The organism is Falsiroseomonas sp. E2-1-a20 (assembly GCF_051433195.1).
Classification (GTDB): domain Bacteria; phylum Pseudomonadota; class Alphaproteobacteria; order Acetobacterales; family Acetobacteraceae; genus Falsiroseomonas.
The window spans coordinates 110,979-220,511 of the sequence record NZ_JBHMFT010000001.1; the positions used below are offsets into that span (position 1 = coordinate 110,979).

The 109,533-nt window shown below is 71.8% G+C and carries 110 protein-coding genes and 1 tRNA gene (2 of these 111 running past the window's edge); 55 read left to right on the forward strand and 56 right to left on the reverse strand.

All coding sequences use genetic code 11. The annotated features are described in order from the left end of the window. Positions 1-996: the 5' portion of an aminopeptidase gene (locus ACFHPP_RS00525; RefSeq protein ID WP_437161309.1), read on the reverse strand. The gene continues 264 nt to the left of window position 1, outside the view; 996 of the gene's 1,260 nt are visible here — the first part of the coding sequence; the start codon lies at positions 994-996; its stop codon lies off the left edge, out of view. A 16-nt stretch (positions 997-1,012) separates the two neighbouring features. Next, on the reverse strand, positions 1,013-1,594 hold the full coding sequence (locus ACFHPP_RS00530; RefSeq protein WP_437161310.1) for a TlpA family protein disulfide reductase: 582 nt from the start codon (positions 1,592-1,594) through the stop codon (positions 1,013-1,015). A 15-nt stretch (positions 1,595-1,609) separates the two neighbouring features. On the opposite strand from ACFHPP_RS00530, the gene argH reads away from it, so the two are divergent. The 6 genes from argH (at position 1,610) to ACFHPP_RS00560 (ending at position 9,244) form a co-directional block, all read left to right on the forward strand. After that, entirely contained in the window at positions 1,610-3,004 is a 1,395-nt protein-coding gene (argH, locus tag ACFHPP_RS00535; protein WP_437161311.1) for an argininosuccinate lyase, read from the forward strand. Further along, positions 3,001-3,126, forward strand: coding sequence for an LPS translocon maturation chaperone LptM (locus ACFHPP_RS00540; protein ID WP_437161312.1), 126 nt, complete (start codon positions 3,001-3,003; stop codon positions 3,124-3,126). The genes argH and ACFHPP_RS00540 overlap by 4 nt, the downstream gene beginning before the upstream one ends. 91 nt (positions 3,127-3,217) lie before the next feature. Further along, positions 3,218-4,192, forward strand: a complete 975-nt coding sequence (locus ACFHPP_RS00545; RefSeq protein ID WP_437161313.1) for a Bug family tripartite tricarboxylate transporter substrate binding protein — start codon at positions 3,218-3,220, stop codon at positions 4,190-4,192. 96 nt (positions 4,193-4,288) lie between these two features. Then, positions 4,289-5,635, forward strand: a complete 1,347-nt coding sequence (lysA, locus tag ACFHPP_RS00550; protein WP_437161314.1) for a diaminopimelate decarboxylase — start codon at positions 4,289-4,291, stop codon at positions 5,633-5,635. After that, on the forward strand, positions 5,632-8,343 hold the full coding sequence (locus ACFHPP_RS00555) for a DUF4175 domain-containing protein (protein WP_437161315.1): 2,712 nt from the start codon (positions 5,632-5,634) through the stop codon (positions 8,341-8,343). Before lysA ends, ACFHPP_RS00555 begins: the two co-directional genes overlap by 4 nt. A gap of 67 nt (positions 8,344-8,410) precedes the next feature. Continuing rightward, complete coding sequence (locus ACFHPP_RS00560; protein ID WP_437161316.1) at positions 8,411-9,244, forward strand: alpha/beta fold hydrolase; 834 nt, start codon at positions 8,411-8,413, stop codon at positions 9,242-9,244. A gap of 4 nt (positions 9,245-9,248) precedes the next feature. Here ACFHPP_RS00560 and ACFHPP_RS00565 read toward each other — a convergent pair whose 3' ends face one another. Continuing rightward, complete coding sequence (locus ACFHPP_RS00565; protein ID WP_437161317.1) at positions 9,249-10,214, reverse strand: Bug family tripartite tricarboxylate transporter substrate binding protein; 966 nt, start codon at positions 10,212-10,214, stop codon at positions 9,249-9,251. A gap of 88 nt (positions 10,215-10,302) precedes the next feature. Here ACFHPP_RS00565 and thrC point away from each other — a divergent pair, with 88 nt between their 5' ends. Genes thrC through ACFHPP_RS00590 form a run of 5 tightly spaced genes read left to right on the forward strand, consistent with a single transcriptional unit; the run spans position 10,303 to position 15,029 of the window. Then, positions 10,303-11,706: a threonine synthase gene (thrC, locus tag ACFHPP_RS00570; protein ID WP_437161318.1), complete on the forward strand. Its 1,404-nt coding sequence runs from the start codon at positions 10,303-10,305 to the stop codon at positions 11,704-11,706. Between the two features lie 35 nt (positions 11,707-11,741). Then, positions 11,742-13,007 carry a M16 family metallopeptidase gene (locus ACFHPP_RS00575; protein WP_437161319.1) on the forward strand — a complete coding sequence of 422 codons (1,266 nt, stop codon included), beginning with the start codon at positions 11,742-11,744 and terminating at the stop codon, positions 13,005-13,007. Then, on the forward strand, positions 13,004-14,335 hold the full coding sequence (locus tag ACFHPP_RS00580) for a TldD/PmbA family protein (protein WP_437161320.1): 1,332 nt from the start codon (positions 13,004-13,006) through the stop codon (positions 14,333-14,335). Before ACFHPP_RS00575 ends, ACFHPP_RS00580 begins: the two co-directional genes overlap by 4 nt. 32 nt (positions 14,336-14,367) lie before the next feature. Further along, a complete protein-coding gene (locus tag ACFHPP_RS00585; protein ID WP_437161321.1) occupies positions 14,368-14,616 on the forward strand; it encodes a type II toxin-antitoxin system Phd/YefM family antitoxin in 249 nt (82 codons plus the stop codon). Next, positions 14,613-15,029: a type II toxin-antitoxin system VapC family toxin gene (locus tag ACFHPP_RS00590; protein WP_437161322.1), complete on the forward strand. Its 417-nt coding sequence runs from the start codon at positions 14,613-14,615 to the stop codon at positions 15,027-15,029. The genes ACFHPP_RS00585 and ACFHPP_RS00590 overlap by 4 nt, the downstream gene beginning before the upstream one ends. Before the next feature lie 2 nt (positions 15,030-15,031). Here ACFHPP_RS00590 and ACFHPP_RS00595 read toward each other — a convergent pair whose 3' ends face one another. After that, a complete protein-coding gene (locus ACFHPP_RS00595) occupies positions 15,032-16,618 on the reverse strand; it encodes an ABC transporter substrate-binding protein (protein ID WP_437161323.1) in 1,587 nt (528 codons plus the stop codon). 163 nt (positions 16,619-16,781) lie between these two features. On the opposite strand from ACFHPP_RS00595, the gene ACFHPP_RS00600 reads away from it, so the two are divergent. From ACFHPP_RS00600 to ACFHPP_RS00625, 6 genes are all read left to right on the forward strand, one after another. Beyond that, positions 16,782-17,768 carry a Tim44 domain-containing protein gene (locus ACFHPP_RS00600; protein ID WP_437161324.1) on the forward strand — a complete coding sequence of 329 codons (987 nt, stop codon included), beginning with the start codon at positions 16,782-16,784 and terminating at the stop codon, positions 17,766-17,768. Between the two features lie 172 nt (positions 17,769-17,940). Next, the gene (locus tag ACFHPP_RS00605) at positions 17,941-18,642 is read left to right on the forward strand and encodes a 50S ribosomal protein L25/general stress protein Ctc (RefSeq protein WP_437161325.1); all 702 of its coding nucleotides are present in this window, start codon (positions 17,941-17,943) and stop codon (positions 18,640-18,642) included. A gap of 6 nt (positions 18,643-18,648) precedes the next feature. Then, complete coding sequence (pth, locus tag ACFHPP_RS00610) at positions 18,649-19,224, forward strand: aminoacyl-tRNA hydrolase (RefSeq protein ID WP_437161326.1); 576 nt, start codon at positions 18,649-18,651, stop codon at positions 19,222-19,224. A gap of 5 nt (positions 19,225-19,229) precedes the next feature. Beyond that, positions 19,230-19,688, forward strand: a complete 459-nt coding sequence (locus tag ACFHPP_RS00615; RefSeq protein ID WP_437161327.1) for a hypothetical protein — start codon at positions 19,230-19,232, stop codon at positions 19,686-19,688. Between the two features lie 13 nt (positions 19,689-19,701). After that, positions 19,702-20,796, forward strand: coding sequence for a redox-regulated ATPase YchF (ychF, locus tag ACFHPP_RS00620; RefSeq protein WP_437161328.1), 1,095 nt, complete (start codon positions 19,702-19,704; stop codon positions 20,794-20,796). Further along, the gene (locus tag ACFHPP_RS00625; RefSeq protein WP_437161329.1) at positions 20,793-21,911 is read left to right on the forward strand and encodes a THUMP domain-containing class I SAM-dependent RNA methyltransferase; all 1,119 of its coding nucleotides are present in this window, start codon (positions 20,793-20,795) and stop codon (positions 21,909-21,911) included. The genes ychF and ACFHPP_RS00625 overlap by 4 nt, the downstream gene beginning before the upstream one ends. Here ACFHPP_RS00625 and ACFHPP_RS00630 read toward each other — a convergent pair whose 3' ends face one another. The 6 genes from ACFHPP_RS00630 to ACFHPP_RS00655 are packed head-to-tail and all read right to left on the reverse strand — an operon-like array spanning position 21,912 to position 27,055. Then, positions 21,912-22,802 (reverse strand): lipid A biosynthesis lauroyl acyltransferase, encoded by an 891-nt coding sequence (locus ACFHPP_RS00630; RefSeq protein ID WP_437161330.1) that lies wholly within the window; start codon positions 22,800-22,802, stop codon positions 21,912-21,914. A gap of 1 nt (position 22,803) precedes the next feature. Beyond that, entirely contained in the window at positions 22,804-23,826 is a 1,023-nt protein-coding gene (locus ACFHPP_RS00635) for a zinc-binding dehydrogenase (RefSeq protein WP_437161331.1), read from the reverse strand. After that, a complete protein-coding gene (locus ACFHPP_RS00640; RefSeq protein ID WP_437161332.1) occupies positions 23,826-25,094 on the reverse strand; it encodes a beta-ketoacyl-ACP synthase in 1,269 nt (422 codons plus the stop codon). The genes ACFHPP_RS00635 and ACFHPP_RS00640 overlap by 1 nt, the downstream gene beginning before the upstream one ends. Beyond that, complete coding sequence (locus tag ACFHPP_RS00645) at positions 25,091-26,284, reverse strand: beta-ketoacyl-ACP synthase (protein WP_437161333.1); 1,194 nt, start codon at positions 26,282-26,284, stop codon at positions 25,091-25,093. The genes ACFHPP_RS00640 and ACFHPP_RS00645 overlap by 4 nt, the downstream gene beginning before the upstream one ends. After that, a complete protein-coding gene (locus ACFHPP_RS00650; RefSeq protein ID WP_437161334.1) occupies positions 26,277-26,732 on the reverse strand; it encodes a 3-hydroxyacyl-ACP dehydratase FabZ family protein in 456 nt (151 codons plus the stop codon). The genes ACFHPP_RS00645 and ACFHPP_RS00650 overlap by 8 nt, the downstream gene beginning before the upstream one ends. 32 nt (positions 26,733-26,764) lie before the next feature. Continuing rightward, positions 26,765-27,055 carry an acyl carrier protein gene (locus ACFHPP_RS00655; protein ID WP_430669826.1) on the reverse strand — a complete coding sequence of 97 codons (291 nt, stop codon included), beginning with the start codon at positions 27,053-27,055 and terminating at the stop codon, positions 26,765-26,767. Between the two features lie 129 nt (positions 27,056-27,184). On the opposite strand from ACFHPP_RS00655, the gene ACFHPP_RS00660 reads away from it, so the two are divergent. After that, positions 27,185-28,519, forward strand: a complete 1,335-nt coding sequence (locus tag ACFHPP_RS00660; RefSeq protein ID WP_437161335.1) for an aspartate aminotransferase family protein — start codon at positions 27,185-27,187, stop codon at positions 28,517-28,519. Here ACFHPP_RS00660 and ACFHPP_RS00665 read toward each other — a convergent pair. From ACFHPP_RS00665 to ACFHPP_RS00675, 3 genes are all read right to left on the reverse strand, one after another. Continuing rightward, positions 28,509-29,906: an FAD-binding oxidoreductase gene (locus ACFHPP_RS00665; protein ID WP_437161336.1), complete on the reverse strand. Its 1,398-nt coding sequence runs from the start codon at positions 29,904-29,906 to the stop codon at positions 28,509-28,511. The genes ACFHPP_RS00660 and ACFHPP_RS00665 overlap by 11 nt on opposite strands. Before the next feature lie 35 nt (positions 29,907-29,941). Further along, positions 29,942-30,026 (reverse strand) — tRNA-Leu (locus ACFHPP_RS00670). Positions 30,027-30,054: 28 nt separating this feature from the next. After that, the gene (locus ACFHPP_RS00675; protein ID WP_437161337.1) at positions 30,055-30,453 is read right to left on the reverse strand and encodes a cupin domain-containing protein; all 399 of its coding nucleotides are present in this window, start codon (positions 30,451-30,453) and stop codon (positions 30,055-30,057) included. A gap of 132 nt (positions 30,454-30,585) precedes the next feature. Here ACFHPP_RS00675 and otsB point away from each other — a divergent pair, with 132 nt between their 5' ends. Together otsB and ACFHPP_RS00685 are read left to right on the forward strand one after the other, a co-directional pair. Next, positions 30,586-31,335, forward strand: coding sequence for a trehalose-phosphatase (otsB, locus tag ACFHPP_RS00680; RefSeq protein ID WP_437161338.1), 750 nt, complete (start codon positions 30,586-30,588; stop codon positions 31,333-31,335). Then, positions 31,332-32,738 carry an alpha,alpha-trehalose-phosphate synthase (UDP-forming) gene (locus ACFHPP_RS00685; protein WP_437161339.1) on the forward strand — a complete coding sequence of 469 codons (1,407 nt, stop codon included), beginning with the start codon at positions 31,332-31,334 and terminating at the stop codon, positions 32,736-32,738. The genes otsB and ACFHPP_RS00685 overlap by 4 nt, the downstream gene beginning before the upstream one ends. Positions 32,739-32,817: 79 nt before the next feature. On the opposite strand, the gene ACFHPP_RS00690 is transcribed toward ACFHPP_RS00685, so the two are convergent. From ACFHPP_RS00690 to ACFHPP_RS00700, 3 genes are all read right to left on the reverse strand, one after another. Beyond that, positions 32,818-33,438 (reverse strand): exopolysaccharide biosynthesis protein, encoded by a 621-nt coding sequence (locus ACFHPP_RS00690; RefSeq protein WP_437161340.1) that lies wholly within the window; start codon positions 33,436-33,438, stop codon positions 32,818-32,820. Positions 33,439-33,454: 16 nt separating this feature from the next. After that, on the reverse strand, positions 33,455-34,147 hold the full coding sequence (locus ACFHPP_RS00695; protein WP_437161341.1) for an exopolysaccharide biosynthesis protein: 693 nt from the start codon (positions 34,145-34,147) through the stop codon (positions 33,455-33,457). A gap of 289 nt (positions 34,148-34,436) precedes the next feature. Continuing rightward, entirely contained in the window at positions 34,437-35,402 is a 966-nt protein-coding gene (locus ACFHPP_RS00700; protein ID WP_437161342.1) for a Bug family tripartite tricarboxylate transporter substrate binding protein, read from the reverse strand. Between the two features lie 87 nt (positions 35,403-35,489). On the opposite strand from ACFHPP_RS00700, the gene ACFHPP_RS00705 reads away from it, so the two are divergent. Both ACFHPP_RS00705 and ACFHPP_RS00710 read left to right on the forward strand, forming a co-directional pair. Next, complete coding sequence (locus ACFHPP_RS00705; protein WP_437161343.1) at positions 35,490-36,113, forward strand: DUF1194 domain-containing protein; 624 nt, start codon at positions 35,490-35,492, stop codon at positions 36,111-36,113. A 30-nt stretch (positions 36,114-36,143) separates the two neighbouring features. Then, positions 36,144-37,259: a 2-aminoethylphosphonate--pyruvate transaminase gene (locus ACFHPP_RS00710; protein WP_437161344.1), complete on the forward strand. Its 1,116-nt coding sequence runs from the start codon at positions 36,144-36,146 to the stop codon at positions 37,257-37,259. On the opposite strand, the gene ACFHPP_RS00715 is transcribed toward ACFHPP_RS00710, so the two are convergent. Both ACFHPP_RS00715 and ACFHPP_RS00720 read right to left on the reverse strand, forming a co-directional pair. Next, positions 37,256-37,462, reverse strand: coding sequence for a DUF1289 domain-containing protein (locus ACFHPP_RS00715; RefSeq protein ID WP_437161345.1), 207 nt, complete (start codon positions 37,460-37,462; stop codon positions 37,256-37,258). The two genes, ACFHPP_RS00710 and ACFHPP_RS00715, sit on opposite strands and share 4 nt — an antisense overlap. Before the next feature lie 78 nt (positions 37,463-37,540). Then, a complete protein-coding gene (locus tag ACFHPP_RS00720) occupies positions 37,541-38,524 on the reverse strand; it encodes a Bug family tripartite tricarboxylate transporter substrate binding protein (RefSeq protein ID WP_437161346.1) in 984 nt (327 codons plus the stop codon). A 176-nt stretch (positions 38,525-38,700) separates the two neighbouring features. On the opposite strand from ACFHPP_RS00720, the gene ACFHPP_RS00725 reads away from it, so the two are divergent. The 6 genes from ACFHPP_RS00725 to ACFHPP_RS00750 all read left to right on the forward strand — a co-directional run bounded on the left by ACFHPP_RS00725 (position 38,701) and on the right by ACFHPP_RS00750 (position 46,212). Further along, positions 38,701-39,711, forward strand: coding sequence for an NADP-dependent phosphogluconate dehydrogenase (locus tag ACFHPP_RS00725; protein WP_437161347.1), 1,011 nt, complete (start codon positions 38,701-38,703; stop codon positions 39,709-39,711). Continuing rightward, positions 39,708-41,030, forward strand: a complete 1,323-nt coding sequence (locus tag ACFHPP_RS00730) for a ferredoxin reductase family protein (protein WP_437161348.1) — start codon at positions 39,708-39,710, stop codon at positions 41,028-41,030. The genes ACFHPP_RS00725 and ACFHPP_RS00730 overlap by 4 nt, the downstream gene beginning before the upstream one ends. A gap of 165 nt (positions 41,031-41,195) precedes the next feature. Next, positions 41,196-42,182 carry a Bug family tripartite tricarboxylate transporter substrate binding protein gene (locus tag ACFHPP_RS00735; protein ID WP_437161349.1) on the forward strand — a complete coding sequence of 329 codons (987 nt, stop codon included), beginning with the start codon at positions 41,196-41,198 and terminating at the stop codon, positions 42,180-42,182. Further along, positions 42,182-43,324 (forward strand): M24 family metallopeptidase, encoded by a 1,143-nt coding sequence (locus ACFHPP_RS00740; RefSeq protein WP_437161350.1) that lies wholly within the window; start codon positions 42,182-42,184, stop codon positions 43,322-43,324. The genes ACFHPP_RS00735 and ACFHPP_RS00740 overlap by 1 nt, the downstream gene beginning before the upstream one ends. 41 nt (positions 43,325-43,365) lie before the next feature. Further along, positions 43,366-44,334, forward strand: a complete 969-nt coding sequence (locus tag ACFHPP_RS00745; RefSeq protein ID WP_437161351.1) for a Bug family tripartite tricarboxylate transporter substrate binding protein — start codon at positions 43,366-43,368, stop codon at positions 44,332-44,334. Positions 44,335-44,541: 207 nt separating this feature from the next. Further along, positions 44,542-46,212 carry a formate--tetrahydrofolate ligase gene (locus ACFHPP_RS00750; protein WP_437161352.1) on the forward strand — a complete coding sequence of 557 codons (1,671 nt, stop codon included), beginning with the start codon at positions 44,542-44,544 and terminating at the stop codon, positions 46,210-46,212. Positions 46,213-46,354: 142 nt separating this feature from the next. Here the strand turns inward: ACFHPP_RS00750 and ACFHPP_RS00755 are convergent, their stop codons facing one another. The 3 genes from ACFHPP_RS00755 to ACFHPP_RS00765 all read right to left on the reverse strand — a co-directional run bounded on the left by ACFHPP_RS00755 (position 46,355) and on the right by ACFHPP_RS00765 (position 48,649). After that, positions 46,355-46,576 (reverse strand): NepR family anti-sigma factor, encoded by a 222-nt coding sequence (locus ACFHPP_RS00755; RefSeq protein ID WP_437161353.1) that lies wholly within the window; start codon positions 46,574-46,576, stop codon positions 46,355-46,357. Between the two features lie 145 nt (positions 46,577-46,721). After that, a complete protein-coding gene (locus ACFHPP_RS00760; RefSeq protein ID WP_437161354.1) occupies positions 46,722-47,489 on the reverse strand; it encodes an SGNH/GDSL hydrolase family protein in 768 nt (255 codons plus the stop codon). Further along, complete coding sequence (locus ACFHPP_RS00765) at positions 47,486-48,649, reverse strand: OpgC family protein (RefSeq protein WP_437161355.1); 1,164 nt, start codon at positions 48,647-48,649, stop codon at positions 47,486-47,488. Before ACFHPP_RS00765 ends, ACFHPP_RS00760 begins: the two co-directional genes overlap by 4 nt. A gap of 29 nt (positions 48,650-48,678) precedes the next feature. Between ACFHPP_RS00765 and ACFHPP_RS00770 the strand changes: the two genes are divergently transcribed. After that, positions 48,679-49,896 (forward strand): tetratricopeptide repeat protein, encoded by a 1,218-nt coding sequence (locus tag ACFHPP_RS00770; RefSeq protein WP_437161356.1) that lies wholly within the window; start codon positions 48,679-48,681, stop codon positions 49,894-49,896. Here the strand turns inward: ACFHPP_RS00770 and ACFHPP_RS00775 are convergent. The 10 genes from ACFHPP_RS00775 to ACFHPP_RS00820 all read right to left on the reverse strand — a co-directional run bounded on the left by ACFHPP_RS00775 (position 49,824) and on the right by ACFHPP_RS00820 (position 60,037). Beyond that, positions 49,824-50,639, reverse strand: coding sequence for a cellulose synthase operon protein YhjQ/BcsQ (locus tag ACFHPP_RS00775; protein ID WP_437161357.1), 816 nt, complete (start codon positions 50,637-50,639; stop codon positions 49,824-49,826). The two genes, ACFHPP_RS00770 and ACFHPP_RS00775, sit on opposite strands and share 73 nt — an antisense overlap. Continuing rightward, positions 50,636-51,613, reverse strand: a complete 978-nt coding sequence (locus ACFHPP_RS00780) for a GTP-binding protein (RefSeq protein WP_437161358.1) — start codon at positions 51,611-51,613, stop codon at positions 50,636-50,638. Before ACFHPP_RS00780 ends, ACFHPP_RS00775 begins: the two co-directional genes overlap by 4 nt. After that, the gene (gene flhA, locus ACFHPP_RS00785; protein WP_437161359.1) at positions 51,610-53,673 is read right to left on the reverse strand and encodes a flagellar biosynthesis protein FlhA; all 2,064 of its coding nucleotides are present in this window, start codon (positions 53,671-53,673) and stop codon (positions 51,610-51,612) included. Before flhA ends, ACFHPP_RS00780 begins: the two co-directional genes overlap by 4 nt. Before the next feature lie 4 nt (positions 53,674-53,677). Then, positions 53,678-55,051: a sigma 54-interacting transcriptional regulator gene (locus ACFHPP_RS00790; protein ID WP_437161360.1), complete on the reverse strand. Its 1,374-nt coding sequence runs from the start codon at positions 55,049-55,051 to the stop codon at positions 53,678-53,680. Between the two features lie 12 nt (positions 55,052-55,063). Further along, positions 55,064-55,387 (reverse strand): flagellar motor switch protein FliN, encoded by a 324-nt coding sequence (gene fliN, locus ACFHPP_RS00795; RefSeq protein ID WP_430669855.1) that lies wholly within the window; start codon positions 55,385-55,387, stop codon positions 55,064-55,066. Next, a complete protein-coding gene (locus ACFHPP_RS00800; protein ID WP_437161361.1) occupies positions 55,384-56,001 on the reverse strand; it encodes a hypothetical protein in 618 nt (205 codons plus the stop codon). The genes fliN and ACFHPP_RS00800 overlap by 4 nt, the downstream gene beginning before the upstream one ends. Beyond that, positions 55,998-57,002 carry a flagellar motor switch protein FliG gene (gene fliG, locus ACFHPP_RS00805; RefSeq protein ID WP_437161362.1) on the reverse strand — a complete coding sequence of 335 codons (1,005 nt, stop codon included), beginning with the start codon at positions 57,000-57,002 and terminating at the stop codon, positions 55,998-56,000. Before fliG ends, ACFHPP_RS00800 begins: the two co-directional genes overlap by 4 nt. Beyond that, complete coding sequence (gene fliF / locus ACFHPP_RS00810) at positions 56,999-58,693, reverse strand: flagellar basal-body MS-ring/collar protein FliF (RefSeq protein WP_437161363.1); 1,695 nt, start codon at positions 58,691-58,693, stop codon at positions 56,999-57,001. Before fliF ends, fliG begins: the two co-directional genes overlap by 4 nt. Positions 58,694-59,012: 319 nt before the next feature. Continuing rightward, positions 59,013-59,465 (reverse strand): N-acetyltransferase family protein, encoded by a 453-nt coding sequence (locus tag ACFHPP_RS00815; RefSeq protein WP_437161364.1) that lies wholly within the window; start codon positions 59,463-59,465, stop codon positions 59,013-59,015. Beyond that, complete coding sequence (locus ACFHPP_RS00820; protein WP_437161365.1) at positions 59,462-60,037, reverse strand: NUDIX hydrolase; 576 nt, start codon at positions 60,035-60,037, stop codon at positions 59,462-59,464. Before ACFHPP_RS00820 ends, ACFHPP_RS00815 begins: the two co-directional genes overlap by 4 nt. Positions 60,038-60,162: 125 nt before the next feature. Between ACFHPP_RS00820 and ACFHPP_RS00825 the strand changes: the two genes are divergently transcribed. The 4 genes from ACFHPP_RS00825 (at position 60,163) to ACFHPP_RS00840 (ending at position 63,682) form a co-directional block, all read left to right on the forward strand. Next, entirely contained in the window at positions 60,163-60,624 is a 462-nt protein-coding gene (locus ACFHPP_RS00825) for a YHS domain-containing (seleno)protein (protein ID WP_437161366.1), read from the forward strand. A gap of 1 nt (position 60,625) precedes the next feature. Continuing rightward, positions 60,626-61,270, forward strand: coding sequence for an RNA polymerase sigma factor (locus ACFHPP_RS00830; protein WP_437161367.1), 645 nt, complete (start codon positions 60,626-60,628; stop codon positions 61,268-61,270). Beyond that, a complete protein-coding gene (locus ACFHPP_RS00835; protein WP_437161368.1) occupies positions 61,257-61,901 on the forward strand; it encodes an NrsF family protein in 645 nt (214 codons plus the stop codon). The genes ACFHPP_RS00830 and ACFHPP_RS00835 overlap by 14 nt, the downstream gene beginning before the upstream one ends. Before the next feature lie 230 nt (positions 61,902-62,131). Continuing rightward, positions 62,132-63,682: an FAD-binding oxidoreductase gene (locus ACFHPP_RS00840; protein ID WP_437161369.1), complete on the forward strand. Its 1,551-nt coding sequence runs from the start codon at positions 62,132-62,134 to the stop codon at positions 63,680-63,682. A 47-nt stretch (positions 63,683-63,729) separates the two neighbouring features. On the opposite strand, the gene ACFHPP_RS00845 is transcribed toward ACFHPP_RS00840, so the two are convergent. The 5 genes from ACFHPP_RS00845 to ACFHPP_RS00865 form a co-directional block, all read right to left on the reverse strand. Next, positions 63,730-64,926, reverse strand: a complete 1,197-nt coding sequence (locus tag ACFHPP_RS00845) for a hypothetical protein (RefSeq protein ID WP_437161370.1) — start codon at positions 64,924-64,926, stop codon at positions 63,730-63,732. A 90-nt stretch (positions 64,927-65,016) separates the two neighbouring features. After that, positions 65,017-65,955 carry a dimethyl sulfoxide reductase anchor subunit family protein gene (locus ACFHPP_RS00850; RefSeq protein ID WP_437161371.1) on the reverse strand — a complete coding sequence of 313 codons (939 nt, stop codon included), beginning with the start codon at positions 65,953-65,955 and terminating at the stop codon, positions 65,017-65,019. A gap of 91 nt (positions 65,956-66,046) precedes the next feature. After that, positions 66,047-66,784, reverse strand: coding sequence for a 4Fe-4S dicluster domain-containing protein (locus tag ACFHPP_RS00855; protein ID WP_437161372.1), 738 nt, complete (start codon positions 66,782-66,784; stop codon positions 66,047-66,049). Continuing rightward, complete coding sequence (locus tag ACFHPP_RS00860) at positions 66,781-69,645, reverse strand: molybdopterin oxidoreductase family protein (RefSeq protein WP_437161373.1); 2,865 nt, start codon at positions 69,643-69,645, stop codon at positions 66,781-66,783. Before ACFHPP_RS00860 ends, ACFHPP_RS00855 begins: the two co-directional genes overlap by 4 nt. A 60-nt stretch (positions 69,646-69,705) precedes the next feature. Then, positions 69,706-70,230, reverse strand: coding sequence for a Spy/CpxP family protein refolding chaperone (locus ACFHPP_RS00865; RefSeq protein ID WP_437161374.1), 525 nt, complete (start codon positions 70,228-70,230; stop codon positions 69,706-69,708). 68 nt (positions 70,231-70,298) lie between these two features. Between ACFHPP_RS00865 and ACFHPP_RS00870 the strand changes: the two genes are divergently transcribed. Then, on the forward strand, positions 70,299-70,871 hold the full coding sequence (locus ACFHPP_RS00870) for a Crp/Fnr family transcriptional regulator (protein ID WP_437161375.1): 573 nt from the start codon (positions 70,299-70,301) through the stop codon (positions 70,869-70,871). Here ACFHPP_RS00870 and aroC read toward each other — a convergent pair. Then, positions 70,868-71,971, reverse strand: coding sequence for a chorismate synthase (aroC, locus tag ACFHPP_RS00875; protein WP_437161376.1), 1,104 nt, complete (start codon positions 71,969-71,971; stop codon positions 70,868-70,870). The two genes, ACFHPP_RS00870 and aroC, sit on opposite strands and share 4 nt — an antisense overlap. A 55-nt stretch (positions 71,972-72,026) precedes the next feature. Further along, on the reverse strand, positions 72,027-72,875 hold the full coding sequence (gene fabI / locus ACFHPP_RS00880) for an enoyl-ACP reductase FabI (protein WP_430669873.1): 849 nt from the start codon (positions 72,873-72,875) through the stop codon (positions 72,027-72,029). A gap of 166 nt (positions 72,876-73,041) precedes the next feature. Here fabI and pdxH point away from each other — a divergent pair, with 166 nt between their 5' ends. The 3 genes from pdxH to ACFHPP_RS00895 are packed head-to-tail and all read left to right on the forward strand — an operon-like array spanning position 73,042 to position 75,987. Further along, the gene (gene pdxH / locus ACFHPP_RS00885) at positions 73,042-73,584 is read left to right on the forward strand and encodes a pyridoxamine 5'-phosphate oxidase (RefSeq protein WP_437161680.1); all 543 of its coding nucleotides are present in this window, start codon (positions 73,042-73,044) and stop codon (positions 73,582-73,584) included. Then, a complete protein-coding gene (locus tag ACFHPP_RS00890) occupies positions 73,581-75,062 on the forward strand; it encodes an AAA family ATPase (RefSeq protein ID WP_437161377.1) in 1,482 nt (493 codons plus the stop codon). The genes pdxH and ACFHPP_RS00890 overlap by 4 nt, the downstream gene beginning before the upstream one ends. Positions 75,063-75,108: 46 nt before the next feature. Continuing rightward, complete coding sequence (locus ACFHPP_RS00895; protein WP_437161378.1) at positions 75,109-75,987, forward strand: universal stress protein; 879 nt, start codon at positions 75,109-75,111, stop codon at positions 75,985-75,987. Between the two features lie 7 nt (positions 75,988-75,994). Here the strand turns inward: ACFHPP_RS00895 and ACFHPP_RS00900 are convergent, their stop codons facing one another. Further along, on the reverse strand, positions 75,995-76,477 hold the full coding sequence (locus ACFHPP_RS00900) for a DUF1203 domain-containing protein (protein ID WP_437161379.1): 483 nt from the start codon (positions 76,475-76,477) through the stop codon (positions 75,995-75,997). Positions 76,478-76,677: 200 nt separating this feature from the next. On the opposite strand from ACFHPP_RS00900, the gene ACFHPP_RS00905 reads away from it, so the two are divergent. Further along, the gene (locus tag ACFHPP_RS00905) at positions 76,678-77,388 is read left to right on the forward strand and encodes a pirin family protein (protein ID WP_437161380.1); all 711 of its coding nucleotides are present in this window, start codon (positions 76,678-76,680) and stop codon (positions 77,386-77,388) included. A gap of 133 nt (positions 77,389-77,521) precedes the next feature. After that, the gene (locus ACFHPP_RS00910) at positions 77,522-78,847 is read left to right on the forward strand and encodes a calcium-binding protein (protein WP_437161381.1); all 1,326 of its coding nucleotides are present in this window, start codon (positions 77,522-77,524) and stop codon (positions 78,845-78,847) included. Between the two features lie 10 nt (positions 78,848-78,857). Here the strand turns inward: ACFHPP_RS00910 and ACFHPP_RS00915 are convergent, their stop codons facing one another. From ACFHPP_RS00915 to ACFHPP_RS00935, 5 genes are read right to left on the reverse strand one after another with little or no spacing between them, the layout of a single operon-like run. After that, positions 78,858-79,643: a hypothetical protein gene (locus tag ACFHPP_RS00915; protein WP_437161382.1), complete on the reverse strand. Its 786-nt coding sequence runs from the start codon at positions 79,641-79,643 to the stop codon at positions 78,858-78,860. 2 nt (positions 79,644-79,645) lie between these two features. Next, positions 79,646-80,662, reverse strand: a complete 1,017-nt coding sequence (locus ACFHPP_RS00920) for an NADP-dependent oxidoreductase (protein ID WP_437161383.1) — start codon at positions 80,660-80,662, stop codon at positions 79,646-79,648. A gap of 24 nt (positions 80,663-80,686) precedes the next feature. After that, entirely contained in the window at positions 80,687-81,013 is a 327-nt protein-coding gene (locus ACFHPP_RS00925; RefSeq protein WP_437161384.1) for a CcdB family protein, read from the reverse strand. Next, positions 81,013-81,252 carry a type II toxin-antitoxin system CcdA family antitoxin gene (locus ACFHPP_RS00930; protein ID WP_437161385.1) on the reverse strand — a complete coding sequence of 80 codons (240 nt, stop codon included), beginning with the start codon at positions 81,250-81,252 and terminating at the stop codon, positions 81,013-81,015. The genes ACFHPP_RS00925 and ACFHPP_RS00930 overlap by 1 nt, the downstream gene beginning before the upstream one ends. Positions 81,253-81,308: 56 nt before the next feature. Next, on the reverse strand, positions 81,309-83,339 hold the full coding sequence (locus ACFHPP_RS00935; RefSeq protein WP_437161386.1) for a 4Fe-4S binding protein: 2,031 nt from the start codon (positions 83,337-83,339) through the stop codon (positions 81,309-81,311). A gap of 104 nt (positions 83,340-83,443) precedes the next feature. Here ACFHPP_RS00935 and ACFHPP_RS00940 point away from each other — a divergent pair, with 104 nt between their 5' ends. The 12 genes from ACFHPP_RS00940 to ACFHPP_RS00995 all read left to right on the forward strand — a co-directional run bounded on the left by ACFHPP_RS00940 (position 83,444) and on the right by ACFHPP_RS00995 (position 94,473). Then, complete coding sequence (locus tag ACFHPP_RS00940; protein WP_437161681.1) at positions 83,444-84,160, forward strand: biotin/lipoate--protein ligase family protein; 717 nt, start codon at positions 83,444-83,446, stop codon at positions 84,158-84,160. Beyond that, positions 84,157-84,693 carry a DUF6505 family protein gene (locus ACFHPP_RS00945; protein WP_437161387.1) on the forward strand — a complete coding sequence of 179 codons (537 nt, stop codon included), beginning with the start codon at positions 84,157-84,159 and terminating at the stop codon, positions 84,691-84,693. Before ACFHPP_RS00940 ends, ACFHPP_RS00945 begins: the two co-directional genes overlap by 4 nt. After that, entirely contained in the window at positions 84,690-85,736 is a 1,047-nt protein-coding gene (locus ACFHPP_RS00950) for a DUF6352 family protein (RefSeq protein ID WP_437161388.1), read from the forward strand. Before ACFHPP_RS00945 ends, ACFHPP_RS00950 begins: the two co-directional genes overlap by 4 nt. A gap of 23 nt (positions 85,737-85,759) precedes the next feature. Beyond that, positions 85,760-86,281: a DUF3305 domain-containing protein gene (locus ACFHPP_RS00955; protein ID WP_437161389.1), complete on the forward strand. Its 522-nt coding sequence runs from the start codon at positions 85,760-85,762 to the stop codon at positions 86,279-86,281. After that, a complete protein-coding gene (locus tag ACFHPP_RS00960; RefSeq protein ID WP_437161390.1) occupies positions 86,278-86,874 on the forward strand; it encodes a DUF3306 domain-containing protein in 597 nt (198 codons plus the stop codon). The genes ACFHPP_RS00955 and ACFHPP_RS00960 overlap by 4 nt, the downstream gene beginning before the upstream one ends. Before the next feature lie 149 nt (positions 86,875-87,023). After that, positions 87,024-87,647 (forward strand): TorD/DmsD family molecular chaperone, encoded by a 624-nt coding sequence (locus ACFHPP_RS00965; RefSeq protein WP_437161391.1) that lies wholly within the window; start codon positions 87,024-87,026, stop codon positions 87,645-87,647. A gap of 22 nt (positions 87,648-87,669) precedes the next feature. Further along, positions 87,670-87,891: a twin-arginine translocation signal domain-containing protein gene (locus ACFHPP_RS00970; RefSeq protein WP_437161392.1), complete on the forward strand. Its 222-nt coding sequence runs from the start codon at positions 87,670-87,672 to the stop codon at positions 87,889-87,891. Between the two features lie 20 nt (positions 87,892-87,911). Further along, positions 87,912-90,836: a formate dehydrogenase subunit alpha gene (locus ACFHPP_RS00975; protein WP_437161393.1), complete on the forward strand. Its 2,925-nt coding sequence runs from the start codon at positions 87,912-87,914 to the stop codon at positions 90,834-90,836. Between the two features lie 2 nt (positions 90,837-90,838). Next, positions 90,839-91,435: a formate dehydrogenase FDH3 subunit beta gene (gene fdh3B / locus ACFHPP_RS00980; RefSeq protein ID WP_437161394.1), complete on the forward strand. Its 597-nt coding sequence runs from the start codon at positions 90,839-90,841 to the stop codon at positions 91,433-91,435. After that, complete coding sequence (locus ACFHPP_RS00985; protein WP_437161395.1) at positions 91,435-92,631, forward strand: formate dehydrogenase subunit gamma; 1,197 nt, start codon at positions 91,435-91,437, stop codon at positions 92,629-92,631. The genes fdh3B and ACFHPP_RS00985 overlap by 1 nt, the downstream gene beginning before the upstream one ends. 39 nt (positions 92,632-92,670) lie before the next feature. After that, positions 92,671-93,210: a molybdopterin-guanine dinucleotide biosynthesis protein B gene (gene mobB / locus ACFHPP_RS00990; RefSeq protein WP_437161396.1), complete on the forward strand. Its 540-nt coding sequence runs from the start codon at positions 92,671-92,673 to the stop codon at positions 93,208-93,210. A gap of 12 nt (positions 93,211-93,222) precedes the next feature. Then, positions 93,223-94,473 carry a molybdopterin molybdotransferase MoeA gene (locus ACFHPP_RS00995; protein WP_437161397.1) on the forward strand — a complete coding sequence of 417 codons (1,251 nt, stop codon included), beginning with the start codon at positions 93,223-93,225 and terminating at the stop codon, positions 94,471-94,473. 9 nt (positions 94,474-94,482) lie between these two features. On the opposite strand, the gene ACFHPP_RS01000 is transcribed toward ACFHPP_RS00995, so the two are convergent. The 4 genes from ACFHPP_RS01000 to fdhD form a co-directional block, all read right to left on the reverse strand. Further along, a complete protein-coding gene (locus tag ACFHPP_RS01000) occupies positions 94,483-94,848 on the reverse strand; it encodes a GNAT family N-acetyltransferase (protein WP_437161398.1) in 366 nt (121 codons plus the stop codon). A gap of 62 nt (positions 94,849-94,910) precedes the next feature. Further along, positions 94,911-95,036 (reverse strand): hypothetical protein, encoded by a 126-nt coding sequence (locus ACFHPP_RS01005; protein ID WP_437161399.1) that lies wholly within the window; start codon positions 95,034-95,036, stop codon positions 94,911-94,913. Continuing rightward, on the reverse strand, positions 95,033-95,716 hold the full coding sequence (gene mobA / locus ACFHPP_RS01010; RefSeq protein WP_437161400.1) for a molybdenum cofactor guanylyltransferase MobA: 684 nt from the start codon (positions 95,714-95,716) through the stop codon (positions 95,033-95,035). The genes ACFHPP_RS01005 and mobA overlap by 4 nt, the downstream gene beginning before the upstream one ends. Continuing rightward, complete coding sequence (fdhD, locus tag ACFHPP_RS01015) at positions 95,706-96,602, reverse strand: formate dehydrogenase accessory sulfurtransferase FdhD (protein WP_437161401.1); 897 nt, start codon at positions 96,600-96,602, stop codon at positions 95,706-95,708. The genes mobA and fdhD overlap by 11 nt, the downstream gene beginning before the upstream one ends. A gap of 124 nt (positions 96,603-96,726) precedes the next feature. Between fdhD and ACFHPP_RS01020 the strand changes: the two genes are divergently transcribed. Beyond that, positions 96,727-97,878 carry a helix-turn-helix transcriptional regulator gene (locus ACFHPP_RS01020; RefSeq protein ID WP_437161402.1) on the forward strand — a complete coding sequence of 384 codons (1,152 nt, stop codon included), beginning with the start codon at positions 96,727-96,729 and terminating at the stop codon, positions 97,876-97,878. A gap of 33 nt (positions 97,879-97,911) precedes the next feature. Here the strand turns inward: ACFHPP_RS01020 and ACFHPP_RS01025 are convergent, their stop codons facing one another. The 4 genes from ACFHPP_RS01025 to ACFHPP_RS01040 all read right to left on the reverse strand — a co-directional run bounded on the left by ACFHPP_RS01025 (position 97,912) and on the right by ACFHPP_RS01040 (position 102,233). Further along, complete coding sequence (locus ACFHPP_RS01025; protein WP_437161403.1) at positions 97,912-98,619, reverse strand: hypothetical protein; 708 nt, start codon at positions 98,617-98,619, stop codon at positions 97,912-97,914. A gap of 82 nt (positions 98,620-98,701) precedes the next feature. Then, a complete protein-coding gene (locus ACFHPP_RS01030) occupies positions 98,702-99,217 on the reverse strand; it encodes a hypothetical protein (protein WP_437161404.1) in 516 nt (171 codons plus the stop codon). Between the two features lie 229 nt (positions 99,218-99,446). Then, positions 99,447-99,905 carry a hypothetical protein gene (locus tag ACFHPP_RS01035; RefSeq protein ID WP_437161405.1) on the reverse strand — a complete coding sequence of 153 codons (459 nt, stop codon included), beginning with the start codon at positions 99,903-99,905 and terminating at the stop codon, positions 99,447-99,449. 66 nt (positions 99,906-99,971) lie between these two features. After that, complete coding sequence (locus ACFHPP_RS01040) at positions 99,972-102,233, reverse strand: fused MFS/spermidine synthase (RefSeq protein WP_437161406.1); 2,262 nt, start codon at positions 102,231-102,233, stop codon at positions 99,972-99,974. 155 nt (positions 102,234-102,388) lie between these two features. Here ACFHPP_RS01040 and ACFHPP_RS01045 point away from each other — a divergent pair, with 155 nt between their 5' ends. From ACFHPP_RS01045 to ACFHPP_RS01055, 3 genes are all read left to right on the forward strand, one after another. Beyond that, entirely contained in the window at positions 102,389-103,936 is a 1,548-nt protein-coding gene (locus tag ACFHPP_RS01045; RefSeq protein WP_437161407.1) for an acetolactate synthase large subunit, read from the forward strand. 2 nt (positions 103,937-103,938) lie between these two features. Next, positions 103,939-104,712: an SDR family oxidoreductase gene (locus ACFHPP_RS01050; RefSeq protein ID WP_437161408.1), complete on the forward strand. Its 774-nt coding sequence runs from the start codon at positions 103,939-103,941 to the stop codon at positions 104,710-104,712. Positions 104,713-104,919: 207 nt separating this feature from the next. Next, positions 104,920-107,148 (forward strand): ATP-binding protein, encoded by a 2,229-nt coding sequence (locus ACFHPP_RS01055; protein ID WP_437161409.1) that lies wholly within the window; start codon positions 104,920-104,922, stop codon positions 107,146-107,148. Here ACFHPP_RS01055 and murA read toward each other — a convergent pair. The 4 genes from murA to ACFHPP_RS01075 form a co-directional block, all read right to left on the reverse strand. Beyond that, positions 107,145-108,398 (reverse strand): UDP-N-acetylglucosamine 1-carboxyvinyltransferase, encoded by a 1,254-nt coding sequence (gene murA, locus ACFHPP_RS01060; protein WP_437161410.1) that lies wholly within the window; start codon positions 108,396-108,398, stop codon positions 107,145-107,147. The genes ACFHPP_RS01055 and murA overlap by 4 nt on opposite strands. An 85-nt stretch (positions 108,399-108,483) precedes the next feature. Then, positions 108,484-109,038, reverse strand: coding sequence for a dCTP deaminase (dcd, locus tag ACFHPP_RS01065; protein ID WP_304810538.1), 555 nt, complete (start codon positions 109,036-109,038; stop codon positions 108,484-108,486). A gap of 64 nt (positions 109,039-109,102) precedes the next feature. After that, complete coding sequence (locus tag ACFHPP_RS01070) at positions 109,103-109,294, reverse strand: hypothetical protein (RefSeq protein WP_437161411.1); 192 nt, start codon at positions 109,292-109,294, stop codon at positions 109,103-109,105. Then, on the reverse strand, positions 109,294-109,533 hold the 3' portion of the coding sequence (locus ACFHPP_RS01075) for a Bug family tripartite tricarboxylate transporter substrate binding protein (protein ID WP_437161412.1). Its footprint extends 720 nt past the window's final position; 240 of the gene's 960 nt are visible here — the last part of the coding sequence; the start codon falls outside the window, past its right edge — the gene reads right to left on this strand; the stop codon is at positions 109,294-109,296. The genes ACFHPP_RS01070 and ACFHPP_RS01075 overlap by 1 nt, the downstream gene beginning before the upstream one ends.

Consider the following 109,533-nt stretch of genomic DNA (forward strand, 5'->3'; position numbering starts at 1 on the left):
CGAGGAATGCGGCACCAGCGCCACCTCGCCCAGCCGCGCCGCCCCCTCATCCGTCTCCAGCACCTTCCGCAGCACCTCCGCGCCCTTCGAGGCATTCGCCTCGACGATCCGGCCTTCCGCGAAGGTGACGGAAATATCCTCGATCAGCGTGCCCTGGTAGGCGAGCGGCTTGGTGGAGCGCACCGTGCCCTGCACCCGCAGGCGATGCGGCGTGGTGAAGACTTCCTCGGTCGGGATGTTCGGGTTGCAGGTGATGCCGTTCTTGGCCGGTTCCGCGCCACCCGCCCACAGATGGCCATCGGCCAGGCCGATGGTCAGGTCGGTGCCCGGGCCGCGGTAGCGCAGTTCCAGGAAATCCCGCTCGTTCAGGTACCTGGTGCGGGCGTGCAGGCGGGCGTTGTGGGCGGCCCATTCGGCCACCGGGTCGGCCACATCGACGCGGCAGGCGGCGAAGATCGCGTCCCACAGTTTTGCGACAGCCTCGGCCTCCGGCAGGCCGGGAAACACCTCCCGCGCCCACCCAGGGGTGGAGGCCGGGACCAGGTTCCAGTTGATGGCGAAGCTGGTGATGAGTTCCAGCGCCGGGCGATAGGCGATGGACCGCGCCCGGTTGGCGCGCGCCACCTTCTCCGGGTCCTGCTGCGCCAGCAGGGTCGGGCTCTCGCCGACCACGGCGAGGCGGGCCGCATTGCCGCGGAAGGCCGCCGCCATGCCCTCGAACAGCCAGCCGGGGGCGACGTCGAAGGCCTCCGGCGCTGCGTGGCGGTAGCGGGCCAGCGCGACCTCGTCATCGCCGATCAGCGGCGTCACCAGCGTGGCGCCGGCCTGGTAGGCGTGGACCGCGATGCGGCGGACCAGCGGCAGCGCCTCGACCGGGCTGGTCATCACCAGCTCCTGCCCCGGCTGCAGGTTCAGCCCGACCTTCACGGCCAGCGCCGCCAGCTTGTCCAGCCGCGTCTCGAAGGCGGTCGTGGCGGTCATGGAATCATCGGGCATGGCGAAAAATCCTGTCTCAGGTGCGGGCGGTTTCGGGCGCGGCCGGTGTGCGGGTCAGGCGGCGGATGGCGGCGACGACCGGTGGCTGGTCCCACTCCGCCTCGCCCATCAGCCGCGCCACTTCAAGTCCCCGCCGGTCGATGATGATCGTGGTCGGCAGCACCCGAACCCCCAGCGCCCGGCCGGTGGCGCCGCGCGGGTCGAGCCAGATGCCCATGTGGCGCAGGTTGGTGCGCTGGTAGAACGGCTCCACCTGGGCGCGGCCGCCGCGGTCGTTGGACAGGGCCAGCACCTCGATCCCCTCCCGCGCAACCTGGGCGTGCAGCCGGTCCAGCGCCGGCATTTCCGCCACGCAGGGCGGGCACCAGGTGGCCCAGAAATTCACCACCAGCGCCTTGCCGCGGAACGCCTCGAACCCGGTGGCGCGGCCCTCGGCATCGGTGAAGGACAGGCCCTCGGGCAGCGGCTTCGCCTCCGGGTGCTCGGTCAGGCGTTGCAGCCCGGTGGCCGCCGCTTGGCGCATCGGGCCGGCGGCGAGTAAGGTCGCACCCGCCGCCAGACTCAGGATGGCACGGCGATCCCGCATGAACTTCTGCACCGAAAGACCTCCTCCGTGACCGAACCGCGTGCGAGCCATGACCTCTGGGGCGGGCGTTATGCCGAAGGCCCCTCCGCCATCATGCGGGAGATCAATGCCAGCATCGGCTTCGACCGCAAGATGTGGCGCCAGGACATTTCCGGAAGCCTGGCCCACGCCGCCATGCTGAAGCATGTGGGGATCATCAGCGCGGAGGACGAGGCCAAGATCCGCCAGGGCCTCGCCGACATCGCGGAGGAGATCAATTCGGAAAAATTCACCTTCAGCGACGCCCTCGAAGACATCCACATGAACATCGAGGCCCGGCTGACGGAGCGGATCGGCGAGGCCGGCAAGCGCCTGCACACCGCACGCAGCCGCAACGACCAGGTGGCGCTGGATGTGCGGCTGTGGGTGCGGGATGCGATCGATGGCCTGGACGCGCAGCTGGCCGACGTGATGCGCGCCCTGGTCACCCGCGCCGCCGAGCACGCCGGCACCGTGATGCCCGGCTTCACCCACCTGCAGCCGGCGCAGCCCACCACCTTCGGGCACCACCTGCTGGCCTATGTCGAGATGCTGTCGCGGGACCGCGGCCGGCTGGCGGATTGCCGCCGCCGCCTGAACGAAAGTCCGCTCGGCGCCGCGGCGCTGTGCGGCACCGGCTTCCCGATCGACCGCCACATGACCGCGCAAGCGCTGGGCTTTGATCGGCCGATGCGCAACAGCCTGGATGCCGTGGCCTCGCGCGATTTCGCGGCGGAGTTCCTGTTCGCCTGCGCCATGTGCGTCACCCACCTGTCCCGCTTCGCGGAGGAGGTGGTGATCTGGACCAACCCCTATTTCGGCTTCGTGAAGCTCTCCGACGCCTTCACCACCGGCAGCTCCATCATGCCGCAGAAGCGCAACCCGGATGCGGCGGAGCTGGTGCGCGGCAAGACCGGCCGCGTGGTGGGGGCGCTGGTCGGCATGCTGACCGTGATCAAGGGCCTCGCCCTGACCTACGGGAAGGACATGCAGGAGGACAAGGAAGGCATCTTCGACAGTGCCGAGACCCTTGCTTTGTGCCTCGCCGCCACCGGCGGCATGGTGCGCGACATGCAGCCGCAGCCCGGGCGGCTGGCGGAGGCGGCCGGCGCCGGCTTCTCCACCGCGACGGACCTCGCGGACTGGCTGGTGCGCGAGTTGAAGCTGCCCTTCCGCGATGCCCACCACGTCACCGGCCGGCTGGTGGCGAAGGCGGAGGCGATGGGCGTGGACCTCGCCGGCCTGACGATCACGGAGATGCAGGCGGTGGAGCCCGGCATCACGGATGCGGTGTTCGGCGTGCTGTCCGTCGCCGCCTCCGTCCGGTCCCGCATTTCCTACGGCGGCACCGCGCCGGCCAATGTGGCGCGGATGGCGGCGGAATGGCAGGAGAAGCTGGCATGAGGCTGTTGATCGCGCTGCTGCTGGTCGCCGGCACCCTCGCCGCCTGCGGCCGCGCCGGAGGCATCCGCCCGCCCGGGCCGCCGGACCAGGTGACATTCCCGCGGGCCTATCCCAACCGGTAGCGGGCGACCCCGAAGGGCCATTGATCCGTATCTATGGCCCAAGCACACTCCCGGCCGGCCGGATCAACCAGGCCGATCGGGAGAAAACGCCATGTCCGGAACCGGACGCCGCACGCTGCTCGGCGCCACCGCCGCCGTCTTCGCCTCGCGCCCCGGCCTGGCGCAGGACACCTGGCCCAGCCGCACCATCCGCCTGGTGGTGCCCTACGCCGCCGGTGGCAGCAGCGACATCGTCGCCCGCCTGATCGCACCGCGGCTCCAGGCCAGCCTCGGGCAATCCGTGGTGGTGGAGAACCGCGCCGGCGCCGGCGCCCTGCTGGGGACGGAGGCGGTCGCCCGCGCCGGCACCGACGGCCACACGATCCTGCTGGCGGACACGCCGCACGCCATCCTGCCGGCGCTGAACGACCGGCTGCCCTACCACCCGACGCGCGACTTCACGCCGATCTCGCTGGTCGCCGCCACGCCGCAGATCCTGTTCGCCGCCGCCGGATTCGCCCCCGCCGATGCCGCCGCCGCCATCGCCGCCGCCCGCGCCAGGCCGGACGGCATCGCCATCGCCTCCGCCGGCCAGGGCACGTCGAGCCATTTGACGGCGGAGCGGCTGCAACTGCTGACCGGCATCAAGCTGACCCATGTGCCCTATCGCGGCGCCGCGCCGGCGATGAACGACCTCGCCGCCGGGCAGGTGCAGCTGTTCTTCGCCACCATCGCCTCCGGCCTGCCCTTGCTGCGCGAAGGCCGAATCAAGGCGCTCGGCGTGCTGTCGGAAGCGCGGCTGGAGGCGCTGCCGCAGGTCGCGACCTTCCGGGAACAGGGCATAGACCTGGTGGTGGAAAGCTGGTTCGCCCTGCTGGGCCCGGCCGGCATTCCCGAAGCCGTGGCCCGCCGCACCGCCCCCGCGGTGGCGGAGGCAGTGGCGGCGCCGGAGGTGCGGGAGCGGTTCGCGACGCTCGGCCTGACCCCGCGTTCCAGCACGCCGGCGGAGGCCGAGGCCTTCATCCGCGCCGAACTGGATCGCTATGCGGAGGTGGTGCGGGCGGCCGATATCCGGCTCACGAACTAGGAGCATTTTCAAGCCGGGCGTCCACGCCGGGCGGCTCGGAAAATGCGGCAGGACATGGAGCTTGGCGAAGTGCCGCGGCCACCCCAAAGTGAAGGGATGGCCGCCCTCCCTGCCGTCGCCCTCGACGCCGCCTCCGACCCGAGCTTCCCCGAGCTGCTCGCCCTCCGCCCCCACCTCACCATGGACCCGCTCGCGGGCCTGATGATGGAGGAGGTGCCGCTGGCGCGCATCGCGGCGGAAGCCGGCACGCCCGCCTGGGTCTATTCCGCGGGCGCGCTGCGCCGCCGCCTGGGCGCGCTGCAATCGGCGCTGTCCGACGCGCGCCTGCCGGCGGAGGTGCATTTCGCCGTCAAGGCCAACCCGAGCCTGGCCGTGCTGCGGGTGCTGGCGGAGGCCGGGGCGGGCGCGGACATCGTCAGCGAGGGCGAGTTGCGCGTGGCCCTCGCGGCCGGCATCGCCCCCGGCCACATCGTCTTCTCCGGCGTCGGCAAGACCTTTCCCGAACTTCGCCTCGCGCTCGACCAGGACATCCAGCAGATCAACGCCGAGAGCGCGGAGGAGGTGGAGATGATCTCCGCCGCGGCCACCGCCATGGGCCGCACGGCCCGCGTGGCGCTGCGGGTGAACCCGGACGTGGACGCCAAGACCCACGCCAAGATCACCACCGGCAAGTCGGAGAACAAGTTCGGCGTGGCGATCGGCGAGGCCCCGGCGCTGTATGCGCGGATGGCGGCGCTGCCCGGCATCCGGCCGGTCGGCGTCGCGGTGCATATCGGCAGCCAGATCACCGCCGGCGTCTCCGCCTACCGCATCGCCTACGCCCACCTGGCCGATTTGGTCCGCCAGCTGCGCGCGGCCGGGCTGCCGGTGGACCGCGTCGATTGCGGCGGCGGCCTCGGCATCCCCTACCGGGACGAGCCGGCGCCGAGTCCCGCGGCGCTCGCCGGCGTCATCCAGGCGACTCTCGGCAATCTCGGCGTGGAGCTGATGCTGGAGCCGGGCCGCTGGATCGTCGGGCCGGCCGGCGTGCTGCTGGCCTCCGTCATCCTGCAGAAGCAGGGGGCGGAACGCCGATTCGTGGTGCTGGACGCCGCGATGAACGACCTGATCCGGCCGGCGATGTACGAGGCCTGGCACGGCATCGTCCCGGTCGCGCCCGCCGCCTACACCGCCGCGACCTCGCCGGCCGATGTCGTCGGGCCGGTCTGCGAGAGCGGGGACACGTTTTCCCGAGATCGTGGCCTTCCGCAGCTCGAACCGGGTAGCCTCGTCGCGATCCTGGATGCGGGGGCCTATGGCGCGGCGATGAGCAGCACCTACAACAACCGGCCCCTGGCCGCCGAAGTGCTGGTGGATGGCGACCGCTTCGCCGTGATCCGGCCGCGCCAGACGCATGAACAGCTTCTGGCCGGCCAGCGCCTGCCGCCCTGGATGGCCGCATGACGAAAAACCCCCTCCGCCGCCTGCCGCGCCAACGTCTGGCCGCGAGGGCCGCGCTGGGGTGGGAACGTGTGTGGCCGGCGCTGTGGCCGCCGCTTGGCGTGCTGGGCGTCTTCCTGCTGGTGGCGCTGCTCGGCCTGCCGCTGCTGCTGCCGCCCTGGGCAAGGCCGGTGCTGAGCCTCGTCTTCCTGGCCGGCATCGCGGTCGCCGGCTGGCGCGGCTTCCGGCGCCTTTCGGTGCCGGGGCGGGACGAGGGGGATCGCCGCCTCGAATCCGCCTCCGGCCTCGCCCACCGGCCGCTCGCCGCGCTGGCGGACCGCCCGGCCGGCAACGACCCGATGGCGCTGGCAGTGTGGGAGGCGCATCGTCGCCGCGCCGCCGCCTCCATCCGCCAGCTGCGCGTCGGCCTGCCGCGGCCGGGCCTGGCGCGGCGCGACCCGATCGCCCTGCGCGCCGGCCTCGGCCTGGCGCTGTTTGCCGCCCTGGTCATCGCCGGGCCGGAGGCGCCGGAGCGGCTGCGCCGCGCCCTGGTGCCGGATTTCGGCCTCGCCACCGCCGCGCCGGCGCTGCGGCTGGAGGCCTGGGTGACGCCGCCCGGCTATACCGGCGCCGCGCCGATCTTCCTCGATGCCGCCGGCGGCGACCTGGCGGTGCCGCAGGGCAGCCGGTTGCAGGTGGCGCTCTCGGGGGGCACCGGCGGCACGCCCGATTTGGTCATCGGCAGCGCCGCCACGCCGTTCCGCGCGCTCGATGCCCGGTCCTGGTCGGCCGAGGCGCAGCTCGACCACGGCGCGCGGCTGGTGATCCGCCGCGACGGGTTCGAGGTGGCGGGCTGGACCCTGACGGTGCAGGCGGACCAGCCGCCCACCGCGCAATTTACCGACCCACCGGCGCGCGCCGCCCGCGGCCTCGGCCTGCGGCTGCCCTGGCGCGCCGGGGATGACTGGGGCGTGGCGCATCTGGAGGCGCAGTTCCGCCTGGTCGCCCGGCCGCAGGCGCCGGCGCACACGCTGGACATCAACCTGCCCGGCGCACAGCCCCGGGAGGCCACCGGCAATGCCGGCCCCGACCTGTCCGCCCACCCCTGGGCGGGACTTGAGGTGCAGGTCCAGTTGATGGCCCGCGACGGCGCGGGGCAGGAGGGCCGGTCGGAGGCCGCGACCCTGACGCTGCCCGAACGCGCCTTCGCCCACCCGGTGGCCCAGGCGCTGATCGCGCTGCGCAAGTCGCTGTCGCTCGACCCGACCAGGCGGCGCGAGGCGCAGATCGAACTCGACCGCCTGGCGAACGCGCCGGAGGCCTTCGAGCACGACACCACCACCTTCCTGTCGCTGCGCAGCGCCCGCCACCGCCTGGCCCGCGACCGCCGCGGCGAGGCGGTGGCGGAGGCGCAGGAGACAATGTGGGAGACCGCCCTGGCCCTGGAGGAAGGCCGCGCCGACCGCACCGCCCGCGCCCTGGCACAGGCCATCGAGGAACTGCGCGAGCAGCTCGAACAGGCGATGCGGGAGCAGCAGGAGAACCGCGAGGCAACCCCGCCCCAGGAGAACCGCGAGCAGGGCCAGGAGCAGAACCAGCAGCCGCCCCAAGATCAACAACAGGACCAGCAGCAGGACCGGCAGCGCGCCGAGCAGACCGAGCAGCAGCGCCAGGAAACCGACCGCCGCATCCAGGAACTGCGCGACGCCATCCGCCGCCACCTGGAAGCGCTGGCGGAACGCCTGCAGCAGGAAAACGCGGAGTCGATGCCGACCGACCCGCAGAACCGCCTGATGGACCGCCGCGACCTGGACCGCCGGACGGATCGGATGCGCGAGGCCAATCGCCAGGACCGCCCGCAGGACGCCGAGCGCGAGCTGGCCGAGCTGGAGGAGATGCTGCGCGCGCTGGAGGAAGGCCGCACCCCACGCTCCGAGGCCCAGGAGCGCCAGCGCCAGCAGCGCGAGCGCGGCGAGCGGCAGATGGGCGTGGTGCAGGACATGGTCCGCCGCCAGACCCAGATGCTGGACAGCGGCCACCGCCGTGCGGAGGCCGAGGCCGAGCAGCGGGAGGCCGATCGCCGCGCCCAGCAATTGCAGAACCGCGCCCCCTGGTCCCGCCCCGCACCCCAGCAGGACCAGCAGCAGGAGCGCCGCAGCGCGACGGAGGCGGAGGCGCTGCGCGAGGCCCAGAACGAGGCGCGCATCCAGCGCGCCCTGCGCCGGGCACTCGGCGAGGTGATGCAGCAGTTCGGGGATCTCACCGGCGAGATCCCCGCCCCGCTCGGCCGCGCCGACCAGGCGATGCGGGAGGCGCAGGAGGCGCTGGGGCAGGGCGGCGACGCCCGCACCCCGCAGCAGACCGCGATCCGGGAGTTGCAGGAAGGCGGCCGCCAGATGGCGCAGCAGATGCAGCGCCAGTTCGGCCAGGGCGAGCCGGGCGAGGGCGAGGAAGGCGAGGGCGAGGGCGAAGGCCAGGGCCCGATGATGGGGCAAGGCCAGGGCGAGGGCTCCGACCAGGCGCAGGGCCAGGGCCAGGGCCGCGACCCCCTCGGCCGCCGCACCCGCGAAGCCCCCGGCGCGCAGGACAATGGCAGCGACACCCGCGTGCCGGACGAGGCCGAGTTGCTCCGCACCCGCCGCATCCAGGAAGAACTGCGCAAGCGCGGTGCCGAACGGACCCGGCCGCAGGAGGAACTGGACTACATCGACCGGCTGCTCCGGCGCTTCTGATGGCGCTGGCGCCCCCTACCCAGGCGCGCCACGAGGTCTAGGCTGTGCGGCCAGGAGGACTTGCCGCATGGACTTCACCGCCCCGCCGCGCCAGCGCCAGATGCTGGACCGCCCGGATTGCCGCATCGCCTATGAGGTCTCGGGCAGCGGCCCGCCCATCGTCTTCGCGCACGGCCTGGGCGGCTGCTACATGTCCTGGTGGCAGCAGGTCGCGCATTTCGCTCCACGCCACACCTGCGTCAGCTTCTCCCACCGCGGCTTCTTCCCCTCCACCGCGCCGGAGGGCGGGCCGGACCCACGGGAATACGCGAACGACCTGGCGGCGCTGGTGGACCATCTCGGGCTCGGCGACATCACGCTGGTCTGCCAGTCCATGGGCGGCTGGACCGGGGTGGAATACGCGCTGATGCTGCCCGGCCGGGTGCGCCGCCTGGTGCTGGCGGCGACCACCGGCTCGCTCGACCCGCGGCAGATGCGGGAGCCGGAGCGCGGGCGGCTGGCCGGCTGGGCGCGCGATGCGGCGGAGGCGCGGGCGGCCATGCTCGGCCGCAACATCCTGCCCGCCTGTGGACCGGCGATGGCGGAGGCGCAGCCGGCCCTGCACCACCTGTATGCGCAGATGGACAAGCTCACCACCGGCTTCGACAAGGAAGCGGTGCGCGCCCGCATGGGCGAGATGCGCCGCCGCCCGCCGGCGGACCTTGCCGCCGCCGGCTGCCCGGTGCTTTTCATCGCGGGCGGCCGCGACCAGGTGATCGCGCCCTTCGCGGCGGAGGCGATGGCCCCCGAGATCCCTGGCTCCCGCGTCGCCACCATCCCGGCGGCCGGCCATTCCGCCTATTTCGAACACGCCGCGACCTTCAACGCGCTGGTCGAGGCCTTCCTGGCGGAGCCCCAATAACGCCTCAGTTGCGCGGGATGTTCGCCGCCGCCACCACCGGCCGCCACACCCGCGCGAAATCCGCCACCACGGCCTGGAAGCCCGCGGCGTCCAAAGGTGTCGCGGGCGGATACAGCCCCGCCGCCTCCAGCCGCACCGCCGTCTCCGGCAGGGCGACGATGCGGTTCACGGCGGCATTCACCTGCGCCACGAAGGCCGGCGGCAGGCCGTGCGGGCCGGAGATGCCGGTCCAGCTCGTCGCCGTCAGCCCGGGGAAGCCGAGCGCCGCATAGGTCGGCACGCCCGGCAGCGGCGCGAAGCCCTGCGCGGAGGACACCGCCAGGACCCGCGCCTGGCCGCCCGAGATCGCCCCGGTGGTGCCGGCCAGCGGCGTCAGCAGGCTGTCCACCGTGCCGCCGATCAGGTCCTGCAGGGCCGGGCCGGTGCCCCGATAGGGCACATGCACCAGCCGCCCGCCCGCCGCCTGGGCCAGCGCCTCCCCCTGCAGGTGTTGCAGCGATCCGACGCCGGTCGAGGCGAAGCTCAGCCCGCCGCTGCGGGCGCGCGCCGCCGCCAGGAACTCCGGCAGCGTGGCGAAGGGGCTGGCCATCGGCACCAGCAGCACCGTCGGCGTTTCCGCCACCATGGCGATGTGGGTGAAGTCGCGGTCGCTGTCATAGGGCGGGCTCGCCGCCACCAGCGGCACCGTCCCGTGCGGGGAGGTGTTGGAGATGCCGAGCGTGTTGCCATCCGCCGCCGCGCGCGCCATCGCCTCCGCCCCCAGCATCCCGCCGGCGCCTGGCCGGTTCTCGATGACGATGGTCCGCCCGAGGGCGGCGGCCAGCGGTGGCGCCACGATGCGCGCCGTGACGTCGGAGGCGCCGCCGGGGGCGAAGGGCACGATCAGGCGGATCGGCGGGCCATTCTGCCCCCCGGTCTGCCCCAATGCGAGGCCGGGGATGAGCAGGAACAGGGCAATCAGGCGGCGCATGCAACGAATCCCTCGATGACCGCCGCCTGCGCTGCAACCGCCGTGCCGCCCCTCGCCGCCGCCGGCCCGGCGGGCTAGTCTCGGCAACATGCGCTACATCTCCACACGCGGCGCCGCCGCCCCCCGCGATTTCGAAGGCGTCCTGCTGGCCGGCCTCGCCGAGGATGGCGGGCTGTTCGTGCCGGAGGCCTGGCCGGTGCTGACCAGCGCCGAATGGCGCGGCCTGCGCGGCCTGCCCTATGCGGACCTGGCCGCCCACATCGTCGCGAAGTTCACCGGCGGGCAGCCGGGGGAGGCGACGCTGCGGACCATGTTCCGCCAGGCCTATGCCAGCTTCGACCATCCGGCCGTGGCGCCGCTGGTGCAGCTCGACAGCCGGATGTTCGCGCTGGAGCTGTTCCACGGCCCGACGCTGGCCTTCAAGGACATGGCGATGCAGGCCCTGGGCCCGCTGTTCGACCATGTGCTGGCGCGGCGCGGCGAACGGGTCACCATCGTCGGCGCCACCTCCGGCGATACCGGCTCCGCCGCCATCGAGGCCTGCCGGGACCGTGCGTCCATCGACATCGTGATCCTGCACCCGGAAGGCCGCACCAGCCCGGTGCAGCGGCGGCAGATGACCACGGTGCTGGCGTCGAACGTCGCGAACCTGGCGGTGGAGGGGTCCTTCGACGACTGCCAGGACCTGGTGAAGGCGATGTTCGCCGATGCGCCGTTCCGCCGGGATATGCATCTGTCGGCGGTCAATTCCATCAACTGGGCGCGGATCGCGCTGCAAATCCCCTACTACGTCGCCTCCGCCCTGGCGCTCGGCGCGCCGGACCGGGAGGTGGCATTTAGCGTCCCCACCGGCAATTTCGGCAACGTGCTGGCGGCCTGGGCGGCGCGGCGCATGGGGCTGCCGATCGCGCAGCTGCTGATCGGCTCCAACCGCAACGACATCCTGACCCGCTTCCTGTCGGGCAACGACATGACGATGCGGGCGGTCGAGCCCTCCTTCTCGCCCTCCATGGACATCCAGGTGTCCTCCAACTTCGAGCGCCTGCTGTTCGAACTGCTGCACCGCGACCCGGCCGCCACGGCCGCCACCATGCAGCGCTTCCGGGCCGAGGGCCGCATGCCGGTGCCCGACGCCGCCTGGCGCAGCGCCTGCCAGATTTTTCGCGGATTCGCGCTGGACGATGCCGGGACGCTCGCCGAGATCCGGCGGCTGCATGGGCAGGGCTACCTGGCCGATCCGCACACGGCCATCGGCACGGCGGCGGCCATGGCGAGCCCGCCCTCCGACCCGGCCATCCCGATCGTCGTCGCCGCCACCGCGCATCCCGCGAAGTTCCCGGATGCGGTGCGGGAGGCGACCGGAATCGAGGCCCCTCTGCCTTCGCGCCTCGCCGACCTATATGAGCGTCCCGAACGCTTTTCGCGCCTGCCCGCGGACCTCGGTGCGATCGAGGCCTTCGTGCGCGCCCACACGCTCCGCAACGCCGCGTAAACCCGGCGTCTCCTGATGACTGGCGAAGGAAGACCATGAACGACGCCATCCGCCTGACCCGGCTGCCCAGCGGCCTGACCGTGGTGTCCGAGAAGATGCCGCGGGTCGAGACCGTCTCCATAGGCGCCTATGTCGATGCCGGCACCCGGCATGAATCCGCTCCCGAGAACGGCGTTTCCCACTTCCTCGAACACATGGCCTTCAAGGGCACCGAACGCCGCGACGCCGCCGCCATCGCGCGCGAGATCGAGAATGTCGGCGGCCACCTGAACGCCTACACGTCGCGGGAAAACACCGCCTTCTACGCCAAGATCCTGAAGGAGGATGTGGCCCTGGCCGCCGACATCATCGGCGACATCCTGTCCCACAGCACCTTCGTGCCGGAGGAGCTGGAGCGCGAGCGCGGCGTCATCCTGCAGGAGATCGGCCAGGCGAACGACACGCCGGACGACATCGTGTTCGACCATTTCCAGGCGACCGCCTACGGCACCCAGGCGATGGGCCGCCCGGTGCTGGGCACCGAGGACACCATCAAGGCGATGAGCCGGGAGGCGCTGGTCGGCTATATGCGCCGCCACTACGGCCCGACCCGCATGGTGGTTGCCGCCGCCGGCGCGCTGGAACACGAGGACCTGCTCGACCTCGCCCAGCGGCATTTTTCCGGATTGCCGACCTCGGCCGCCGCGGTGCCGGAACCGGCGCGCTACACCGGCGGCGAGTTCCGCGAGGAGCGTGACCTGGACCAGGTGCATCTCTGCCTCGGATTCCCCTCCGTCTCCTCGACGCACAGGCTGCACATGGCGACGCAGCTCCTGTCCACCCTGCTCGGCGGCGGCATGTCGTCGCGCCTGTTCCAGGAGATCCGGGAGAAGCGCGGGCTGGTCTATTCCATCTATTCCTTTGCTTCGCCCTTCGCGGACGGCGGCGTCTTCGCCGTCTACGCCGGGACGGGGGAGGACCAGGCGGAGGAATTGGTGCCCGTTGCGCTGGAGGAGTTGCGCCGCGTGCAGCATGACGTGACGGAAGACGAACTGAACCGCGCCAAGGCGCAGTTGCGCGCCAGCCTGCTGATGAGCCTGGAATCCACCGGCAGCCGCTGCGAGCAGCTCGCCCGCCAGCTCCAGGTGCATGGCCGCATCATCCCGACCGAGGAAACCAAGGCCCGCATCGCCGCCGTCACCGTGGCCGATGTGCAGGAAGCGGCGGCCATGGCGTTCCGCGGTGCGCCGACGCTGGCGGCGCTCGGTCCGGCCGGCAAGGTGCCTGGCCTGCCTTCCATCGCGGAAAGGCTGGCGGCATGAGCGACGCGTCGCTGATCGCGGAGCTCGTCGCCTGCGCGAAGCGTGCGGGCGCCGACAGCGCCGATGCGCTGCATGTGCAGAATGCCTCCCTGTCGGTCTCCCGCCGCCTCGGCAGGATCGAGCAGCTGGAGCGCTCCGAGGGCTTCGACATCGGGCTGCGCGTGTTCGTGGGCCGCCGCCAGGCTATCGTCTCGACCACCGCGGCCGACCCGGCCGGCTTCGCGGCGCTCGCGGAGCGTGCCGTGGCGATGGCGAAGGTGGTGCCGGAGGACCCCTTCGGCGGCCTCGCCGACCAGTTCGATCCGCCGCGCGACGGCGGCCCGCTGGACCTCGAAGACCCCACCGAGCCGACGGCCGAGGACCTGATCGCCCGCGCCGCGACAGCGGAGGAGGCGGCGCTGGCGGTGGCCGGCGTCACCAACAGCGAAGGCGCCGATGCCAGCTGGGGCCGTATCCGCATCACCCTCGCGACCAGCGCCGGCTTCCTCGGGCAATATGTCCGCACCTCGCACGGCCTGTCCTGCACCGCGCTGGCGGGGCAGGGGACGGCGATGGAGCGGGACTATGACTGGTCCTCCGTCGTGCATCTGTCGGATCTCGGCGATGCCGCGACCATCGGGCGGCAGGCGGCGGAGCGTGCGGTGGCGCGGCTGAACCCGGTACGGGCGAAGACGGCGCGCATCCCGGTGGTGTTCGACCCGCGCGTGTCGTCCTCCCTGCTCGGGCACCTGCTGGGGGCCATCAACGGCGCCTCCGTGGCGCGCGGTACCTCTTTCCTCGCAGACAGTCTGGGCCAGCAGGCGCTGGCGAAGGGGCTGACGGTGCGGGACGACCCGACCCGCCGCCGCGGCCTGCGCTCCCGCCCCTTCGACGGGGAGGGCATGGCCGGCACGCCGCGTGCCATCGTCGAGGACGGCGTGCTGACGACCTGGATCCTGGATTGGCGCAGCGCGCGGCAACTGGGGATGGCCAGCACCGGCCATGCCAGCCGCGGCACCGGCGGCCCGCCCGGCCCGGCGGCGAGCAATCTGTGGCTGGAGCCGGGGACCCATACGCCAACCGACCTGATGTCCGACATCACCGAGGGGCTGTACGTGACGGACCTGATCGGCATGGGCATCAACGGCGTGACCGGCGACTACAGCCGCGGCGCCGCCGGCTTCATGATCCGCAACGGCACCCTGGCCGAGCCGGTGAGCGAGATCACCATCGCCGGCAACCTCCGCGACATCTTCCTGAACCTGACGGCGGCTAACGACCTGGAGTTTCGCCGTGGCACGGATGCGCCGACGATCCGGATCGAGGGGCTGACGCTCGCCGGCGCTTGAAGTCCGTGCGGGGCGAAGCCTAGTCTCGCCCTATGGACGGCACCATCGAAGCACGCCCCGAGCTTTCAGACCTGCTGGACCGCGTCCGGCGGGGGGAGACGCTGACGATTACCGAGGGTGGCCGTCCGGTTGCGACGCTGGCGCCGGCGGAATTCAGCTTCGCGCTGGATTTGGACGCAGCGCGCCTCATCGTGCGGGACATCACGACGCTGCGCGACCAGATGAACCTGCGTGGCGTCCGCTGGGCCGACATCAAGGATGAGGGCAAGCGCGGCCTGTGACCGCGCTGGTCCTCGACGCCTCCGCCACCGCACCCTGGTTCCTGATCGACGAGGCGGATGCCGCCTCCGACGCCTTGCTGCTGCGAGTTGCGCAGTCTGGTGCGCTGGTTCCCGCCATCTGGCATTTCGAGGTCGCCAGCATTCTACGAAGTGCGGAGCGCCGTTCGCGCTTTTCGGTGGAACTTGCCGACCAGGTCTATGGCCGCCTGGCGACCACGCCGATCAGCACCGAGATGCCCGAGCTTGGGCTGCTGGCGCGGCGCCTGCATCATCTGGCACGACAGCATGCGCTGACGCCCTACGACGCCGCTTACCTGGACCTTGCGATCCGGCGCCGCCTGCCCCTCGCCACCCGCGACGCGGCGCTGATCCGCGCCGCGCCGTTGGAAGGCGTCCCGCTGCTTCCGGCCTGAGGCTACTCCACCCGGATTTCCCGCACCTGCACCTGGTTGTCCGCCCGGTGCGTCACCGCGACCCCCGCCCGGTGCGCCCACGGAATCATCATGTGGTACATCGGGATGTGGCCGGGTTCCGCGTTGTGCAGCGCATGCGCCTGGCGGATCAGGCCGCGTCGCGCCTCCGGGTCCTGCTCGCCGTCGATGCGCGGGATCAGCGCGTCGAATTCCGCATTGGACCAGCCGCCGGCATTCCAGGTCGCGGCCCCGCCGACGGATCGGGAAGCCATGACGGCGCGGATGGTGTAGCTGGCGTCGAAGGTCGGCACGCCCCAGGACAACGCGTACATCATCGGCTCCTGCCGCCGGATGCGCTGGCTGAACAGGGCGTTGGGCTGGATGTTCAACTGCGCCCGGATGCCGACGCGGGCCAGCATGCCGGCCACTGCCTGGCAGGCCTCGTCATAGGTGCCGGTCGGGCATTCGAAGGGCACGGAGAAGCCGTTCGGGTAGCCGGCCTCGGCCAGCAGGGCGCGGGACCGCGCCGGGTCATGGGCCGGGCGGCGGTCCAGATCCTCCGACCAGCCATTCACGAACTGCGTCCACATGCTGGCCGTCGGCACGCCCTGGCCGCGGAGCGTGGTGCGGCGCATCGCCTCCACGTCCAGCGCATGGGCGATGGCCTGGCGCACCCGCAAATCCTTGAACGGGTTGCGGCCGCGCACGTCGGACCCGGCCAGCTCCTCCACATCCTGCCGCATCCCGAGCCAGACGGTGCGGTTCTCCTGGCCCTGCAGGATGCGCAGCCGCGGGTCGCGCTGGATGCGGGCCACGTCCTGCACCGGCACCACATGCACCATGTCGACCTCGCCCGAGAGCAGCGCGGCGACACGGGTCGCGTCCGAATTGAGCGTCACGTGGTGGTATTCGGTGACGTTGCCCTGGGTTTCCGCGGCACCCCACCAGCCCGGGTTGCGCACCATCACGGTGCGCTGGTCGGCCTCCCGGCTCCGGATCACGTAGGGGCCGGTGCCGTTGGCGTTGCGGACGGTGAAGGTTTCCTCCCGCTGCGCGAAGTTCTGCGGCACCGCGGCGCGGTTCGCCTCCGACCAGCCGCGATCCATCATCAGCACGCGGGTCAGCTTGTCCGGCACCACCGGGTCCGGCACGCGGGTCACCACATCCACGGTCAGCGCATCCCGTGCCTCCACGGCGGCCACGGTATCGACGTAGATGCCGTAGTTGGAACTCGGCGCCAGGGCCCGGGTGATGCTGAACACCACGTCATCTGAATCGAAGGCCTCGCCGCCGGCGAACTTCACGTCCGGGCGCAGGTGGAAGCGCCAGCGGGTCGGCTCCACCTGTTCCCAGCGCAGCGCCAGGCCGGGCTGCACCTTCAGGTCGTCGCCGCGATGCGTCAGGGTCTCATAGACCTGGCTGACCACCAGGTAGGTGAACAGGGCGTTGGTGGCGTGCGGGTCGAGCGTCGCGGCATCGACGCTGGTGGCCATGCGGAACAGCCGCGGTTGCGGCGCCTGGGCAGCCGCGGTTCCCGCCGCAAGCAGGGCGGCGGCGGCCGCCCCCAGAAGCCAAGCCTGTCGCGCCATCGGTGCTAGACCCTGTCCGTGAGGCCGCAGCGTGGCGCAGGAAACAGGCTTCCGCAACGGAGTCGACCGTGCGGGCCAGCTAACGCGAAGGCCAGTCGCAATCCTGGCCGGACCTCCCTATATTACCGCCAGGAAATCCAAGCTGGAGCCACGGAACCTCATCATGCGCCGCAAAGCATCCATCCTCGCCGCCTTCGCCGTCGTGGCGCTGGCGCTCGCCCCCGCCTTCGCGGAAGCGCGCCGCGGGGGCGGCTTCTCCTCCGGCAGCCGCGGCGCCCGCACCTACCAGGCGCCGCCTCCGACCACCACGGCGCCCAGCGCCGCACAGCCGATGCAGCGCACGCAGCAGGCGCCGGCCGCCGCTGCCGCTGGCGCGACGGCCGCCACCGGGGCCGCGGCCGCGGCACGCGGCGGCATGCGCGGCGGGCTGATGGGCGGCCTGCTCGGCGCCGGCCTGTTCGGCATGATCCTGGGCGCCGGCCTGTTCGGCGGCCTGGGCGGCTTCGCCTCGATCCTCGGCCTGCTGCTGCAGGTGGCGCTGATCGGCGGCGTGATCTGGTTCGTCATGCGCCTGATCCGCAGCCGCCGCACCGCCACGGCCGGCGCGCCGGAGGCCTATGCCCGCGATATGCAGGGCCAGGGCCGGCAGGGTCAGGACCGGGCGCCGCGCCCGATGACCGGTGGGATGGCCGCTCCCCGCGGTGCCATGGGTGCGGCCGCCGCCGCCCCGGCCGTGGAGACGAAGCCGTTGCAGATCGGCGAGGCCGACTACCAGGCCTTCGAGCAGAACCTGCACGCGGTGAACGAGGCCTGGTCGCGCCAGGACCTGGAGGCGCTGCGCCGCCTGTCGACGTCGGAGATGACCAACTACTTCGCCCAGGACCTGAAGGACCTGCGCGCCCGTGGCTGGACCAACGTGACCAGCGACACGAAGCTGGAAGCCGGCGACCTGTCCGAGGCGTGGCAGGAGGAGAACCGCCACTTCGCCACCGTGGCCATGCGCTACTCCATGGTGGACGTCACCACGGACGCCTCCGGCAAGGTGGTCGAAGGCCATCCGACGGAGCGCCAGACCGTGACGGAACTGCTGACCTACACCCGCTTCCCGGGCGAGGAATGGCGCCTGTCGGCGATCCAGCAGACCGGCTGAACCACATCGCAGGGGCCGCCTCGGCGGTCCCTGCAACCTCGCGCGGCCTTGCTTCCCGACCGCGCATCGGCTAGGCGTCCCCGCTGCGTCGGCACCCCTGGAGGCCGGCGCATTTTCTTTGCGCCCGCCCTGGCAACAGGCAGGGCGCATTCATTCTTGAAGGAGCCTGGCAATGGTCCAGACAGTGCGGATCGAAGCCGTGGCGCGCGCAGATGCAGGTAAGGGGGCAGCGCGCGCGACCCGGCGGGAGGGGCTGGTCCCCGGTGTGGTGTATGGTGCGAAGCAGGCGGCGACGCTGGTGGCCTTCGACCCGCGCGACATCATGAAGGAACTCACCAAGGGCGGCTGGCAGTCGCATCTGTACGAGGTCGTCGTGAAGGACGGCCCGACCGAGCGCACCATCATGCGCGAGGTGCAGTTCCACCCGGTGACGGATCGCCCCATCCACATCGACTTCCAGCGCGTGGCCCCGGGCGCCCGTATCCGCGTGCGCGTGCCGGTGGTGTTCCTGCATGAGGATACCTCGGCCGGCATCAAGGCCGGCGGCGTGCTGAACGTGGTCCGCCGCGAGGTCGAGGTCCTTGCCGAGACCGACCGGGTGCCGGAGCAGTTCGAGATCGACCTGGCCGAGGCCAAGATCGGTGACGGCCTGCGCTGGTCCTCCATCAAGGACACCTTCGGCGCGCGCCCCGGCATCGTCGGCCGCGACTTCATGATCGCCTCCATCGCCGCGCCGACCGTGGACGAGGAACTCGCCCCCGTCGTGGTCGCGGCGCCGGAGCCGGTGAAGGGCAAGGGCAAGGCGGCCGCCAAGCCGGCTGCCGCCGCCGCGGCCCCGGCCGCCAAGGCCGCGGCACCCGCCAAGAAGAAGTAATCCGGCATGGCGCTGCTTTGGGTCGGCCTCGGCAATCCGGGGTCCGAGCACGCGAAGCAGCGCCACAACATCGGCTTCATGGCGATGGATGCCGTCGCGCGGAAGCACGGCTTCTCCTCCTGGCGCAAGCGCTTCAAGGGCCAGGTGGCGGAGGGCATCCTCGGTGGCCAGAAGGTTCTGGCGCTGAAGCCGGAAACCTACATGAACGCCAGTGGCGACGCGGTGCAGCAGGCCGCCGCCTTCCTGAAGCTCGGCTCCGCCGATATCTGGGCGTTCCACGACGAGCTGGATCTCGCGCCCGGCAAGCTGCGGGTGAAGAAGGGCGGCGGCACGGCCGGGCATAACGGGCTGCGCGACATGCAGCGCGCGCTCGGCAATGCGGATTTCTGGCGCGTCCGCCTTGGCATCGGCCACCCCGGCCACAAGGACCGCGTCACCGGCCATGTGCTCGGCAACTTCGCCAAGGTGGAAACCTGGGTGGAACCGCTGCTGGATGCCGTGGCGGATGCCGCACCCCTGCTGGCAGGCGGGCAGCACGAGGCTTTCATGACGCGCGTCGCGCTGTTGACCCAGGAAGGATAGGCCGGATGCAGCAGGATGAGGGCATCTTCGACGGCGATTTCGGCGGCCCCGGCCCCGAGGATTTCGCCAACGGCGCCGCCGCGCTGGCCGCCGGCCTGATCCGGGAGGCGCAGGGCCTGGCACAAGCCGCCGCCGCCCTGGTCGCGACCGCCACGCCCGGCCCGGTCCAGGCCGTCTCCGACGTCAGGCGCCAGCGCATGGTGATCCACACCGCCGGCGAAGCCGCGGTCCGCGCGGCCCTCGCGCTGGATGCGGCGGCGCTGCTGGCGGAGAGCCGCCCGCCGGCCGAACAGGCGGCGCGGATCGCCGACGCCGCCAAGAAGGTCGGGCTGCCGCCGGCCACCCTGGCGCCCTTCCTGCGCTCCGCCGCGCTGGATTTCCGCACCGATGACGCGGCGGCGCGCATCGCCGCCTCCACCCTTGCCGCCGACCTCTGCACGCTGCTGGCGCGCGACCCGGCCTGAGAACGAGAACACGATGGGTTTCAACTGCGGCATCGTCGGCCTGCCCAATGTCGGCAAGTCCACGCTTTTCAATGCGCTGACGGCAACCGCCAGCGCCCAGGCGGCGAACTACCCCTTCTGCACGATCGAGCCGAATGTCGGGCGGGTCGGGGTCCCGGACCCGCGCCTGGGCGTCCTCGCCAAGATCGGAAAGTCCCAGAAGATCATCCCGACCAGCCTGGAATTCGTCGACATCGCCGGCCTGGTGCGCGGCGCCTCCAAGGGCGAGGGTCTGGGCAACCAGTTCCTGGCCAATGTCCGGGAGGTCGACGCCGTCATCCACGTGCTGCGCTGCTTCGAGGATGACGACGTCACGCATGTCGAGGGCAATGTCGACCCGGTGCGGGATGCCGAGACGGTCGAGACCGAGCTCATGCTCGCCGACCTCGACAGCCTGGAAAAGCGCGCCCATGGCCTGACCAAGCGCGCCCGCGGCGGCGACAAGGAAGCAACGGCCCAGCTTGCGCTGATCGAGCCGATCCTGGCCGCGCTGACCGCCGGCCGCGCCGCCCGCACCGCCATCCCGAAGGGGGAGGAGGAGGCGGTGCGCCGGCTGCAGCTGATGACCAGCAAGCCGGTGCTGTATGTCTGCAATGTCGAGGAAGCCTCCGCCGCCACCGGCAACGCCCATTCGGCCAAGGTGTTCGAGATGGCGAAGGCGCAGGGCGCCAAGGCCGTCATCGTCTCCGCCGCCATCGAGGCGGAGATCAGCATGATGGCCGAGGCCGACCGCGCCGAGTTCCTGGAATCGCTCGGCCTGGAAGACAGCGGCCTGGACCGCATCATCCGCGCCGGCCACGAGCTGCTCGGCCTGATCACCTACTTCACGGTCGGCCCGAAGGAGACGCGGGCCTGGACCATCACCCGCGGCACCAAGGCGCCCGGCGCGGCCGGCGTCATCCATGGCGATTTCGAGCGCGGCTTCATCGCGTGCGAGACCACCGCCTATGACGACTACGTCTCGCTCGGCGGCGAACAGGGCGCCAAGGAAGCCGGGAAGATGCGCGTCGAGGGCAAGGAATACGTGGTGAAGGACGGCGACGTCCTGCTGTTCCGGTTCAACGTGTGAGCGACACCTTCGAGATCTTCCTCGCCACCGCGCCCGGCCTGGAGCCCGCGCTGTTCGAGGAGGTGCGCGGCAAGGGTTTCAAGCGACCGAAGGCGGTGCCGGGCGGCGTGGTGATCCAGGGTGGCTGGCCGGAAGTGTGGCGCGCCAACCTCTGGGTCCGCGGCGCCAGCCGCGTGCTGGCCCGCATCGCGGATTTCCGCGTGGTGCATCTTGCCCAGTTGGACGAGAAGGCGCGTCGCGTGGACTGGGCCGGCGTGCTGCGGGCCGACGTGCCGTTCCGCGTCGAGGCGTCCTGCGCCAAGTCCCGCATCTACCATTCCGGTGCCGCCGCCCAGCGCATCGAGACCGCGATTCGCGAAACGCTCGGCGCCCCGATGGCCAATGGGCAGTCCGAGGATGGCGTGCTGGTGCAGGTGCGGCTTGAGAACGACCAGTGCACCATCAGCGTCGATACCTCCGGCGAGCCGCTGCACAAGCGCGGCTACAAGCAGGCGGTGAACCCGGCGCCGATGCGGGAGACCATGGCCTCCCTGTTCCTGCTGTCCTGCGGCTATGACGGCACGGAACCGCTGGTCGACCCGATGTGCGGCGCCGGCACCTTCGTCATCGAGGGCGCCGAGATCGCCGCGCGGCTGAACCCGGGCCGGTCCCGCGCCTTCGCCTTCGAACAGCTTGCCACCTTCGAGGCCGAGGCCTGGCAGACGATGCGCGCGGTGCGCAGCGGGCGCGTGCCGGTGGCGCGCTGCCATGGCAGCGACCGCGATGCCGGCGCCATCGAGATGTGCCGCGCCAATGCCGAACGCGCCGGCGTCGCGGACTTCACCGCGTTCCGCCAGGCGCCGATCAGCGACCTGACGCCGCCGGAGGGGCCGCCTGGGCTGGTCATCGTCAACCCGCCCTATGGTAGCCGGATGGGGGAGGGGACGGATCTCGTCCCGCTGTACCGCGCCTTCGGCCAGGTGCTGATGAGCCGCTTCGCCGGCTGGCGCGTCGGCCTCGTCACCGCCGACTCCAGGCTGGCACGCGAAACCCGCCTGCCCTTCCTGCCGCCCGGCGCGCCGGTGCCGCATGGCGGGCTGCGGGTGACGCTGTACCGGACCGGCACGCTGGGCTGACTACATCCGCCAGCGGCGGTGCTGCCACAGCCATTGGCCAGGGTACTCCCGGATCCAGCCCTCGACGATGTCGTTCACCTGCTGCGTCGCGGCCTGGATATCCACCTGGCCCTTGCCGTCGCGCACCAGCTCCACCGCTTCCGTCAGTTCCAGCCGGAAGCGGCCGCCGGGCAGGCGGATGGCGCGGGCGCCGTGGATCGGGCAGTCGAAGCGCCGCGCCAGGCGGGCGAGGATCGGGATGGCCGTCGCCTCCCGCCCGAAGAAGCGGACCTTGGGACCACTGCCGAAGCGCTGGTCCACCAGCATGCCGAGGTGCAGGCCCTCATCGAGGGCCTCCATCATGCGGATCGGCGCGGCGGGGCCGGCCGGGATCAGCGCGCCCATCACGCCGCGGCGCAGCGCCAGGATGTCGCGGGCGACGGCCTGGTTGTTGGGGGTGCGGTACAGTGCGGCGGAGGGCAGGCCGTGGCGCAGTGCGGCGACGGCGGGCAATTCCCAGTTCGCCAGGTGGGCCGCGAAGATGATGGCGGGCTTCCCGTCATCCCGCAGTGTCTCGAACCGCGCCATGCTGGCCTCGTCCAGCAGGATCCGGCCGGTGTTGGGGCGGGCCGGGTCGAAGTCCCACAGGTCGCCGAGATGGACGTATTCGCTGGCGGTGCGGCCGAGATTCTCCCAGCTTTCGCGCAGGATCGCGGCGCGTTCGGCGGCGGTCTTCTCGGGGAAGGCCGCGTCGATGTTCTCCCGCGCGATGCGGTTGGCCGAGGTCAGCGGGCCGAGGGTGCGCGCCACCGCCGCGCCGATCGCCCCGGCACGGTCCGGGCCGAGCGCGCGGACCAGGGCGAAGCCGCCACGGACCAGCGCGGCCAGGGCTTCATCCGCGCGGCGACCCATCTCAGAACTTCACCACGATCTTCCCGAAGACGCGGCGCGATTCCAGCCGTTCCAGGCCCTCGGTGAAACGCTCCAGCGGCACCACAGTGTCCAGCACCGGCAGGATGCCGCCCGCCATCTTGCCCAGCGCGTCGCCCACATTGCGCATGGCGCAGCCGAAACTCCCAAAAATGCGGAGCTGGCGCTGGAAGATCATCATCAGGTTGGTCTCGGCCGAGACGCCGGAGGTGCTGCCGCAGGTCACCAGCCGCCCGCCCATGCGCAGCGACAGCAGTGACCCGGCCCAGGTGGTGGCGCCGACATGTTCGAACACCACGTCCACGCCGCGCTTGCCGGTGACGCGGCGGGCAACGGTGGAGAAGTTCTTCTCGGAATAATTCACCACATGGTCGGCGCCGAGGGCCGCGGCCTTGGCGCATTTCTCGTCGTCGCCGGCCGTCGCGATGACGGTGCAGCCGATCGCCTTGGCGACGCGGATGGCGAGCGAGCCGATGCCCGAACCCGCCGCCTGGATCAGGATGGTCTCGCCCGGCTTCAACTGCGCGTTGTCGAACAGCATGTGCTCGACGGTGCCGAAGGTGACGGTGGAACAGGCGGCCTCCTCGAAGCCCACGCCATCCGGCACGCGCACCAGCAGCCGTGCCGGGACGTTCGCCAGCTCCCGCGCAAAACCATCGACATGGAAGCCGGCGACGCCGGAGACGTTCTCGCAGAAATTGTCGCGCCCCTCACGGCAGGCGTCGCAATGCCCGCAGGTGCGCGCGCCATAGGGCACGGCACGGTCGCCGACGCGCCAGCCGGTGACGCCCGGGCCCACGGCCGCCACCTCGCCGGATGCTTCGGCACCGACCGCCAGCGGCAGCGTGCGCTGCGCGAAGGCCATGCCGCGCCAGCCCCAGACATCGATGTGGTTCAGCGCGATGGCACGGATGCGCAACTGCACCTCGCCCTCGCCGGGTGGCGGCGGCGGCTCGATCTCCTCAAGCCGCAGGTCACGGTCGCCATGCAGCCGCAGCGCGCGCATCAGGAGGAAGCTCCACTCAGGACCAGGCACACATTCTGCCCGCCGAACCCGAAGCTGTTCGACAGCACATGCGTCACGCGCGCCTCCCGTGACACGTTCGGCACCACGTCCAGCGTGATGGCCGGGTCCGGTTCCACATGGTTGATGGTCGGCGGCAGCACCTGGTCGCGGATCGCGAGCAGGCTGAACGCCGCCTCGATGGCGCCGGAGGCCGAAAGCGTATGGCCGATCATCGACTTGTTGGAGGAGATCGGCGGCGCCGCCTCGCCGAACACGGCGCGCATCGCGAAGTTCTCCATCTTGTCGTTCTCCGGCGTGCCGGTGCCATGCGCGTTGACGTAGGAGATGTCGGAAGGCGCCAGCCCCGCATCCTCGATCGCGTTGCGCATGGCGCGGATCACGGCGCTGCCATCCGGGTTCGACCGGGTGCGATGGAAGCTGTCGGATTTCTCCCCGGCTCCGCGCACCACGCCCAGGATGCGGGCGCCCCGCGCGCGGGCATGGGCCAGGCTCTCCAGCACCAGGCAGGCGGCGCCCTCGCTCATCACGAAGCCGCCGCGATGCTTCTCGAAGGGGCGGGAGGCGCCGGTCGGGTCGTCGTTGCGGGTGGACAGGGCCGAAAGAAGGGAGAAGCGGATCAGCGCCTCCGGCTGCACCGTGCCATCGGCGCCGATCGCCAGCACCGCCTGCGTCTCGCCACGCTGGATCGCCTCGACGCCGAGCTGGATGGCCGAGGCGCCGGTGGCGCAGGCGGTCGTCAAGGCAATCGGGGCACCGGATGTGCCGAAGCGGGCGGCCAGGTGTTCGCCGACGCTGGCGAAGGCGGCGTGGCGGTACAGGTCGTCCCAGCCCGTCGCCGCCTGGGTCAGCGCCGGGTACAGCGCCGGCGCCGGGGCCACGCGGCGTGCGAGTTCGAAGCGGTGCGGCCATTCCAGTTCGACCGGCGGCATGCCGAGCATCAGCGGGCCGGGGAAGTGGCCAGGGTCGAAGCCGGCTTCGGCCAGCGCTTCCTCCGCCACCATCTCCGCCATGCGCATGACGCGCGGCGTCGCCGTCAGCGGCTTGCCGCCCGCTTCCTCCGGCAGGTCCACGGTGCCGGCGATGGTGGTGCGCAGGTGGTCGGTCGGGAAGCGGGTGATGCGGCGGATGCCGGAGGTGCCGGCGAGCAGCGCCGCCCAGTTGTGCGCCACGCCGAAGCCGAGCGGCGTGACCAGCCCGAGGCCGGTGACGGCGACGATGGGCCGGCCCCTGTGATCAAGGTCGCTCAAGCCTGATCCTCCGCCGGGATCGCCCGCAGATGCGCCAGCGCCTCTCCGCGCCAGGCGCCGAAGCCGGTGACGAGCAGGTCGCGCGGCGCCGTGTCCATCGGAGCCTCCGCCGGCTCCAGCGCGGGCAGGGTGATGCCCTCGGCCAGCATCAGCGCACCCAGCGCCAAGCTGGCCGGGAAGCCGGCCTCGCAGCCCCAGCCGACGCGGTTGCCGGCGGCGCGCAGCGTCACTTCGCGGCCGAGGCCGACCAGGAACGCACGCTCCGCCGCCATCGCGCCGGCGGCCCCGGTGGCGCCGGACAGCACGGTGAGCGGCCCGGGCGGCATGCCGAGCCGGCCGAAGGCACGGGCCGCAGCATCCGCCGCGGTGTCGCCCTCGTTGCGCCGCGCCTGCTCGCATTCAACGCCCATGATCCGCGCCAGGCCCCGGGCACCACGCGCCCGCGCGCTCTCCGCCGTCTCCAGCACCAGGAAGGCGCCGAGGGTGGCCGGAATGGCACCAGGTGCGTCATCGCGGGAGAAGACCGGGGCGAAGCCGGCGCCGTGCCGCAGCAGCCCGGCGGAATGATACAGCACCAGCAAATCCCAGCGCGGCGCCACGAAGCCGCCGCCGACCAGGGCGATCTGCCCACGCCCCTCCGCCAGCCGCACCGCCGCGATGCGCACCGCGTCGGCGCCCGCCTGTTCCTCCCCCATGAAGGTGCGCGACGCGCCGGTGACGTGGTGGACGATGGAGATGTTGCCGGCCAGCAGGTTGGACAACTGCGCCAGGAACAGCGTCGGCCGCAGCCCGCCGGCCAGCAGCGCGTTCAACTGAGTCGCCGCGTCCGCCGGCGGCAGGCCGGCCAGCGCCGCCAGCACGCTTTCGTCCAGCGCCAGGTCACGTTCGCCGCCGCCGGCCGCGACGATCAGGTCCATGTCGGCGACCAAGGACCGGGCATTGGCGTCGTCCAGCGCCAGGCCGGCGGCATAGGTGCCAAGGCGCTGCCAGGGCTCCATCTGCCGCTGGTCGCCCTTCTTCGGGATCTGGCGATCCAGTTCCAGCGCCGGGCCGGGATGGAGCGGGAAGGGGGCGTGGCTGTCGAGGTCCACCGGCGCCGGGGTGGCGGCGGCGAGTGCGGCGCGGTGCGCCTCCCGCCCCTCGCCGGCCGGGGAGACCAGGCCGATGCCGGTGATCCAGATCTCAGGCATAGGCGGGCAGCCCGATGCGCTGGGCGGTTGCCGTCATCGCCTCCCGCAGCGCCTCGGCCGGGAAGGGCATGATGCGGAAGGTGATCTCGGCATCGGCGATGCGCTTGCCGCCGGCCAGGATGCGGGCCTCCGCGACGGCATAGCCGGACCCGTCATGGGTGCGCGTGGCCTCCACCCGCAGCGCCGTGCCGGGGCCGACGAAGCCGCGGAAATTGGCGGACTTCACCTTCAGCAGGAAGGGCATGCGCTGCATCCGCTCGATGGCCAGCAGCAGCCAGCCGGCGGTCTGCGCCATGGTTTCCACCAGCAACACGCCGGGGACGATGGGGTAGCCGGGAAAGTGGCCCTCGAAGACCGGGCTGGCGTCGGGCACCGTGCTGTCGACCACGATGTGGTCGGCACCGAGCGTCACCACGCGGTCGACCATCTGGAAGTATTCCAGGCGCATCCGCTGCGTCCCTCAGCCTGGATCGGGGCGCGTCAGGCCTTGGCCTGCTTCGCCGCCACCAGTTCCTCGATCCGCTGGGCCAGATTGCCCATGACGAAGTACTGCTCGGCCGGGGCGGTGCCGGCGTTCACTTCCTGCGTCCAGGTCTCGACCGGCACCTTGATGCCGAAGGCCTTGTCGATGGCGAAGACGATGTCCAGGAAGTCCAGGCTGTCGATGCCCAGGTCGTTGATGACATGCGCGCCCGGCGTGATGGACTCCCGCGCCACTTCGCTGTTCTCGGCGATGATATCGGCAATACGGTCAAAAACCGGGGAGGTCATGGGGAGCAGGCTCCGGGGCGGCGGCGGGACAAGCGCGCCTCATCGCGCGATCCGGCCGCCCTGTCCAGAGCGCGCGGCCTTCGCCATGATGCCCGGCCTTCCCGACGACCGGCCCCGAGGAGTTCCGCCATGGCCCCGCTCGACGCCCCCGCCCCGCGCAACACGGACCTGGACGCCGCGCTGGCCGAAGCCCGGGAGGCCTATGCCGCCGCCCGCCCCAACAGCGCCGCAGCCTACGCCCGGGCGCGGCAGGTGATGCCCGGGGGCAATACGCGGTCCACCCTGCACTACTCGCCCTTCCCGACGGCGATGGAGAGCGGCCAGGGCTGCCACCTGCGGGATATCGACGGGCACGACTACCTGGACCTCTGCGGCGAATACACCGCCGGCCTGTTCGGCCATTCCGAGCCCCGCATCATCAAGGCCCTGGAGGCCGCCATCGGCCGTGGCCTGAACCTGGCGGCGGCGGGGGAACGGGAGGCCGCCTTCGCCGCCATCCTCTGCGCCCGGTTTCCCTCGGTGGAGCTGGTGCGCTTCACCAACAGCGGGACCGAGGCGAACCTGATGGCGCTGTCCGCCGCCCGCGCCTTCACCGGCCGGTCCAAGGTGCTCGCCATGCAGGGCGGCTACCATGGCGGGCAGTTGACCTTCATCGGCGGCACCCACCACGCCGTGAACGCGCCCTTCCCGGTCGTGCTGGCCCGCTACAACGACACGGATGGCGCGCTGGCGCTGATCCGCGAACATGCGGCGGACCTGGCCTGCATCCTGCTGGAGCCGATGCTGGGCAGCGGCGGCTGCATCCCGGCCAGCCACGAATTCCTGGCGGCGCTGCGCCAGGCCGCGACGGAACACGGGATCGTCCTGACCTTCGACGAGGTGATGACCAGCCGCCACACCGCCGGCGGCCTGCAGCAGTTGCACGGCATCCTGCCGGACCTGACGACGCTCGGGAAATACATCGCCGGCGGCATGTCCTTCGGCGCCTTCGGCGGCCGGGCGGACATCATGTCGGTCTACGACCCGGCGCATCCCAAGGCGTTGCCGCATGGCGGCACCTTCAACAACAACGTACTGTCGATGTCCGCCGGCCTGGTGGCGATGGGCGAGATCTTCGACGCGGAGGCGGCCGAGGCGCTGCGCGCCCGTGGCGACGCGCTGCGGGAGGCGCTGAACGCGATCGCCACCCGGCATCGCGTGGCGCTGCAATTCACCGGCATCGGCAGCATGATCCAGCCGCATTTCCGCGCGGGCCCGATCGAGCGTCCCTACGATTCGACGCCGGGGGAGGAGGCGCTGCGCGAGCTGTTCTTCCTCGACCTGATGCGGGACGGAATCTACCTGGCACGCCGCGGCATGGTGGCGCTGAGCCTGCCGGTGGGGGAGGCGGAGACGACGCGCTTCCTGGCGGTGGTGGAGGGCTTCTGCGCCTCCCGCCGCCCGTTGCTCGAGGCTACCGCATAGCCGGCAGCAGCTTGCCCGGGTTCATCAGGCCGCGCGGGTCCATCAGCCGCTTGACCGACTGCATCAGCTCCAGCGCCACCGGGTCCTTCAGCGTCGCCATGGCGTCGAGCTTGGCGCGGCCGATGCCGTGTTCCGCGCTGAAGCTGCCGCCGAGTTCAACCGCCAGCGCGTGGACCGCGACATCGCCGCCCTTCATGCGGGCGCGCCAGGCCTCCCGCGCCGTGCCGCGCGGCGCCATGACGCTGATGTGCATGTTGCCGTCGCCGGCATGGCCGACCGCGATCAGCCGCCCTTCCGGCCAGCGCGCCGCGATCAGCGCCGCGACGCGGTCCAGCAGGGCGGGGACCGCGGAGACCGGCACGGAGACGTCGTAGTTCTCCATCGGCGCCTCCGCCCGGTTGGCTTCCGGCGTGATCTCCCGCAGTTGCCAGAGGCCCTGGCGCTGCTCCTCGCTTTCCGCCAGCACGGCGTCCTGGCACTCGGCCAGGGCAGCCTCCAGCGGCGTCCGCAGATCCGCCTGCCGTGCCCCGGTGCCGAGTTCCACCAGCACGTACCAGGGCGATTCCAGCGCGAAGGGCATGCGCACCCGCGCGCCGTGCTTCGCCACGTTCTGCATGATCTCGCGGTTGATCAGCTCGAACGCCACCAGCTCCGCGCCGTCGGCCTGCAACCCCTCCAGGATGGCCAGCGCCGCGGCGGGTGAGGCGACTGCGGCCAGCGCGGTCTCCCGCACCCGCAGCGGCGGCGCCAGCTTCAGGGCGGCGGCGGTGATCAGGCCCAGCGTGCCCTCCGCACCGATGAACAGGTGGCGCAGCGCGTAGCCGGAATTGTCCTTCCGCACGCGGCGCAAATCGTGAAGCACGCGGCCATCCGGCAGCACCACCTCCAGCCCCAGCACCAGGTCGCGGGCATTGCCCCAGCGGATGGTGCGGATGCCGCCGGCATTGGTCGACAGCGCGCCGCCGAGCTGGGCGCTGCCTTCCGCGCCGAAGGACAGCGGGAACAGCCGGCCCACCGCCTCCGCCGCCTGCTGCACCGCCTGCACGGTGGCGCCCGACTCGGCGACCAGGCTCATGTCGCGGGCATCGACGTCGCGGATGCGGTTCAGCCGTTCCAGGCTGATGACGACGGCGCCATCCGCCGGCGTCATCCCGCCGACCAGCCCGGTGCGGCCGCCGGAGGGCACCATCGGCAGGCCCCAGGCGGCGAGCCGGCCGACACAGGCGGCAACCTCCGCCGTGGTGCCGGGGCGCAGCACGGCGAGCGGCGTGCCGTGGTCACGCGCGCTCCAGTCGCAGGAATAGGGGGCAACGGCCTCCGGCGCGGTCAGCACCTGCGCCGGGCCGACCAGCGCGGCCAGGGCATCGAGGCGGTCCGTGGCGCCCATGGGCGATGCTCCTGCCTGCTGCCGGGCGCAAATCCTGGTGCGGGCGGTCGGAATCGAACCGACACTCCTCTCGGAACCGGATTTTGAGTCCGGCGCGTCTACCAGTTCCACCACGCCCGCGCGGCGCGGAGATTAGCGTGGATCGGGCTCAAGGGGAACCGGCCAAGGCGGTTGCGAATTCGGCCGGGGAGGTGATTTCCAGCAGCTCCAGGTCGTCCGAATGCGCGACCTCCACATGCCGCACCATCGGCGGCTGCACCACGCTGTCGCCGGGGCGGAAGGTGACCTCGCCGATATCCTCGTAGGTGAAGGTCACCCAGCCGCGCAGCACGTAGACGAACTGGAAGCCGAGGTCGTGCGTATGCCACTGGGGCGCGGCCCCGGTGCCCGGCACGGCGCGGATGACATGCGCGCCGAAGGCCCCGCCCGTCGCCTGCTTCACGCCCAGGTCGCGGTAGGCGAAGAAGGCGCGAAGGCCCTGGTCGAAGGTGGCATCCTCCGCGCGGCTGACGGTCGTGCGGGACGTCGCAACAGTAATGTCGGGCATGTCGGGCTCCGTGACGGAAGTATGACGCCAGCACAGCACGATGGCGTCCGCATTGCGGCATTATGGTCGATTGTGCTCACGATCGCGCGACCGCCTGCGCACCGGAACGCATACAACGTGTTAGAAGGCCGCATGCAAGACTTCCCCCACGCGCACGCCGCGCTCTTCCTCGATTTCGATGGCACCCTGGTGGACATCGCCGAACGTCCGGAGGCCGTGCTGGTGCCACCGGAGCTTCCAGCGCTGCTGGAGCGCCTGTCGGCGCGGCTGGATGGCGCGCTCGCCATCGTCTCCGGCCGCCCGCTCGCCGACCTCGACCATTTCCTGCCGGTTGCGATCGCCAAGGCCGGCAACCACGGCGCGGCGCTGCGCCTGACCCCCGGCGGCCCGGTGGAACAGCCGGTGCTGCCGCAGGTGCCGGCCGCCTGGCGCGCGCGGGCGGAGGATTTCGTGGCCGCCTTCCCCGGTGCCTTCGTCGAGGAGAAGGCGCATGGCTTCGCGCTGCATTACCGCCAGGCGCCGCAGGCCGGCGGCCCGGCCGGCGCGCTGATGGAATCGCTGGTGGCGGAAGCGCCGGACAGCTTCGTGCTGCTGCCGGCGCACATGGCGTGGGAGATCACGCCGGGCGGCGTCTCCAAGGGCACCGTGGTGTCCACGCTGATGGCCCGCGCGCCCTTCGCCGGCCGGCTGCCCGTTTTCGTCGGCGATGACGTGACGGATGAGGCCGGCATGGCCGTGGCGCGTGCCGCGGGCGGCCTCGGCCTGCGCCTGCAGGACCGCTTCGGCTCGCCCGCAGTGTTCCGTGACTGGCTGGCGGCGCTGGATCACCGGTTCGAGCAGGCGCCGGTCCAGCAAGCCACGGATGAGGGGTTCGCGGCATGAGCCGGCTTGTCATCGTCGCCAACCGCGTGCCGGACCCGAAGGAAAGCGGGGCGACCGCCGGCGGCCTGGCCGTTGCGATGAAGGATGCGCTGGCGAAGCGCGATTCCGTCTGGTTCGGCTGGTCCGGCCGCACCGCGGACGCGACGGGTACGGAGGCTGCGCTGACCCGCCACGGCACCACCACCTACGCCACCGTCGACCTGGGGCATGACGACTACAAGCACTACTACCAGGGCTTCTCCAACGCCGCTTTGTGGCCGGTGCTGCACTACCGCCTGGGCATCGCCCGCTTCGACCGGCGCGACTTCGCCGGCTACCAGCACGTCAACACCGCCTTCGCGCAGGCGCTGGCACCGCTGCTGCAGACGGACGACGTGGTCTGGATCCACGACTTCCACCTGTTCCTGATGGCGGCCGAGTTGCGGGCGCTGGGCTGCAGGCAGCGCATCGGCTTCTTCCTGCACGTGCCGTTCCCGCCGCGCGCGGTGTTCAACGGCCTGCCGCATGCCGAGAAGCTTCTGGAAGCGTTGGTGGCGGTGGATGCCATCGGCGTGCAGACGGAAGACGATGCGGAAAACCTGCGCGGCGCCCTGATCGCGATCGGCAAGGGCGATGTCGCGATTCGCGTCGGTGCTTTCGGCATCGGCATCGATGCCGTGGGCTTCGCGCAGCTTGCGGCGCAACGCGTGCGTTCGAAGGACGTGGTGCGGCTGCAGGAATCGCTCGCCGGACGGTCGCTCGCCATCGGAGTCGACCGCCTGGACTACACCAAGGGCCTGCCGCAGCGCATCGCCGGCTTCGGTGCCATGCTGGAACGCTTTCCCAGGCATCGCGGCAAGATCACCTTCCTGCAGGTCGCCCCGGTCAGCCGCGGCGACGTGGCGCAGTACCGCCAGTTGCGGCGCGAGCTGGACGAGGGCGTCGGCCGCATCAACGGCCAGATGGCGGAGCCCGACTGGGCGCCGATCCGCTACATCACCCGCGCCGTGCCGCGCCCGACCATCGCCGGCTTCATGCGCGTGGCGCGCATCGGCCTGGTCACGCCGCTGCGCGACGGCATGAACCTGGTCGCCAAGGAATACGTCGCGGCGCAGGACCCGGCCGACCCCGGCGTGCTGGTGCTGTCGCGCTTCGCCGGCGCGGTGGGCGAACTGGACGGCGCGCTGATCGTCAACCCGCTCGACCCCGACGACATCGCGGAGGCGCTGGACGTCGCCATGGACATGCCGGCGGATGAGCGGCTGGATCGCTGGAGCCGCATGTGGGCCTCGGTCAAGGCGAACTCGGCCAGCGTCTGGTGCCGGCGCTTCCTCTCGGCGTTGGAGGGCAAGGAAGCGGTGGCGGATGCGGGCAGTTCGGCCGCCGAATCGAAGCCGCGCCGGGCGCGGAAGAAGGCGGCCTGACCGGCTCGACCGCCCGAGGCGGACGGCGTAGCCGGCCGGGGCCGCGGCAGCGGACCGCACCCGGCCGTGCCAGCCTCCTTCAGATCATCCAGCCCAGCGCCTTGACCCCCAGCCAGCCCAGCACCCCCAGGACGGCGGTGGCGAAGACGCAGCCGAGCACCGTCAGCGCCACGCCCCAGCCCGTCACCCTGCTGTCGTGCTCGATCAGGCCGAGCGCCATGACGATGTTGCCGAAGGCCGGCGGGCCGTTGGTGCCGGGCCCCGGCAGGATCAGCATGATGGCGACATAGGCGGTCAGCCAGCCGATGATGCGTTCGCCGAGCGGCGAGGTGAAGAAGCCCGGCCGCGGCTTCACGTAGCGCTCGATCCGGCCGAGCCCCTTGGAGGAGGCCGAGGCCAGCCGCAGCAGGTCGGACCGCTTGATGGTCTGGCGCGCCAGGATGCCCGGCAGCTTCGGCACCGTCAGCCCCAGCCCCATCTGCACGCCCAGGATCAGCAGCGGCGTGCCGAAGACGCTCGCCATGCCGGGCAGCAGGCCGGGCAGCAGCAGCAGCAGCAGCAGCATGCCGAAGGCGCGGTCGCCGAAGGCCTCGGCCATCTCGCCCAGGCTGATGCGCTCGCCGGGGAAGGCGGCCGCGACCTCCGCCACGATGCGTGAGATCGGCGCGGTATCCTCCGCGTGGAGGCCCTCCGGGCTCATCCGCGTGAGCCCACGGTCAGGACAGGCCGAACATCCAGGCAAAGCCGGCCAGCAGCATCCAGCCGACGCTCCCGATGATGGACAGGCCGATGAAGCTGCCGAAGACGCCGAAGACGGCGCCGGCCAGGATGGTGCGGGTATCCTCCTCCATCAGCCCGATCGCCATGATGAGGCATGACAGCGAAGGCGGGCCGTTGGTGAAGGGCAGCGGCACGCAGACGATGGCGGCGAGCCAGACGCCGTAGATGCCGATCAGCCTTTCCCCGGCCCGGGTGGTGATCCAGGAGGGGCGCGGCTTCACGTAGCGTTCGACCCGGCGCAGCCAGGGCAGCGCCTTTTCCGCGATCATCCGCAGGTCGGCGCGGCGCATGGACCGCCGCGTCAGCAGCGCCGGCAGCTTCGGCGTCGGCAGGCCATAGGCGAGCTGCGCGCAGATGATCAGCAGCGGCACGCCGAAGATCGGGCTGAGGCCGGGAATGTAGACCGGCAGCAGGTTGGGCAGCGCGAACAGCACGATCAGCACGCCGTAGCCGCGCGCGCCCAGTGCCTCCATCAGGTCGCCGAGCGTCAGCCGTTCCGTCGGCCAGTCCCGCGCGATCGCGGTGACGAGTTCCGAGACGGGGATGGGGTGGTCGTGATCCGCAGTCGGGTGCTGCGCGTCCTGAAGCCCGTCGATGGCGCGCCCACTCCTGATCGCCGGCGCTTGCACTGCGCCTTGGGCGGAGACGTAGCACGGGCGCGGTGGGGCTTACAGTCGCATTTTCACGAAGCCGTGAGACCGCTGCGGCTGCGTAACTGCGCGCCATCACGACAGGGCCGGCTTCATCAACGGATCGGCATGCCAGGCTTATCTGCCACGGACCGCGGTCCAGGGCCGCCCACGAACGCCGTTCCACCCATTCCTGCCGTTCCCCTGCCAGGGCGCGAGTCTAGGCTTCGGGCCGGGACGGCGCCAGACCCGCGGGCGTCGCGCCGGCCGAACTGCGCGTGACAGGGGCTTATTGAGGTTCGAATTTCGCGATGCGCAGCAGATCCTGGCTGCGGGCGAAGTCGCGCTGGATGAAGGCGGCGAAATCCGCGCCGACCTCGGCCTTCGGGCTGATACCGAGGCTGCCGACGCGGGCCTGCACATCCGGCTCGAACATCCCGGTGGTCAGCGCCTCCCCGATCCGGGCCACGATCTCCGGCGGCACCGCGCGCGGGCCCCACAAGGCCCACCAGGACTGGATGTCGAGGCCCGGCATCCCGGCCTCCGTCGCCGTCGGAATCTCCGGCGCGGCGCTGCTGCGGGCGGGAGCGGTGATGGCGATGCCCTTGACGCGGCTGGCGCGCACCTGGGGCAGGGTGGCCAGGATGGGGTCGAACATCAGCTGCACATTGCCGGCGACCACGTCGGTCAGCGCCGGGGCGGTGCCGCGGTAGGGCGCCTGCACCAGGTCCTGGCCGACCTGGCGCACGAATTCGATGGTGGCGAGATGCCCGGCGGCGCCCAGCGAGGACACCGCGAAGGACCAGTCCCGCGGATTGGCGCGGCAGGCGGCCACGATCTCGGCCAGGGTGGTCTGCGGCCGGGCGGCGTTCATCACCAGCAGCAGCGGGCCCTCGCCGACGCGCGTCACCGGCAGCAGGTCGGCCACCGGGTCGTAGCCGGGGCTGCGCATCACCAGCCGCGCCAGGGTCTGGATGCTGGCGGAGAACAGGAAGGTGTAGCCATCCGGCGCGGCGCCCGCGACGAACTGGCCGCCGACCGCGCCATTGGCGCCGGGGCGGTTTTCGACCACGAAGGGCTGGCCGAGCTTTTCCTGCAGCTTGGCGGCGGTGACGCGGGCCATGCCGTCCGTCGCACCGCCCGGCGTGAAGGGCACCACCACCCGCACCGGCCGCGCCGGCCAGGGGGCCTGTGCCAGGGCCGGTGCCGCCAGCAGGCCGCCGCCTGCCACGAGAATGCCGCGCCTGCCGATCATGTTCGAAGCCCTGTCCCGGTTCGTCACGATGCTGGCATCGTCCGATGCGGGACGCAATTCGTTCCGTGGACCAGCCTGGATGACCCGATGAACCCGGTGGATATCGCGCTGTGCCTGGCGATGGACGTCTCCGCCAGCGTCGACTTCGCTGAATTCCAGTTGATGGCCGGCGGCACGGCGGCCGCCTTCCGCGACCCCGGCGTGCTGGCGGCGGCGACCGGCGGGCCGCGCGGCGCCGCGGCGGTGTGCCTGCTGCTGTGGTCGGGCGTCGGCGCCCAGGATCTCGCGGTGGGCTGGATGCGGGTGTCGGACGCCGCCTCCGCCGAGGCCGTCGCCACCGCCATCGAGGATGCGCCGCGCCTGCCGGCCGCCGGCGCGACGGCGCTGGGGGAGGGGATGGCGGCGGGGCTCGCCGTTCTGGCACGGGCACCGGGGCTGGCGACGCGGCTGGTGCTCGATGTCTCGGGCGATGGCCGCCACAATGCGGGGCGCCCGCCCGGGCCGGTGCGCGACCTGGCGGTGGCGGCGGGGCTGACGGTGAACGGCCTGGCCCTGCTGCACGAGGAGCCGGACCTGCTGGCGCATTACGCCGCGGAGGTCATCGGCGGCCCCGGCTCCTTCGCCATGACCTGCGCCGACCCGGTCGACTTCGCCGATGCCATCCTGCGCAAGCTGCGGCGGGAATTGCTGGGCGACGCCCTGATGGTATAGCCGGGACCGACGCTTTTCACGGACACACCCATGCTGCTGCTCATTCCCGGCCCGGTGCAGACCCGCCCCGAAGTCCGTGCCTGCATGGCGGAGGACATCGCCCCCTGGGACGAGGATTTCCGCGCCGAATACGCCGCGATGCGGCCGCGCATCACCGCCATCGCCGGCGGGGTGGAGGGCACGCATGTCTCCCTGCCGCTGCCTGGCTGCGGCCACATGATCATCGAGGCGGCGATCCGCACCTTCGTGCCCGCCGGCGGCAAGCTGCTGGTGGTGCGCAACGGCGGCTACGCCGAACGCCTGGCGCGGCTGGCGCAGGAGGCCGGGCGGGTGGTGGTGGCGCTGGACGGGCCGGACAACATCCCGATGGCACCCGAGATTCTCGCCGGGGCCTTGCGGGAAAATCCGGACTGCACCCATGTCGCCCTGGTGGTCAGCGAGACCGGTACCGGCATCATCAACGACCCGGCGGTGCTCGGGCCGGTGATCCGCGCGGCGGGGCGGCGGATGATCTGCGACGCGGTGTCCGGCTTCGGCGCCATCCCGTTCCGCCTCGCCGACCACGCCGAATGCGACGTGGTCGTGTTCACCTCGAACAAGTGCCTGGAAGGCCTGCCCGGCTTCGGCTTCGCCGTGGCGCCGGTCGCCCGGCTGGAGGCCTGCCGCGGCCAGGCCGGGTCCTGGGTGATGGACCTGGTCGACGTCTACGACCACGCCCTGAAGAACGGCTGGGGCAGTTTCCGCTTCACCCCGGCGGTGCAGGCGCTGCGGGCCTTCGGCAAGGCCATGGAAATCTACGAGGCCGAGGGCGGCCAGCCGGCCCGCCTCGCGCGCTACAGCCGCAACCGGGACGTGCTGTATGACGGCGTGCTGGCTCTCGGCCTGACGCCCTATGTGGCGCGCGAACACCAGGGGCCGATCATCGTCAACGTCTACCAGCCGAGCGACCCGAACTGGGACCTGGAACGCTTCCAGCGCGGCATGAAGGCGCGCGGCGTGATCCTCAGCGACTTCTCGGCAACCAAGGTGCCCACCATGCGCATCGGCTGCATCGGCGCGATCGCGGAGGGGGATCTGCGCTTCGCCCTGGCGCAGATGGATGCGGTGCTGGCGGAGATGGGTGTCGGCCGCCGGGCCGCGGCCTAACCCTTCTTCCGCTTCGCCGCCTTGCCTGTCGCCAGCCCCGCCTTCTGCAACGTGGAAAGCCGGTCCGGCAGGGCGGCGCGGATCGCCGGGCGCTGGTCGCGGTCCTTCTTCCAGCGCTTCTTCTCGGGCTTCAGCATGCCGCAGCCGAGGCAGAAGCCGGTGGCCTCGTCATAGCGGCAGATATCGATGCAGGGACTTGCCATGCCCCGGCAAATGGGGCGCCGGGGCGGTCTTGCGACCGCGTCCGGCGCAACCCTGCCACCGCGCTTCGCGCGGGCCTGCTATTCCGCGCGGATGTTGGCGCTGCGCACCACCTCGCGCCAGCGGGCGCTCTCGGCCTGCTGGAAGGCGCGGTACTCCTCCGGCGAGTTCGCCACCACCTCGAAGCCGATGGCGCCCAGGCGCTGCACGCTCTCGGGGTGTTTCAGCGCCGCCACCGCGGCCTCGTGCACCTTCGCCAGCACCGGCTGCGGCACGCCCGCCGGCGCCATCAGCGCCTGCCAGGAGGTGACGACGAAATCCGGCAGCCCCGCCTCCGCAGCCGTCGGCACGTCCGGCAGCACTGTGCTGCGCGTGGCACTCGTCAGCATGATGGCGCGCAGGCGGCCGCCCTGGATATGCGTCGCCACGGTGCCGAGGTTCTGGAAGGACAGCTGCACGTTGCCGGCGATCAGGTCCGTCGCCGCCGCGGCGCCGCCCTGGTAGGGGATGTGCGTCACCTCGGTGCCGGTGCGCTGCTTGAACAGCTCCATCGTCAGGTGGTCCGAGGATCCGACGCCGGAGGTGGAGTAGCTGGCGCGCCCGCCATTCGCCTTCAGCCAGGCCACCACCTCCGGCAGGGTCCGCGCCGGCACCTTTTCCGCATTCACCACCAGCACGTTGGGCGTCGTCACGGCCAGCGTCACCGGTGCCAGGTCGCGGATCGGGTCGTAGCCGAGGTTCGGCCGCAGCGCCGCGTTGATGGCGAAGACGCCGATCGACCCCACGAACAGCATGTGCCCATCCGCCGGCGCCCGCATCACCTGCCGCGCCGCGACCTCTCCGTTCGCGCCGGGCCGGTTCTCCGCGACCACCGGCTGCCCCACGGCCTGCGCCATCCGGTTGGCGATGGTGCGGGCGATGATGTCGGAGGGGCCGCCGGCGACGAAGGGCACCAGGATGGTGACGGGGCGGTTCGGCCAGGGCGCCGCATTGCCCTGGGCGCGGGCGAGCCCCGGCAGCAGCGGCGTGGCGGCGAGCGTGCTCAGCAGGGTTCGGCGCAGCATGGGGTGTCCTCCGGGTGGGCCTTTGCGCGGATCATGCGGCGCGGCGCAGGGTCGCGGAAGTCTGCCAGGCGCTGACAAGCCCGCTACCGGCGCTAGTGCTGGCCGCCGGCCGAACGGTTGCAGCCGCGCCGCGTTCGGAGAGGCAGGAACGCGCCATTTCACGACGAGGACGCCGCATGGGCGGGGAGCAGGACCAGCGCGGCGAGGCCACCCGCGCCTTCGGCATCGTCGGCCTTGGCCAGATGGGCGGCAACATCGCGCGGCAGGCGCTGGCGAAGGGTTTCCGCGTGGCGGGCCAGACCCGCGGCGACCCGCCGGCGGACCTGGTCGAGGCGGGCATGGTCGCGCTGCGGGACCCGGCCGGCTTCCGCGCCGCGCTGGACCCGCCGCGCCTGGTCCTCCTGTGGGTGCCGGCCGGGCCGGTGGTGGACACGGTGCTGGAGGCGGTCGCGGCGGCGCTGGAGCCGGGCGATGTCATCGCCGATGGCGGCAATTCCTACTGGGGCGATTCCATCCGGCGCCAGGCCCGCCTGGCGGAACGCGGCCTCGGCTTCGTCGACCTCGGCACCAGCGGCGGCCTGTCCGGCGCCCGCGATGGCGCCTGCTTCATGGCGGGCGGGGAGGAAGCGGCGGTGGCGCGGCTGGAGGCGATTTGCCGTGCGCTCGCCGTGCCGGGCGGCTTCGTCCATGCCGGCGGGCCGGGCACCGGGCATCACGTCAAGCTGGTCCACAACGGCATCGAGTTCGGCATGCTGCAGGCAATCGCGGAGGGCTATGCGCTGCTGCGCCACCATGATGCGCCGCTGGATATCCAGGCGACGCTGGAATGCTGGCGCCATGGCTCCGTCATACGGTCCTGGCTGGTCGACCTGCTGGCCCAGGCGCATGGCGGCGATCCGGGCCTGGACCGTGCCGAGAGCGGCTTCGTCGAGGATACCGGGGAGGTGAACTGGCTGGTGATGGACGCGATCCGCAAGGAGGTGCCGGTGCCGGTCATCGCGCAGTCGGTGATGCAGTTGCTGGCCTCCCGCCACGCGCCGCGCGACCGCGACGATGCACGCGCCATCATCGCCATGCGGCACGGCTTCGGCGGGCATCCGCATGGGCCGGAGGACTCCATCGCCAGGGAACGCCGGGTAGGCCGCGTCGGTCCGCTGCGGGATCCCAACGCGGACCGGCGCGCATGACGCTGCGCCAGGCGGGATGGATCGCGCTGTACCTGCTGCTCGTGCTGACGCCGCAGGCGCTGCTGTTCCTGGGCGAGGTGCCGCCGGGGCGGGACTTCTGGTGGAACTTCTCCATGGCGCTGGGCTTCGCCGGCATGGCGATGATGGGCGTGCAGTTCGCGCTGACGGCGCGCATCCGGCCGATGACCTCGCCCTTCGGCGTCGACATCATCTACCTGTTCCACCGCTACCTCGCCTGGATCGCGCTGGCCCTGGTCGCCACGCATTTCGGCATCCTGTGGCTTTGGTACGCGGAGCGGCTTGGCCCCACCATCAATCCGCTGCAAGCGTCGTGGGAGTTGACGGCGGGGCGCGCGGCGCTGGTGCTGTTCGGGCTCGCCGTCGTCACCTCCGAATGGCGCCGGCTGCTGCGGCTGGAATACGGGCTGTGGCGCTACACCCATGTGGTGCTGGCAACCCTCGGCTTCGCCGCCGCGGTCGCGCATATACTCGGCATCGGCTATTTTACCGCCTCGCCGCTGAATCGCGCGCTGTGGCTGCTGGCGACGCTGTCCTGGCTGCTGCTGCTGGTCTGGACCCGGCTGGTGAAGCCGCTGCACCAAAAGCGCGAGCCCTGGCGGGTGGTGGAGGTGCGGCCCGGCCGCAACGATGTCTGGACCATCGCCATCGAACCGGACGGGCATCCGGGCCTGCGACCCTTCCTGCCCGGCCAGTTCGCCTGGCTGACGCTGCGCGCCTCGCCCTTCGGGCTGCGCGAGCATCCCTTCTCCATCGCCTCGGCGCCGGAGGCGCTGCCGCGGCTGGAATTCGGCATCAAGGAACTGGGCGACTTCACCGGACGGATCGGCGAGGTGCGCCCGGGCGACCCGGCCTGGATCGATGCCCCCTACGGCGTCTTCTCCATCGACCGCCAGCCGGATGCCGAGGGCATCGTCGGCATCGTCGGCGGCGTCGGCATCACGCCGATGATGAGCATGCTGCGCAGCCTGACGGCACGCGAGGACCGCCGGCCGGTCTGGCTGTTCTACGGCAACAAGCACTGGGAGGAGGTCGCCTACCGGGAGGAGCTGGAGGCGCTGGCGACCCGGCTCGACCTGCGCCTGGTGCATATCCTGGAGGAGCCGCCGGAGGGCTGGCAGGGCGAGACGGGCTTCGTGACGCGGGACCTGCTGGAGAAATACCTGCCGCCGGCCCCGCGCCCCCGCCTGCACTGCTTCCTGTGCGGCCCGACGCCGATGACCGCCGCCGCGGAGGCAGCTCTGCACGGGATGGGCGTGAAGGCGTCGCACATCCAGACCGAAATCTTCGAGCTGGCCTGAAGGGAGGCACCGATGCGTCGCCGGATCGCGCTTCTCCTCGCCCTGCTGACCGGCCTGCTGGTGCTGCTGATGGCGCTGGGCTTCGCATTGCTGCGCTGACAGGACTGATTGCCGGCGGCGCGCGCACAGGATTACAGTTCCGTATCGCTCAGCCGGAATCCTCCCATGCAGATGAACGCCCCCCCGGTCACCCGCCGCCTGCTGATGGGCGCCGGCGCCACCCTGCTCGCGGCGCCCGCGCTGGCGCAGGCGCCCTGGCCCAGCCGGCCGATCCGGCTGGTGGTGCCGTTCGGGCCGGGCGGGTCGACCGACGTGCTGGCGCGGCTGCTGACGGAGCAGATGACGCCGCGGCTCGGCCAGCCCTTCGTCATCGAGAACCGGCCGGGCGCCGGCGCCACGCTCGGCACCGGCGTCGTCGCCGATGCACCGCCGGATGGCTACACGGTGCTGCTGTCGGCGATCAGCGCGTTCTCGGTCGGCAGCACGCTGTATCGCGGCCGCATCACCTGGGACCCGGTGCGCAGCTTCGCGCATGTCGGCATGATCCAGTCCGGCTACTACGCGCTGATGGCGAACAACGCCGCGCCGTTCCGCAACCCCGGCGAGCTGGCCGCCGCCGCGCGCGCCCGGCCCGGCATCGCCTATGCCACCAGCGGCGTGGGCTCGCTGCCGCACCTGTTCATGCTGCGCTTCGCCCAGGCGGCCAACATCGAGTTGCAGCACATCCCCTATCGCGGCGGCGCGCAGGCGGTGAACGACGTGGTGGCGGGCGTGGTGCCGGTGACGCTGGACGGCATCGCGAGTTCCGTGAACCTGATGAGGTCCGGCGGCATCCGCGGCATCGGCATCACCGGCCCGACGCGCCAGCCGCTGTTCCCCGACATGCCGACCTTCGTCGAGCACGGCTTCCCCGGGCTGGTCGCCGAAGGCTGGGCCGGGATGGCGATGCCCGCCGCGACGCCGCGCCCGATCCAGGACCGCTTCGCCGCGGTGCTGAAGGAAGTGCTGGAACTGCCCTCCATCATCGCCCGCTACCAGCAACTGGCGATCGACCCGGGCACCCGCTTCGGCGACGCGGCGCAGGCCTTCGTCGCGAACGAGGTCGAGACCTGGCGGCCGCTCGTCCTCGCCTCCGGCGCCACGGTGGATTGATGACCAGCCGCATCGCGACCTTCCGGCAGAAGCTGGAGGGACGGGCCGACCTCGCCTTCATCCCGCTCGGCACGACGGACCTGCACTATCTCGCGGGCCTGGCGCGGGACATTCCGAAATACGGGGTCACCATGCATCCCGGCGATTGGCTGGAAGGCGCCTGGGTGACGCCCGGCCACGCGCCGGTGCTGGCCCTGCCGCGCATGACGGCGGAGTTCGGCGGGCGCGGCGCGCCGGAGGGCGTGGAACTGCGCGTGCTCGGCGACTGGGACGATCCGGCGAAGCTGGTGTCCGACCTGCTGGCCGGCTTCCGCCTGCCGGCGAGGCCGCGCATCGCCATCAGCGAACGCGCGCAGGCCGACAGCCTGGTCCACCTCCAGGCCCTGCTGCCGGATGCCGTCTTCGTCTCCGCCACCGCGATCCTGCGCGAACAGCGCCTGATCAAGGCGCCGGAGGAGATCGCGCTGATGCGCGAGGCCGGGCGACGCACGGAAGCCGCCTTCGCCGCGCTGCTGCCGAAATTGCGCTTCGGCATGACGGAACTCGACGCCATCGCCGAACTCGACTGGCAGATGAAGCGCCAGGACAGCCTCGGCCCGACCTTCACCACCACGCTGTACAACACCGGGCCGAACAACCCGCTGATGCTCGGCCGCCGGATGGAAAGCTGGAAGCGGCGGATCGAGCCGCCGGTCTCCGTGCTGTTCGACTTCGGCGCCTCGCATGAGGGCCTCTGCTACGACTACGGCCGCACCGTGTCCTTCGGCGAGCCCTCCGCCGAGCAGGTCCGGGTGCATGGCCTGGTGATGCAGGCGCAGCGCACCGGCATCGCCGCGCTGAAGGTCGGCGCGACCTGCGAGAGCGTGGATGCGGTGGCGCGCCAGGTGATCCTGGATGCGGGGCTGGGCGCCGGCTTCCGCCACCGCCTCGGCCACGGCATCGGCTGGGACGTGCACGAGCCGCCCTTCCTGACCAGGGGCGATGCGACGGTGCTGCGGGAGGGCATGATGTTCACCATCGAGCCCAGCATCCTGCAGGACACCGGCTTCTCCGCCCGGACCGAGGATGTGGTGGTGGTCCGGGATGCGGGCGGGGAGCGGCTGACGGAGGGCTTCCAGGAATTGCTGGTGGTGGACCATTAGCTGCTCCAGACTGTTCCGGCTGAACGGGGGAAACACATCCAATGACCACACGGCGCGGCGCCCTTGCGGGCCTGGCGACACTTCTTGCCGCCCCCGCGGTGCTGGCGCAGCCGGCCTGGACGCCCAGCCGGCCGCTGCGGATGTTCGTCACCTATCCGCCCGGCGGCGTCACCGACATCGTCGGCCGCATCTCCGCCGATGCGCTGGGCCAGGAACTCGGCCAGCCGGTGGTGGTGGAGAACCGCGCGGGCGCCGGTGGCAATGTCGGCATGCAGGCGGCGCTGGCCGCGCCGGCGGATGGCACCACGCTGCTGCTCGGCACCGTCGCGATGTTCGGCGTGAACCCGATCCTCTACGCCAATTCCGGCGTCGATGGCGTGCGGGACTTCGTGCCGCTCGGCATGCTGGGGGAGGCGGCGAACGTGCTCTCCGCCATCCCCACGCGGCTCGATGTCCGCAGCGTGGCGGCGCTGGTGGCGGAGGCGAAGCGGCGCACGCTGACCTATGGCTCGGTCGGCAATGGCAGCTCCTCCCACCTCTCGGCGGTGCTGCTGCTGAAGAGCCAGGGGATCGAGGCGACGCATGTGCCCTATCGCGGCTCCGCGCCCCTGGTCACGGCGATGCTCTCGAAGGAGGTCGATTTCGGCTTCGACACCACCGCGACCTCCACCGCGCATGTGCAATCCGGCGCCTTCCGCGCGCTCGGCGTCACCACGGCCCGCCGCGCCTCCTCCCTGCCGGAGGTGCCGACGATGCAGGAGGCGGGGCTGGCGGGCTATGCGCTCAGCGTCTGGTTCGGCGTCTTCGCCCCCGCCGCCACCCCCGCCGCGCCGCGCGCCCGGCTCGCCGAGGCAGTGGCCCGCATCCAGACCCCGGCGCTGGCGGAGAAGCTGCGGCGCGCCTTCGTCGATCCGCTGACGGTGCCGCCGGCCGAACTGCCGGGCTGGTTCGCCGCCGATGCCGCCCGCTGGCAGCAGGTGGCCCGCGATGCAGGCATCGGCCTCAACTGATCCCTGCGGCGTCAATGGGTGACCTGCGGCCGGCACTGCCGGCCGAGCGCCCGAACGGCGCCCCCAATTGCCGATGGGGCCAGTGCCGCGCAGCCCAGCGGCCGGAGGCCGCGCCCGGCTCTTGAGGGCGCTGGTATGAAAGGCGGGTTGCCGCAGGATTAAGGTCCGGATAAGCCGGACGTCGACACGCGGGGGATTCGAGAAGAAATGGCCACCGATCTCGACATCGCCCGCGCGGCGACCTTGCGCCCGATCGCGGAGATCGCGGAGCGTGCCGGCATCCCGGACAGCGCGCTGGAGCCCTACGGCAAGTACAAGGCCAAGATCGGCAACGGCTTCGTGGCGGAGGCCTCGGCGCGGCCCGCCGGCGCGCTCGTGCTGGTCACCGGCATCAGCCCGACCCCGGCCGGCGAAGGCAAGACCACCACCACCATCGGCCTCGGCGATGCGCTGAACGCGCTGGGGACGAAGACGATGATCGCGCTGCGGGAGCCCTCGCTCGGCCCCTGCTTTGGCGTGAAGGGCGGCGCGACCGGCGGCGGCTATGCGCAGGTGCTGCCGATGGAGGACATCAACCTCCACTTCACCGGCGACTTCCACGCCATCACCAGTGCCAACAACCTGCTCTCGGCCATGGTGGACAACCACCTGTACTGGGGCAACGAGCTGAACCTGGACCCGCGCCGGGTGTCCTGGCGCCGCGCCATGGACATGAACGATCGTAACCTGCGCGACTGCGTGGTCGGCATGGGCGGCGCCAGCCAGGGCGTGGTGCGGGAGGATGGCTTCGACATCACCGTGGCCTCCGAGGTCATGGCCGTGTTCTGCCTGTCGCGCGACCTGGCGGATCTGCAGGACCGGCTGGGGCGGATGATCGTCGGCCGCCGGCGCGACGGCACCGCCGTCACCGCGCGCGACATCAAGGCGGATGGGGCCATGGCGGCGCTGCTGCGGGATGCGCTGGCGCCGAACCTGGTGCAATCCATCGAGGGTTCGCCCGCTTTGGTTCATGGCGGTCCCTTCGCCAACATCGCGCATGGCTGCAACAGCGTGGTGGCGACGCGGCTTGGCCTCGGCTTGGCCGATGTGGTGGTGACGGAAGCGGGCTTCGGCGCCGACCTGGGCGCGGAGAAGTTCCTCGACATCAAGTGCCGGCTCGCCGGGCTGAACCCGGCCGCCTGCGTCATCGTCGCGACCGTCCGGGCGCTGAAGATGCATGGCGGCGTGGCGAAGTCCGACCTGGGGCGGGAGGATGTGGCGGCGGTGGAGCGCGGCATCGCCAACCTCGCGCGCCACGTCGAGAACATCCACAAATTCGGCCTGCCCGTGGTGGTGGCGCTGAACCGCTTCGACACCGACACGCCGGCCGAGATCAAGGCGATCCAGGCCGCCATGGCGCGGCTGGACACCCAGGCGATCCTCTGCACCCATTGGTCCGACGGTGCCGCGGGGGCCGAGGAACTGGCGCGCGCCGTGCTGGCCCGGATCGAGGCCGGCGCCGCCCGCTTTCAGCCGATCTACCCCGATGCCATGCCGCTCGCCGACAAGCTACGGACCATCGCGAAGGAGGTCTACCGTGCGAAGGACGTGGCGATTCCAGCCCCCGCCCTGCAGCGCCTGGCGCGGTGGGAGGGGGAGGGCTTCGGCCACCTGCCGGTCTGCGTCGCCAAGACCCAGTATTCGTTCAGTGCCGACCCCACCGCGCTCGGCGCGCCGGTGGACCACGTCCTGCCGGTGCGCGACGTGCGGCTTTCGGCCGGTGCGGGCTTCGTGGTGGCGGTGTGCGGGGAGATCATGACCATGCCCGGCCTGCCACGTCGCCCGGCGGCGGAGTCCATCGGGCTGGATGCGGAAGGCCGGATCGAGGGGCTGTTCTGACCCGAAAGGGTCATGCCAGCGGCATCAATGGGTGACCCGGACGGGCGCCGCGGCCGGTGCCGCCCGGCCAGGCGGCCGGGGCCCGCGCCCGGCGATCGAGGGCGAGAGAAATGCCAGCGGTCAGTGAGAAGGACCGCAGGGGTCAGCCGCGGCCCTGGATCGGGTCGTTGATCAGCTTCAGCAATTCATCCGGCACCGGCTCGCGCAGCGCGTCTTCGTAGGCCTGCGACAGCTCGGCCTGCAGCCAGCGGTCGAAGGCGGTCAGCGGTCGCGCGGGCCGGCGGTCCAGCGGCCGGGGGCCGGACCTGTCCGAGGGATCGGCGGGTGTGCGCGGCGCAGCCTGCGGTTGAAACTGTGTCTCCATGCAAGCGAAGCGCAGCAGGGGCGTCCAGGTTCCTTGACGTGAAACGGTACGAAACACTGTGACCTTCCTGCATCACCGGCAGCCAGATCAAATTTGATACGGCCCCGCGCAAGCGCGGGCGGCTGCTGACAAGGCGGCTGGACGTTCAGCGCCGGCCCTGATCCGCGCCATCCAGGATGTAGGCCGCCAGCGCCTGCGCCAGGCAGTCATGCAACCGGTCAGCCACCTCCACGCGCTGCTGCCGCGGCGCGCGCTCCAGGTCCAGGATGTCGGCCTCGACCCAATGCCGCATGATGGACCAGCGGCTGAACAATTGCGCGCCGCTTGCCGCCGCGGCGACCCGCAGGGCGTCCCGGTACAGGTCCACATCGGCGTTGCCGCGCAGGAAGCGCGAGAATTGCGGGTCCATCAGCAGCACGTCCGTCCGCTCGCCCCGCGTGGTGCCGAGCCGCGCCACGGCCTGCTGCACCGCATCCGACAGCGCCTCCGCCGGCAGGCCCCGTGCGGCTTCCACCGTGCCGAGCTGCCAGATCACCAGGTGCGGCCGCAGTTCGGCGGCCTTCTCCGCGATGATCGCGGCATGGTCGGCGGCGGTGGTGCCACGGCCGCCATAGACCTGCACCGCGATCGCCACGGGCTGGATGCGCGCACCGAGCCGCACCTTCAGCCGCTCCGGCCAGGTTGCCGCGGGGCCGGAGGTGCCGCCGCCCTGGGTCGAGGCGCTGCCGACGACCAGCACGCGCAATTCGGTGTGGGCCAGGGCCGCGAAGACCCCGGGCAGCGGGGCAGAGGCCTCCAGCGCCTCGGCGGGCGCGCCGCAGGCAGGCTCCGACGCCCGGGCCGGTCCCACCGGGATCAGCACCAGGGCCAGCAGGGCGGCGAGCAGGGCGGGCGGGGCGCGCATGGAGGTCATGGGCTAGCCGGCGCCGGCGCGGCGGGCAAGGACTTCGGCGTCCGCTTGCGCTCGCCGCCATACCAGGCCGAGACCGCCGCCACGGCCAGCAGCGCCGCCAGCCCGGCCGCATTGACGATGACCTGCGGCAGCAGCCCATCCGCCTGTTCCAGCACCACGCGGCCGATGAAGGACAGGAAGATGCCGGAACAGAACACCGGCAGCCCCTGCTGGCCCATCAGCACGAAGCCGGCGGCGACCGGGTTGGCGAGCCAGCGCGCCGCCGGCGCGACCAGATGCGCGGCCAGCCAGACCATCAGCATCATCGACGCCAGCCGCACCGGGTGCAGCGCCGTCTTGTCCACGCTGCCGATGGCGGCCGCCAGCCATTCCGGCGGATGCAGCCCGCGCGCCGGCCCGTGCCAGACCCAGTTCAGCGACACCGCTGCCGCCGCCAGCAACGCCACCGCCAGCACCGCCAGGCTGCGGCGCCAGGGGAAGTGCCGCGCCAGGCGCGCCGGGTCGGCCCGGCCCAGCACCACGCCGATGGCGAAGATCAACTGCCAGGCAAACGGATTGAAGAACCAGCCGCCGCCGGTCCAGGACGGCAGTTCGAGCCCGGTCAGCCGCGTCGCCGCATACATGGCGACGGACACGCCAAGCAGCCAAAGCGGCCGGTCGATCAGCGGCAGCGCCAGCGCGAACAGGCCGAGCACCACGATGTACAGCGGCAGGATATCCAGGAAGGCCGGCTGGTAGCGCAGCAGCAGCGCCTCCAGCAGCGCCCGGTACGGCTCGGCCGACAGCGGGTCGAGGTGCATCTCGTCCAGATAGGCGGCCTGGTTCAGCGCGGCGGCGGAATAGCCGACCTGGGCGGCGAAGACCACGAACAGGAAGATGTGCGCGACGTACAGCGTGCCGATCCGGCCGATGATGCGCGCCGCCGCCGCGGCCCAGCCCTCGCGCTGCATCATGCGGCCATAGGCGATTCCGGCAGCGTAGCCCGCCAGCAGGACGAAGGTTTCCGTCGCATCGCTGAAGGCGACGTTGCGGAGCGTGCCATAGACCAGCAGATTGCCGGGGGTATGGGTGATGAAGATGAACCACAGCGCCACGCCGCGGAAGAAATCCACCCGCAGGTCGCGGCCGGGTTTCGGCGCCGAGTCGGAGGGGATTGCCATGCAACGTCAGCATCGCGGAAGGGCCGGGCTTGGCGCAAGCATCGGCTGACGACCTGCTGGCGGATGCCGCCAGCCGCCATGCCCGTGGGGAATGGGCGCTGGCGGAACGGCTGTACCGCCGCGTCCTGAAGCTGCGGCCGGGCGATGGCAATGCGCTGAACCTGCTCTCGGTGCTGGCCCGCCAGCGCGGCGACCTGCCGATGGCCCTGGCCTTGTCCGGCCAGGCCATGGCCGCGCAGCCGGACAGCCCGGTGTTCCTGGCCAGCCGTGGCGCCACCCTGGCCGAGGCGGGGCAGCTCGATGCCGCCATCGCCGCGCTGCGCGCCGCCCTGGCGCGCCGGCCGGCCGATGCCACCAGCCTGCGCAACCTCGGCCAGGCGTTGTGCGCGCAGGGCCAGGCGCCGGCCGCGCTGGCGCCGCTGCGCCAGGCGGTGGTGCTGGCGCCGCAATCGCCCGAGGCCTGGCTCGCACTCGGCCACGCGCTGCGCGAGGCGGGAGAGGCGCCGGAGGCGATCGAAGCCGCGCGCCGCGCGGTGGCGCTGGCCCCGCCGGCCCTCGCCGCCCAGGCGCAGTTCCTGCTGGCGGCGCTGGGCGCGGGGGCGGTGCCGGACCGCGCCCCCGCGGATTACGTGCGCGACCTGTTCGACCAGTACGCGCCGCGCTTCGACGCGGACCTCGAAGGCCGCCTCGGCTACCGCACGCCCACGCTGCTGGCCACGCTGTTGCAGGCGGCGGGCATCGCCGCGGATGGAACGCGCCGCGTGCTCGACCTCGGCTGCGGCACCGGCCTGTCCGGCCTCGCGCTGCGGCCCTTCGCGAAGCGGCTGGAAGGGCTGGACCTGTCGCCGCGGATGCTGGCGGAGGCGCGCGCGCGGGGCGTGTACGACGCGCTGCACGAGGCCGACCTGGAGGATTTCCTGGCCCGCCAGCGCGGCGGCTTCGGGCTGGTGGCGGCCGTGGACGTACTGAACTACCTGGGCGACCTGGCCCCGGCGCTGTCCGGCATCGCCCGCGCGCTGGCCCCGGGCGGCGCCGCGGCCATCAGCATCGAGGACGGCAGCCTGGAGGCCGGGGAGGGCGCGCCCTACGCGCTCGGTCCCGGCCTGCGCTACCGGCACGAGCCCTCGCATGTGCTGGCGCTGGCGCAGGCGGCAGGCCTGGTGCCGCTGGCGCGTCAGGATGCGGCGCTGCGGGAGGAGAAGGGCGTGCCGGTCGCCGGGGTGCTGCTGGTGCTGGCCGCCGGCTGATCCAGGCCGCGTGCCAGGGCGCGGACATCCTGCGCGGCCATGCAGGCGGGGTGGCGGGTCAGCAGCGGGGTCTGGCGGCGGATGGCCTCGGGCACTTTCGCATCGCGCCGCACCACGCCGGCCAGCGGCAGGCCCCTTTGCAGGAAGCGCCGCGTCGCGGACTCCAGCGTCGCATGGGTGCGCTGGCCCGCGGCGGCACTGGTGGCGAGGTTCACCACCAGCCGCGCATCGCCGCCGGGCGCATCGCCCGCATGCAGCTTCAGCACGGCATAGGCATCCGTCAGGCTGGTCGGCTCCTCCGTCGCCACCACCAGCAGGATGTCGGCACCGGCGGCCAGGCGGCGCTGCGCCGCGCCGACGCCGGCGCCGAGGTCCACCACCACATCCTGCCAGGTGGCCCCGAGCCGGCGCGGCAGCGCCACCGCCTGGTCCAGCGCCGCGCCGGCCAGCCCGGCCAGGGCGCCGGAGCCGGAACGGCCGGGCATCAGGTGGAAGCCCGCCGGCAGCGCCAGCGCCGCATCCGCCGCCGCACCACCGGCCAGGACATGGGCGAGATCCCGCGCCGGGTTCAGCCCGAGCTGCACGTCGGCGTTCGCCAGGCCGAGATCGGCATCCAGCAGCACCACCCGCCGCCCCTGCTGGCCAAGCGCCTGCGCCAGCGTGATCGCGAGCCAGGTCTTGCCGACGCCCCCCTTGCCGGAGGCGATGGCGATGACGCGCCCCATGCCATTTGCCGCGGTCATCTCGGGCGGTCCTTCGGGGCGGGCGGGAAAACCGGGGTGCGGTAGGCCGGCGGGGGCGGGGGCGCGGGCGCCGGGTCCGGCCGCGGCACCGCGTGGGCGGGGGCGGCGAGGCGACGCGCCAGCCCCTCGGCCGTCAGCGGCTCCAGCCCGCCGGAGGCATCGCAGCCGGTGCCGGCCTCGGTCAGTGCCAGCCCGGTCGCCGCCGCCGCCAGCACGCCGCCGAGCCGCCGCGCCGCATCCAGCCGCGTCGGCAGCAGGTGGCGGCAGCCGAGCAGGCGGAAGGCGCTGGAGGTTTCCGCCGCCTCGTCCGGGTCGAGGCCCGCGGGCAGCACCAGCACCGGCGTGCCCTGCGCTGCCTCGATCAGCCCGGCCAGCAGGCGGGCGCCGGCGGGGTTGAAGGGGTCGCAGCCCGGCAGATCCACCAACGCCTGCTGCCCCGCCCCCCGCCGCGCCAGCGCCTTGCCGAGCGCCGCCGGGCCGCTCGCGATGGCCAGCGGCAGGTCCAGCACGCGGGCGAAGGCGGCGAGTTGTTCGGCGGCGCCGGCCCGCCTTCCATCGGCGCTGACCAGCAGCGGCTTCGCCCCGCCCAGCACCAGCCGCGTCGCCAGCTTCGCCACCGTCAGCGTCTTGCCCGCCCCCGGCGGCCCGGCCAGCAGCAGCGGCGCCTCGCCCAGCGGCAGCGCCGCGAAGCCCAGCACCGCCCCCAGCGCCGCCGCCAGCCGGCCCTCCGCCAGACGCTGCGCCAGCGCCGCCGGCACGTTGTGACGGGCGAGGTCGGGCGGGATGGCGCGGCCGGGGCGCGCGGCATCCGGCGCGATCACCAGCGGCTCGTCATCCTGCTCCTGCGCCGCCGTCACCTCCACCCCGCCGGGGATGCGGCGGGTGGAGAGCAGCACCGCGTCCTCGCCGAGTTCCGCGCGCAGCTGCGCCATGGCGTCCGCCATGCGCGCGGCGCGGATGACGCGAAGTTTCACTGAACCGTGCCGATGGTGCGGATGCGGGCGCGGGCGTGGATCTCGGTATGCGCCAGCACGCTGGTCGCCGGGCGGAAGCGCTCCACCACCGCGCGGACATGGGCGCGGATGCTGCCGGAGCAGACCAGCACGGCCGGCTCGCCGCTGCCGCTCGCCGCGTCGAAGGCCCCGCGCAGCGCCGCCATGAAGGCGGACAGCTTCGAAGGCGCCATCGCCAGTTGCTTCTCCTCACCCGGCCCGAGCAGCGATTCGGCGAAGGCCTGTTCCCATTCGCCGGACAGCGCGATGATCGGCACGTAGCCTTGCGGCCCGCGCGCCGCATCGCTGATCTGCCGCGCCAGCCGCATCCGCACCGTGGCCAGGATCGGGCCGAGCGAGCGTGCGCCACCGGCGGCGGCTTCCTGCATGCCTTCCAGGATGGTCGGCAGGTCGCGGATGGAGACCCGCTCCGCCAGCAGCGCCTGCAACAGCCGCTGCACCGTGCCGAGGCTGGCCTGCGCCGGCACCAGGTCGGAGACCAGGCGCTTGTGCTCGGGGGGCAATTCGTCGAGCAGCTTCTGGGTCTCCGCGAAGGACAGCAGCTCCGGCATGTTCTCCCGCGTCACCTCGGTCAGGTGCGTCGCCAGCACGCCGGCGGCATCGACCACGGTGCAGCCCAGCGCCAGCGCTTCCTCACGCCGGAACTCCTCGATCCAGGCGGCGGGCAGGCCGAAGGTGGGCTCCTGCACGCGCTCGCCGGGCAAAGCGGGCGGGTTGCCGGAGGGGTCGATGGCGAGATGCAGCGGCGGCTTCAGCACGCCGCGCCCGGCCTCGATCTCCTTCACCCGGATCACATAGGTGTCCGGCGGCAGTTGCAGGTTGTCCTGGATGCGGACGCTGGGCAGCAGGAAGCCGAGATCCTGCGCCGTGGTCCGGCGCAGCGTCTTGATCTGTTCGGACAGGATCGGCGCATCGCCGGCCGCCAGGCTCAGCAGGCCGTAGCCGAGTTCCAGCCGCAGCAGGTCCATCCGCAGCGCATCGCTGGCCGGCGGCTCGCCGGGCGGTGGCGGCGGCGCCTCCGCGATGGCGCGCTGCACCTGCACCGCGTTGTGCTGCATCCGCGCGCCCCAGGCGGCGAGGCCGGCCAGCGCCAGGAAGGGGATCAGCGGCATGCCCGGCAGCAGCCCCATCACCACCGCCGCGCCACCGGCCAGCGCCAGCGGCTTCGGCCCGCCGAGCTGCGTCACCAGCGCCTGGTCGGCGCGGCCTTCCATGCCGCCCTTGGTCACCACGATGCCAGCCGCGAGCGAGACCAGCAGCGCCGGGATCTGCCCGACCAGCCCATCGCCCACCGTCAGCACGGAATAGGTCGTCACCGCCTCCCCGAAGGGCAGGCCCTGGCGGATGGTGCCGATGGCGATGCCGGCGAGCAGGTTGATCAGCGTGGTGACCAGGCCGGCGATGGCGTCGCCGCGAACGAATTTCGCGGCACCGTCCATGGCGCCGTAGAAGCCGCTTTCCTCCTCCAGCTCCCGCCGGCGCAGGCGCGCCTGGTCCTCCGTCAGCAGCCCGGCGGACAGGTCGGCATCGATCGCCATCTGCTTGCCCGGCATCGCATCCAGGCTGAACCGCGCGGCGACTTCCGCGATGCGGCCGGAACCCTTGGAGACGACGACGAAGTTCACCAGCAGCAGGATGGCGAAGACGATCAGGCCGACCAGCACGTCGCCGCCCATCAGGAAGCCGCCGAAGGCGGAGATCACATGCCCGGCCGCGGTCGGCCCCTCATGCCCATGCGTCAGGATGGCGCGCGTGGTGGCGACGTTCAGCGCCAGGCGCAACAGCGTGGTCAGCAGCAGCACGGTGGGGAAGCTGGTGAAGTCCAGCGGCCGCCGCATGAACAGCGACACCATCAGCACCAGGACGGAGGCGGTGATGGACAGCGCGAGGCCCGCATCCATCAGCCAGTTCGGCAGCGGCACCACCAGCACGGCGACCAGCAGCACGACGCCGAGGCCGAGCGCGACGTCGCCGGTCGGCCGCGCGCGGACCAGCCAGCCGGGGATGACGAGACCCTGCATCGATTCAGCCGGCCAGGTGCAACGGCACGGCCTGGCCGGGCGCGGGGGTCACCGCGATGCCGGCGGTGCGGTACTCGCCGAGCTTGTTGCGCAGCGTGCGGATGGAGATGCCGAGGATTTCCGCCGCGCGCGTGCGGTTGCCGAGGCAATGCGACAGCGTCTCCAGGATCAATTCGCGCTCCACCTCCTCCACCTTCCGGCCGACCAGCGCGGCGACGCGGCCGGCCGGTTCGGCCGCCGTCTCGGCCGCCGCCGGCGCCGCGATGGCGGGGACCGGGCGTGACAGCTCGATCGCCTCCGGCCCGATCTCCGGACCCTCCGCCAGCAGCACGGCGCGATGGATGGCGTTCTCCAGCTCGCGGACGTTGCCCGGCCAGGCATGCGCCAGCAGCCGGTGCCGCGCCGCCGGCGCCAGCGGCCGGACGGGCAGGCCGTTGACCTGCGCGTAGCGGGTGCAGAAATGCTCGGCCAGCGGCAGGATGTCGGCCGGCCTTTCGCGCAGCGCCGGGATGTGCAGGGCGACGACGTTGAGGCGGAAATACAGGTCCTCCCGGAACCGTCCCGCCGCGACTTCGGCCCGCAGGTCGCGATGCGTCGCCGCCAGTAGCCGCACATCCACCTTCAGCGGCGCCGAGCCGCCAAGACGATCCACCTCCCGCTCCTGGATGACCCGGAGAATCTTGGCCTGCAGGCGCGGGTCCATCTCGCCGATCTCGTCGAGCAGCAGCGTGCCGCCCTCGGCCTGTTCGAACTTGCCCTTGCGCGCCGCGACGGCGCCGCTGAAGGCGCCTTTCTCGTGGCCGAACAGCTCCGATTCCAGCAGCGATTCCGGCAGCGCCGCGCAGTTCAGCGCGACGAAGGGCCCGCGGGCGCGGCGGGAGGCGGCGTGCAGGTGTCGCGCCATCACCTCCTTTCCCGTGCCGCTCTCGCCGGTCAGCAGGACGGAGGCCTCGGCGCGCGCCAACTGCGCCGCGCGCGCCAGCATCGCCAGCATCGCCGGATCGCGCGCCACCGGGCCTTCCGCCTGCGGTGCCGCGCCGGCGGCTTCCAGCATGGCGATGATCAGATCGGCATCGGGCGGCAATGGAAGAAAATCGCGCGCCCCACCCTCGATGGCGCGCACCGCGGCATCGGCATCCTCGGCGCGGCCGCAGGCGACCACGGGGCAGGCGATGCGCTCCGCCGCCAGCGCCTGCACCAGCCACACCACGTCGTGCCGCAAATCGACCAGCACCAGGTCGGCGCCTTCCGCGCGCAGCCGCACCAGCCCCGCCGCCACGCCCTCCGCATGGCCCAGCTTCGCCCCGCGGGCGATGGCGACGCGGGCGGCGGCGCCGAGTTCGCCTTCCAGCGAGCCGATGATGAGGAGGCGCGCCATCAGCCGCGCCCCTCAGCCACCACGGTCCGACTTCACGATTTCCGTCATCGTCACGCCCAGCCGGTTGTCATCCACCATCACCACCTCGCCGCGCGCCACGAGCCGGTTGTTGACGTAGATGTCGACCGCCTCGCCCAGCTTGCGGTCGAGTTCGACCACCGCGCCACGCCCGAGCTTCAGCAACTGCGAGACCTGCATGGTGGCGCGGCCGAGCACGGCGCTGACCTGCACCGGGATGTCATAGACCGCGTCCAGGTCGCGCGGCCCGCCGGGGTTGCCGGTGGCCTGCTGCGCATCCTGCGCCGGCACCGCCTCGAACCCATCCTGCGCCGTCATGCTTCGCTCTCCTGATTGTCCGGCCAGATGCCCACCCTCCGCAGCACCTCCGCGACGGCGGCGCGGCGATGCGCGAGGTCGATGACGATGGCGCCGTCGCGCCATTCGAGGCGCGCATCGCCGGGCGGCACCGCCGCATCCGCCGCCACCTGCGGCGCGCCCTGCGGCAGGCGCGCCGCGATCGCCTCCACCAGCCCGGGCGCCACATGCAGCAGCGCCTCCGGCCGATCGGCGATGGCCGGGATCAGCGGCACGACGACATGCGCCACGATCTCCGGCCCCAGCCGCGCGGCCGCGCCGGGCAGGGCCAGGTCCAGCGTTTCCATCAGCAGCGCCGCGAGCGCCTGCGCCGCATCTTCCGCCGTGCGCCGGCCGGCCGCCTCGGCCTCCGCCAGCAGCACCGCGATGCGCTCCAGCGCCCGCTGCATCACCGCGTCCTGCGCCCGCTTCTGCTCCGCGCGGCCCTCCGCCAGCCCGGCGGCGTGGCCGATGGCGCGGCCCTCCACCACGCCCGCGGCACGCGCTTCCGCCAGCAGCACCTCCGGGTCCGGCGGCGGCGGCGCGGGCGGCGGCGGCGGCGCGCCGAGGTCGGGCAGGCGCAGCGTGTGCCTCACGCCAGCATCTCGTCGTCGCGGCCATCGGCGATCTGGATCTGGCCCTGCGCCGCGAGGTCCTTGGCGATGCCGACGATCTGCGCCTGCGCATCGTCCACGTCGCGCAGCTTCACCGGCCCCATCCCGGCGAGGTCGTCCTTCAACAGCTTCGACGCACGGTCCGACAGGCTGCGGAAGAAGATGTCGCGCAGCGATTCGGAGGCACCCTTCAGCGCCAGGGTCAGCTTGTCCTTCGGCACCGCCCGCAGCAGCGCCTGCACGCCGGCCTGATCCAGCCGTTGCAGGTCGTCGAAGGTGAACATCAGCGCGCGGATCTTCTCCGCGCTGTCGCGCGAGCGTTCCTCCAGCGCCGTCAGGATGCGGCCCTCCGCGGCGCGGTCCAGGTTGTTGAAGATTTCCGCCATGACCTCATGCGCATCGCGGCGCGAGCCGCGCGCGAGGTTGGACATGAACTCCATCCGCAGCGTGCGCTCGACGCCTTCCAGCGCCTCCTTCTGCACGGTCTCCATGCGCAGCATCCGCATCACCACTTCCATGGCGAAGCCTTCCGGCAGCAGCGCCAGCACGCGCGCGGCGTGGTCCGGCCGGACCTTGGACAGCACCACGGAGACGGTCTGCGGGTATTCGTTCTTCAGGTAGTTCGCGAGCACGGATTCATTCACGTTGCCCAGCTTGTCCCACATGGTGCGGCCGGCCGGGCCGCGAATCTCCTCCATGATCTGCGCGACGCGTTCCTTCGGCAGCGTCTTCAGCAGCAGGCGCTCGGTGCTTTCGTAGGAGCCGACCAGGTGCCCCGCCTGGCCGAGCTGGCCGGCGAATTCCTGCACCACCAGCTCCACCGTATGGGCGGAGATCGAACCCAGCGCGGCCATCGCCAGCGACAGGTCGCGGATCTCGTCCTCATGCAGGCGCGTGAAGATCTTGGCCGCGTGCTCGTCGCCCAGCGCCAGCATCAGCGTCGCCGCCTTCTGCGGGCCGGTGAGGTCCAGGGTTCCGCTCATTCCAGGTCCTTCGGCGCCAGCCAGCGGCGGATCACGGTGACCGCGGCATCCGGGTTGTTGTCCACAAGCTCCGCCAGCGCCGCGAGGGAGGAGGCGCGCATCTGGCCCTCGACGCGTGACAGCCGGACCATCTGGTCCTCGATCGGCGTGCCGTCGGCCGCCAGCAGGGGCGTGCCATCGGGGCCTGCCAGGGCCTCGCCGCCGGCACCGGCCAGGCCCCGGGCCTGCGCCAGAGCGGCCTCGGCTTCCGTGGCGAAGCTGACCTGGGTGCCGCCGACGCCCACCATCACCGGGGCCGGCGCCATGGCCAGCACCAGCCGGTTCGCCACCGGCCTGCCGATCAGCAGGATGGCGGCCAGCGCCACCAGCGCCAGGATGGCCGATTCGACGACGCGCCCCATCACCGCGGGCGGCAGCGTCTGGCCGAGGATGGTGAAGCCCTCCGCGGCCATGTCCGCCAGCGGCGGCTCGGCGAAGCGCAGGCTGACGACCTCCACCTTGTCGCCGCGCTGTTCGTTGAACCCGATGGCGGAGCGGGCGAGCGACAGGATGCGGCCGATCTCGTCCGCGTTGCGCTCGCGGAAGCGCGCCGGCGCGCCATCCGGCTGCGGTTCCCACACCCCGTCGACCAGCACGGCGAGCGAGATGCGCTTCAGGGCCGGCTGTTCGCGCAGGATGTTGCGCGTGGTGCGGCCGATCTCGAAGTTGGTGGTTTCCTCCTGCCGCGACTGTTCGCTGCGCAGGCCATCGGCATTGGCGTCGGCGCCGGGAAGCTGGTTGGCGACGGAGACGCCGCCGGGCTCGCGCGTGCGGTTGCTTTCGTTGGCCGATTGCGTGCTGCGCGGCACCTGGTTCTCGGGGTCGAAGATTTCCTCGGTGGTCTGCACGCGGTCGAAATCCATCTCGACCGAAGCCTCCGCCCGCACCCGGCCCGGCCCGAGGGTGCGTTCCAGCAAATCCTCCACCGCGCGCGCCAGGCGCAGTTCCGCGTTGCGGCGCACCTCCTCCCCGGTCTGGGCGGCGGCGGGGCCGGCGAGTGCCTGGCCGCCGCGGGCCAGCAATTCGCCGCGGCTGTCGACGATGGAGATGCCCTGCGGCCGCAGTCCGGGCACCGCGGCGGCGACCAGGTGCAGCACCGCCTGCACCCCCTCCCGGTCCAGTCGCTGCGCGCCCTGCATGCCGAGCACGACGCTCGCCTGCGCCTCCCCCCGCTCGCGCGAGAAGGGCTCCCGGCGCGGCAGCACCAGGTGGACGCGGGCGGTGCGCACGCCAGCCAGGCCGCGGATGGTGCGGGACAGCTCGCCTTCCAGCGCGCGCAGGCGGTTGACGTCCTGCTGGAACGGCGTTGTGGTCAGGCTTTCGCCGCGGTCGAAGATCTCGTAGCCGACGGAGCCGCCGGAGGGCATGCCATCGCGCGCCAGCATCAGGCGGATGCGCGGCACTTCCGATTCCGGGACCATCAGCTGGGCGCCGCCGGCGGCCAGGCGATGCGGGATGCGGGCACGTTCCAGCGCTGCCACCATCTGCCCCGCATCGCGCGGGTCGAGGTCGCCATACAGCAACGCCATCGGCGGTTCGGAGGCGCGCAGCGCCAGCATCGCGACCAGCCCGAGCACGGCGAGCCCGACGCCGGCCAGCGCCGCCAGCCGCAGCGCCCCGAAGCCGCGCAGCTGGGCGATCAGCCCGCCCATTCAACGCCCAGCCTGCGCCCGACCCGCATCCTGCGACCCCTCCGCCGGCAAATCCCGGCTGGGCAGGTTTTGCCGGGTTTCAGGTGTCGGAGGCGTTAACAGGCTGCGGAAAAAGCCCTCTCCACCCGCAGCGGGCTTGAACGCAAGCGTTCAAGGGTTGGGGTGAGGGGGGCGTGAAGGTTGTGAGCTCGTTCAGACGCTTGCGCGTCCCCGTCACCCAACCGTCGGCATCCATGCCGACCCCCATAGGACGTGGGGGAGTGGGCTTGTTCGGCGCGTTTCCGCAACCTGTTCAGGCCGGCGAAGTTTCCGGCGCGGGCTACCCCAGCTTGCGGTCGTAGGTGATCCACATGGTCCGCGTCGCCAGCCGGTCGTAGACGCCGCGGCCGCGGTAGTTGTCGTCCGCCGTGATCCAGCGGATCACGCCCCAGCCGCGCTGCCGCCCGACCTCCGCCACCGCCTCGATCAGCGCATCCGCCACGCGCCTGCCACGCTGCGCCGGGTCGACGAACAGGTCGTCCAGGAAGCCGCCGGTCGCGGCCATCAGCGGCCGCGCGAATTGGCGGAAATGCGCCAGGCCGATGGCGGTGCCATCCGCATCCTCCGCCACCAGCGCCTCCACCTCATGCGACGGGTCCATGATCCAGCCCCAGACGCGCTCGCGCATCTCGGCGGTCTGGTCCACGCGGTAGAAGCCGGCGTAGCCGGCGTACAGGCGCTCCCAGTCCGCACGGTGGCGCGGCTGCAGCGGCGTGATCGAAAAATCCGTCATGCGATCTCTCCGAGCTTGATCCGTCCGGCGGCGGCGAGGCCGAGGCAGATGGCGCCGACATGCATGGACTGCCCGATCAGCCCGCCCGCCAGCCCCGCCAGCACCGTCTCGACCTCCAGCAACTCCACGCCGATCACCTCGGTGGGATCGGGCGCGGGCGGCGCCACGGGGCGCAGGCCGGTGGCGAGCACCACATGCAGGCGGTTGGTCTGGATCGAGGGGTTGGGGTGACCGGCGGTGATGCTGCGCCAGGTGCCGCCGCCGAAGCCGGTCTCCTCCAGCGTCTCCCGCCGTCCGGCGGCGACCGCGTCGGCGTCGCCCGGGTCCATCACGCCGCCCGGCAATTCGAGTGACCAGCGCTGCACCGCGTGCCGCCACTGGCGCACCAGCACCATCCGGCCATCCTCGGCCAGCGCCACGACGCAGCACCAGTCGGGATAATCGAGCACGTACCAGGGCGCGATCTCCATCCCGGCGGCGGTGCGCAGCCGGTCGGCGCGCAGCCGCATCCAGCGGTCGTCGATCAGGGTTTCGGAATGCGTGGTGGTCCAGGGGGGCGCGGCGTGATCCATGCGCCACCCTCGCGCGCCGCCGGCCCCCCCGGCAAGACCGCGCACCGGCGTATCATTGCCCCGCGTAACCCTGCGTGGTCCGGCGGCGAAGCGGGATGGACGGCAACGCGGAAAGGCCCCGGACCATGCATCGACGCACCCTGATCGCCCTGGCGCCCATCGTCCTGGCACCCGCCTTCCTGGCGGCCTCCGCCCGGGCCGCGCCCACCACCCGCGCCATCAACCACAAGGACGGCGTGGCGCTGGCCGGCTACGACACCGTCGCCTGGTTCGCCGAGGGCCGGCCGCGCCGCGGCAGCCCGGCTTTCGTGGCGCAGCATGCCGGCGTCGCCTGGCACTTCGCCACCGCCGCCAACCTGGCGCGCTTCGAGGCCGACCCCGCCCCCCACCTGCCGCGCTTCGGCGGCTTCTGCGCCTATGGCGTGGCGCGCGGCTACAAGGTGGATATCGATCCGGAGGCATGGCACATCCACGGCGGTGCGCTCTACCTGAACTACGATCGCGGGGTGCAGAGGCAGTGGCAGCGGGACATCCCCGGCAACATCGCCCGCGCCGAGGCCAACTGGCCCCGGCTCGCGGTCGCCTGACATGTCCGCCGCCGCCTGCCTCGCGCTGGGCCTGGCGCCGCCGGTCCGCGCCATGAGCATCGGCGACCAGGACCTGCGCCAGACGCAGGAGATGCGCTGGGGCGGGCTGCTGGCCGCCGCGCAGGCCGGCGATGCCCGCGCCTACGACACGCTGCTGCGGGAAGTGACGCCGCGACTGCGCCAGTTGTGCCGCGCCCGCATCCGCGACATGGCGGAGGTGGAGGACGCGGTGCAGGACGCGCTGATGACCATCCACGCGCTGCGCCACACCTACGACCCGGCGCGTCCCTTCGGCCCCTGGATGACCACCATCGCGACCCGCCGCGCCATCGACCGGCTGCGCCGCCGCGGCCGCACCAATGGCCGCGAATCGAACCTCGACGACCTGCCGGAGGGCCTGGCCTCCGTCGCGCCGGTGGCGGAGGAGCGCATCGGTGCCCGCAACCTGCGCGACGCGGTGTCCGAGTTGCCCGAAAGCCAGCGCACCGCCCTGCGGCTGGCGAAGCTGGAGGATTTGTCGCTGGCCGAGGCCTCGGCGCGGTCCGGCCTCAGCATCGGTGCGCTGAAGGTCGCCACCCACCGCGCCATGAGATCGCTGCGCCGCCGCTTCGGCGTGAGTGAAGGAGATGACCGTGCAGACCGATGACCTGATCAGCCGCCTGTCGCAGGGCCTGGCGCCCGTGCGCCGGGTCACGCCGCCGGGCCGGGCCGCGCTGGGCTGGCTGGCGCTGGCGGTGGCGGTGGTGGCGGCGGGCGTGCTGCTGTCCGGCTTCCGGCACGACCTGGAACAGCGCCTGATGCTGATGCATGAGCAGGCGAACCTGGCGGCGGCACTGGCCACCGGCGTGGCGGCGGCCATCGCCGCCTTCCGGCTGGCGCTGCCGGACCGCAGCGAGCGCTGGGCGCTGCTGCCGCTGCCCTTCGCGGTGTTCTGGATCTCCGGCCTCGGCTGGGGCTGCCTCACGGAATTCGCCGAACGCGGCTTTCCGGCGCTCGGCGTCAGCTTCCAGTGCATGCGCTTCATCCTCGGCTTCAGCCTGCCGCTGACGCTCGGGATGCTGTGGATGACGCGCCACGCGGCGCGCATCCGGCCCGGGCCGGTGGCGGCCCTGGCCGGGCTGGCGGCGGCGGCCCTGGCCTCCGTCGGGCTGTCCCTGGTGCATCACCTGGATGCGGCGGCGATGGTGCTGATCTGGCACGGCGGGTCGGTGCTGCTGGTGGTGCTGCTGGCGAGGCTGTGGGGCGCGCGGGCGATGCGGGCCATGCCGGCCGGCTGACATGGGCCTGACGGCGATGTGATCGGCGCGGAGGCGCCGCCTCCCGCCACGCAAGCCGGATGCTCAAACAGATATCTTGACCCACCGCCTGACGGGATTATGCGTGCGTCCACGAACCGACCCCGTTCCGCTTCGGTATGATTAAAGGAAATTTCCCAGGTCGGTGTGTGGGGTGATCTGATGCACGACGGGACGGGCCGACTGCCCCCCCGCGCCGGACGCGGCGCAGCGTGAGCAGCCTGGCGGCCGCGTTGGCCGAGCGGTTGGGGGCGGCGCATGTCAGCACCGACCTTGAAAGCTGCGCGCTGGCCGGGTCCGACCTGTTCGAGTGGCCGGATGCGGTTCCGGCCGAGATCGTCATCCGCCCCGGCAGCACCGCCGAGACCGGCATCGCCCTGCGCCTGCTGGCGGAATTCGGCCGGGCCGTGGTGCCGCGCGGCGCCGGCATGTCCTATTCCGCTGGCGTGGTGCCGAAGGGGCCGGCGGTGGTGGTGGACACCACGCGGCTCACCTCCATCAGCATCGATGCCGCGAACCTCACCGCCGTGGTCGGCGCCGGCACCACCTGGCAGGCCCTGGCGCAGGCGCTGGCACCGCACCGGCTGCGCGCGGCGCAGGCCTCCCCGGTTTCGGGTTCGGTCAGCACGGTGGGCGGCGTCGCGGCGCAGAACCTGCCGGGCACCATGGACGGCATCCTCGGCCTGGCGGTGGCGCTGGCGGATGGCAGCATCGCCCGCACCGGCGCGCTGACCCTGCAGCACGCGCCGCCCTTCTGGCGCCACATGGGGCCGGACCTCACCGGCATGTTCCTGGGCGATTGCGGCGCCTTCGGCGTGAAGACGGAGGTGGCGCTGCGCCTGGCCCCGGAATCCGAAGCCGCGCACGGCTCCTTCGCCTTCGGCAATGGCGCGGCGATGATGTCGGCGCTGGTCGAGATCGCACAATCCGTGCCGGTGGCGCGCGCCTTCGCCATGGACCCGGTGCGGGTGCGCGGCGCCGGCGACCTGCCGGCGATGGAGGCGCTGCGCACCGCCGGCGCCGTCGCCGCCCGCGCCGGCTCCGTCTACCGCGCCATGCGGGACGTGGCGGGCATTGCCGGCGGCGCCACGGCGGTCCGCGAACGCAGCCGCCCCGCCGACGCGGCCTGGACCCTGCACCTGACGGCGGAGGGCCTGACGGAGGCGGTGGCGGAAGTGGGCATCGAGGCGGCGCGCCGCATCGCCGCCGCGGCGGGCGGGCAGGAAGTGTCCGCCACCATCCCGCGGGCGCTGCGCGCGCGGCCCTACACCATCCGCGGCCTGGTCGGCCCGGCCGGGGAGCGCTGGGTGCCGGTGCATGGCATGCTGCCGCTGGCCACCGCGCGGGATTGCCTGGCGGCGCTGGAGGCGGCTCATGTCGCGATGGGCGCTGAGATGGCCGAACACGGCATCGCCGTCAGCCACATGGTCTCCTCCGCCGGGGCCTATGTCTCGATCGAGCCGATGTTCCTGTGGCGGGATGCGCTGGACCCGCTGCACCTGAAGCATCTGGCCGAGTCCAGCCGCGCCCGCTTCGCCGGCTTCGCGCCCAACCCGGCGGCGCGCGCCCTGGTGCGCCGCGCGCGGGAGGTGCTGTTCGGCGTGATGGATTCGCATGGCGCGGTGCACGCGCAGATCGGCCGCTTCTACCCGCTGGCGTCCCGCATGGACCCCGGGGCGGCGGCGCTGCTGGTGCGGGTCAAGTCCATGCTCGACCCGCGCGGCCGGATGAACCCCGGCGTGCTGGAAGGCAGCCAAGGCTGAAAAGCCCTCTCCCCCTGCTTGGGGGGAGAGGGTTGGGTGAGGGGGGGCTAGTTCGAGGACGCCACCGCCGGCGCCAGCGCCGGGTTCTTGCCGGCCGGGTGCCCCGGGTTGCGGAAGCGCAGCTCGCCTTCCGGCGCGCCATCCGGCGGTGCCACGCCGAACAGCTCCATCCGGCTGGTGCAGGCCACCGCCACCACATGGCGGGCGGCGGGTTCGGTCAGCCAGCGGCGGGCGGCGCCTTCCAGCTCCAGGCGATCCCGCAGCCCGCGCCATTCGGCGCGGTCCACATCCTCGACGAACATCGCCAGCAGGCCGGGGCGCGTGCCGCTCAGGCGGCTTTCGGCCACCAGGGCGCAGCGGCGGGTGACGGCGGCGGAAATCGAATTCTCCCGCCCCGCGCGCGCCGCCATGACGAAGACGGAGCCGCCGCCCTGGGTCACCGCCAGGTGCGCTTCCTCGCCGAACTGGGCGCGGAGCTGGGCGGGCAGGCCCTGGCGGGTCGCCTGGGCGCCGGCCAGCACCAGCGGGTCCAGCTTCAGCACCGCATCGGCGCTGGAATCCTGGCGCTTCTCGGCGGTCAGCAGGCCGGCGATGCGGCGGTGCAGCTCGGCCACCTGGCTGTCCGTCGCCATGCCGCCGGGCAGGGTCATCTTCAGCAGGTAGCGCCCGGGATGCGCGGCGAGCCAGGTCTGCAGGTCCGGGTTCACCTTGTCGACCAGCGCGCACCAGTCGCCGCGATGCACCTCCCGCCCATCCTCGGCGGACACCGTCTCGCACACCACCTCGGCCTCGACGCCCTCGCGGCGGATCAGCAGGTCGTAGGACGCATCCTCTGTTAGCCCGGCGAAGGTCACCTCGAAGCCGCGCCGGCGGTGCAGGGCTGCGGTGCGCAGCAGGTGGAACAGCGGCATCAGCGTCGCCTCGCCGGTCAGGCCGGCGGCGATCTCGGCACGCAGGCGGGCGCGCTGCGGCGTGGGCAGGCGCTCGGCCAGCTTCACCGCTTCCCGCGCGAAGGCGGTGGCATGGCGTTCGGCGGGGGTGGCGCGGGCGAGGGCCCTCGGATCGGCCAGGCGGGCCAGCACCAGTTCCAGCGCATGGCGCTGCTGCGCCGCCTTGCCGGAGAGCGAGGCCACCGCCGCGCGCTGCGTCAGGTCACCGAGCCGTTTCGCCCAGAGCCGGGCGCCGCAGAGGGTACGGAAACGGTCCAGATCGGCCGGATCGGGCCGATGATCGGCGAAGGGCATCACGATGACCTGTTCTTGATGTTCTTCCCATTCCCTAACGCTATCGGAGGGGGGAGCGTCAAGTTTCGGATACGTGATGGGGCGAAGAAATCAGCCCTCGCCGGTATAATACAAAGTTGCGGTGTGTGTTGCCTCGGCGAACATCAACCAGCGCTCGACCAGCAGCCCCAGCAATGCCGCGACGGCCCCCAGCACCAGAAGGCCGGCGCCCAGCGCGCCGCCGATTGGCAGGGCTGCCAGCGTCAGGGCCGCGGCGGCGGCGAAACCCGTCAGCGCCAAGGGCCGCAACCGGTCCCGATGCTTGCGGGCGAGCCGGAACCCCATCTCGCGCAGCAGCCAGTTCTGCTCGGTATGCGGGGGATCGAGCGGCCGGGTACGGCCGATCCGGCCCAATCCGGTGGCCGACTCGATGGTCGGTGCATCGGCTGGCGCCGGCGCGTCGATCACCTGCCAGTAGCGCCGTTTCAACAGAAGGGAGGCGACGCCGAGCGCCACGGCGAGCAGCGCCGGCACGGTGGGGCGCCCCGCGAAGCCGGACAGCGCCGCCAGCAATGCCGCGCCGGAAAAGGCGGAGAACAGCAGGTAGCCCGGCGCCACCAATTCCTGGTGCCACTGCCGGATCGGCTTGAGCGAGGCGTAGATCATCGCGGTGCACCAAACCGTTGCCGCGGCCCCCGCCGCCGCCAGCAGACCTGCAAGCGTGCCGATCGCCGGCCAGCCGAAGACCAGTGCCAGCCCGAACAGCCCGGCCGGCGCATAGGTCGCCACGGCTGCCACACCCTCCCGCGACAGCCAGGAGGACCGCCACTGCGACAGCGCCCGCCACGCCCGCTCCGGCCGGCCGAGATGCAGCAGGGAGGAAAGCAGCCCGGCGGTGATCAGCAGCAGAGCCAAGCCCAGCGCCAGCAGCGCGAAGCCCGGCCAGGCCGACATCAGCCCGAGTGGCCGCAGCACGCCGAGCCAGAACAGCAGGCCGTAGCCGGCGCCGGAGGCGGTGGTGAAGAAGACGATAGACGGCGCCGGGTTCACGTCGAGCAGATCCTGGACAGCCCTCTCCCCCCGCCGGGGCGAGAGGGGTGGGTGAGGGGGGCCGCCTGCGGCGCTTCCGCCATGGCACGGCTCATCGGCTCAGCGCCCGGTCGAGCCAGCGCAGCAGCGGGTTCCTGATGTCCTGCGTGGCCAGGTCCGCCTCCGCCGGCGGGTTCGGATTCGGCGCCGGACGCTGCCGCGGCGGCAGGTACTTGTTGACCGGGCCGTAGCCCAGCTCCGGCATCAGGTCGTAGCCGCCGCGCGACGCCACCAGTTGCGACACGGCGCTTTGCGGGTCGCCGAGGTCGCCGAAATGGCGCGCGGAGACCGGGCAGGCGATGACGCAGGCCGGCTGGCGCTGCGGCTCCGGGATGGTTTCGTTATAGATGCGGTCGACGCAGAGGGTGCATTTCTTCATCACCCCCGCATCCTCGTCCATCTCCCGCGCGCCGTACGGGCAGGCCCAGGCGCACAGCCCGCAGCCGATGCAGGCCTCCGCGTTGACCAGCACGATGCCGTCCTCGGCCCGCTTGTAGCTGGCGCCGGTGGGGCAGACGGTGACGCAGGCCGGCGTCTCGCAATGCAGGCAGGATCGCGGGAAATGCACGGTGCGCCCGGCCTCGCCCTCGCCGGCTTCGTAGGAATGCACGCGGTTGAACCACACGCCCTCGGCCCCGGCCGAATAGGGCTGGAAGTCGGGCAGGGGGGCGGAATGGCCGCCGGCGTTCCATTCCTTGCAGTTGGTGGCGCAGGCCTGGCAGCCGACGCAGGTGTCCAGGTCGATGACCAGGCCGAGTTTCTTTGCGGAGGGTGGCGGCAATTCGGTCATCGCGCCGGCTCCCGGATGATGAGCGGCACGGCCGGCATGTTCGGCGGTGGCTTCATGGTCGGCGGATGCGGCGAGGTGTGGCCGAACTCATGCGGCGCGCATTTCGTGACGGAGACGCGCAGGTCGTACCAGGCGGCCTGGCCAGTCACCGGGTCGGCGTTGGCACTCCGGAACCCTTCCTGGGCCGGCAGCCATTCGGTGATGACGTGGTTGAGCAGGAAGCCCTTCTCGGCCTCCGGGCTGTCGGCCGAAAGCTGCCAGGCGCCGCTGCGCTTGCCGATGGCATTCCAGGTCCACACCGTGTCCGGGTTCACGCCTTCCATCAGCGTCACCTGGCCCTTCACCCGCCCGGCGCGGCTTTCGACCCAGACCCAGTCATCCTGCGCGATGCCCTGCTTCGTCGCCGTGGCGCGCGACATGTACAGCCGGTTGGCGCCGTGGATCTGCCGCAGCCAGGCATTCATCGAGCCCCAGGAATGGTACATCGCCATCGGCCGCTGCGTGACGGCGGACAGCGGATAGGGCGTGACGTCATGCGCCTGCTGGTCGAGCGGCGCATACCAGAAGGGCAGCGGGTCGAAATAGGTTTCGATGCGCGCGCGCAGCCGGTCCGGCGGCTGGCGCTTGCCGTGGCCCTGGGCGGCGAGGCGGAACTTCTGCAACGGCTCCGACCAGATCTGCATGACGATCTGGTTGGACTGCCCCATCATCCCCATCGCCTTGGCTTCATCCAGGTAGGCGCGGTTGGCCTGCTTGAAGTAGCCCTGCTCGGGCGGCAGCTTGTGCTGCCAGAAGCAGCCATTCTCGATGTATTTCGCGAGCTGGTCGGGGTTCGGTTCGCCGACGCCTTTCTTCGTCCCGTCCTCCCCGCGCCAGCCGGCCAACGGGCCGACGCCCGGCATGCGCTGGTGGTTGGTGATGTAGTCCGGATAGTCCCTCCAGCGCGGCGAGCCATCCTCCTTCACGAAGGCGGGCAGGCCGAGGCGCGCGCCCAATTCGATCAGCACGTCCTGGAACGGCCGCACGTCGCGGTCCGGCTTGATGACGGGCTGGCGGATCGCATCGCCCGGCCCATGCGCGCTGCCGATCGGGCGGTCGAGGATGGAGATGCAGTCCCAGCGTTCCAGATACGTCGTGTCGGGCAGGATCAGGTCGGCATAGGGCACCGTCTCGCTGAAGAAGGCATCAGCATAGATGACGTGCGGGATGCGGTAGCTGCCATCCGGGTTCTGCTCCGTCAGGATGCGGATGGTCTCGATCGGGTTCATCGCGCTGTTCCACGCCATGTTCGCCATGAACATGAACAGCGTGTCGATCGGGTAGGGGTCGCCGGCGCCGGCATTGTGGATGACGGTGTGCATCATCCCGTGCAGGCCGAGCGGTGCCTCCCAGCTGAAGGCCTTGTCGATCCGCAGCGGATGCCCGTCATCATCCACCAGCAGGTCGTCCGGCCCGTGCGGGAAGGCGAGCAGGTTGCCGGCGATCGGCGTGTTCGGCGCGAAGTTTCGGCCCGCCGGCCCCGGCCCCGGCGGGATCGGCCGCGGGAAGGGCGATTTGTAGCGCCAGGAGCCCGGCGTATCGACGGCGCCCAGCAGCATCTGCAACAGGTGCAGCGCGCGGCAGGTGTGGAAGCCGTTCGAATGGGCGGAGATGCCGCGCATGGCGTGGAAGGAGATCGGCCGGCCCACCATCGTCTCGTGCCGCCGGCCCAGCGCATCGGTCCAGGGTTGCTCCAGCGTGATCGTCTGGTTGAAGGCGACGTCGGCGATCTCGTCGGCGAGCCGCACGATCCGTTCGGCGCTGATGCCGCAGCGTTCGGCGACCGCCGCCGGCGCATACTCCGCACCGAGGTAGCGTTCCGCCATCAGCTGAAATACCGGCACCGCCTTGCGGCCGTCAGTCAACGAAAACTCGCCGACGATGGCCGGCTGCATCTCGGCCGTCGCCGCATCGCGCGGCGCCTGCGCCACGCGGTCCCATGCCATCGGCTTGCCATCGCCGTCGCGCAGGAACAGCCCGTCATCCGCGCCACCCGCGTTGCGGACCACCAGCCAGGCCGCATTGGTGTAGCGCACCAGGAATTCGAGATCGACGCGATCCGTCCGCAGCAGCTCATGCATCAGCGCCATCACCAGCAGCCCGTCCGTGCCGGGACGGATGCCGATCCACTCATCGGCGATGGCGGAATAGCCGGTGCGCACCGGGTTCACCGAGACGAACTTCGCCCCGCGCGCCTTCATCTTGCCGAGGCCGATCTTGATCGGGTTGCTGTCGTGGTCCTCCGCCACGCCGAACATCACCAGGTACTTCGAGCGCTCCCAGTCGACCTCGCCGAATTCCCAGAAGCTGCCGCCGATGGTGTACAGCCCGCCGGCCGCCATGTTCACCGAACAGAAGCCGCCATGCGCCGCGAAATTCGGCGTGCCGAACTGCGCCGCCCAGAAGCCGGTCAGGGATTGCGACTGGTCGCGGCCGGTGAAGAAGGCGAGGCGCTCCGGCGCCGTCTGCCGGACGTTGCGCAGCCAGCCGGTCGCGGTCTCCATCGCCTCGGCCCAGGAAATCTCGGCATATTCGCCGGAGCCGCGCGGGCCGACCCGCTTCAGCGGCGCCTGCAGCCGCGCCGGCGAGTACTGCGTCATGATCCCGGCGCTGCCCTTGCCGCAGATCACGCCGCGGTTCACGGGGTGGTCCGGATTTCCCTCGATGTAGCGGACGCGGCCGTCCTTCAGGTGGACCTTGATGCCGCAGCGGCAGGCGCACATGTAGCAGGTGGTGGTCTTCACCGCGTCGCCGATCGGGCGCTGCGTCTCGACCGTCTCGCCCTGGCCGGTCATACGGCGTGGCAGGTGGGTATCCGGCATGCTGTCCTCCGCGGCCCCCGAGTGTCGCGAAGGATCGGGCCGGCGGGAAGCCCCCTTCGCTCAGCGCGGGGCGTAGCCGCGCAGGCTGGCATAGGTGGCGCGCTGCGCCGGGGTGAGTGCGGCCCGCATGCCGATATGGGCGGCCAGGTGCACCTCCCGCAGCCGCCCCGTCAGGCCACCCAGCGCCGCCGTCAGCGCGGCCAGCGGCCCGGCCTCGGCCTGGCCGCCGGCGAACAGCGCATCCAGCTCCGCCTCCACCGCCAGGATGCGGGCGCCGAGGGCGCGGGCCTCGGCCGCCATGGCGTCGCGCAGCCGCGCCGCCTCGGCGCGCTGGTCCGTGGTCAGCGCCAGCGCCTCGGCATGTTCCAGCACGTGCATCGGGCCGGGATAGCCGTTCAGCTCCGCCGCCAGGGCCAGCGCCATGCCGCGCCCCGCCAGCAGGTCCGCGGCCTGTTCGGGCGAGATGGCCTTGATGGCGCGGGCCTGCATCCCGGCATAGGGCTGCGCGGCTGGCGGGTGGTGATGCGCGTGCTGTGCGGCGGCGGGCAGGGCGAACAGGCAGGCCAGGGCGATCAGGCGGCGCATGCGGGCGGGTCCTCGGCGGTTGCCGCCTGATAGCGCCGGCGCGGCGCGGGCCGTATGATCCTGGTCACATGACCCTGCCCAGCCTGCCACATGGCCACAGCCGCAGCCTTTCCGCCGGGGAGGCGCTGTTCCGCACCGGAGACCTCTGCATCGGCCTGGTCCTGGTCCGGCGCGGGGCGCTGGAACTGCGCCGCGTCTCCGTCGAGGGCCGCACCGCCATCCTGCACCGCGCCGGCCCGGGCGAGAGCTTCGCCGAGGCGGCGCTGTTCGCCGAGACGCATCATTGCGACGGCATCGCCGCCCTGGCGTCCGAGGTCACCATCCACCCAGCCGCCGCGCTGCACCGCGCCGCCACCGCCGACCCCGCGCTGGCCTGGGCGCTGGCCGCGCACCTTGCGGCGCGGCTGGTGGAGGAACGCGCGCGGGCGCAGCGCCTGGCCCTGCCACGGGCCGAGGATCGCCTGCTGGACCTGCTCGGCGCGCTGCCCGCCGCACCCGACGGCACGCGGCGCATCGGCCGGAGCTGGAAGGCGGTTGCCGCCGAACTCGGCCTGACGCATGAGGCCGTCTACCGCGCCCTGGCGCGGCTCGAAGGCGCCGGGCGGCTGGCGCGGCCTGCGCCGGGCGTGGTGCGGATCTAGTTGCGTGGGAGCCTTGCGCGGACGGGCGCATCCGGGTTCTGCGCGCGGTGGCGCAGCAGGTGGTCGGCCAGCACCAGGGCCAGCATGGCCTCGCCCACCGGGACGGCGCGGATGCCGACGCAGGGGTCGTGCCGGCCCTTGGTCAGCACCTCGACCTCCTGCCCGAAGCGGTCCACCGATTGGCGCGGCGTCAGGATGGAACTGGTCGGCTTCACCGCGAAGCGGGCCACGATGGGTTGCCCCGTGGAGATGCCGCCGAGGATGCCGCCGGCGTGGTTGGAGGCGAACAGGACCTCGCCGCCCGGTCCCATCCGCATCTCGTCCGCATTGCCTTCGCCGGAAAGGGCGGCGGCGGCGAAGCCATCGCCGATCTCGACACCCTTGACGGCATTGATGCCCATCAGCGCCGCGGCCAGGTCCGCATCCAGCTTGCCATAGATCGGCGCGCCAAGGCCGGGCGGCACGCCTTCCGCCACCACTTCCACGATGGCGCCGAGGGAGGAGCCGGATTTGCGGGCGGCGGTCAGCCGCGCCTCCCACCGCGCGGCGGCGGCGGGGTCGGGGCAGAAGAAGGGGTTGTTGTCGACCTCGGCCCAGTCGAAGCTTTCGCGGTCGATGGCATCGCCGCCCATGTTCACCAGCGCGCCACGGATGGTCACGCCTTCCAGCACGCGCCGCGCGATGGCGCCGGCGGCGACCCGCATCGCGGTCTCCCGCGCCGAGGAGCGGCCGCCGCCGCGATAGTCCCGCACGCCGTATTTCAGCTCATAGGTCAGGTCGGCGTGGCCGGGGCGGAAGCGGTCCTTGATCTCGCCGTAGTCCTTGGACCGCTGGTCCGTGTTCTCGATGTGCAGCGCGATGGGGGTGCCGGTGGTGACGCCCTCGAAGGTGCCGGACAGGATGCGGACGGCATCCGCCTCCTGCCGCTGGGTCACGAATTTGGACTGCCCGGGGCGGCGGCGATCCAGGTACGGCTGGATATCGGCCTCGGTCAGCGCCAGGCGCGGCGGGCAGCCATCGACGACGCAGCCGATGGCGGCGCCGTGGGATTCGCCCCAGGTGGTGACGCGGAACAGGTGGCCGAAGGTGTTGTGGGACATGGTGCGCCTCGCTTACCGCAATGTTCGGCGCGGCGCGAGGCACCCTCGTCCGGGGTCAGACCGTCGCGATATCCGGCGCATCCGGGTTCTTCATCCCCACGACGTGGTAGCCGCAATCCACGTGGTGGACTTCGCCCGTCACGCCGGAGGCGAGGTCGGACAGCAGGTACAGCCCGGCGCCGCCGACATCCTCGATGGTCACGTTGCGCTCGAGCGGCGCGTTGTACTGGTTCCACTTCAGGATGTAGCGGAAATCACCGATGCCGCTGGCCGCCAGCGTCTTGATCGGCCCGGCCGAGATCGCGTTGACCCGGATGCCGGAGCGGCCGAGGTCGGCCGCCATGTAGCGCACGCTGGCCTCCAGCGCCGCCTTGGCCACGCCCATGACGTTGTAGTGCGGCGTCACGCGTTCCGCACCCAGGTAGGACATGGTGAGCAGGCTGCCGCCCGGCTTCATCAGCGGCACCGCGCGCTGCGCCACGGAGACGAAGGAGTACACTGAAATATCCATCGCCTGCAGGAAGGCCGGCCGCGGCGTGTCCATGTAGCGTCCGCGCAGGAACTGCTTGTCGGCGAAGCCGATCGCATGGACCACAAAGTCCAGGCCACCCCATTCCTGGCCCAGCCTGGCGAAGACCGCATCGACGCTGGCATCGTCCGTCACGTCGCAGGGCAGCACATGCTGGCTGCCGATGCTCTCGGCCAGCGGGCGCACCCGGCGCTCCAGCGCCTCCCCCTGGTAGGTGAAGGCGATCTCGGCGCCCTGGGCGGCCAGATGGCGGGCGATGCCCCAGGCGATCGAGCGGTCATTCGCCACGCCCATGATGACGCCGCGCTTCCCCGCCATCAGCGTGCCGGTGGGCACCCCTGTGCTGGCGGGTTCGGACGTGACGTCATCTGGCATGGGGAAGGGGCCTCGGCGCCTGGTTGCGATGGGCTTCCGGTGGTGGCACATGCCCTTGCCACGGGCAAGGGGCCTCTCACCTGTCGGCCTCCCACCGGCCGCCAGCAGGAGACGCGCCTTGGATACCCCGACGCAGGACGACCCCATCGCCGTCTTCGAGGATTGGATGGCGGAAGCCGCGAAGTCCGAGCCGAACGACCCGAACGCCGTCTGCCTGGCCACCGCCACGCCGGAGGGGCGTCCTTCCGCCCGCATGGTGCTGCTGAAGGGCGTCGATGCGGAAGGCTTCGTCTTCTACACCAACCTCGAAAGCCGCAAGGGCGGCGAGCTGGCTGCCAACCCCTTTGCCGCGCTGTGCTTCCACTGGAAAACCCTGCAACGCTCGGTGCGCGTCGAGGGGCGCGTGGAACAGGTCCCGGACGCGGAGGCGGATGCCTACTACGCCTCCCGCGCCCGCGGGTCGCGCATCGGCGCCTGGGCCAGCCGGCAGTCCCGCCCGCTGGAAAGCCGCTTCGCGCTGGAGAAGGCGGTGGCGGAACAGACGCTGCGCTTCGGCCTGGGCGAAATTCCGCGCCCCTCGCACTGGTCCGGCTTCCGGCTGCGGCCGGACCGCATGGAGTTGTGGCGGGACATGCCGTTCCGGTTGCACGAGCGCCGCGTCTTCCACCGCCATGGCGATGGCTGGACGCTGGAGATGCTCTACCCGTGATCCCGCCCGGACAGGCGGACGCGGCGACCCTGCTGCGGCGCCTGGCTGGCGCTGACCCGGTGGAGACGCATATCTCGGCCGTCTTCATCGGGCCGGACACGGTGTGGAAGCTGAAGAAGGCGGTGCGCCTCGGCTTTCTCGATTTCTCCGAACTGGCGGCGCGGGAGCATTTCTGCCGCCGTGAGCTGGCGCTGAACCAGCCGCACGCGCCGGGCCTGTACCGCGACGTGGTGCCTGTCACGCGCCAGGAGGGCGGCGACCTGGCACTCGATGGCGGTGGCGAGAAGGTGGATTGGGTGCTGCGCATGGCGCCCGTCCCGCCCGGCGATTTCCTCGACGTCATCGCCCGGCGCGGCGGGCTGACGCCGGCGCTGCTGGATGCCGCCGCCGATGCCGTGGTGGCGCTGCACCAGGCCGCCGCGCCGGCGCCACGCGATTTCGACGCGCCGGCCGCCGCCGGCCGCGTGCTCGCGGGCAACATCCGGGACTGCCGCGCGACCGGGCTGCCGGAGCCGGAGGTCGCCGAACTTGGCGCCGCGATGCAGACGCGGCTGGCGGCGCTGGCGCCGCACCTCGCGGCCCGTGCCGCCGCGGGCTGCGTGCGCCGCTGCCATGGCGACCTGCACCTCGGCAACCTGTGCCTTTGGGAGGGCCGGCCGACGCCCTTCGATGCGCTGGAATTCGACGAGGCGCTGGCCACCACGGATACCGGCTACGACCTCGCCTTCCTGCTGATGGATCTGTGCCAGTTCGGCCAGCGCGCGTCCGCGAACCGGGTGATGAACCGCTATCTGGCCCGCACCGGCGATTTCGGGCTGCTGCCGGCGCTCGGCTTCTGGATGGCGCTGCGGGCGATGGTGCGCGCGCATGTCGAGGCACGGCGCGGCGGCGACGGGCATCGCTACCTGGTCGCGGCGCGGGACTTCCTGCGCCCGGTGGCGCCGCGGCTGGTCGCGGTGGGCGGGTTGCAGGGCACCGGCAAGACCGTGCTGGCGCGCGATTTGGCGCCCGATCTCGGCGTGGCGCCCGGCGCGCTGCACCTGCGGACGGATGAGACGCGCAAGCGCCGCGCCGGCGTGGCGCCGGAAGCGCGCCTGCCCGCCGCTGCCTACGCCTCGCCGGAAAGCCAGGCGGTGCATGCGGAGATCTACACCGTGGCGCGGCAGGCTTTGGCCGCCGGGCATTCCGTGGTGCTCGACGCCGTGTTCCTGGACCCGGCGCAGCGCCGGGCGGCGGAGGATGCGGCGCGCCCGCAACCCTTCACCGGCCTGTGGCTGGCCGCGCCGATGGACCTGCTGCGCCGCCGCGTCGCCGCCCGCACGGCCGAGGGACGCGATGCCTCCGACGCCACGGTGGAGGTGCTGGAACGGGCGGCGACCGCCGATCCGGGCGCGATCACCTGGACGATCCTGGATGCCACGGACGCTTTCGATGCCGCGCGGGCCACACTGGCCTTGCGCCCCCGGAATAGGGCATAAAGGCGTCGGGAAGGCTTTGAGACCAACTGGATAAAGGAGAGGCGCGATGGCCTATCGACGCCTGTTGCTGCCGCTGACCGGAACCGCCGCCGGCGAGGCCGCCCTCGCCACCGCGCTGAAGGTGGCCAGGATCTGGAGCGCGCACCTGCACTGCCTGCATGTCCGCGTCGATGCGCGCGATGTCGCGCCGCTGGCCGGCGAAGGCCTGTCGGGCGCGATGATCGAGGAGATGATGGCCGCGACCGAACGCGAAAGCGGCGAACGCGCCGGCCGCGTCCGCGCGCTGTTCGAGCGGTTCACCGCGACGCATGGCGACCTCACCATGGCGTCGAACCCGGACACCGCGCTGAAGGTGCCGGGCGTCACCCTGTCCTTCGAATCGATCGCGGGCCGGGAGGAGGATGTGGTGGCGCAGCAGTCGCGCCTCTACGACATGGCGGTGGTGCCGCATCCGGAGGCGGATGAGGATGTCTCCTCCTCCGACGCGCTGCATGCCGTGCTGTTCGATTCGGGGCGCCCGGTGCTGATCGCGCCGCGCGTGGCGCCGGATGTGATGGGCAAGCGCATCTGCATCGCCTGGAACGGCAGCGCCGAAAGCGCCGCCGCGGTTGCCGCCGCATTGCCCTGGCTGCACCAGGCGGAGGCCGTGCGCATCCTGCATTCCGAGGACTACCAGCGCCGCGGCCCCTCCGCCGACGGGATCCGCGCCTATCTGCGCTGGCACGAGATCGAGGCCGAGACGGTGGCCTTCAAGTCGCAGACGCGGGAAGTCGGCGCCGGGCTGCTGGGCGCGGCGCGCGACTTCGGCGCGGATCTGATGTGCCAGGGCGCCTACAGCCATTCGCGGCTGCGGCAGTTGATCCTGGGCGGCGTGACGCGGCACGTGCTGGAGAATTCGGAAATCCCGATCCTGATGTGCCGCTGAGCGGCGCCTAGGCGCACTTCTCCACCGCCGTCAGCAGGCAACCCGGCCGCGCCGTGTGGATGTTGACGTGGCGCGTGCGCGGGTCCGCCAGCGCCCGCGCCAGCGGCGCCGCCACCGCTTCGCCCTCGACCACCTGGCCGAGGTCGTAGAGGCACAGATCCTCGGCGTCATAGGCGCGGACGGAAACCAGGCCGTTCGCCAGCACGATCGGCGCGACCTCGCCCTCCGCCGCGAAGCGCGTGCAATCGGCAGCCTCGGCGTGCAGGAAGATCGGGCTCGGCGTCCAGTAGACGCCCTGCGGCCGCGGCAGGTCGTAGCTGCCCAGCAGCATGGTCTCGCCGGCCTGCCCGAGCCGCAGGCAGTGGCGGCAGGGGAAGCCGGGGCCGTCCACCCTGCGGCGCAGCAGCGCGTTGCCGCGGTCGTCGCGGCCTGTTTCGCGCCAGCGTGTCGCGGTCTCGGTGGGGATGGGCAGGCAGCGGAAGCGGGTCATGGCGTGGGCTCCTTCGGACACCGGGGATGCCCGGACTGCGCAACGCCGCGCCATCCGGCCGGTGCGCCGGCTCGCCATTCATCGGCTGAATGAGGCCGATCGGAACGCCACCGCTGCAAGCCGGCGGCCGATCCCCTATCTCACCGCCCGACAGACAGCGGCCCCGGCGCATCGCCCCGGCCCAGCGGGAGACCCTTCCGATGATCGACGTACGACCCTTCGCCACCCTCGGCGGCGCCAACCATGGTTGGCTCAACGCGAAGCATCACTTCTCCTTCGCGAACTACCACGACCCGAAGCGCATGAGCTGGGGCAAGCTGCGCGTCTGGAACGACGACGAGATCGCCGCCGGCACCGGCTTCGACGCGCATCCGCACCGCGACATGGAGATCATCACCTATGTCCGGGAAGGTGCGATCACCCACAAGGACAACCTCGGCAACGAGGGCCGCACCGCGGCGGGCGACGTGCAGATCATGTCCGCCGGCACCGGCGTGGTGCATGCGGAATACAACCTGGAGCCCGAGACGACGAAGATCTTCCAGATCTGGATCATGCCGGATGTCCGCGGCGCCAAGCCGAACTGGGGCGCCAAGGAGTTCCCGAAGGCGACCCGGGAGGCCGGTTTCGAGGTTCTGGCCTCCGGCCGTCCGGGCGACGCAGGCACGGGTGCGCTGCCGCTGAACGTCAATGGCGCGGTGATGGCGGCGACCCTGGCCAAGGGCCAGACCCTGACGCAGGACCTGGCCCCCGGCCGCGCCGCCTACCTGGTGGTTGCCAAAGGCGCAGCCACGGTGAACGGGGCGGCGCTGGCCGAGCGGGACGGCGCCGGCATTGTCGACGAGCCAGCCTTCTCCATCACGGCGGAAGAGGATGCGGAGCTGGTGCTGGTGGAAGTGGCCAAGGAATGAGGATGGCCCCGGGGCGCGCGACGCGCCCCGGGCTGCGCGACGTCTCAGCGCAATCATTTATTGACGCTTGCATTCAATTTGATGCAGCTTCTTTATCGTTCCGGTTCAAATCCTGGCCGCACCGGAGCGCCGCATGCAGATTGGTATCCTCACCGTCCTTCGCGGCGCCCAGAACGGCTTTATCACGCTGGAGCCGATCTGGCTGTTCACCGCGGGCCCGGAACGGACCGTGTCGCTCGACGTGGCGGATTGGGGTGACGGGGCCAGCGAGGTCTTCACGCCGCAGGTGCCCTCCTTCGCCTTCACCCACTCCCATGTCTATGCCGGCGCGCCGGGCCAGCCGCTCGCACTCGACAGCGTCGCCCGCTTCAACGTGACGATCCTCGACGCGCCGGCCGTCTCCGTCCAGGAGGTCTCGCTTTACCTGGCGCGGGAGGCCGTGGCGGGCGTGACCTTGGCCGTGGACGCTGGGCGCCGCAGCCTGGTCGTCCTTGGGGCCGGCGGCAGCACGGTCGAGGGGGGCGCGCAGGACGATACTGTTTATGGCAGCTCCGGCGGCGACCTGATCTCGGGCCGTGCCGGCAACGACCTGATCGATGGCGCGGGCGGCGACAACAGGCTCCTCGGCGGGACTGGCAATGACACCCTGTCGGCCGGGGACGGCAATGACCGCCTGATCGGCGGGACTGGCGACGACATCCTCAACGGCGGTGGCGGCAACGATACCCTGACCGGTGGCGACGGCGCAGACGTCCTGTACGGCGTTGCGGGCACGAACAGGCTGATCGGCGGCGCCGGCAACGACCAGATCATCGGCGGCACCGGGGACGACCGGATCCGTGGCGATGCCGGTGCCGATTCGGTGTGGGGCGGTGCCGGCGATGATCTCATCCAGGGCAATGATGGCGACGACCTGATCTACGGCGAGGATGGCCGCGACCTGCTGAATGGCGGGGCCGGGGCCGATACGCTGAATGGCGGCGATGGCGAAAACACGCTGCTGGGAGGCGAAGGCGACGATCTGCTGGTTGGCGGCTGGGACAACGACCTGATCAAGGGCGGGGCTGGCAACGACTACCTCATTGGTGGCGCCGGCGACGACAAGCTGATCGGGGGTGCCGGCGCCGATACCTTCTACGGCGGCACGGGCGCCGATCTGCACCAGAGCCAGGCCGACGGGGCACAGGATGTCTTCATGTTCGTCGACCGTGCCGATGGCGGCGATCTCATCCGCGGCTTCGTCAGCGGCGAGGACGTGATCCGGATCTTCTTCGGCATCGCCGGGCCGCTGGTGCAGGGCGTGGCACCTGTGGCCGGCGCGGAATCGACCCTGCTGTTCAACACCACCAACAGCGAGCTGCGTTTCGACATGGATGGCCTGGGCGGCGATGACCCGGTGCCGATCGCGACGCTGCGCGGCGTGACCGCCCTGGTGGAGGGCGATGTGATCTTCGGCTGACCAGGCCGGCTCAGGCCGGCGCGAGGATCAGCCCCAGCGCCATCCGCAACACCCCGACCGGGTCCCGCCCCGGGCCGCGCGCGACCAGCGCCCGGTGGCAGCCCGGCAGCACCGCCTGGCGCGCCCCGGGCAGCAGGGCGGAGGCGACGGGCACCAGCCCGTCATTCGGCCCGGCGCCCTGGCCCTGCATCCAGCGCGCCAGCGGGCGGTAGAGCCCGTCGCGCCAGTCATGGCCCTCGGCGCGGAGTTCGGTCGCCAGCGTGACGACCGGCAGCCCGGCGGTCAGCGCCGCCACCTGTGGCGCATGCGCGCGCATCCATCCCTGCCGCGCCGGCGTCGTCAGGTCCCGCAACCCGCGTCCGGTGCCGAGGCGCGACAGCCGGGCAAGATGATGCACCGCCATCAGCACAGGCCGCCGCGCCAGCAGCAGATCCGCGACCGGCGAGCCGAAGAAGGGCGATTGCAAGGCGATGAAGCCGTGGCAGCGCGCCGCCATGCCGGGCACCAGCAGCGCCGCCAGCGCCTCCAGCCCGCCCTTGGAATGTCCGACGAGGAGGGCCGGGCGCGGGTCCGACAGGATGGCCGCGGCGATGCGGCCGGCATTCACGCCGACCGGTGCTGCGGTCGGCAGCTTCACCACCTGCACCGCCACGCCGAGGCCGGTGAGCCAGGCAAGCTGGCCGCCCATGTAGTCCATGCCCACGGGGGCGAGGCCGGCGATGACCTCGCCCAGCAGGCCGTAGCACAGCAGCACCCTTGTGCCCGACAGATGCCGTGCGAGCGCCGCGTCGTCCATGGTCAGGCGAGGGCTATGACCTGCTTGCCGAAGTTGCGCCCCTCCAGCATGCCGATGAAGGCGGCGGGCGCGGCGGCGAGGCCGTGCGCCACATCCTCCCGCCACTGCATCCGCCCGGCCTTGATGTGGCCGAGCATCTCGGCGCGGAACTGCGGGTAGCGCGGCCAGCCGGTGTCGGAGACGATGAAGCCCTGGATGCGCAGCCGCTTGCGCACCGCCGGGCCGAGGTTCGGGCCGGGCGGGGCGCCGTGCGCGGCCAGGCCGGAGGCGGTGTTGTACTGCGCGATGACGCCGCACATCACCATGCGCCCGAATTCCCGCAGCCGCGGGAACACCGCCGCCTGCACCGCGCCGCCGACATTCTCCCAGTACACGTCGATGCCGTCCGGGCAGGCGGCATCGAGCTGCGCGTCGAGGTCGCCGCGGTGGTCGACCGTCGCGTCGAAGCCGAGCGTGTCCTTCACGAATTCGCATTTCCGCGGACCGCCGGCGATGCCGATGACGCGGCAGCCACGGATTTTCGCCGATTGCCCGACCACTTGCCCGACGGCGCCGGAGGCGGCGGAGACCACCACCGTCTCGCCCGCCTTCGGCTCGCCGATGTCGGCCAGCCCGACCCAGGCGGTCAGCCCCGGCATGCCGAGCACGCCGAGCGCGGTGGAGGGCGGCGCCTCGTTCGCGTCGATCGGGATCAGCGCCTTGGCCGGGCGCGCCGAGTAGGTCTGCCAGCCGAAGCCGCCGAGCACCCAGTCGCCTTCCTTGAATCGCCCGTCGCGGCTGGCCGCCACCTGGCCCACCGCCTGGCATTCCATGACGGCACCGAGCGCCACCTGCGCGGAGTAGGATTTCACATCGTCCATCCGGCCGCGCTGGTAGGGGTCGAGCGAGATGAAGCGATGCCGCACCAGCACCTCGCCGTCCTGCGGTTCCGGCAGCGCGGTCTCGACGAGCTTGAAATCCTCTGGCACCGGCGCGCCCTTCGGGCGGCGGGCGAGCAGGATCTGCGGGTTCATCGTCATGCCGTGGTTCCTTCGGTTCGGCGTTCAGCCATGCGCGCGCGAAATCGCCTCGTCCACCGCCGCGACGATGCGGGTCGCGTCGTTGTCATCGGCGAGGGAGCCGACGACCGGGCCGAGGGCCGCGCGCGGGATGGCGGCGGTCTGCAGGACGTCCAGCGTCACCTCCTGGCCCGCGACCCGGAAGCGCGGCGTGCGCCGGGGGTAGCCGGCGGCCGCGGCGGCAGCGGAATCCACCAGCGGCGCCACAAGCCGGGTGCGCAGGTGGTCGAACAGTGCCGACTGCAGGACCACCACGAATGGCGTGGCGCCGCTGGCGCGGCCGGGCGCACGATGCACGTCGAATTGCGCCATCAGAAGCTGCGGTATTCTTCGGCCCAGAAGCCGTGCTTCTCGATGAAGGCGTTGGTCGCCGCGGCATGCGCCTCGGCATCCTGCCGCTGTTGCGCCAGCCTGCTGTCCTGTTCCGCGAGATGCGCCGCGAGCAGGCGCTCGATGGTGCCGGGCAGGTCGCGGGTCAGCTTCTCCGCGCGCTGCACCAGCGCCGCGTCCAGCTCCACTGGGCGTTTGCCGCCGGGGAAGGGGGCGTTCATGGCTGCTCCTGCGCCTTGCGCCGCTTCAAGGTAGGCATGCGGCGGGGCGGCCGCAATCACTCCCGCTCCCGCAGCCAATCCTCGGTCGTCTTCGCCACCGGGCGGGCCGGGCCGGCATAGGGGTCCACCGCGCCGTCCGTCGCGGCGAAGGCGCGGCAATCCTCGCACAGGCGCAGCAGGGCCAGCTGCCTGCCGTCACGGAACATCCAGTGGCCGCTCTCGGTCAGCTTGCGCGACACGCGGTCGATCTGCGACTTCACGCCGAAGGGCTTGGCGCAATTGTCGCAGCAGAACGGCGCTTCCTCCTTCACCACCCGCAGCCGCGCGGCCTCGGGCGCCAGGTTCAGCCGCGGCTCCAGCGTGATGACCTTCTCCGGGCAGGTGGTGGCGCACAGCCCGCACTGCACGCAGGCATCCTCCAGGAAGCGGAGCTGCGGCGTTTCCGGGTTGGCGGTGAAGGCGCCGGTCGGGCAGACCATGGTGCAGGCGAGGCACAGCGTGCAGCCCGCCACCTCCACCCTTGCCTCCCCGAAGGGCGCCAGCGCCGGCATCGGCAGCACGGCGTCGCGCCGCTGCATGCCCTCCGCCAGGGCCCGCCCCGCCTGGCGGAGCACATCACGGGACGCGCCGAGTGCCACGAAGGTCGCCGGCGGGAAGGGCAGGCCGCGGCGGGGCAGGGCGCGCAGCGCCTCGCCGAGCGTGAAGGGGTCGTCCGTCTCGATCGCGGCGGCGCGCGCCGCGCCATGGTCCGGCACGGCCAGGCCGGCCAGGACTTCCTGAACGAAGTCGAGGTTGCGGAACACACCCTCGGTCCCGTGCGCGCGCCGGCCGCGCATCAGCACGCGGATCTGCGCCGCGCCCCAGGCAAAGCCGGACAGGAAGAAGGCGAGGTCGAGCTGCGAGACCTCGTTCACCCGCAGCGGCAGCACCCGCGCGGGAAGGCCATCGCCGGCGCGGGCCAGCGCCTCGATCAGGTTCTCGCCGTGGGCGTCATGCACCAGCACCACCGGCGCGGTTCCCTCCGCCTCGCGGAAGGTCAGCAGCAGCGCGCGCAGCCGGCGCAGCAGGCTGTCCGAGGAGGGCAGGGCGTAGCTCGCCGCCCCGGTCGGGCAGACCGCGGCGCAGGCGCCGCAGCCGGCGCAGATCTCGGCGGAAATCACCACGCTGTCGCGGTTCTGCGTCAGGGCGCCGGGCGTGATGGCGCCGGTCGGGCACAGATCCAGGCAGCGCGTGCAGGCGGTGCGGCGGTTGCGGCTGTGGGCACACAGGCCGGCGTCGAATGTGACGAAGCGCGGCTTGTCGAATTCGCCCACCAGGTCGCGCGCCTGCGCGATCGCGGCTTCCACCGCCGCCGCATCGCCCGGGTCCGCGCGCAGATAGCCCTGGCGCAGCTCGAAGGCCGGGAACAGCGCTGCGCCGCCGGTCAGGTCCAGCACCACGTCGCACTGGCTTACCGCGCCATCGCGGCGCGGCCCCCATTCATAGGCGCTCCGGGAGGACGGGCGGGGCAGGGCGTGGCCATCCACCACCACCTCGAAGGCGCCGAGCCAGCCGGTCGCGGCGCGTGCCCGCCCGCGCGCCACCGGAAACTCGGCCGATCGCACCGGCGCCACGGCCTCCGCCCCGGTCAGCAGCACGGTCACGTCCAGCGTGCCGGCGAGGCGTTCCGCCGCCCGCAGCGCCACCTCGTCCCGGCCGAGAACCAGGGTCACGCCCTCGCTTTTCAGGGGCACCAGCGGCGTGGGTGGCATCGGCACGGCGGCGGCGGCGATCAGGGCTGCCATCTTCGGCCCGGCGGCGCGGCCCTCGTCGGACCAGCCGGCGGTCTCGCGGATGTTCACGAAGGACAGCGGGCGGGTGAAGCCGGCATCCTCCGCCACCTCCGCGAACAAGGGCGCCTGCGCGGTGCAGGCGACCGTCACCGGCACATCCTCGGCCAGCGCGGCGCGGAAGCGGTCGAGTTGGGACAGGCACAGTTGTTCCGCCAGGCGCAAAGACGCGGCGCCGCAGCCGCGCGAGATGGCGCGGCCATCCAGCGTCATGCTGTCCTCGCAGGTGCAGGCGAAGGTGATCGCGGGCTGGGTCATGCGGCCTCGTTCCGGGCCGGGCCTAGGCCCGGGCATTGCCCGCGCATATATCCCCGCCACCCCGCGGTTGCGAGGGTTCGCGGGGATACTCACGCCAGGTGCCAATGGATCTTCCCGACCTGCCGACCATCTTCACCCCGGTTGTCCCGTTGCGCGAGGGCGGCGATGCGCTGTCCTGCGCGGTGGCCCTGGCCCCGGTGCAGGGCGCCGGCACGCTGGTCTGGGTGCGGTCCCTGGCGCGGATCGAGGCGGCGGTGGTGCTGGAGCCGGAGGCACCGCTCGCCGCCGCCCGCCCGGCGCTGTTCGCCGCCGCCAGCGCGCTGGCCGATGCGCTCGGCGCCTATGGCCCGGCGGAGGTGCCCCTGACGCTGCGCTGGCCCGCGACCGTTCGAATCAATGCCGCGGAAGTGGGTCGCGCCCGCCTCGCCTGGCCGCCCGGTGCGGCGGAGAATGCGGTGCCGGAGTGGCTGGTGGTCGGCATCGAGGCGCGGTTGACGTTCCCGGAGGGCTGGGAGCCCGGCCACGGCCTGCACCAGACCGCGCTCCGCGAGGAAGGCTGGACGGAGGAGGAGCTTTCCGCCGCCGACCTCACCGCCGCCTGGGCGCGCCACCTGATGGCCGGCCTGGCCGAATGGCAGCATCCCGGCCCGCGCGGCGGCTTCGCCCGGCTGGCGGAGCGCTATCTGGCGCGGCTGGAGGCGGAGCCCTGGATGGGCGAGGCCCGCCGCGGCCTGGACCCGGCGACCGGCGCGCTGGTGCTGGAAGCCGACGGCAGCCGCACCCTGCACGCCCTGACGGAGGCCCTGGCGCAACCCGCATGACCCGTTTCCTGCCGCGCACCCTGCGCCTCGACCCTTCCGACACCGTCATCTTCGAGCATCCGGCCGAGCCCGGTGAATGGGCCGTGTCCGGCGGCTTCGCCTTCTGGGACGAGGCGCCGGAGGCGCTGTCCGGCAAGCGCCGGCAGGCCTTCCGCGGCGGCTTCCTGGGCCTCGGCTCCTTCGGCTGGTCGACGCTGGTCGAGGTGGCCGAAGTGCCTCCCGCAGCCTGGGATGCCGCCCTGGCCGCGCTCGCCGGCCATATCCGCGCGCAGTACGGCGCACCGGACGATGCGGCGGCGGAGGCGGCGGCGCGGGAGGAGTTGGCCTTCGCCGCCAGCCTCTGCGACCACCCGCCCGGCACCGTGCTCGCCCTGAGCCGCAGCCTGGAGGGCGGCGAGGTGCGGGAGCGCTTCCGGACCCTGCACCGGCGCGAGGCGCCGCACACGCAGTTCACCACCCTGCCGGTGTTCAGCCTGGTGGAGGACGAGCCCGTGGAGCATCCCGACCTGACCAGCCTCGGGAAGCGGCCATGAACGCGCCCCCCGGCTTGGCGCCGGGCGATTTCTGGGTCGCCGCCGGCCACCACCTGTGCGACCGCGACGAGCAGGGCCGCATCCTCGGCACGCCCGACCTGTGGCGCGCCTTCTGCGCCCGGCCGGAGCTGGTGCCACCGCCGGAAGCCTGCCCGGCCGAACGGGCGCTGCACGCGGCGCTGCTGCTGGACCCGATGCGGCAGGTGGGCGCGGCGGAACTCGCCGGGCTGGCGGACCCCGACGCGGCCGAGAATTTCCAGGTCTTCCTCGCCTTCCGCGACCGCGTCGCGGCGCAGCCGAGTTTGGAGGCGGCCTGGCTGGATCTGTACCGGAAGGGCGTGCAGGGCGTGCCGCCGATCTTCCTGCAGATGCTGACGCACCTGGTCGCCCGCGCCGCGATGGAGGGCGAATCCGACGCCTTCACCCTGCGCGCCGCCGAATTGCTGTTCCGCCCGCAGCGCGCCGCCATCCACCACGGCGCCCTGCTGCTGGCCGATGAGGAACACCTCGACATACGCGGCGGCGATGGCGGCTTCGGCACGCTCGGGCAGTTGCTGACGGAAGCCGGGTCGCCGCCGCGGGAGGTCGAGCTCGACGTGCTGTCGGAGGAGACTGCGGCGCTGTACCCCGGCCGGTCCGACGCGCACGACTTCGCCCTCGACATCGCCGAGAACCGCCCCGGCCAGCACGGCCTGGCCCGCGCGCTGGAGCGCTTCATCGGCCATGTCATCGGCGAGCCCGTGGCGATCCGCCCGGTGCCGGTGATCGAGGACCGCAACTGGACCTGGCATGTCGGCCTGGATGCGGAAGCGACCGCCATCGCCAACGACCTGTGGCAGGGGAAGAAGGTGAAGCAGGCGCGGCTGGCGCGCATCCTCTGGCTCGGCGTGCTGGAGTTCGCGGACGCCTCCCGCGTGCTGCCGCGCGTGGCGGGGAAGCCGGTTTACCTGGCGCTGGCCATGGACGCCGCGCAGAAGCTGCGGATGAAGCCGCAGAACCTGGTCGCCGGCCTGCCGCTGCGGGCGCGGGAGACCGGCGCGTGACCCCCGGCCCGGAGCGCCGCTGAATGACACGCTCCCACAACCCGGACAGCCTGTTCATCCCGCTCGCCGTGCTTGTGGAGCGCCGGCCGGGCGTGACGCGCTGGGCGGAATACGCCTGGCGCGCGATCGAGGTGCTGGAGGAAGCCCCGGACCTGCCGCCCTGGACCGTGCTACGGGAGGAGCCGGGCCGCACCGTCTTCTTCGCCGGAAGCGCGGAGGTGGCGCTGTACCCGACCGACACCGACAACTACCGGCACAATCTCGCCTCCGCCCAGCCGCTGGTCTGGGTGCTGCTGCGGCCGGCCGAGACCGCCAGCGGCTGGACCTTGCAGACGGTGACGGCCGATCCGGGGGAGGCGCATCTCTATGCCGATGTCGGGCAGGACCTGCTGGAATCCCTGCCGATGCCGCCCGGCCTGCACGCCGTGATGACGGATTTCGTGGCGCGCCATCACAAGGAACGCGGCTTCTGGAAGCGCAAGCGGGACCGCGCCGACCCGGAGGCGCTGGCGCATCGCTCACGCCTGGAGGAGCCGGAGGGATGATCCCCGAGGAGGAGGAGGCCGGCTTCCTCACCCGCTGGTCCCGCCGCAAGCGCGCGGTCGAGGCGGCGCCCGAAGCCGTGCCGCTGGACGCACCGCCCGACGCCGAAGCGCCGCCCGCAGCCTCGGAACCCCAGGCCTGCCCGATCCCGGGCCTGGCGGAGATCGACCTGTCGCTGCTGCCCAAAATTGAGGATCTGACGGCCGGCAGCGACTTCTCGCTGTTCCTGCGCCCCGGCATCCCGGCTGCCCTGCGCAGCGCGGCATTGCGTCGGATGTGGAGCCTGGACCCGGCGATTCGCGACTTCATCGGGCCGGCGGATTACGCCTGGGACTACAACAACCCGGCGGGCCTGCCGCCCGGCTTCTCGCTCGAGATCGGGGAGGGGGTGAAGAAGCTGCTCGCCCAGGTGATCGGCGAGCCGGACGCGGACGCGCCACGGAAGCCGGACGGCGGGGCGCCGGTCGCGATGGAGCCGGAGGCGGACCTGCCCCAGGTGACCGCGGAGGCGCCGGTCGAGGCGCCCGAAGCGGCCGAGCCGGACCAGGAAGCCCTCGCGCCGCGGCGGCGCCATGGCGGGGCCATGCCGGCCTGAAACCGGCGCGGTTTCGGCGGGGGAGGCACCCGCATTCAGTTGACTGCGAACGATTCTCAACACGTTATCAAGTGCTTGCCTTACGCGAGGCTTTACGCTTGTTTGGCGCGGCGACGGGGACCGATGGTGGCTGGGGAGCCGCCTGTCCCGTGCCGAAAGCGCTTGATGCCGCGATGATGGAACAGCAGGAACCGGCCGTACTCGACCCCGTGGATGCGGAACGCGCCCGGCTGTTCGCGCTGCTCGGCCGCCTTCTGGGCGCGGCCCCGGATGCCGGCCTGCTGATCCGGATGCGGGCGCTGCGCGGGGAGCAGGGCGAACTCGGCGAAGCCTATGCGGCGCTCGCCGCCGCCGCCGGCCGGAGCACCGCGGAGACGACGGAGCGCGAGTTCTTCAACCTGTTCATCGGCGTCGGCCGCGGCGAATTGCTGCCCTATGCCAGCTACTACCTGACCGGCTTCCTGCATGAACGTCCGCTGGCGGACCTGCGTGCCGATCTCGGCCGCCTCGGCATCGAGCGGGCGGAGGGCATCGCGGAGCCCGAAGATCATATCGCCTTCCTGTGCGAGGCCTATGCCGGCCTGCTCGCGGGTGCCTTTCCGGGGGAGGCCGATGCCACCGCCCCCTTCTTCACCCGCCACCTCCGCCCCTGGGCCGCGCGCTTCTTCGCCGACCTGGAAAAGGCGGAGACGGCGGAGTTCTACCGCGCGGTCGGACGGCTCGGCCGCCTGGCGGTGGAGTACGAGGCCGCGGCAGCGGACCTGCCCGCCTGATTTGCGTTTGGGAGATGCCAAGATGAGCGAACAAGGCGCTGAAAAGCCCGTCCGGCGCGGTTTCCTGAAATCGCTCGGCCTCGGCACCGCCGCGGCCGCCGCGACGCCCGCCCTGGCGCAGCGCGCCGACAGCGTGCCGAGCCGGGAGGCGCGGAAGGAGAATGAGGGCCAGCGGCTCGCCGCCCGGTACAAGCCGGATTCGGCGCATGTGCAGGCCTTCTACCGCACCAATCGCTACGAATAAGAAACCAGGAGCACGCCCGGATGTTGATCAAGCGCTCCGAGGGGAAGGCCGCACGCCAGCGCCTGTCCGCGGCCTACCAGGGACTTTCGTCGGGCGGGCTGGACCGCCGCAGCTTCCTCCGCCAGGCCGGCTTCGCAGGCGCCGGACTTGCCGCGCTCGGCTCGCTCGGCGCCTCCCGCGCGCAGGCGGCGCCCGGGACGGCGATGGGCGTGCATGACCATGCGCGGCCGGTGCAGCGCATCAAGAACATCTGTACCCATTGTTCCGTCGGCTGTTCCGTCGTCGCGGAAGTGCAGAACGGCGTCTGGGTGGGGCAGGAGCCGGCCTGGGCCAGTCCGATCAACCGCGGCACGCATTGCGCCAAGGGCGCCTCGGTGCGGGAGCTGGTGCATGGCGACCGCCGCCTGAAATACCCGATGAAGATGGTGAACGGGCAGTGGCAGCGCCTGTCCTGGGACGTCGCCTTGTCGGAAATCGCCGACAAGATGATGACGATCCGGCAGGAATCGGGTCCGGACAGCATGTTCCTGCTGGGCAGCGCCAAGTTCTCGAACGAGGGCGCCTACCTGTTCCGCAAGTTCGCCGCCTTCTGGGGCACCAACAGCGTCGACCACCAGGCGCGCATCTGCCACTCGACCACGGTTGCCGGCGTCGCCAACACCTGGGGCTACGGCGCGCAGACCAATTCCTACAACGACATCCGCAATTCCAAGACCATGATCATCATGGGCGGGAACCCGGCGGAGGCGCATCCAGTCAGCCTGCAGCACGTGCTGTCGGGCAAGGAACGCAACCGCGCGAACCTGATCGTCATCGACCCGCGCTTCACCCGCACCGCGGCGCAGGCCAACGAATACGTCCGCATCCGGCCGGGCACGGACATCCCGATCATCTGGGGCATGCTGCACCACATCTTCGCCAATGGGTGGGAGGACAAGCAGTTCATCGCCCAGCGCGTCTACGGCATGGACCAGATCCGCGCCGAATGCGCGAAGTGGACGCCGGAGGAGGTGGAGCGCGTCACCGGCGTGCCCGGCGCGCAGTTGAAGAAGGTGGCGGAAGCCTTCGCGACGCAGAAGCCGGCGACGCTGATCTGGTGCATGGGCGCGACGCAGAAGACCGTCGGCACCGCCAATGTGCGCGCCTTCTCCATCCTGCTGCTGGCCACCGGCAATGTCGGGTCTGATGGCACGGGGGCCAACATCTTCCGCGGGCACTGCAACGTGCAGGGCGCCACCGATTTCGGCCTCGATGTGACGACGCTGCCGGCCTATTACGGGCTGGACGAGAACGCCTGGCGGCATTGGTCGCGCGTCTGGAACGTGCGCTACGAGGACATGGTCGCCCGCTTCGACAGCCCGGCGATGATGGGCACGCCGGGCATCCCGACGACGCGCTACTTCGACGCGATCACGCTGCCCAAGGACCAGATCCAGCAGCGCGACCGCCTGCGCGGCATGCTGGTGGTGGGCCATGGCGGCAACACCGTGACGCGCATGCCGGAAGCGGTGAAGGGCCTGGAGGCGCTGGACCTGCTGGTCGTCGCCGACCCGCACCCCACCACCTTCGCGGTGCTGTCGAACCGGAAGGAGAATACCTACCTGCTGCCGGCCAGCACGCAGTTCGAATGCGACGGCAGCCGCAGCGCCTCCAACCGTTCGCTGCAATGGGGCGCGCGCATCGTCGCCCCGCTGTTCGAATCGAAGACCGACTACGAGTTGATGTACCGCCTGGCCGGCGCGCTGGATGCCGCCGCCGAACGCAAGAACATGCCCGTCCGGATCCGGGAGGAGATGTTCAAGCCGTATGAGATCAAGGACAACGCGCCGACCGCCGAGAGCATCCTGCGCGAGATCAACCGCGGCTCGCTCAGCACCGGCTATTCCGGGCAGTCGCCGGAACGCCTGAAGCTGCACATGGAACACCAGGACAAGTTCGACCTGGTGACGCTGCGCGGCGCGGCGGGCTCTCCGGTGGAGAACGAATTCTACGGCCTGCCCTGGCCCTGCTGGGGCACGCCGGAGATGAAGCATCCCGGGACGCACATCCTGTACAACACGAACCTGCACGTGAAGAACGGCGGCGGCACCTTCCGCGCCCGCTTCGGCGTGGAGCGGGAAGGCCAGACGCTGCTGGCGGAAGGCTCCTACTCGCTGGGTTCGGAGATCCAGGACGGCTATCCGGAATTCACCGTCGCCGTGCTCAAGCGCCTCGGCTGGTACGAGGAACTGACGGAGGCGGAGCGCGGCTGGATCGAGAGCAACGGCGGCACCTTCTCCTGGGCCACCGACCTGTCCTGCGGCATCATCCGCGTGGCGATGGAACATGGCTGCGTGCCCTACGGCAACGCCAAGGCCCGCGCCGTGGCGTGGAACCTGCCGGACCCGGTGCCGGTGCACCGCGAGCCGATCTACACGCCGCGCACCGACCTGATCGCGCAGTACCCGACCCTGCCGGACCGCCGCGGCTTCCGCCTGCCGCATCTCGGGCAGTCCGTGCAGAACCGCTCCCGCCAGGTGGCGCCGGACTTCCCCATCATCCTCACCTCCGGCCGGCTCGTGGAATACGAGGGGGGCGGCGAGGAGACTCGCTCGAACAAGTGGCTGGCCGAGTTGCAGCAGGACATGTTCGTCGAGATCAACCCGGAGGATGCGCGCAGCCGCAACATCCGCGACGGCCAGTTCGTCTGGGTGCTGGGGCCGGAGAACAACTCCAAGGCCCGCGTGAAGGCGCTGGTGACGGAACGCGTCGGCCGCGGCGTGGCGTGGATGCCCTTCCACTTCGCCGGCTGGTTCCAGGGCGAGGACCAGCGCAGCAAATACCCGCAGGGCACGGACCCGATCGTGCTCGGCGAAAGCGTGAACGCGATCACGACCTATGGCTACGACCCGGTGACCTTCATGCAGGAAACCAAGGTCACGCTCTGCCAGATCAGGAGTGCCTAATCATGGCGCGCATGAAGTTCCTTTGTGACAGCGACCGCTGCATCGAGTGCAACGCCTGCGTCACCGCCTGCAAGAACGAGCACGAGGTGCCGTGGGGCATCAACCGCCGTCGCGTCGTCACCATCAACGACGGCAAGCCGGGCGAGCGGTCCATCTCCATGGCCTGCATGCACTGCACGGACGCGCCCTGCGCGGCGGTCTGTCCCGTCAATTGCTTCTACACCACGGCCGACGCCATCGTGCTGCACGACAAGGATCTGTGCATCGGCTGCGGCTACTGCTTCTACGCCTGCCCGTTCGGCGCGCCGCAGTATCCGCGCGTCGGCAATTTCGGTGGCCGCGGCAAGATGGACAAGTGCACCTACTGCGCCGGCGGGCCGCAGCAGGACAACACCATCGTCGAATACACGCAGTACGGCTCGAACCGCCTGGCCGAGGGCAAGCTGCCGCTGTGCGCCGAGATGTGCAGCACCAAGGCGCTGCTGGCCGGCGATGGCGAGATGATCGCCACCATCTACCGCGAACGCGTGCAGGCCCGCGGCTACGGCGCCGGCGCCTGGGGCTGGCGCACCGCCTACCAGGAAACGGTGACGGTCTGATGCGCAACATCCTGTTCGCGCTGGCGCTGCTGCTGGCGCCGCCCGCCTTGGCGCAGTCCCAGCCCGGCGCGCCGGCGGCCGGTGCGCCGGAAATCCAGGCGCCGGTGCCGGAGGTCGGTGCCGGGCGCGGCAGCCAGCCGGCCGGCCAGGTTCCGGAATCGACCGCGCAGGGCGACACGCCGACCGGCACGCCCGCCCCCGCGGCGGCCGAAGCGGTCACCGCGCCGCAGCCGCGCCAGCCCTCCAACGTGCCGCCGACGCCGGCGCCGTTCAGCGGCGGCCAGCTTTCGGCCGAGGAGCTGGAACTGCAATCCGCGCTGCGCGGCGGCAGCATCAGCGGCCGCATCACCATCCCGGACCGCCAGGCCGCCACCCTCATCCAGCCCGAGGGGCGGGAGTGGCGCGATTTCCACAACCGCACGCTCACCTGGGTCGGTGGCGTCGCCGTGCTCGGCATGTTCGTGATCCTGGCGCTGTTCTACCTGACCAAGGGGCGCATCCAGGTGGAGGGCGGCCTGTCCGGCCGCACCATCCAGCGCTTCAACCTGTTCGAGCGCGTGGCGCACTGGATGACGGCGACCAGCTTCATCGTGCTGGGCCTTTCCGGCCTCAACCTGACCTTCGGCCGCTTCATCCTGTTGCCGCTGGTGGGGCCGGAGGCGTTCACCGCGATCAGCCTGTGGGGCAAGATCGCGCACAACTATCTTGCCTTCCCCTTCACCCTCGGCATCCTGGTGCTGTTCCTGGTCTGGGTGCGCGACAACATCCCCGATCGCCTGGACTGGGCCTGGCTCAAGGCCGGCGGCGGTTTCATCGGCCGCGGGCATCCGCAGGCGAAGCGCTTCAACGCCGGGCAGAAGATGGTGTTCTGGATCACCGTGATCGGCGGCACGCTGGTCGCCATTTCCGGCTACGTGCTGATCTTCCCCTTCGCGGTCACCGACATGGCCGGGCAGCAACTGGCGCACATCGTCCACGGCGTGCTCTCCGTGCTGATGATCGCGGCGATGCTGGCGCATATCTACATCGGCTCGCTCGGCATGGCCGGGGCCTACGATGCCATGGGCTCCGGGCAGGTCGATCTCGCCTGGGCCCGCGAGCATCACGGCCTGTGGGTGGAGGAGGAGCTGGCGAAGGCGCGGGAGACCGTCGTCGGCGGCCCGCCGACCACCGCCCGGCCCGTCGGCGCGGACTGAGGCGCCCCTTTCCTTGGCGGGCCGGCCGTGGTGCAAGCCATGGCCGGCCTTTTTCATTTCTGGAGTTTCCTGGCGTTGCGCGTAATCGGACTGGCGGGCTGGAGCGGCTCCGGCAAGACCACCCTGCTGGCCCGGCTGATCCCGGCGCTGTCCGCGCGTGGCCTGTCCGTCTCCACGCTGAAGCACGCGCACCACGGCTTCGATGTGGACCAGCCGGGCAAGGACAGCCACGCGCACCGGCAGGCCGGCGCCCGGCAGGTGCTGGTCTCCTCCGCCAATCGCTGGGCGCTGATGACGGAGCTGCGCGGCGCGGCGGAGCCGACCCTGCCGGAGTTGCTGGCCCGCTTCGACCTGGTGGACCTGATCCTGGTCGAGGGCTTCAAGCGCGACCCGCACCCGAAGATCGAGGTGCACCGCGCCGCCAACGGCAAGGCCTGGCTGCATCCGGAGGACCCGGCCATCGTCGCCATCGCCAGCGATGCGCCGCCGCCTTCCACGCGCCTGCCGCACACCCATCTCGATGACATCGCGGGCATCGCCGGGCTGGTGCTGGCCCATGCGGTGCCGTGGCCGGGCTGAAGGGAGACGGGTTTGGCGCAGCTCAGCGACGACTGCTTCGCCTTCGGCGGGCCGCTGATGTCGGTGGACGAGGCGCAGGCGCTGATCGCCGACCGCGTTCCCGCCCTGGCGGGCGAGGAGCTGGTCGCCCTGCTGGCCGCAACCGGGCGCGTGCTGGCCGGCGACCTGCGCGCACCCCTGCCGCTGCCGCCCTTCTTCAACTCCGCCGTCGATGGCTACGCCTTCCGCCACGCCGATCTCGCGGCCGCGGGCGAGACGCGGCTGCCGATCGCGGCGCGGCTGCAGGCCGGGCAGGTGGCGGCGGCGATTGCCCCCGGCAGCAGCATCCGCATCTTCACCGGTGCGCCGATGCCGGAGGGCGCCGACACCGTGATGATGCAGGAAGATGCGCGGGAGGAAGCCGGCGCCGTGCTGCTCGCCCCGGGCCTGAAGCGCGGTGCCAATTGCCGCCCGGCCGGGGAGGATGTGGCGCAAGGCGAGGTGGCGCTGCCGGCCGGCCGCCGCCTGCTGCCACCCGATATCGGCCTCGCCGCGGCGCTGGGCCTGACGGCGCTGCCGGTGCGGCGCCGCGTGCGGGTCGGCGTGTTCTCCACGGGTGACGAATTGGCGGAGCCCGGCACCGTGCTCGGCGCCGCGCGCACCTATGATTCGAACCGCTTCACCCTGCTGGCGCTGCTGGCCGGGCTGCCGGCGGAGCCCTGCGACCTCGGCATCCTGCCGGATGAGCCGGCGGCGACCGCCGCCGCCCTGGCCCGTGCCGCCGCGACGCATGACCTGCTGCTGACCTCGGGTGGCGTCTCGACCGGCGAGGCCGACCATGTGAAGGCGGCGATCCAGCAGGGCGGCAGCCTGGTGTTCTGGCGGCTGGCCATCAAGCCGGGCCGGCCGGCGGCGATGGGGGTGATCGGCGGCACGCCGGTGGTGGGGCTGCCCGGCAATCCGGTGGCCGCCGTGGTCACCTTCCTGCACCTGGCCCGCCCGCTGGTGCTGCGGCTTGCCGGCGCCGCGGTGGAGGCGCTGCCGCGCTTCCCGGCCGAATCCGGCTTCGCCTACCGCAAGAAGGCCGGACGGCGCGAATATGTGCGGGTGCGGCTGGCCGCCACGGATGGGCTGCTGCCGCTGGCCCAGAAGTTCCAGCGCGAGGGCGCCGGCCTGCTGACCTCGCTCACCCGGTCCGACGCCCTGGCGGAACTGCCGGAGGAGGTGACGCAGGTGGCGCCCGGGGACCGGATCACGGTGCTGCCGTTCCGCGCGGTGTTCTGACCGGTCTGTTCAGGGCCTTCGATCCAGGGTGCGGCGAAACGCCCGTTGACCCTCGGGATCCAGGCCTGCGGTCACCCACCCCTGGCGGAGGTAGAAGCCTTCGGCCCGTGTTCCGGCCGCCGTCTCCAGCGTCGCCGCCCGATGTCCCGCGGCGGCCAGGCTGTCGCAGGCGCGGGTGAGCAGGGCGCTGCCGATGCCGTGGCCCTCGTGGTCCGGGTGCACGAACAAGGCCCAGACCGAGCCATCGCGGGGGTCGCCGGCGGAGAAGCCGAGGATCGCGGTTCCATCGTCCCAGACCCAGACAGGTCCGTGCGCGACGAACCACGCATAGTCCTCGTCGGTCACCCGCCCCGGGCCCAGGATATTCTCGCGCACGCTGCCGCGTATCTCCTTCAGCCGCGGAATGTCCGCGGGAAGGGCGCGGCGGATCGAAGCCGCTACAGCCGCACGCCCTGCGTGACGTTCCGCTGGTCCGCCGTCTGCTGGAAGTTGCGGTCGAGAACGGCATAGGCGCCGAAGGCGAGGATGATGGCGGTCACGGCGCCGAGCAGGACGGATTTCATGGCGATGGTCTCCCCGTTCCGTCCTGTATCGGATCGACCCCGGCGGGTTGCAAGAGGGCTTCGGCCGCGGCGAGATCCTCCGGCGCATTGGCGTTGAAGAAGGGGTCCACCGGCAGCACCGGCCATTCCGCATGGGCGATGCCGTGGCGCGCGGTCCAGCGGTCGATCTTGCGCTCGCCCGCCATCAGCGCCTCCCGCAGCGCCTGCCGCAGCGCCACCGGCCACAGGCCGATCGGCGGATGGGTCTGGCCTGCGGACAGGGCGCAGGCGAGGGGCACGCCCGCGGCCTCCCGCGCCGCATGCAGCCGCGCCACCAGGTCCAGCGGGATCAGCGGCGAATCGCCGGGCACGGAAACCACCCAGGGCAGGTCCGGCCGCTGCGCCGCGGCCCAGTCCAGCGCCGCCAGGATGCCGGCCAGCGGGCCTGGATGGTCCGGCAGCCCGTCCGGCACCACCGGCAGGCCCCAGGCGGCGAAGCGGGCCGGGTCGCCATTGGCGTTCAGCACCACCGCCGGCACCTGCGGCCACAACCGGTCCAGCACATGCGCCAGCAGCGGCCGGCCCGCGAGCAGCCGCAGCGGCTTGTCGCCACCGCCCATGCGCCGCGCCAGCCCGCCGGCCAGCACGACTGCCAGGGTCCCGCGCGCCTCCGGCGCGACGGCGAGCGAATCAGCCCGCATCGGAAGTGCCCATCGCCTCGGCGCTGTTCTTGCGCCAGTGCTTCGCCGATTCCTCCGGCACATGCGCCAGGTCGGCGTCGAAGACGATGCGGTCTTCCCCGGCGAGGGCGACGAAGCGCTTGCCCTTGCAGCGGCCGATGAGCGTGAGATTCGCCTCCCGCGCCAGCTCCACCCCCCAGGCGGTGAAGCCGGAGCGGGACAGCAGGATGGGGATGCCCATGCGGACGGTCTTGATGACCATCTCGGAGGTCAGGCGCCCGGTGGTGTAGAAGATCTTGTCCTCCGGCGCCTCGTCCTCGCGGAACATCCAGCCGGCGATCTTGTCCACCGCGTTGTGGCGGCCGACATCCTCCATGTAGACGATCGGCTCGTCCTGCCGGCACAGCGCGCAGCCATGGATGGCGCCGGCCTCCAGGTACAGGCTCGGCAGCGTGTTGATGCGGTGGAGCAGGCGGTACAGCCAGGAGGTCCGCAGCTGCGCCGCCTCGGCCAGCTTCACGCCGGCAAAATCCTCCATCAGGTCGCCGAAGGCGGTGCCCTGGGCGCAGCCGGAGGTCAGCGTCTTCTTGCGCAGCTTGGCCTCGAAATCCGTCTTCGCCTCGGTCCGCACCACGACGACCTGCAAATCCTCGTCGTAGTCCACGCCGGTCACGCGATCCGCGCGGCGCAGCATGCCCTGGTTCAGCAGGTAGCCGAGCGCCAGGTCCTCCGGCCGGTCCAGGATCGTCATCATCGTGACGATCTCCTGCCCGTTCAGGTACAGCGTGAGGGGCCGTTCGACGGTCACGCTGGTCTCGATGCGCTGGCTGGCGTGGTCGAGGCCCGTCACGCGCCGGGTCAGGCGCGGGTCGGAGGGGTCGGGTTGGACGCGCAGGCGGTGCTCCATGGCCCGGAGATGGACGCTGGCGCCAGGGGCCGCAAGCGGCACCGCATCCCGGCGCCAACCTGGACGCAATGGCACCTTGTGACGCGGGCATTCCTGGTTCACTTTTGCGTGCTAGATTTGCGCTGTGATCAACCTGGAAGACCCCTTCTCCCCCGACCGATTCGCGCTGGACCTCTATGCTTCGGTGCTGGAGGGGCGGGGCCTGACACGCGCCATGGAACCACTGGCGCGCGTCCTCGGCACCAGCACCCATGCCGTGCACCTGATGCTGTACGAGCGCGGCGTGCTGCGGGAGGCGCGCAGCCAGGGTGGCGGGCTGGCCGCGGATGTCACGGCCGAATACGCGCGGCACTGGATCCACCACGACCCCTGGGCGCGCACGGCCGCCGTGAGCGGGGAGGGGGTGCTCAACCTGGCCAGCAAGGTCCCGGCGCGGCAGTTGCGCGCCAGCGCCATCTGGAACGAGTGGAAGGCGCCGCGCGACGGCGCCTTCCATTGCCTTTCGGTCCTGGTGCAGGGCCCCGGTGGCATGTCCGGCCGCATCGCCTTCCACCGCGCGGTCCGCGCCGAGGGCTTCGGCCATGCCGAGGCCGCGCTGCTGCAACCCATCTTCCCGCATCTCCGCCGCGCGTTGATCGCCGAGACCCGGCTGGCTGCCGGCGACTGGCAATCCGCCCGCGCGTTGCAGGCCGGTTTTTCCGCGCTGCGCCAGGGCGTCGTCCTGCTCGACCGCCAGCGCCAGATCGTCGCCACCAACCCGGCGGTGGAGGCGATGGCGGCGCAGGGCGATGGCCTGTCGCTTGTGAGCGATGGGGGGCTGTCCAGCCAGGATGCGCCGGCGCGCCAGGCGCTGGCCCGCGCCGTGGGATCGGCCCTTGCGGCCATCGGCGGCAAGGTGCGGATGATGCCGGATGCGGCCAGCGTGGCGCTGCCGCGCCGCAGCGGCGCACAGCCCTGGCTGGTACAGGCGCTGCCCCTGCGGCGGCTGGAGGCGCCCGGAATGCCGGATGGCTTCACCGGGGTGATGCTGCTGGTGACGGATGACACGGCGCGCCCGCGCCCCCGCGCGCCGCTGCTGCGCCAGGCCTTCGGGCTGTCCCCGGCCGAGGCATCGCTGGCGGCCGCGCTGGGTGCGGGCAAGACGGTGGCGCAGCATGCGGCGGCGCGGCGCATCGCGGTGGATACGGTGCGCGGGCAATTGCTGGCGATCCGCCGCAAGACCGGGTCGCGCAGCCTGGCGGAACTGACCGCGTTGCTGGGGCGGCTGAGCGGCTAGGCTTCGAGCCGTTCTGGCACAAGCTTGGCAGGGTCAGTTCAGGGCTTCGGCGCCGGCCACAGGGATTCCGCGCGGCCCTGGTCGTCGCGCCGCCAGCAGGCGGCCTGCATCCTCCAGACGGCCTGAATCCAGATAGGCCTTGAGCAGCGTGAACTCGAGCAGGTCGAGTTGCGCACGGCTGCCCGAGAAGCGCTCGCGCTCCGGCAGCACCGCCGCGAGCCCTTCGATGGCGGCGTCGAGATCCTTTCGCTCGAAGGCGGCGACGGCACGTGCGACGGCGGCCATGCCGGGGCCTGCTGGATACCGCCCCGCTTCCGCCAGCTCCTCGAGGTCCCGTGCACGCGCCTCCGCCGCCTCGGTGGTACCGGCAACGGCGTCGGCAAGCGCGACATGCCAATCCGCATAGGCGAGACCCGGACGCGGGAACACCCGGTGCGCGAAGTCGTGGACGGCCCGCCAGCGTGCCTGGGCGCGAGGATGCCCGGCGAGCTCCGCCCTCCAGAGAAAGGACGCGGCGTCCATCAGCTTGACGACCTTTGGGCCTGGATAATCCTCCTCCGCAAAGGCGTCCTCATAGAGCGCAAAGCCTTCCTCCACCCGTCCTTCTCCGAGAAGGACCAGGGCCAGGTGCCAGCTCAGGTGGCCACGGAACGCGCCTTCGCGGGGGTAATGCGAAAGCCAGTCGCGCAGGAAGTTTGTGGACGCTTCGGGCTGGCCGGTCTCGTAGTGCAGGTGCGCCATCGAATGCGCGGCGAATGCGTTGCGCGGTTCCTTGGCGATGGATCGTTCCAGGCGCCGACGCGCCTCGTCCCAGTGCCCGAGTTCAGACAACGCGAGGGCATAGTGGCTGTCCAGCCACCAGTCGTCCTCGTAGTGCGGGGCCAGCGCGGCCAGGAAATCGAGCTGGTGGTGCTCCCGCCCCCGCGCGGCCCGACATGCCGATCAGTCCGGTCTGATTGGCAGCGGTGCTTGCCACGATGGCGTCGCGCGGCCACAGGGCGACATGGGTGTGCACCGCATCCAGGGCGGCAGCGGGCCGTCCGCCGGCAAGCTCGACGAAGACCGCGGCGTGGCTCCTCTCCCGCTCCGTCTGGCCGGCGGCGAGGGTCGCGGCCTTGGCCGCCGCAGCCTGCGCGCCCGCGATGTCGCCGGCCAGTTGCAGCGTGCGAGCTCGCGCCGCATGCGGGAGCGCGAACCCCGGATCCTCGGCGACGGCCTGATCGAACGCGGCGAGGGCGCCAGGATAGAGGGTGAGAAGGCGGTGGCAGCCTTCGAGGTAGGAGGCTCGCGCGGTCGGCGACGTCGTCGACACTGTCAGCCCGTAGCCATCGGTCATCATGGAACAATCCCCCTGGCACAAGGCGGGACTTCAATATGGGCGAAACCGAATGAACAACGGGCGCGGACGGTAACCGATCCAGCGACAGTCGAAAAACCAAGAAATCGCGACAGCCCCGGTATGCCTCAGGACCGGCGCCAACCGAGGCGTCCGACATCCGTCAAAGTCAAGGCGTCCGGCCCGAGAGAGACACACCGCTCAGCGCCCGAAGTGCGGCGTGTTCTGTGTCCTACCCGCCGCGCACCGAGAACGGCCGCATCAGGAAGGCGGCGCCCCAGCCGAAGGCGCCGTTCAGCAGCACGGCCCGGATCCAGACGAAGCTGTTGCCGCCCGCCCACATCGGTGCGCCGCGCAACTGCGCCACCACGGTGAAGCCGACCACCGTGCAGACCACGGCGCCGAGCACGAAACCGGTCAGCAGGTCCGGCATCCGGCCCCAGCGGATCAGCGCCGCCAGCACGATGCCCCAAAGCCCACCCCAGAACATCATCGAGACGATCTGCGGCACGCCGAGCGGCGGCACCGGGCGGATGCTGAAGCCGGCCGAGCCGGGTCGGAATGCATCGGCGGCACCGGTCAGCGTCTTGATGAGCGGGAACTGGTGGTACAGCACGTAAAGCGTGCCCTGGTGGAACACGACCACCGCCAGGGCCCCGCAGATGAAGCCGAGCAGGATAACCTTCTTCATCAGACATCAATCCGCGATTTGCGGCCGGAGACTATCCCGCGGGCGGACCCCGCACCATCCGGGCGCTCAGTGTCCGTCCAGCGCCAGCAGATCCTGGGTCCGGCGCAGCGAATGGGTGTGGGTGACGCCGTTGTTCAGGTAGAATTCGTCCCGCGGGAAATCATCGGTCAGCGCCGCCTCCGGCCGCTCCGCGCCGGGCCGCCAGACCAGGGCCGAGTCGGCGAACAGGGCGGCGAAGTCGGTGAAGCCGCGATTGCCGCGATGCAGGTGGGCCAGCACCGCTGGTTCCGCGAAGCGCCGCGCCAGGACTGCCGAATCGTAGGGAATCGGGCTGTCGGAGCCGATCAGGACGGAGCCGGGCATCAGCAGCTTGGTGTAGGGGAAGACCGAGGCGAAGGTGGCCACCACGCGCTGCGTCGGGCCCCACTGCACATACAGCCCGCCCGGTGCCAGGCGGCGGCGGACCTGTTCGAGGAACTCGGCCGAATACAGCAGGCCGGAATGCGAGCCCTCCGGCAGGATCGCATCGGCCTGGATCACGTCGTACTGCGTCTCGCCCTTGGACAGGGCGCGGCGGCCGTCGCCGTATTCCAGCCGCCAGCGCGGGTTGCGCAGCATCTCCGCGATCGGGCCATCCGGGTAGCGCGTGGCGATGCCGGCATGGGCGGTCAGCACCGGCCCGACCAGCTCGATGGCGCGGACTTCCTGCGTCGCGGGAGACACGCCGGCGGCCCAGGGCGTGCCGCCGGAGCCGATGCCGATGGCGAGCACCCGCTGCGGGTCCGGGTGCAGCAGCGGGCCCAGCGCGCCGAGGAACTGGTGGATCGGCAGGAAGGGAATCTGCCCCTGGCTGAAGCCCTGGATGAAGAAGGGGCCGTGCGGGCCGAAGCCGGGCCGGTTGTCGTCGCGGAAGAAGGCGACGCCGGAGCGGTCCTCCGCCCAGTCCACCACCTGGCCCGGCCGTTCGGCATGCAGGCGCGACCACAGCGCCGCATTGCCCGGCAGCGCCACCAGCGCGATGCCGCAGGCGACCGCCATGGCGATCTCCGGGCGCCGGCCGCGACCCTCCCGCCACAGCCAGCCGAGCATGAGGAGCACCGACAGCACGGCCAGCAGCCGCAGCGTTCCGGCCGTGCCGATCAGGTGGAAGGTCACCAGCCCGGTCAGGATCGACCCCGCCGCATTGCCCATGATGTTGGACAGCTGCACCCAGCCGACCCGCGCCCCGACGCTCGCCAGATCCTGCTGCACGGCGCGCTGCACGAAGGGGAAGGTCATGCCGATGAGGAAGGAGGGCGGGCCCACCACCGCCAGCGTCAGCAGCACCGTCGTCAGCAGGCCGGGCCCGCGCAGGCGGTGCATGTCCGGCGAGACGAACTGGTTCACCGGCCAATGCGGCAACGCCCAGACCATCAGCAGGATCAGCGCCGCGCCCAGCGCGAAGCCGCCCGCCTGGGTCAGGAAGAAGGCCGGGCGCGGGTCGCGGATGCGGCGCAGCAGGCGCGAGGCGAAGGCGATGCCGGCGCCATCCGCCAGCAGGAACACGCCGAGCACGGTGGGGAACAGGTAGGCGTGATACTGCCCGATCTGGCCCATCAGCCGGACCCAGACGATCTCCAGCGCCACGATGACGTAGCCGGACAGGAACACCAGCAGGCACCACAGCCGCAGGCTGCCGAAGGGCTCGGCCTGCGGCGCCTCGGCGCTCCGCGCCACCGGCGCCGGCTTCGTGCGGGACAGGCCCGGCAGCAGCGTCAGCGCCAGGGCGGCCGCCAGCACATCCAGCCCGGCGGCCAGCGCCAGAGATCCGGTGTAGCCAAGGTTGCCGACCAGCAGCCAGCCGCCGAGCAGCGCGCCCAGCCCGGCGCCCAGCGTGTTCAGCCCGTAGAGGCTGCCAATGCGTTCTGCCACAGAACCGAGATCGGTCGCCACCGCGCGCGCCAGCAGCGGCAGGGAGGCGCCCATCAGCGTGGTCGGCAGCACCAGGCCCATGAAGCACAGGGCGAAGATGGCGATGGGGCTGTCCACCACCCCGGCCAGCTCGGTCGCCAGCAGGTCGTACAGGAAGAACTTGGAGACCAGCGCGAAGCCGGCCACCGCGACCTCCGCCAGCGCGAAGCCGAGAAGGGCACGGTAGGGCGATAGCCGGTCCGCCAGCCAGGCGCCGAGCAGCGAGCCGAGGCCGAGGCCGGCCAGGAAGGCGCCCACCACAAGCGCCGCCGAGATGGTGTCCGACCCGGCGAAGATGCCGAGCATGCGTTGCCAGACGATCTGGCACAGCAGGGCTGCAAAGCCCGAGCAGAAAAACGCCACGGCCAGACGCGGCATGCAGGTCGTCCCCTTTGCCGCGGCCCCCCTCGGTCACGGACGCGTCATCATTGCCAAAACATGGCCGATCGTAAACCCGCCGCAGACCATCGGGGCGCCCACCCTTGCGGCCAATCCCGCCGCCGCGCACCTTGCGGCCTTCAAGTTGCGGGAGGATGCCGGTGAACGGAGCCGAAAGTCTGGTGCACACCCTGTTGGCCGCGGGTGTGGACACCTGTTTTGCCAATCCCGGCACCAGCGAGATGCATTTCGTCGCGGCGCTGGACCGCATTCCCGGGATGCGGTGCGTGCTCGGCCTTCAGGAAAACGTCGTCACCGGCATGGCCGATGGCTATTGGCGCATGACCGGCAAGCCCGCCGTGACCCTGCTCCATTGCGGCCCGGGCCTGGCGAACGGACTGTCCAACCTGCACAACGCGCGCCGTGCGCGGTCCGGCATCGTCAATTGCGTCGGCGACCAGGCGACCTACCACCGGCCGCTCGATGCGCAGCTGACCGCGGATACCGAGGGTTTCGCCCGCGCCGTCTCCGCCTGGACGCGTACCGTGGCCCGTGCCGAGGATGTCGGCCGCGATGCGGCGACCGCCGTGCAGGCGGCGCGCACCTCGCCGGGCCAGATCGCGACGCTGATCCTGCCGTCGGACGTGTGCTGGGACGAGGCGCCGGGCGGCCCCGCGACCGGCCTGCCGGTGCCGGCCGCGCCGCAGGCGGACCCGCACGCGGTCCGCAACGCCGCCCGGGCGCTGCGCGACCGGAAGGACGTGCTGATCCTGCTCGGCGGCCCGGCCCTGACGGCGGAGGCGCAGGCACTGGCCTGGCGCGTCGCGCAGGCGACCGGCGCCGCGGTGCTGGCCGAGATGTCCAATTCGCGCGTCGAGCGCGGCCAGGGCCGCATGCAGCTGGAGCGCGTGCCCTATCCGGCCGATCTCGCGATCGAGGCGCTGAAGCCCTACACCACCATCATCCTGGTCAACAGCAAAGCGCCTGTCGGCTTCTTCGCCTATCCCAACAAGCCGTCCCGCCACCACCGCGAGGACGCCGACATCCTGCTGCTGACGCGCTACGAGGCCGACCCGATCCAGGCATTGACGGCACTGGCCGAGGAACTCGGCGCACCGCAGGCCGCGATCCCCGACCCTGGCCCGCGCCCACAGCCGGTGCGCGGCACGCCGACGCCGGAGGGGCTGGCGCAGACGCTGGCGGCGCTGATGCCGGACAACGCCATCATCGCCGACGAATCGGTCTCCTTCGGCCGCGGCTTCTACAAAATCACCCACGCCGCGCCGGCGCATGACTGGCTGCACATCACCGGCGGCGCCATCGGCTGCGGCATCCCGCTGGCGACCGGCGCCGCGATCGGCGCCCCCGGCCGCCGCGTCATCAACCTGCAGGCCGATGGCTCCGCGATGTACACCCTGCAGGGCCTGTGGACCCAGGCGCGCGAAAAGCTGCCGGTCACCACCATCATCATCTCGAACCGGAAATACGCCATCCTGATCGGCGAGTACCAGGGCGTCGGTGCCAACCCCGGCCGCACGGCGATGGACATGCTGGACCTCGGCAACCCGAACCTCGACTGGGTGAAGCTGGCCGGCGGCATGGGCGTGGCGGCGGCGCGGACGACGACGCTGGAAGGTGTCGCCGACCTTCTGCAGCAGAGCCTGTCGCAGGACGGGCCGTTCCTGATCGAGATGGAGGTCTGAGCATGGACCTCTCCCTCGCCGGCCGCCGCGTGCTGATCACGGGTGGATCGAAGGGCATCGGCCTGGCCTGTGCCGAAGCCTTCGCGCGGGAGGGCTGTGACATCATCCTGGCCGGGCGCGACCCCGCTACCTTGGCCAGCGCCGCCGATGCGGTGCGTGGCACCGCGCAGGTCCGGGTGGAAACCCACGCCGCGGACCTGTCCCGACCCGAGGCGCGTGAGGGGCTGCACGCGGCCTTCCCGGACCTCGACATCCTGGTGAACAACGCCGGCGCCATCCCCTCCGGCCGCCTGCAGGACATACCCTTCGCGCGGTGGCAGCAGGCCTGGGACCTCAAGGTGCTCGGCTACATCCATCTGTGCCAGTTGTACTATCCGGGGATGGAGGCGAAGCGCGCCGGCGTCATCCTGAACATCATCGGCATGGCCGGGCGCGCCCCGCGCATGGGCTACATCTGCGGCGGCACCGGCAATGCGGCGCTGATCGCCTTCACCTCCGCGCTGGGTGGCGCGGCGCAGGAGGCCGGCGTGCGGGTGCTCGGCATCAACCCCGCCGCCACCCGCACGGCGCGGATGGAGACCCAGGCGCGGGTGAATGCGAAGCTGAAGTTCGGCGACGAGGACCGCTGGGCGGAAACCCTGACCGGGCTGCCCTACGGCCGCCCAATCGAGGCGGCGGAGATCGCCGATCTGTCGGTGTTCCTGGCCTCCCCGCGTGCTGCCTATGTGAACGGCACGGTGGTCGACGTCGATGGCGGCGGCATGTTCCGAGGCTGAACGCCGGACCAACCCCCGATTGCAGGGCACCGATCTTTCTGCCAGGGTCAAGGTGCTTGCATGATGGTCAATTCCTGACGCGGACCTCAGTCTGATTGCGAGGCCTGTCAGGGGCCGACCAGCCGAAGGGTGCCCTTCCGGCCCCGACGGACCGGGGGAAGGGCTGGCCCATCCGCCAGCCGCAGGGGCTGGCTCGATGATCCTGGCATGAGCATCCGCGCCCGCCTGCTGTGGCTGGTCGCCGTCGCCACGCTGGTCCCGGCGCTGCTCGTTGGCTTCCGCTTCCTCCAGGAACGCCAGGCGCAGATCGACTCCGCCACCTCGCGCCTGGTCTCCGCCGCCGGGGTCGTGGCGCTCGATCTCGATGACCGCATCATGGGCGCCAGCCAGTTGCTGTTCGGCCTGGCGCGGGCGCGCGACCTGGCGGAGCCCGAGCCCGCCGCCTGTTCCGCCTTCCTGTCGGCGGTGCGCGAACAGTACCAGCAATTCACCGGCCTGCTGACCATCGACCCGGAGGGCCGGCTGGTCTGCGACTCATTGCAGACCGGCCGGCAGCTCGACCTGCGGGACCGCCGCTATTTCCAGGAGGCACTGCTGACGGAACGCGGCGTGGTCCTGCAGCCGGCCTTCGGGCGGCTGACCGGCCTCTCGGTGCTCCAGGTTGCGTTCCCGGCACGCAATGCGGCCGGCGACCTGTCCTTCGTCCTGCTCGCCTCGCTGAACCTCGTCACCCTTGTGCAGGACCACGCCAACCGGCTGCAACCCGGCGAGGAGATCCTGCTGGTCGGCCCGGACGGGGTGGCGCTGGTCTGGACGGAGCAGATGGTGGCGCGTGGCGGATCGCCCGACCGAGTGCTGGCCGGCGAAGTCGCGCGCTTCGCATCCGGGGAGGATCGGCGCCCGACCTGGGAGGTCCGCGGCGAGGATGGCCAGGTCCGCATCTGGGCCGCCGGCACCGCCCCGCTGACCGAAGGGTCCGGCCTGCGCGTGCTGGTCGGCCAGAAGCGGCAGGATCTGGTGGCGCAGGCGGATCGGCGGCTGCGGCAGGATCTGGTGATCCTGGCCGCCGTCTCGCTCGGCCTCGCCATCGCCGTGTGGCTGATCGGGGAGCTGGGGATCAGGCGGGAGGTCGGGCGCATCTCCGCGATGGCCTGGCGGCTTGGCCAGGGTGACCTGGCGGCGCGGATCGCCCCGCCCTTTCCGGGCGGCGAGCTGGGCGGGTTGATGGCCGTGCTGAACCGCAGCGCGGATTCGCTGCAGCACCAGCGGGACGCCATCGCCGACCTGAACCGCAAGCTGCTGCAGGCGCAGCGGATGGAGGCGGTGGGCCAGCTGACCGGCGGGCTGGCGCATGATTTCAACAACCTGCTGACCGTGATCCTCGGCAGCGCCGAATTGCTCGCCGAACAGCTGGAGCACGACCCGGACCTGCTGCAACTGGCGGAGACCACACGGCTGGCGGCGGAACGGGGCGGCGACCTGACGCGCAGCCTGCTGGCCTTCGCCCGCCGCCAGCCGCTCGATCCGCGGCCCACCGATGTCGGCAGCGAGCTGCGCCGCGTCGAGGTGCTGCTGCGCCGCACGCTCGGCGAGCATATCGAGTGCCGCTTCGACCTGGCAACGAATCTCCCGCCGGCGCTGGTCGACCCGGCGCAGCTGGAGGCGGCGCTGTTGAACCTGGTGCTCAATGCGCGCGACGCGATGCCGCAGGGCGGCCGGCTGACGGTGGAGACGGCGTCAGCCCTGCTGGATGCCGCCTATGCCGCGCAGCATGAGGAGGTGGCGGCCGGCGAGTACGTCGCGATCGCCGTGACCGACACCGGCTGCGGCATGACGCCCGAGGTGCTGGCGCAGGTGTTCGAGCCGTTTTTCACCACCAAGGAATTCGGCCGCGGCAGCGGCCTCGGCCTCAGCATGGTGTTCGGCTTCGTCAAGCAGTCGCAGGGCCACATCCGGATCTACTCCGAGCCCGGCCAGGGCACCACCGTGAAGCTGTACCTGCCGCGCGCCGCCGAGGGCACGGCGCCGCGCCTCCCCGTCCCCCGGGCCAGGTCGCAGCGCGGCGATGAAAGCGTGCTGGTGGTCGAGGACGATGCCATGGTGCGCGCGCATGTCGCCGGTGAACTCGGCAACCTGGGCTACCGCGTGCGGGCCGTCGCCAATGGGCAGGAGGCGATGGAGGTGCTGCGGGGCGATGCGCCGGTGGATGTGCTGTTCACCGATGTGGTGATGCCCGGCGGCATGTCGGGCCCGCAGCTTGCGGCCTCCGCGCTGCTGCTGCGGCCGACGCTGCGCGTGCTGTACACCTCGGGCTATACGGAAAATGCCGTGGTGCATCACGGCCGGCTGGACCCGGGCGTGGTGCTGCTCAGCAAGCCCTACCGGCGCCAGGAGCTTTCGGAGAAGCTGCGTTTCGTTCTGAGGGCGGAGAGCTAGACCCGCTCGATCTCCGCACCCACCGCCGAAAGCTTGCGCTCCAGCGCCTCGTAGCCGCGGTCCAGGTGGTAGACGCGGTTCACGATGGTCTCCCCCTGCGCCGCCAGCCCGGCCAGCACCAGGGAGACGGAGGCGCGCAGATCCGTCGCCATCACCGGCGCGCCGGACAGCTTCGGCACGCCGCGCACGATGGCGGACTGGCCGTGGTACTTGATGCGGGCACCCATGCGGGTCAGCTCCGGCACATGCATGAAGCGGTTCTCGAAGATCGTCTCCGTGATCATGCTGGCGCCTTCCGCCACGCACATCAGCGCCATGAACTGCGCCTGCATGTCGGTGGCGAAGCCGGGGAAGGGCTCGGTCATCACGTCCGCGCCGCGCAGGCCGTTGCGGCGGGTGATGCGCAGTCCGGCGGTTTCCTCCGCCACGTCCACCCCGCATTCCCGCATGGTCCGCACCACGGCGCCAAGGTCGACCATGCGCGCGCCCTCCAGCAGCACCGTGCCGCCGGTGATGGCCGCGGCGCAGGCGTAGGTGCCGGCCTCGATGCGGTCCGGGATGATCGGGTGGGTGGCGGCGCCGAGCGTCTTCACGCCCTCCACCACCAGGCGGTCGGTGCCGATGCCCTCGATCCGCGCGCCCATGCGCATCAGGCACATGGCGAGGTCGCCGATCTCGGGCTCCCGCGCCGCATTCACCAGTTCCGTCACGCCATCGGCCAGCGTCGCGGCCATCAGCAGGTTCTCGGTGGCGCCGACGCTGACCTGCGGGAAGATGATGGTGGCGCCCTTCAGGCCGCCGGGCGCCTTCGCATGCATGTAGCCGCCTTCCAGGTCGAAGACGGCGCCCATCTGCTCCAGGCCCTTGATGTGCAAATCCACCGGCCGCGTGCCGATGGCGCAGCCGCCGGGCAGCGAGACCCGCGCCTCCCCGAAGCGCGCCACCAGCGGGCCCATCACCAGGACGGAGGCGCGCATCTTGCGCACCAGGTCGTAGGGCGCCTCCAGGTTGTTCGCGGTACCGGACAGCACCAGGCGGCGGCCGGGCTTGTCGTGGTCCACCGTCATGCCGTGCTGGGACAGCAGGGCGCGCATGGTGGCGATATCCGCCAGGTCCGGCGCATTCTCCAGCACCAGCGGGCCGTCGGAGAGAAGTCCGGCCGCCATCAGCGGCAGCGTCGCGTTCTTGGCGCCGCCGATCGGGATGTTGCCCGATAGCGGCTTGCCGCCACGGATGCGGATGCGGTCCATGCGTGGTCCTATCGAGCTACTGGAGTATCTCCCTCTCCCCCCTGCGGGTGGAGAGGGCTTCGGCACCCATCTTCTTCGGCCGTGCCTACAGCTTCGGCAAGGCGACGCCGCGCTGGCGCATGTACTTGCCCTTGCGGTCCGCGTAGCTGACCTCCGGCGGCGCGCTGCCCTGCAGGAACAGGAACTGGCAGATGCCTTCGTTGGCGTAGATGCGGGCGGGCAGGGGGGTGGTGTTGCTGATCTCGATCGTCACCTGGCCTTCCCATTCGGGCTCCAGCGGCGTGACGTTCACGATCAGCCCGCAGCGCGCATAGGTGGATTTGCCGAGGCAGATCACCAGCACGTCGCGCGGGATGCGGAAGTATTCGATGGTGTGGCACAGCACGAAGCTGTTCGGCGGGATGATGCAGGTCTCGCCGCGCCGCGTCACGAAGCCCTGGTCCGAGAACACCTTCGGGTCCACCACCGCATTGTCGACGTTGGTGAAGATCTTGAACTCGTCGGCCAGCCGCGCATCGTAGCCGTAGGAGGACAGGCCGTAGGAGATCACGCCCTCACGCCGCTGGCTTTCGACGAACGGCTCGATCATCGCCGTCTCCTGCGCCATGCGGCGGATCCAGGTGTCGGGCATGATGGACATGGGCGGGGCGAGCCTTGCGCGTCGTCGGGGATCGCCGTCTAGCCCAGCCGGCATGTCAGGTCCATTACGACCCGGGCTTGTCCTCCGGCGCGGGCTTGGCCTTCTCGGGCGGATCCGGCGGCACATCGGCACGCGCGCGCGCCTGGGCCTTGCGCCGGCGCAGGTTCTCCCGCAGCGCGGCCGCCAGCCGGGCCTCGCGCGCCTGCTGCGCCGGTGTGCGCGGCGGCGGGTCCGGCGCCTTGTCGCGGTCCGGCATCAGCCGACGCGGATGCCCGCCGCCTGCACCACGGCGGCCCAGCGCCGCACCTCGGCGGCGACGAAGTCCGAATACTCCGGCGCGGTCATGCGCCGCGGCGTGGCACCGGTCTCGACCAGCCGCGCCGTGATCTCGGGCGTTGCCAGCGCGGCCAGCACCTCCGCATTCAGCCGCGCCACGATGGGGGCGGGCGTTCCGGCGGCGGCGGACAGGCCGAACCAGGTGGAGGCGACCAGGTC

Bases quoted from the DNA above. Each gene is read 5' to 3' on its own strand.
- ACFHPP_RS00580 (WP_437161320.1), top strand. From the start codon at position 13,004: ATGAGCGACGCGTCGCTGATCGCGGAGCTCGTCGCCTGCGCGAAGCGT.
- ACFHPP_RS00945 (WP_437161387.1), top strand. From the start codon at position 84,157: ATGACCCGTTTCCTGCCGCGCACCCTGCGCCTCGACCCTTCCGACACC.
- murA (WP_437161410.1), bottom strand. From the start codon at position 108,398: ATGGACCGCATCCGCATCCGTGGCGGCAAGCCGCTATCGGGCAACATC.
- ACFHPP_RS01030 (WP_437161404.1), bottom strand. From the start codon at position 99,217: ATGATGACCGATGGCTACGGGCTGACAGTGTCGACGACGTCGCCGACC.
- ACFHPP_RS00960 (WP_437161390.1), top strand. From the start codon at position 86,278: ATGATCCCCGAGGAGGAGGAGGCCGGCTTCCTCACCCGCTGGTCCCGC.
- ACFHPP_RS00845 (WP_437161370.1), bottom strand. From the start codon at position 64,926: ATGCCCTTCGCCGATCATCGGCCCGATCCGGCCGATCTGGACCGTTTC.
- ACFHPP_RS00675 (WP_437161337.1), bottom strand. From the start codon at position 30,453: ATGCCCGACATTACTGTTGCGACGTCCCGCACGACCGTCAGCCGCGCG.
- ACFHPP_RS00985 (WP_437161395.1), top strand. From the start codon at position 91,435: ATGCGCAACATCCTGTTCGCGCTGGCGCTGCTGCTGGCGCCGCCCGCC.
- ACFHPP_RS00575 (WP_437161319.1), top strand. From the start codon at position 11,742: ATGAACGACGCCATCCGCCTGACCCGGCTGCCCAGCGGCCTGACCGTG.
- ACFHPP_RS00910 (WP_437161381.1), top strand. From the start codon at position 77,522: ATGCAGATTGGTATCCTCACCGTCCTTCGCGGCGCCCAGAACGGCTTT.
- flhA (WP_437161359.1), bottom strand. From the start codon at position 53,673: ATGCAGGGTCTCGTCATCCCCGGCTGGCTGGTCCGCGCGCGGCCGACC.
- ACFHPP_RS00760 (WP_437161354.1), bottom strand. From the start codon at position 47,489: ATGACCTCCATGCGCGCCCCGCCCGCCCTGCTCGCCGCCCTGCTGGCC.
- ACFHPP_RS00635 (WP_437161331.1), bottom strand. From the start codon at position 23,826: ATGCGCGCGCTGCGGCTGCATGGCGACCGTGACCTGCGGCTTGAGGAG.
- ACFHPP_RS00955 (WP_437161389.1), top strand. From the start codon at position 85,760: ATGACACGCTCCCACAACCCGGACAGCCTGTTCATCCCGCTCGCCGTG.
- ACFHPP_RS01035 (WP_437161405.1), bottom strand. From the start codon at position 99,905: ATGAAGAAGGTTATCCTGCTCGGCTTCATCTGCGGGGCCCTGGCGGTG.
- ACFHPP_RS00605 (WP_437161325.1), top strand. From the start codon at position 17,941: ATGGTCCAGACAGTGCGGATCGAAGCCGTGGCGCGCGCAGATGCAGGT.
- ACFHPP_RS01045 (WP_437161407.1), top strand. From the start codon at position 102,389: ATGCCGGTGAACGGAGCCGAAAGTCTGGTGCACACCCTGTTGGCCGCG.
- ACFHPP_RS00585 (WP_437161321.1), top strand. From the start codon at position 14,368: ATGGACGGCACCATCGAAGCACGCCCCGAGCTTTCAGACCTGCTGGAC.
- ACFHPP_RS01040 (WP_437161406.1), bottom strand. From the start codon at position 102,233: ATGCCGCGTCTGGCCGTGGCGTTTTTCTGCTCGGGCTTTGCAGCCCTG.
- pth (WP_437161326.1), top strand. From the start codon at position 18,649: ATGGCGCTGCTTTGGGTCGGCCTCGGCAATCCGGGGTCCGAGCACGCG.
- ACFHPP_RS00865 (WP_437161374.1), bottom strand. From the start codon at position 70,230: ATGCGCCGCCTGATCGCCCTGGCCTGCCTGTTCGCCCTGCCCGCCGCC.
- ACFHPP_RS00710 (WP_437161344.1), top strand. From the start codon at position 36,144: ATGCTGCTGCTCATTCCCGGCCCGGTGCAGACCCGCCCCGAAGTCCGT.
- ACFHPP_RS00615 (WP_437161327.1), top strand. From the start codon at position 19,230: ATGCAGCAGGATGAGGGCATCTTCGACGGCGATTTCGGCGGCCCCGGC.
- ychF (WP_437161328.1), top strand. From the start codon at position 19,702: ATGGGTTTCAACTGCGGCATCGTCGGCCTGCCCAATGTCGGCAAGTCC.
- ACFHPP_RS01050 (WP_437161408.1), top strand. From the start codon at position 103,939: ATGGACCTCTCCCTCGCCGGCCGCCGCGTGCTGATCACGGGTGGATCG.
- ACFHPP_RS01055 (WP_437161409.1), top strand. From the start codon at position 104,920: ATGAGCATCCGCGCCCGCCTGCTGTGGCTGGTCGCCGTCGCCACGCTG.
- ACFHPP_RS00930 (WP_437161385.1), bottom strand. From the start codon at position 81,252: ATGAACGCCCCCTTCCCCGGCGGCAAACGCCCAGTGGAGCTGGACGCG.
- ACFHPP_RS00655 (WP_430669826.1), bottom strand. From the start codon at position 27,055: ATGACCTCCCCGGTTTTTGACCGTATTGCCGATATCATCGCCGAGAAC.
- ACFHPP_RS00825 (WP_437161366.1), top strand. From the start codon at position 60,163: ATGCATCGACGCACCCTGATCGCCCTGGCGCCCATCGTCCTGGCACCC.
- ACFHPP_RS00925 (WP_437161384.1), bottom strand. From the start codon at position 81,013: ATGGCGCAATTCGACGTGCATCGTGCGCCCGGCCGCGCCAGCGGCGCC.
- ACFHPP_RS00555 (WP_437161315.1), top strand. From the start codon at position 5,632: ATGACGAAAAACCCCCTCCGCCGCCTGCCGCGCCAACGTCTGGCCGCG.
- fliN (WP_430669855.1), bottom strand. From the start codon at position 55,387: ATGACGGCGCAGGATGGGTTCGAGGCGGTGCCGGCGCAGGATGCGCAG.
- pdxH (WP_437161680.1), top strand. From the start codon at position 73,042: ATGGCGGAAGCCGCGAAGTCCGAGCCGAACGACCCGAACGCCGTCTGC.
- fdh3B (WP_437161394.1), top strand. From the start codon at position 90,839: ATGGCGCGCATGAAGTTCCTTTGTGACAGCGACCGCTGCATCGAGTGC.
- ACFHPP_RS00750 (WP_437161352.1), top strand. From the start codon at position 44,542: ATGGCCACCGATCTCGACATCGCCCGCGCGGCGACCTTGCGCCCGATC.
- mobB (WP_437161396.1), top strand. From the start codon at position 92,671: ATGGCCGGCCTTTTTCATTTCTGGAGTTTCCTGGCGTTGCGCGTAATC.
- ACFHPP_RS00860 (WP_437161373.1), bottom strand. From the start codon at position 69,645: ATGCCGGATACCCACCTGCCACGCCGTATGACCGGCCAGGGCGAGACG.
- ACFHPP_RS00650 (WP_437161334.1), bottom strand. From the start codon at position 26,732: ATGCGCCTGGAATACTTCCAGATGGTCGACCGCGTGGTGACGCTCGGT.
- fabI (WP_430669873.1), bottom strand. From the start codon at position 72,875: ATGCCAGATGACGTCACGTCCGAACCCGCCAGCACAGGGGTGCCCACC.
- ACFHPP_RS00745 (WP_437161351.1), top strand. From the start codon at position 43,366: ATGACCACACGGCGCGGCGCCCTTGCGGGCCTGGCGACACTTCTTGCC.
- ACFHPP_RS00735 (WP_437161349.1), top strand. From the start codon at position 41,196: ATGCAGATGAACGCCCCCCCGGTCACCCGCCGCCTGCTGATGGGCGCC.
- ACFHPP_RS00870 (WP_437161375.1), top strand. From the start codon at position 70,299: ATGACCCTGCCCAGCCTGCCACATGGCCACAGCCGCAGCCTTTCCGCC.
- ACFHPP_RS00560 (WP_437161316.1), top strand. From the start codon at position 8,411: ATGGACTTCACCGCCCCGCCGCGCCAGCGCCAGATGCTGGACCGCCCG.
- ACFHPP_RS00920 (WP_437161383.1), bottom strand. From the start codon at position 80,662: ATGACGATGAACCCGCAGATCCTGCTCGCCCGCCGCCCGAAGGGCGCG.
- ACFHPP_RS00815 (WP_437161364.1), bottom strand. From the start codon at position 59,465: ATGACGGATTTTTCGATCACGCCGCTGCAGCCGCGCCACCGTGCGGAC.
- ACFHPP_RS00765 (WP_437161355.1), bottom strand. From the start codon at position 48,649: ATGGCAATCCCCTCCGACTCGGCGCCGAAACCCGGCCGCGACCTGCGG.
- mobA (WP_437161400.1), bottom strand. From the start codon at position 95,716: ATGCGGGCTGATTCGCTCGCCGTCGCGCCGGAGGCGCGCGGGACCCTG.
- ACFHPP_RS00720 (WP_437161346.1), bottom strand. From the start codon at position 38,524: ATGCTGCGCCGAACCCTGCTGAGCACGCTCGCCGCCACGCCGCTGCTG.
- fliF (WP_437161363.1), bottom strand. From the start codon at position 58,693: ATGGGCGGGCTGATCGCCCAGCTGCGCGGCTTCGGGGCGCTGCGGCTG.
- aroC (WP_437161376.1), bottom strand. From the start codon at position 71,971: ATGTCCCACAACACCTTCGGCCACCTGTTCCGCGTCACCACCTGGGGC.
- ACFHPP_RS00630 (WP_437161330.1), bottom strand. From the start codon at position 22,802: ATGGGTCGCCGCGCGGATGAAGCCCTGGCCGCGCTGGTCCGTGGCGGC.
- ACFHPP_RS00540 (WP_437161312.1), top strand. From the start codon at position 3,001: ATGAGGCTGTTGATCGCGCTGCTGCTGGTCGCCGGCACCCTCGCCGCC.
- fliG (WP_437161362.1), bottom strand. From the start codon at position 57,002: ATGAGCGGAACCCTGGACCTCACCGGCCCGCAGAAGGCGGCGACGCTG.
- ACFHPP_RS00970 (WP_437161392.1), top strand. From the start codon at position 87,670: ATGAGCGAACAAGGCGCTGAAAAGCCCGTCCGGCGCGGTTTCCTGAAA.
- ACFHPP_RS00665 (WP_437161336.1), bottom strand. From the start codon at position 29,906: ATGGGCGCCACGGACCGCCTCGATGCCCTGGCCGCGCTGGTCGGCCCG.
- ACFHPP_RS00895 (WP_437161378.1), top strand. From the start codon at position 75,109: ATGGCCTATCGACGCCTGTTGCTGCCGCTGACCGGAACCGCCGCCGGC.
- ACFHPP_RS00975 (WP_437161393.1), top strand. From the start codon at position 87,912: ATGTTGATCAAGCGCTCCGAGGGGAAGGCCGCACGCCAGCGCCTGTCC.
- ACFHPP_RS00715 (WP_437161345.1), bottom strand. From the start codon at position 37,462: ATGGCAAGTCCCTGCATCGATATCTGCCGCTATGACGAGGCCACCGGC.
- lysA (WP_437161314.1), top strand. From the start codon at position 4,289: ATGGCCGCCCTCCCTGCCGTCGCCCTCGACGCCGCCTCCGACCCGAGC.
- fdhD (WP_437161401.1), bottom strand. From the start codon at position 96,602: ATGGAGCACCGCCTGCGCGTCCAACCCGACCCCTCCGACCCGCGCCTG.
- thrC (WP_437161318.1), top strand. From the start codon at position 10,303: ATGCGCTACATCTCCACACGCGGCGCCGCCGCCCCCCGCGATTTCGAA.
- ACFHPP_RS00730 (WP_437161348.1), top strand. From the start codon at position 39,708: ATGACGCTGCGCCAGGCGGGATGGATCGCGCTGTACCTGCTGCTCGTG.
- ACFHPP_RS00940 (WP_437161681.1), top strand. From the start codon at position 83,444: ATGGATCTTCCCGACCTGCCGACCATCTTCACCCCGGTTGTCCCGTTG.
- ACFHPP_RS01025 (WP_437161403.1), bottom strand. From the start codon at position 98,619: ATGGCGCACCTGCACTACGAGACCGGCCAGCCCGAAGCGTCCACAAAC.
- ACFHPP_RS00660 (WP_437161335.1), top strand. From the start codon at position 27,185: ATGGCCCCGCTCGACGCCCCCGCCCCGCGCAACACGGACCTGGACGCC.
- ACFHPP_RS00600 (WP_437161324.1), top strand. From the start codon at position 16,782: ATGCGCCGCAAAGCATCCATCCTCGCCGCCTTCGCCGTCGTGGCGCTG.
- ACFHPP_RS00820 (WP_437161365.1), bottom strand. From the start codon at position 60,037: ATGGATCACGCCGCGCCCCCCTGGACCACCACGCATTCCGAAACCCTG.
- ACFHPP_RS00700 (WP_437161342.1), bottom strand. From the start codon at position 35,402: ATGATCGGCAGGCGCGGCATTCTCGTGGCAGGCGGCGGCCTGCTGGCG.
- ACFHPP_RS00905 (WP_437161380.1), top strand. From the start codon at position 76,678: ATGATCGACGTACGACCCTTCGCCACCCTCGGCGGCGCCAACCATGGT.
- ACFHPP_RS00595 (WP_437161323.1), bottom strand. From the start codon at position 16,618: ATGGCGCGACAGGCTTGGCTTCTGGGGGCGGCCGCCGCCGCCCTGCTT.
- ACFHPP_RS00855 (WP_437161372.1), bottom strand. From the start codon at position 66,784: ATGACCGAATTGCCGCCACCCTCCGCAAAGAAACTCGGCCTGGTCATC.
- ACFHPP_RS00950 (WP_437161388.1), top strand. From the start codon at position 84,690: ATGAACGCGCCCCCCGGCTTGGCGCCGGGCGATTTCTGGGTCGCCGCC.
- dcd (WP_304810538.1), bottom strand. From the start codon at position 109,038: ATGTCCATCATGCCCGACACCTGGATCCGCCGCATGGCGCAGGAGACG.
- ACFHPP_RS00915 (WP_437161382.1), bottom strand. From the start codon at position 79,643: ATGGACGACGCGGCGCTCGCACGGCATCTGTCGGGCACAAGGGTGCTG.
- ACFHPP_RS00900 (WP_437161379.1), bottom strand. From the start codon at position 76,477: ATGACCCGCTTCCGCTGCCTGCCCATCCCCACCGAGACCGCGACACGC.
- ACFHPP_RS00755 (WP_437161353.1), bottom strand. From the start codon at position 46,576: ATGGAGACACAGTTTCAACCGCAGGCTGCGCCGCGCACACCCGCCGAT.
- ACFHPP_RS01005 (WP_437161399.1), bottom strand. From the start codon at position 95,036: ATGAAATCCGTCCTGCTCGGCGCCGTGACCGCCATCATCCTCGCCTTC.
- ACFHPP_RS00690 (WP_437161340.1), bottom strand. From the start codon at position 33,438: ATGAGCCCGGAGGGCCTCCACGCGGAGGATACCGCGCCGATCTCACGC.
- ACFHPP_RS00935 (WP_437161386.1), bottom strand. From the start codon at position 83,339: ATGACCCAGCCCGCGATCACCTTCGCCTGCACCTGCGAGGACAGCATG.
- ACFHPP_RS01070 (WP_437161411.1), bottom strand. From the start codon at position 109,294: ATGCCGGACCGCGACAAGGCGCCGGACCCGCCGCCGCGCACACCGGCG.
- ACFHPP_RS00645 (WP_437161333.1), bottom strand. From the start codon at position 26,284: ATGCCTGAGATCTGGATCACCGGCATCGGCCTGGTCTCCCCGGCCGGC.
- ACFHPP_RS00725 (WP_437161347.1), top strand. From the start codon at position 38,701: ATGGGCGGGGAGCAGGACCAGCGCGGCGAGGCCACCCGCGCCTTCGGC.
- ACFHPP_RS00775 (WP_437161357.1), bottom strand. From the start codon at position 50,639: ATGACCGCGGCAAATGGCATGGGGCGCGTCATCGCCATCGCCTCCGGC.
- ACFHPP_RS00685 (WP_437161339.1), top strand. From the start codon at position 31,332: ATGAGCCGGCTTGTCATCGTCGCCAACCGCGTGCCGGACCCGAAGGAA.
- ACFHPP_RS00705 (WP_437161343.1), top strand. From the start codon at position 35,490: ATGAACCCGGTGGATATCGCGCTGTGCCTGGCGATGGACGTCTCCGCC.
- otsB (WP_437161338.1), top strand. From the start codon at position 30,586: ATGCAAGACTTCCCCCACGCGCACGCCGCGCTCTTCCTCGATTTCGAT.
- ACFHPP_RS00565 (WP_437161317.1), bottom strand. From the start codon at position 10,214: ATGCGCCGCCTGATTGCCCTGTTCCTGCTCATCCCCGGCCTCGCATTG.
- ACFHPP_RS00740 (WP_437161350.1), top strand. From the start codon at position 42,182: ATGACCAGCCGCATCGCGACCTTCCGGCAGAAGCTGGAGGGACGGGCC.
- ACFHPP_RS00545 (WP_437161313.1), top strand. From the start codon at position 3,218: ATGTCCGGAACCGGACGCCGCACGCTGCTCGGCGCCACCGCCGCCGTC.
- ACFHPP_RS00790 (WP_437161360.1), bottom strand. From the start codon at position 55,051: ATGGCGCGCCTCCTCATCATCGGCTCGCTGGAAGGCGAACTCGGCGCC.
- ACFHPP_RS00830 (WP_437161367.1), top strand. From the start codon at position 60,626: ATGTCCGCCGCCGCCTGCCTCGCGCTGGGCCTGGCGCCGCCGGTCCGC.